Consider the following 113,099-nt stretch of genomic DNA (forward strand, 5'->3'; position numbering starts at 1 on the left):
GTCGCCCGGCCGCACCGGCGTCGTCCTGCAGGCCCTCTCCGCCGATGAGCGCGCCGCGCGTGCCAACGCGCTGGTCGAGGCCCGCGCCCGCGAGGCCGAGGAGCGCAAGCGCGCCGAGGAAGAGGCGATTCGCCGCGCCGCGGAGGAGATCCGTCTCGCCCGCGAGCGGGAGGAGGCCGAGCGCCGCAAGGCCGAGGAGGATACCCGCAAGAAGTTCGAGGACGAGGCGCGCCGCCGCGCCGAACAGGAGGCCCAGCGCCGCCTGGACGGCGAACTGCGTCCGCCGGCCGAGGCCTCGACGGTGCGTCCGGCCCATCCGGGCGGCCCGCGTCCGGGTGCGCCCGCCGCGCCGGCCGCCGTCAAGCCGCTGGCTCCGGTCGCCGGCAAGCCGGTCGGCGCGCGGACCGAGGAGGAGGAGGAGGACAGCGCCCGTCGCGGTCCCCCGCGGACCATCTCGCCGGCGGCCAAGAAGGTCGCCGTGCCGGCGCCGAAGCCGACCCGCGACAAGGCGGCCGAAAAGCCGCGCGGCAAGCTGACCGTCACCACGGCCCAGAAGGACGAGGAAGAGGAGGATCGCGGCCGTTCGGTCGCCGCCTTCCGCCGCCGCGTGCAGCGCCAGCAGCGCCGCATGATGTCGAACGAGCCGCGCGAGAAGGTCCTGCGCGAGGTGGTCATCCCCGAGACGATCACCATCCAGGAACTGGCCAACCGCATGGCCGAGCGCGGCGTCGACGTGATCAAGCTCCTGATGAAGCAGGGGCAGATGCTCAAGATCAACGACGTGATCGACGCCGACATGGCGCAGCTGATCGCGGAGGAGATGGGCCACTCGGTCAAGCGGGTCGCCGAATCCGACGTTGAGGAGGGCCTCTTCACCACCGTCGCCGAGGAGGAGGAGAACCTTCTGCCGCGGCCGCCGGTGGTGACCATCATGGGCCATGTCGACCACGGCAAGACCTCGCTGCTCGACGCCATCCGCTCGACCAAGGTCGCGGCGGGCGAAGCCGGCGGCATCACGCAGCATATCGGCGCCTATCAGGTCGAGAGCCGCGGTCAGAAGATCACCTTCATCGACACGCCCGGTCACGAGGCCTTCACGGCCATGCGGTCGCGCGGCGCCAAGGCGACCGACATCGTCGTCCTGGTGGTGGCGGCGGATGACGGCGTCATGCCGACGACGGTCGAGGCGATCAACCACACCCGCGCCGCGGGCGTGCCGATCATCGTGGCCGTCAACAAGATCGACAAGGCCGACGCCAACCCCGAACGGGTCCGTACCGACCTGCTCCGCCACGAGATCGTGGTGGAATCGATGGGCGGCGACGTGCTCGAAGTCGAGGTCTCGGCGACCAAGCGGATCAATCTCGACAAGCTGCTCGACGCGATCCTGCTGCAGTCCGAAGTGCTCGAACTCCGGGCCAATCCGGACCGCTCGGCCGAAGGCACCGTGATCGAAGCCAAGCTCGACAAGGGTCGCGGCCCGGTCGCCACCGTGCTGGTCCAGCGCGGCACCCTCAAGGTCGGCGACATCCTGGTCGCCGGTCCGGCCTGGGGCAAGGTGCGCGCGCTGCTCGACGATCAGGGCGGCACCATCAAGGCGGCGACGCCGTCGACCCCGGTCGAGGTGCTCGGCTTCCAGGACACCCCGGAGGCGGGCGACCGCTTCGCCGTGGTCGACAGCGAAGCCCGGGCCCGCGAGATCACCGACTACCGCCAGCGCCTGAAGCGCGAGAAGAGCATGGCACGCGGCACCGCCCAGCGCGGTTCGCTCGCCGACATGATGACCCAGCTCAAGGAGACCGGCCGCAAGGAGTTCGTGCTCGTCGTCAAGACCGACGTGCAGGGCTCGCTCGAGGCGATCACCGGCGCGCTGGAGAAGCTCGGCAACGACGAGGTGCGCGCCCGCGTCATCCATGGCGGCGTCGGCGGCATCACCGAATCCGACATCTCGCTGGCGGCGACCTCGCACGCGGCGATCATCGGCTTCAACGTCCGTGCCTCGAAGGAGGCGCGCGAGTCGTCCGAACGCGAGGGCATCGAGATCCGGTACTACAACGTCATCTACGACCTCGTGGACGACGTGAAGACCGCGATGTCGGGCATGCTGCCGCCGCTGCTGCGCGAGACCATGCTGGGCAATGCCCGCATCCTGGAGATCTTCGCGGTCTCCAAGGTCGGCAAGGTCGCCGGCTGTCTGGTCACCGACGGCACCGTGGAACGCGGCGCCAATGTGCGCCTCATCCGCGACAACGTCGTCATCCACGAAGGCAAGCTGTCCCAGCTCAAGCGCTTCAAGGACGACGCGAAGGAAGTGCAGTCCGGCCAGGAATGCGGCATGGCCTTCGAGGCCTACCAGGACATGCGCGCCGGCGATGTCATCGAGTGCTACCGCGTCGAAACGGTGGCCCGCTCGCTCTGAGGCCCATAGGCGGCGCCGAACCCGGAGGTTCGGCGCCGTCGCAGGCCCGTCGATACCACAATGCCAGGCCGCTCCCTGGTATCGTGGCTGGAGGTTACCATGTCCGCCGCGCCCGTCTATCAGCTGACATTTCAAGTCAATGTCGCTGATATCAGAAATATCGTTGCCACAAGCCGGGGCCGATTCTGGTTCCCCGTTCTCTTCAATTCCGGCGTCGCAACCTTTTTCATGTGCATCGGATTGGCCATCACGCTCCTGGTATCGGGACGTGGATTTGGTTCTGTGCCGAGCAAACTCTTCATCTTTCTGGGGGTCCAAGACCTCCCGGCGATCTATTTCGCATTCGTGTTCTTTTTCGCTTTCCTCGAGATTTATACACGCTTCGACTCAATCAAGAAGATCAGGCAGCGCATTCGCCCCGACCGTCTCAATGAGACCGTCATCCTTACGGAAGACTCGATCACTACTCGAAATACCCTGACCGAATGGTCGACCACTTGGGCGGCCATTTCCAAGGTTGAGGATTCGAGTGACTATATCGTCCTCTTCGTCGACCCGCTCCTGTTCTTGCAGATCCCGTCCAGAGCGGTCGGGACATCCGAGGAGTGGAGCGCCCTTACGCAATTCGTCCGGAAACACGCCAATGCCCCCGCATAACCCCAACCCCGCCGGTCCGTCCCAGCGCCAGCTTCGCGTCGGCGAGATCGTGCGCCACGCCCTGTCCGACATCCTGTCGCGCGGCGCGATCGCGGATCCGGATCTCGACGGCGTCATCATCACCGTGCCGGAGGTGCGCATGTCGCCGGACCTGAAGCAGGCGACCGTGCTGGTCATGCCGCTCGGCGGCCGCGATACCGATCGCGTGCTGGCCGGGCTGGAGCGGAGCCGGAAATGGCTGCGCGGCCAGATCGCGCGCCGCGTCGACCTGCGCTTCGCGCCCGAAATCCGCTTCCGGCTCGACACCCGCTACGACGACGACGACAAGATCAATGCGCTGCTGCGCACGCCCGAAGTGCGCCAGGACCTCGAGGGCGGCGACCGCGAGGACTGATCCCGCGCCGTGCCGTCTCCCCCGTCAATCCCGACATCCCCGCCGTCGCGCTCGTCCCGAGCGGGCGGCCGCTCATCCAGAAGGACCGGACCACCGTGGCCCGCAGGAAGAAGTTCGACGACGTGAATGGCTGGCTGGTGCTCGACAAGCCGGTCGGGATGACCTCGACCCAGGCGGTGGCGCGCGTCAAACGCATCATGCACGCCAACAAGGCCGGCCATGCCGGCACGCTCGATCCGCTCGCCTCGGGCCTCCTGCCGGTCGCGCTCGGCGAGGCGACCAAGACCGTCTCCTTCGTCATGGACGGGCGCAAGGTCTATCGCTTCGTCGTGCGCTGGGGCATCGAGACCGATACCGACGATACCGAGGGCGTGGTGGTCGCCCGCTCGGACCTGCGTCCGAGCCGCGACGATGTGCTCGACATCCTCGACGAGTTCACTGGCGAGATCATGCAGGTGCCGCCGGCCTTCTCGGCCATCAAGATCGCCGGCGAGCGCGCCTACGACCTCGCCCGCGACGGCGAGGAGGTGATCCTGGAGGCGCGCCCGATCCTTGTGCACCGGCTCGACCTGGTCGACATGCCGGACGCCGACACCGCCGTGTTCGACTGCGAATGCGGCAAGGGCACCTATGTCCGCGCGCTTGCCCGCGACATGGGCCGCCGGCTCGGCACCCGCGGCCATGTCGTCGGACTGCGCCGCCTGCTGGTCGGCCCGTTCGGCGAGGAGGACATGGTGTCGATGGACCGGCTCGACGAACTGGCCGAGACCGGCGAGCCGGCCGCGCCGCGCGGCGAGCTGCTGGCCGTCGACACGGCTCTTGCGGAAATCCCCGAAGTGGTGGTCAATCGCGACGGCGCCGCCCGGCTGCGCCGTGGCCAGGGCGTCATCCTGCGCGGCCGCGACGCGCCGACCGAGGCCGGTGCGGTCGCGGTCACCTGCGGTGGCGATCTGGTCGCCATCGGCGAAATCGAGGGCGCCGAACTCCGCCCGGTGCGGGTGTTCAACCTCGAAGGCTGAAACGAGGAGATCTGCCGATGTCGAGCCCCGCCCGCTGTGCCAAGGCTGCCCTGCTCGGCCTCGCCGTCGCCACCGGCATCGCGCCGGCCCGGGCCGAGATCTGCAAGGTCACCGACCCGACCGGCACGCCGCTCAACCTGCGCGCCGCGCCGAACGGCGCGGTGGTCGGTACGATCCGCAACGGCATCGACGTCGAAATCCTCGACGTGAGCCTGGATTCCCGCGGTCGCCGCTGGACCCTGATCCGGCCCGAGGGATCGGGACCGGCCGTCGGCTGGGTATTCCGCGAATTCCTCAGCTGCTACCGATAGTTCGCGCGGCCCTGCCAGGGCCCGGGCAGCCGGCGCGTCGCGCTTGACGGCGGCCCGGCGCTCACCCGCCGGCCGGCACCCCGCCGCAGATCTCGCGCACCACGCCGCGCAGCCAGCGATGCGCCGGGTCCGCCTCCATGCGCGGGTGCCAGAGCAGCGAGATGGTCAGATTGGCGATCGGCACCGGCAGCGGGAAGCTCGCCATGCCGTCGCGCAGGCGGCCGGTATAGCGCTCCGGCACAGTCGCGACGAGATCGGTGGCGCGCGCCAGCGCCAGCGCTTCCGAAAAGGTGGCGACCACCGTCATGATCCGCCGTTCGAGCCCCAGCGCCGCCAAGGCCGCGTCGACCGGCCCATGCTCCCGGCCGCGCCGCGAGATCGCGACATGGCGGGCGGACGCAAAGCGCTCGGCCGTGACCGGCGCCGCCGCCAGCGGATGACCGGACCGCACCACGCCGACGAAGCGGTCGCGAAACAGCGCCTGCGCGCGCAGTTCGGGTCCGGTCGCGGCCGCCACCACCCCGGTTTCCAGGTCGACGCCGCCGTCGCGCAGCGGCGCGCTGTCCTTGTCGGGCTTGGGCAGGAAGCAGAGCTGCACGCCGGGCGCCTCGCGCTCGATCCGCGCGAGAAGCGCCGGCCCGAAGGTCTCCACGAAGCCTTCCCGGTTGCGCATCGTGAAGCGCCGTTCGAGCCGGGCGAGATCGGGCGCGGATTCGGGGCGCAGCAGCGCCGTCGCCGCCTCCACCAGCAATCCGGCCCGTTCGCGCAAGTCGAGCGCGCGCGGGGTCGGGACGAGCCCGCGGCCGGCCCGGACGAGCAGCGGATCGCCGGTCGCCGTCCTGAGCCGCGCCAGTTGCCGGCTCATCGCCGACGGGCTGAGGCGCAACCGCCGCGCCGCGCCGGCCACGCTGCCTTCGGTCAGCAGCACGTCCAGGGTCACCAGCAGGTTCAGGTCGGGCAGCGTCATGACGGAACCATAGCATGACGGGCCGACCGACAGATGGCGTCAAACGCACGGATTGACTGCAATCGTTGCGCCTTCTGCCATCCTGCGCGGCGGCCTACCTCGGGTGCCTGCCAACGTGCCCGAGGAGACTGTCCATGTCGTCCGCCCGTCCCATCGACCACCCCGAACCTGCGGCGATCCGTCCGCCACATGCCACCGCCCTGCCCCTGATCGGCCTCGTGATGGCGGCGCTGCTCGCTTCGCTCGGCACCAGCATCGCCAATGTGGCGTTGCCGACTTTGGCGCAGGCCTTCGCGGCTCCCTTCGCGACCGTGCAATGGGTGGTGATCGCCTATCTGATCGCCATGACGGCCCTGATCGTCGGCGCCGGGCGGCTCGGCGACCGGTTCGGGCGCGGGCGGGTGCTGCTGGCCGGCCTCGCCCTGTTCGCGGCCGCCTCCCTGGCCGCGGCCGCCGCACCGACGCTCGGCCTGCTGATCGCCGCCCGCGCCGTCCAGGGCGCCGGCGCCGCCATCCTGATGGCGCTGTCCCTGGCGCTGGTGCGCGACAGCGTCCCGCAAGACCGGATCGGAACCGCGATGGGCCTCGTCGGCACCCTGTCGGCGGTCGGCACGGCCCTCGGCCCGTCGCTCGGCGGCCTGCTGATCGGTCCGTTCGGCTGGCGCGCCGTGTTCGTTGCCCCGGTTCCGCTCGCGCTCTTGGCCTTCGGCGTCGGCGTCAGGACCTGGACTGCGGAGCGCCGCACCGCATCGGTCGCGCCGGCGGCGGCCGGCATTGTGGCGACGGCGCTTCTGAGCGTCACGCTCGCCGCCCTTGCGGCCGCCATGACGCTGGGCCGCGACCTCTTCGGGCCGGGCGGCTTCGCCCTCTCGGCGCTTGCGGTGATCGGCGGCGCGGGCTTCGTGCGGGCGGAGCGGAAGGCTGCCGTGCCGCTGATCGCCCCCGCCCTGCTCCGCGATCCGACCCTCGCCGCCAGCCTCGCGGCGAATGCCCTGGTGGCGACCATCATGATGGCGACGCTGGTGGTCGGCCCGTTCTTCCTGGCGGGCGCGCTCGGCCTCGATGCGGCACGCGTCGGGCTGATCATGTCGATCGGCCCCGTCGTCTCGATGGCGACCGGCATCCTCGCCGGCCGCCTGGTCGACCGCCGCGGGGCTCCGGCGGTGATGCTCGCCGGGCTCGTGCTGGTCGCGGCCGGGTCGGCCGGCCTGGCGAGCCTGCCGCTGTGGTTCGGCGCGGCCGGCTATGTCGCGGGGATCGCGGTTCTGACGCCCGGCTATCAGCTGTTCCAGGCGGCCAACAACACGGCGGTCCTGGCCGAGATCCCGTCCGACCGGCGCGGCCTGGTCTCCGGCCTCCTCGGCCTGTCGCGCAATCTCGGCCTGATCACCGGCGCGGCCGCGATGGGGGCGGTATTCGCGCTGGCGGTCAAGACCGCCGACATGGCACGGGCCGCGCCGGCCGCGCTCGGCAGCGGTCTGGCTGCGACCTTCGGGGTCGCCGCCCTGCTGGCGGGCGCGGCCATCGCGATCACGATCCGCAACCGCCGCCCCGACGATCCGGCGCGGGCATGACCGAGCGTCCGGGCGCCTGTGTACGATTTCGTTGGCGTTCGGGCGGCCCTTCAGGCATAAGGACCGCGCTGGTCCGTGCCCGAGACGTCTCGGGCGCGGATTTAGGCGTTTTTGACCCGGCTGGACGACATCCCGGCCGGGCCGACACTCCAAATGAAGGATAAGCCGATGTCGATCACGGCAGAGCGCAAGCAGGCGCTCATCAAGGAATATGGCACCGGCGCCGGCGATACCGGTTCGCCGGAGGTGCAGGTTGCGATCCTCTCCGAGCGCATCGCGAACCTGACCGGGCACTTCAAGACCCATGGCAAGGACAACCATTCCCGCCGGGGCCTTCTGAAGATGGTCAGCCAGCGCCGCAGCCTCCTCGACTATCTCAAGGGCAAGGAAGAGGCGCGCTACAAGTCGCTGATCGAGCGCCTCGGCCTGCGCCGCTGAGTTCCGACCTGCCGGGCCGCATCATGGGATGCGCCCGGTGGTTCGATCGAGACGGACGGTTCCCGTCCGTCTCGTGAATCCGAACCACGCACTCTTTGGCGTCGTGGTCAATTCAATCTGACATTTGCGTCCCGCAAATGTCAGATTTTGACCACGAGATCGTCTCGCCCTGCCGGGCATCGGCTCGCGAACCGCGCGCGCCTTCGGTGGGACGGGGCAGACAAACATGCGGGGCGGCATGGGGCCGGCCTGCAGTCATTCAAGACCTGAACGCGTGAAAGGAGCCATGGCGAGATCGCCGGATGCTCTCAACCCCGCCCGATGCGGGTGACGGCGTGCCGATCCGGGCCCGATGCCCCGGCACGCGCGATACGGAAGCGAATGCGCGCACGAGCGGTGCGAGCCCGTCGAGGCTCCCGCCAATGCCGCCATCGCTTCCCGCTCCCCCCGGGCGCCATCGCAGTGGCTGCCCGCAAGGGGCGTCTCCCGAGAGCCTCTCGCCGTCTTGTCCATGGCTCGTCGCGTTCGACCGCAAGGTAGACACGACATGTTCGATATCCATCGTGAAGTCATCGAGTGGGGCGGCCGTACGCTCGTGCTCGAAACCGGCCGCATCGCGCGCCAGGCCGACGGCGCCGTGCTCGCCACCTATGGCGACACCACCGTCCTCGCCACCGTCGTTTCGGCCAAGGAGCCGAAGCCGGGTCAGGACTTCTTCCCGCTGACGGTCAACTATCAGGAAAAGACCTTCGCGGCCGGCAAGATCCCCGGCGGCTACTTCAAGCGCGAAGGCCGCCCGAGCGAGAACGAGACCCTCGTTTCCCGCCTGATCGACCGCCCGATCCGCCCCCTCTTCGTCGAGGGCTACAAGAACGACACGCAGGTCGTCGCGACCGTGCTGTCGCATGACCTCGAGAACAACCCCGACATCGTCGCCCTGGTGGCCGCCTCGGCCGCGCTGACGCTCTCGGGCGTGCCCTTCATGGGCCCGATCGGCGGCGCCCGCGTCGGCTATATCGACGGCGAGTACGTGCTCAACACGATGCTCGACCGCAAGGGCGATTCGAAGCTCGACCTGGTCGTCGCCGGCACCCAGGACGCCGTCCTGATGGTCGAGTCGGAAGCCCAGGAACTGCCCGAGGACGTGATGCTCGGCGCGGTCATGTTCGGCCACCGCTCGTTCCAGCCGGTCATCGACGCGATCATCCGGCTGGCCGAGAAGGCCGCCAAGGAGCCGCGCGACTACCAGCCGAAGGACTATTCCGAGATCGAGAAGGCGATGCTGGCCATCGCCGAGACCGATCTGCGCGCCGCCTATCTGAACACCCAGAAGCAGGTGCGCTACGCCGCCGTCGACGCGGTCAAGGCCAAGGTCATGGACGCCATGATCTCCAAGGAGCCGGGCGACGGCAAGTACGACAAGGAAACCGTCGCGACCGTGTTCAAGGAACTCCAGGCCAAGATCGTGCGCTGGAACATCCTCGACACCGGCGGCCGCATCGACGGCCGCGACGTGAAGACCGTGCGTCCGATCCTGTCGGAAGTCGGCGTGCTGCCGCGCACCCACGGCTCGGCGCTGTTCACCCGCGGCGAGACGCAGGCCCTGGTGGTCGCGACCCTCGGCACCGGCGAGGACGAGCAGTTCATCGACAGCCTGGAAGGCACCTACAAGGAGCGCTTCCTGCTGCACTACAACTTCCCGCCCTATTCGGTCGGCGAGACCGGCCGCATGGGTTCGCCCGGCCGCCGCGAAATCGGCCACGGCAAGCTCGCCTGGCGCGCCATCCGCCCGATGCTGCCGGTGCATCACGAGTTCCCCTACACGATCCGCGTGGTCTCCGAGATCACCGAATCGAACGGCTCCTCGTCGATGGCCACCGTCTGCGGCTCCTCGCTGGCTCTGATGGACGCGGGCGTGCCGCTGATCCACCCGGTCGCCGGCATCGCCATGGGCCTGATCCTGGAAGGCGAGCGCTTCGCGGTGCTCTCCGACATCCTGGGTGACGAGGACCATCTCGGCGACATGGACTTCAAGGTCGCCGGCACCGAGAACGGCGTCACATCGCTGCAGATGGACATCAAGATCCAGGGCATCACCGAGGAGATCATGCGGGTCGCGCTCGACCAGGCCAAGGACGGCCGCCTGCATATCCTCGGCGAGATGGCCAAGGCGATCACCCGCCCGCGCGCCGAGCTCGGCGAGTTCGCCCCGCGCATCGAGACCATGAAGATTCCGACCGACAAGATCCGCGAAGTGATCGGTTCGGGCGGCAAGGTGATCCGTGAGATCGTCGAGAAGACCGGCGCCAAGGTGGACATCTCCGACGACGGCACCGTCAAGGTCTCCTCGTCCGACCAGAAGGCCATCAAGGCCGCGGTCAACTGGATCAAGTCGATCGCGGCGGAGCCCGAGATCGGCCTGATCTACGAGGGCACCGTGGTCAAGTGCATGGAATTCGGCGCCTTCGTGAACTTCTTCGGTTCGCGCGACGGCCTCGTGCACATCTCCCAGCTCGCCCCGCGCAAGGTCGGCAAGGTCACCGACGTGGTCAAGGAAGGCGACAAGGTCTGGGTCAAGCTGCTCGGCTTCGACGAGCGCGGCAAGGTCCGCCTCTCCATGAAGATCGTCGACCAGACGACCGGCGAGGAGATCAAGCAGGACGCCGAAGGCAAGTCCGCGGAGTGATCCGGGGCTGATCCTTTGAGACTGCGAGAGGCCGTCCTTCGGGGCGGCCTCTTTCGTTTCCGCGCCCGTGCCGGGATCGGCCTTCGCCGCATTGTCCACGAATGAGGAACGAAGTGTCGAACTTCCGCCGGATTGGCATCCTGGCGGGAAACGACCATATTCGGGGCAACGCAGCCGGCCTCCGTCCGGCGCCGGAGTTTCCGTGATGACCCTTGCCGCCCTCGCTTCCGTCCATGTCCGCCTGCCCGTCGACACCCGCGACGGTCCCGTCACCCTTGCGGTCGCCGACCGCGACGGCCTCGTCGCCTGGTATGGCCGTGTCCTCGGTTTCGTCGAACAGGCGCGCTCCGCGACGCGCAGCGTGCTCGGCGCGGCCGACGGCGCGCCGCTCCTGGTGCTCGACCAGAAGCCGGGGCTGCCGGCCCACGATCCGCGCAGCGCCGGCCTGTTCCACGTCGCCTATCTGGTGCCGACACGCGAGGATCTGGCCCGCTGGGTCGCTCATGTCGCCGCCCAGCGCATCCCGATCGAAGGCGCCTCCGACCATCTGGTCAGCGAGGCCTTCTACCTGAGTGACCCGGAAGGCAACGGCATCGAGGTCTATCGCGACCGTCCGCGCGGCGAATGGCGCCGCAAGGGCGAGGAAATCGAGATGGACACGCTCGCCGCCGACGTGCAGGGCCTGCTCGCCCTGGGCGGGCGCCTGCCGGCCTGGACCGGCGCGCCCGCCGGCACCACGGTCGGCCATGTCCACCTGAAGGTCGCCGATCTCGACGCCACGCGCCGCTTCTATGTCGAGACCCTCGGCATGGACCTGATGACCACCTATCCGGGCGCGCTGTTCGTCGCGGCCGGCGGCTACCATCACCATCTCGGCCTCAATGTCTGGCGCTCGAAGGGGCGTCCGAAGCCGGCCCGCGAGGAATACGGCCTCACCGAGACGACGCTCGTGGTGCCCGATGCAGAAGCGCTCGCGGCGACCGCGGCCCGTCTGGCGACGGCCGGCTATAAGACCGACAGCGGCGACGGCGCCGTGATCACCGTCGACCCGGCCGGCAACCGCCTGCGTCTGGTCACCGGCGAGGCGACCGCCGAGGCGCTGCTGGCGGCGTGACGGGCGCGGGCGTGATCGGCCGCGCAGGCGGGCTTTGCGGCGAAGGCGCGAGCCTGTAGTGGTGAGGCCATGCGCCTCCTGATCCTCGGCCTCGGCTATTCGGCCCGCCACAGCCTCGCCTGCCTCGCAGACGAGGCCGCCACCGTCACGGTCACGACCCGGTCGGCCGCCAAGGTCGCGCGGCTGGTCGGGCAAGGCCTCGACGCCATCGCGTATGACGGCTCGGCCCCCTCCCCGGCGCTCGCGGCCGCGATCGGGACGGCGAGCCATATCCTGGTCTCGGCCGGGCCGGATCGCGACGGCGATCCCTTCCTGCGCCACCACGCTGGCGATGTCGCCCGCGCGGCCGCCGGCGGCGGGCTCGCCTGGATCGGCTACTATTCGACCGTCGGCGTCTATGGCGATACCGGCGGCGCCTGGGTCGACGATGGGACGCCGGCCAACCCGGCCTCCGAGCGGACGCGCTGGCGCGTCGCGGCCGAGACGGCCTGGACGGATCTCGGGGCGGCCGGGGATGTGCCGGTTGCACTGCTGAGGCTCGCCGGCATCTACGGCCCGGGCCGCAACGCCTTCATCAACCTCGCCGCTGGCACGGCGCGGCGGGTGATCCGGCCGGGCCAGGTCTTCAACCGCATCCATGTCGACGACATCGCCACCGTGACGGCCGCGGCGGCGCGTGTCCGGCTCGGCGGGCCGATCAACGTCGCCGACGACGAACCGGCCCCGCCGCAGGATCCGATCGCCTATGCGGCCGGCCTGATGGGCGTCGAGCCGCCGCCCGAAATCCCCTTCGAGACGGCCGAGATGACGCCGATGGCGGCGACCTTCTGGGGCGAGAACAAGCGCGTCGCCAACCGGCGCCTGCACGAGGATCTGGGGCTCGCCCTCACCCACCCGACCTATCGGGAGGGGCTGGCCGCGCTCTGGCAGTCCGGGCATTGGGCCGGCGGCGACGAGGACCGCGAGGAGGCCAGCCCGCGCTTCCGGCGGATCGCCAGCCCCTGACGCCGGTCATTGCGCGACACGTCGGCGGCGGGTAGCGCTCAGTCGAGCATCTTCTGCATGAAGACGAGGTCGAGCCAACGGTCGAACTTGCGGCCGACCTCGGGCAGGCGGCCGACCTCGCGATAGCCGAGCGCGGCGTGCAGCGTGATCGAGGCGGCGTTGCCGGCCTCGATGCCGCCGATCAGGACATGCTTGCCGGCAGCCCGGGCGCGCGGCTCGAGCGCCTCCAGCAAGGCACGCGCGATGCCCATGCGGCGGAAGCGGCCGTCGACATAGATCGAGTGTTCGGCGGTGTGGCGATAGCCGTCGAAGGCGCGGAAATCGCCGAAGCTGGCATAGCCGGCGACCGTGCCGCTGCACTCGGCGACCAGCACCGGATAGCGGAGCGCGCGCCGGGCCGCCGCCCAGGCGACACGGTTGGCGGTATCGACCTGCTGCTCGTTCCAGATCGCCGTCGTGTTCACCACGGCATCGTTGTAGATGTCGCGGATCGTCGGCATGTCGGCATCGTCCGCATCGCGGATCGTGAAGGCGGCAGCGGTCATGCGGCACTCCCGGGCGACGATCGCCCCCACAATCGTCCACTACAATGGACGATCCTTCGGTATCATCGACGCGCCGGCCCGGTCAATCGACCGGATATTTTTCCTTCGGGTAGACGCCCCACAGCCGCTGCTGCTCGACATAGCCGGAATAGCGCTCGACCGAGACCTTGCACCAGGTTCCGTCGCAATTGGCCACCTCGACCTGCACGTTCGGCTCGACATTGGCGATCACGGTCGGGGTGTCGGGACGGGCGCGCATCGGGATCGATCCGGACTTCTCCCAAGGCGCGATCAGGGCGGTGCGCTTGCCCGACAGGAAGGACTTCTGCACCCAGCCCTCCTGGCCTTCGGAATCGCGCACCCGGTACCAGACGTCGAATTCCTGCGTGATCTCGACCGGGATGCCGCTGCGCGTGAAGGTCCAGGCGATGTCGTAGTCGCGGCTCGGACCGACCCGGATATTGACCGGATGCGACTTCATGCTGGCGAAGCGCGGCAGCTGCAGGCCGCTCGGACCGGTCGGCACGGACTGGGCCGAAGCCGGTCCGGATGCGGCGGCGACGACCCCGAACAGGGTCAGACCAGCGATCAAAAGGGACGAGGACAGCCCGGATTTGAAACCCGTCACGCCGATTCTCCCGACAGGATGAGGATGGAGCGCTTCTTAGCACGTCCGGCGGCGAGGCGAATGCCGGACGCGGCGCGACGATAAACCCGCCCCGATGCCTCCGGGCGATCAATTGCCATTCGCGAAGCATCTGCTAGACAGAGCATCCGACCGGTCGCATTCGACTGTGCGCGGGACGAGGTTAACGACCGCTGAAGGTCGAGCCGCCAAGACGGCGCTCGGGACCAAAGGCGAGGGGAGCGTTGGGATGCCGAAGAGCAAGCCCTTGGTGGTGGTGACGCGGAAGCTGCCGGACGTCATCGAGACCCGGATGCGCGAGCTTTTTGATGCCCGCATCAACGACGACGACAAGCCGATGACCCAGGCGCAGCTGGTCGAGGCGCTGCGCACCGCCGACGTGCTGGTGCCGACCGTCACCGACCAGATCGATGCCGCGGTGATCAGCCAGGCCGGCCCGCAATTGCGCCTGATCGCCAACTACGGCAACGGCGTCGACAATATCGACGTGCAGTCCGCCCTGACCCGCGGCGTCACGGTCACCAACACGCCCGGCGTGCTGACCGAGGACACCGCCGACATGACCATGGCGCTGATCCTGGCCGTGCCCCGGCGCATGGCGGACGGCATCAAGGTGATGCAGCAGGGCGACTGGAAGGGCTGGTCGCCGACCTGGATGCTCGGCCACCGCATCTGGGGCAAGCGCCTCGGCATCATCGGCATGGGCCGCATCGGCCAGGCTGTCGCCCGGCGCGCGCGCGCCTTCGGCATGTCGATCCACTATCACAACCGCCGCCGGCTGCCGGGTGTGATCGAGGAGGAGTTGGAGGCGACCTACTGGGAGAGCCTCGACCAGATGCTCGCCCGCATGGACGTGATATCGGTCCACTGCCCGCACACGCCCGGCACCTATCACCTTCTGTCGGCGCGCCGGCTGAAGCTGATCCGCCCGATCAGCTACATCGTCAACACCGCGCGCGGCGAGGTGATCGACGAGAACGCGCTCGCCCGCATGCTGGAGGCGCGCGAGATCGCCGGCGCCGGCCTCGACGTGTTCGAGCACGAACCGGCCGTCAACCCGAAGCTCGCCCGCAACCCGAACGTGGTTCTGCTGCCGCATATGGGCTCGGCCACGATCGAAGGGCGCGTCGACATGGGCGAGCGCGTGATCATCAACATCAAGACCTTCATGGATGGCCACCGTCCGCCGGATCGCGTCCTGCCGTCGATGCTTTGAACGGCGGCAAGGCATCTGACACGCGGCTTACGGATTGCCCTTCCGGAAGGGTGATCGCATAGTCGGCAGGCGGTTGGAGAGCGGCCGTTCGGGAGGTCGTGATGGGATCGTGTCGTGCTTTCGCTTCGATCGGATGGGCCTTGGCCGGATTGGCCGTGGCGGGTCCTGCCTTCGCCCAGTCCGCCCCGCCGCCGGCAGCCGAAAAGCTGCCGGAGAAGATGTCGGGCGATGCGATCAAGGCGGCGTGGTTCGACGGCCGGCCGTTCACCGCCACGTCTCCGGACGGAACCGGCTTCGTCATGACCTTCACGCCGGACGGCAAGTCGTCGCGCAAGCCGACCGAGAAGAAGAAGGGGCTGACCGGCGCGACCGGCTTCTGGCGCGCCATCGCGGAAGGCTACTGCTCGCGCTGGTCCGGGCAGAACCGCGAGAAATGCTTCAATGTCCGCCCGGGTCCGGAAAAGGATACCGTGGTGGTCCGCTTCGGTCACCAGATGATGGCGACCTGGAAGCGGTGACCGCCGTCCTGCCGACCGGTCCTGTCCTGCGTGCCGGACCTGCCCCGGCCGGACCGATCCCGTCATGACCCGTCCCCCGCCTCCCCGCTCGGGCCTCCCGCTCGATCGCCGCCGCTTTCTCGGCGCCGCCCTGGCGCCCGCCTTCGGATCGCTGACGGCCGCCGTGGGGGCGACAGCCGGGGCGGCAACGGCCGCCGGAGCCGGACCGTCTTCGGCCGCGGAGGTCGATGTCGTCGTGGTCGGCGCCGGGGCGGCCGGCATCGCGGCGGCCAGGACCCTGCTGGCGGCCGGACGGTCCTTCCTGGTGCTGGAGGCGCGCGACCGCATCGGCGGGCGCTGCGTCACGGAGACCGGCCTGTTCGGCCGGCCGGTCGATCTCGGCGCCCATTGGGTCCATGCCGTCGACGAGACGCCCTTCGCCGGCCACGCGGCCGAGTTGGGGCTCGGCCTCGTCGAGGCACGGCCGGACTTTACGCTCTATGACGGCCGCCGCCGGTTGAGCGGCCCCGATGCGGACGCCTTCGGCGATGCCTGGGAGGCCTTCGAGCAGGCGATCCTGACGACCGGACGGGCGCAGCGGGACGTTTCGGCGGCCGCGGTCATGCCGACCGGGCTCGGCGACTGGGCCGATACCGTCGCCTTCGCGCTCGGCCCCTTCGGCTGCGCCAAGGATGTCGAGCATATCTCGACCGTCGATTTCGCCGCCGCGGTCGAATATCCGCAGGCTTTCGTCAGCGAGGGCTACGGCACGCTGATCGCCCGCCTCGCCGAGGGCATCCCGGTCGGCACCGGCATTCCGGTGACGCGGATCGACCGCTCGGGCCCACGCCTGGCGGTCGAGACGCCGCGCGGCACCGTCTCGGCGCGCGCCGCGATCGTGACCGTCTCGACCGATGCGCTGGCGGCCGGAGCGGTCCGGTTCGATCCGCCGCTGCCGCCCGACCAGGAGGACGCCCTGACCGGCCTGTCGCTCGGCGACTACGAGCACATCTTCGTCGAACTGCCGCCCGGCGCGCTCGGCCTCGGCCCCGACGAACCGGTGCTGCTCAAGCGCCAGGGCCGCCGCACGCTCGGGCTCCTGGCCAATCTCGGCGGATCCGGCCTGGTGATGGCCGATGCGGCCGGCAGCTTCGCGGCCGATCTCGCCCGTGCGGGCGACCGGGCTGCCGTGGCCTTCGCACTCGAACTGATCGCCCAGAGCTTCGGTGCGGATGCGGTGCGCCGGCCGGGCCGCAGCCATGTCACGCATTGGCGCGCCGATCCCTGGATCCGCGGCGCCTTCAGCTGCGCCGAGCCGGGGCGGGCGCGCGATCGCGCCATCCTGCGCCGGCCGGTCGACGAGCGCCTCCGGCTCGCCGGCGAGGCGACCCATCCGAGCCTCTGGGGCTCGGTCGGCGGCGCCTGGGCCGAGGGCATCCGGGCCGCGACCGAGACCCTGGCCGTGCTCTGAAGCGGCGCTCCAGCCAACCTTTCGACCGGCTTGTTCGCCGGCGCCGCCGCACCGGGCGGCGCCTATCCGATCCGGCCTATGCCGCAAGTTTCGGCAACCCCTGCAGACCGATCATGCCTGTCACGACTTGCCTCGGCGGCCGCAGCGGACTAGGTAGATTGGAACTCTTCTAAATTATCAGAAAGCAGATCGATCATGTCGCTCTTCGGCTTCGGCAAGCGTGCCTTCTCGGACCTCAGCGAGCAGGAGATCATCGCCCTGGCGATCTCGTCGGAGGAGGACGACGGCCGCATCTACGGGATGTATTCCGACGCACTGCGCGAACGCTATCCGGCCTCCGCCAAGGTCTTCGACGACATGGCGGCGGAGGAGAACGAACATCGGCGCCGGCTGATCGAGTTGCACCGGCAGAAGTTCGGCGAGCGGATCCCGCTGATCCGCCGGGAGAATGTGCGCGGCTTCTACGAGCGCCGACCGGTCTGGCTGATGAAGAATCTCTCGCTCGACACCATCCGCCGCGAGGCCATGGTGATGGAGGCGCAGGCGGCGCGCTTTTACCGGCAGTCCGCCGCCCGGACCTCCGACGCTTCGATCCGCAAGCTGCTCGGCGATCTGGCCGAGGCCGAGAAGAGCCACGTCTCGCTCGCCCATCGCCTGGGCCTTTCGAACCTGCCGGCCGACGTGCGCGCCGAGGAGGACGAGACCGCCCGGCGCATGTTCCTGCTGCAATATGTCCAGCCCGGCCTGGTCGGCCTGATGGACGGCTCGGTCTCCACGCTGGCGCCGCTGTTCGCGACCGCCTTCGCGACCCACAACACCTGGGACACCTTCCTGGTCGGCCTGGCCGCCTCGATCGGCGCCGGCATCTCGATGGGCCTCGCCGAGGGCCTGTCCGACGACGGCGAACTGTCGGGCCGCGGCTCGCCCTGGATCCGCGGTTCGGCCGCCGGCATCATGACCACCATCGGCGGCCTCGGCCACGCCCTGCCCTATCTGATCCCGAACTTCTGGACCGCAACGGTAGTGGCCATCCTGCTGGTCATCGCCGAGCTCTGGGCGATCTCGTGGATCCGCTGGAAATACATGGACACGCCCTTCTTCCGCGCCGCCCTGCAGATCGTCGTCGGCGGCTTCCTGGTCTTCATGACCGGCGTCCTGATCGGCAATTCCTGACGCGGGTTTAGTCGCGACGCGGTACCCCGTTGCGGAGGGTCCCGGGCGCCGAGCGACGGGAGTCCACCGGTTGCCACATCGGCACTGGCGGCCGGGCGGGCGTTGCGGCTATGGATGGCGGCCGGGCATTCCCGCACCGGCCGCTCGAAAACTGCCGGTGCCATGTCGGATCCTCGCGTCGAAATCCTCCGTCTCGCCCATGCGCACGACCTGCCGCTGCCGGCCTACCAGACGCAGGGCGCCGCCGGCTTCGACCTCGTCGCCGCCGTGCCGGCCGATGCGCCCGTCGAGATCGCGCCCGGGTCCCGCGCGATGATCCCGACCGGCCTGGTCCTGGCGATCCCGCCCGGCCACGAGGGCCAGGTGCGGCCGCGCTCGGGTCTCGCGGCCCGGCACGGCGTCACCGTGCTGAACAGCCCCGGCACGGTCGACAGCGACTATCGCGGCGAGGTCAAGGTCATCCTGATCAATCTCGGCGACACGGCCTTTCGCGTCGAGCGCGGCGAGCGCATCGCCCAGATGGTCGTCGCGCCGGTCGTCCAGGTCGGCCTCGCCGCGGTCGAGACCCTCGGGGAGACCGATCGCGGCGCCGGCGGATTCGGCTCGACCGGTCGGCGCTGAGGGCCGCCCGCGCCGAAGCCGGCTGGTATCGATTTCCTCGCCCGATCCACCCTGCCCCGCACGGCATTGATGGAATCCGCGACACCGGCCATGAATTGGAATAATTTTCCACCCGGGCGCCCTGCTTCGTCATGCCCATGACTGGCCGCGCCAGCCTCCGCGCCCTAGAGTCTCGCGCGAATTGGCGCCGAGCCCCGCCAGGGGGCCCGCCAGCCGCCAAGCCTGACGATGAATGATGGAGGACCCCATGAGTGACGCCGACCGCAAGCCCGGCCGCGGCCGCATCTACGGCTCGATCACCGAGACGATCGGCGACACCCCGATCGTGCGGCTCGACCGGATCGCCAAGGAGAAGGGCGTCGGCGCCACCCTCCTGGCCAAGCTCGAATTCTTCAACCCGATCGCGAGCGTCAAGGACCGTATCGGCGTCGCCATGATCGATGCGCTGGAGGCCGAAGGCCGCCTGGCGCCGGGCGCGACCCTGATCGAGCCGACCTCCGGCAATACCGGCATCGCGCTCGCCTTCGTGGCCGCCGCGCGCGGCTATCGGCTGATCCTGGTCATGCCCGAGACCATGTCGATCGAGCGGCGCAAGATGCTGAAGCTGCTCGGTGCCGAACTGGTGCTGACCGAGGGCCCGAAGGGCATGAAGGGCGCCATCGCCAAGGCCGAGGAACTGCTCGCCGAGATTCCCGGTTCGATCATCCCGCAGCAGTTCCAGAACCCGGCCAATCCGGCCATCCATCGCCGGACCACCGCGGAGGAGATCTGGAACGACACCGCCGGCACCGTCGACGTGTTCGTCTCCGGCATCGGCACCGGCGGCACGATCACCGGCGTCGGCCAGGTGCTGAAGGCGCGCAAGCCGTCCGTGCATGTGGTCGCCGTCGAGCCGACCGCCTCGCCGGTCCTGTCCGGCGGCCAGCCCGGCCCGCACAAGATTCAGGGCATCGGCGCCGGCTTCGTGCCGGGCGTGCTCGACACCGCCGTCTATGACGAGGTGCAGCAGATCTCCAACGAGGAGGCCTTCGAGACCGCCCGCCTGGTCGCCCGGATCGAAGGCATCCCGGTCGGCATCTCGTCGGGCGCGGCGATCGCGGCGGCCGTCAAGGTCGGCTCGCGGCCGGAATTCGCCGGCAAGACCATCGTCATCATCATTCCGAGCTTTGCCGAACGCTATCTGTCGACGGCCCTGTTCGAAGGCCTGGAGTGACGCCAGGCCCCGCGAAGCCCGATCCGGCGCAGCGCCTCGCCGCCTTCGTCAAGGCGGAAGCGCTGCGCCTCGGCTTCGCGGAGGCCCGCATCGTGCGGCCCGACGCCATTCCGGAGGCGCCGGCCCGGCTGGCCGCCTGTCTCGACGCCGGCCACCACGGCAGCATGGCCTGGCTGGCCGAGACCGCCGACCGGCGCGCCGATCCGCGCATCCTGTGGCCGGCGGTGCGCTCGATCGTCATGCTCGGGCTCGACTACGGCCCGGACGAGGACCCCCGCGCCGTCACCGCCGAGCCGCGCTGCGGCGCCATCTCGGTCTATGCGCGCAACCGCGACTACCACGACCTGATCAAGGGCCGCCTGAAGGAACTGGCCGGCCGCCTCGTCGCCCGCGCCCACGCGCTCGGCCTCGACGGCGACGTGAAGGTGTTCGTCGACACCGCCCCGGTGATGGAGAAGCCGCTCGCCGCCGCCGCCGGCCTCGGCTGGCAGGGCCGCCACACCAATCTGGTCTCGCGCCGGCACGGCTCGTGGCTGTTTCTCGGCGCGGTCTTCACCAGCCTCGACCTGCCCACAGACCCCGCCGAGACCGACCATTGCGGCTCCTGCCGGGCCTGCCTGGATGCCTGCCCGACGGCCGCCTTCCCGGCGCCCTACCGGCTCGACGCGCGCCGCTGCATTTCCTACCTGACGATCGAGCATGCCGGACCGATCCCGGCCGCGTTCCGCCCGCTGATCGGCAACCGCATCTATGGCTGCGACGACTGTCTCGCCGTCTGCCCCTGGAACAAATTCGCCCAAACCGCCCGCGAGGCCAAACTGATCGCGCGCGACGATCTGCGCCGACCGGCGCTCGCCGCGCTGGCACGGCTCGACGACGCGGCGTTCCGGGCCCTGTTCGCCGGTTCGCCGATCAAACGCATCGGACGCGACCGCTTCCTGCGCAACGTGCTGATCGCCATCGGCAATTCAGCTGATCCGGCGCTTGCGGGAGACGCCCTCCGGCTCAGCGCCGATCCGGCCGGGCTGGTCCGCGGCGCCGCCGTCTGGGCATTGTCGCGCCTGCTCGAGGCGGCCGCGTTCCGCGCCATGGCCGAGGCCCGCGCGGGCGGCGAAACCGATCCGGACGTGCGCGCCGAATGGGGGGCGGCCTCGCAAGCCGCCGAACCCGGCTGATATTCCGGCATCACCGCCGGAGCGACCGTCCGCCGGAGCGGGCGTCCGCCGGAACAGTACCGTCCGGCCCTTCCGATCGGTCCGTCCGAAGTTTTCCGTCGCATGCCGGGCCGCCCCCCGCCGCGATGGGCAGGGCTCGATGACGCCGGCCGGGATATCGCGTCTCGGCCATGACAGCCGGCTTGCGCAAGGCCATCGCAGGCACTGAAAGCGTCCGTCGGCATCGGTCACACAGCCCTGCCGCCGTCATGCGGCGCGCGCGACTGCGGGGGGGCGGGGGCGGGAGCCGGAAGCCTTCGCGCGCCCGGTCGCCGGGATCGGGCGCGACGCGGCCTGTCCGACGTCATGCCGGACGCGAATCATCGACAGCGCGTACCCCAGAGCATCACACGATCTGAAGGGATCGGATGATCCTCTGCATGTTTTTGTTTGCGCTAACTTTTTCCTATCAGAGCGGGCCGCCCGCATAGGACCTCGCTCTGGCGGGCGGGTGACGCGGACCGGCCAGCCGGTCCCGACGCAGCACGGGGTTCCGTCGCCTGGCGGCGCTGTCCGCCCGGGGCGGCGGTTATTTCTCCTGGATCGTCGCCAGATAGTCGACCACGCCCTGGATGCGGCTCTTCACATAGGCCTCGGCATCCTCGGGCTTGAAATAGGGACCGAGCTGGCTCGGCGCCTTGGTCCGGTAGTGATCGCCCCAGAGCGGCATGCCCATCGGCCCGTGGCCGGGCATGTCGACCGAACCCCGCACGACCTCCGCGACCCGCTCGGCCGGAAATCGGCCGCCATTCGCGCGCGCCAGCCCGGTCAGACCGGGCACCCGCCGCGTGAGCAGGACCTGGAAGGGCCCGTCGCCGCGCCCGTCATGGCCGTGGCAGGCCGCGCAATAGCCCGCGAATTCGGACCGCCCGATCTCCAGCGAGGTCTCCGCCGCGGCCGGACCGCCAAGACCCGATCCGACGGCGACCACCGCCGCCAACGCCGCGCCGCGGCCGAACCCATGAACCTTCACGCGCGCACTCTCCCGCCGCCCCGATCACCCGACTCTGGCCGCCCGCACCCGCGCCGGCAATCCGTAGCACTGCGTTCCCCGCCGCGGATGGCTGCGGATGCCGACCGCGCGCCCCGCGCGCTTCGCGGCGCGCGGCCCGTCCCGGCGCCGCACGGCTTCTGTCGCCGCGGCTGCCGGGCACCGCAGCCGCCCACAGCCGCCCGACCAACAACCGTCCGACCGGCCAACAACCAACAACCGGCGACCGGCGACCGGCGACCGGCGACCGGCGACCGGCGACCGGCGACCGGCGACCGGCGACCGGCGACCGGCAGGCTCGCCGCAGCGCCAACGGAAAGCAACAGCCGAACCCTGCCGCTGTTGATTGAATGGCCAATTGAACCGGACATTTGCGGGACCCGCACGGCCGATGTCGTCCCCCAGCGGTCTGCGGTGGCCCATCGAATCCCCGCGTCCCCTCCTTTCGCGGTTGCCCCCGCCCGACGGATCGGCTATGCAAGCCCCATCCCGCCCCGCTCATTCGGGGACGAGAGCACGCACCCGTAGCTCAGCTGGATAGAGTGCTGCCCTCCGAAGGCAGAGGTCACAGGTTCGAATCCTGTCGGGTGCGCCATTTTTGGCAATAAAATCAATGACTTAAGCGATGCATCGACCGTTGTCGCAGGCTGTCCCACACAGGCGTCCCACATAGGCGAGCGAACCGCTTCGGCGACGTCGCCGGCTTGGGGCCTGACGCGTGTCGGGCCGTAGCCTCTCGGAAGTCTGCAGGCCTTGCCGATTGTGTGACCGCGGACGCCCTTGGCCTAAGATATCGGGTGCCGGCGTCGGCGAGCGGTCGGAGGCCTGCAGGAAGCCGAGGCGCCTACGCAGCTGCTGCGCCGTCTGAAATTCCACGTCACGGTGCACGGGCTTCGGTCAGCGTGCCGGGGCTAGTGCGGCGAGGCCACAGACTTTCGGCGAGAACTCCCCGAGCCAGCCTTGCGCATGTCGTTGGCGATATGACCGAGCGGGCCTATCGTCACGGCGACGCCCTGGAGAAGCGCAGGTCGTTGGTGGACGCTTGGGCTGCTTTCTGCGTCGATGGACCCGGCGCTTCTTCGGCCTGATCCCCGGTCGTCACCGTGGCCGGGTCCAGCCTACAGGACGCGCAGCACCGAACTACCGGCAGCCAGTCCGCGACCGTCTGCAGGCTGTGGACACGACGCCGCGCGTCCTGCAGGCTGAACCCGCGATGCAAGGGTCGGCTTGAAGTGGAAGGTGCCTTCCGATTGGCACCTAGGGTCACGGTCACGAGGCGACGGAGAATTCCTTCCGCCAGCGGGCGCGAAGGGGCGTTGCTGTCGGGAGGGGATCTGTCGTGCTGCGTTTGACGCTTGTTTTTCTCCTGCCGGCGATTGTTTGGGCCGGGTTGACCTTAATACCCGGCCATCGGATACCAGAGACCCACTGCACGGAAAATTGGAACCTTCCGTCAGACATGGCAAGAAAATACAGAATACTAACTGTATCGCAAGCCAATCTAATGCTTAAGGATGTAGATGTCGCATATGGTGCCGCAGGTCGAATAAAAAGAGAGCTTACTCGGGCTTTTATTTGGCTCGGCGTTCCGACATCGATATTTGACGCCGAGCCGAAAGACGAAAGGACCCCCTACGGATTGCTCGCTAATGAAGTCCAGAACGAGGTTTTGCTCAGGTTATACCTAATGCGAGGCATCGGGGCGAACGCGTGCCTTATCGGCGAGTTTGTGCCTGACCATAGGCACGACAGCGCAACGGTCGCCCGGATGAAGCTAGGGGCGGTCATCGAACTCGTCGGCAACTGGCGCTGATCTCGCCCTCGCTATCGCCCCATGACAGCCGCCTTCACCGCATCGCATTCCTCGTCGTGCGCGTCGTCGAGCAGGTTCAACACCTGCGTCGCCCGCAGGCCGTGGCGTTGTGCGATCATGCGTCGCTTCGCCGCGTAGTCGGCCGGGTTGTAGCGCTCCAGCAGGTGCGCCGCGAGGCTAGGGCTGGAGACAATCTCGCCCTGCAGTCGCTCGATCGCGCCAGCCTGCCTCTGCGCCGAACGCCGGCGAAGGTAGGTTGAAGCGATGTCGATCAGCGCGATCGTCGGCGACAGCTAGCCTCGGTTCACGCTCCTTACCCGGCTGGCGATCGAGGAGGTCGACAGAGCGGCGTCGTAGCCGCGACCGGACGGCTGCACCCCCTCGGTCCGAGCGTTGATGCTGGCACTGCGCCTGCCGGTTCCGGAACGGGAACCGGCGAGCGCGTCGAACACCCGGCGCATGTCGTCGAGTTCGGCCGGGTCGCTCTCATAGAGCACCTTGGCAACCGCACTGTTCTTCGGGTCGTCAAGGAAGGTCGTCAGCGCGCGGCCGTCCCAACGCTTACCGCCTTCGCGAGCGGCCGTTTGGCCTTCCTCGCGCCGCAGCCGCCAGAACGACGAACGGGCGTTGTCGACGGCCGCCGCGCCGCCCGCCATATCCAAGAGCTCGCGCATCGCGCGCTCGTCACGGCCTTCGCAACGACGCGCGGCCGTCAGATCGCACTGACGCTGGCCGCATCAGATCCCGAAAGCGAAATGACGAAGGCCTTTCGCAACTGGGTCATCCTGTCGAGCCGGGAAACCGGGCGGCGGCTCATAGGCGAAGCCGTCGCGCGCGGCGAAATCACCGCGCCTGCCGATATGGAGACGGTGCTCGACATGATATACCCGCCGATATTCTACCGGTTGCTCGCCGGCCATCTGCAACTCGTAATCCACTTCGCCGACAGCCTTGTGACCCGGACACTTGCGCTGCTTGCCCGTCCCGATGGCCTTGCAAGGATGAAGTGAATGACGGCCCGCGCAGCCGGCGGCGGGACATCCTGGCGCCTCCCTGAAGGAGGACCATGGTGCCGACGCAGTCCTCATCTTCGCCCGGCGCGGCGCGCCAAGGACCGTCCGTCAAATCGCCCCGAGTTCCTGCGACAAAGGCGCTTTTCGGCATTCTATCATGGTGGGAGCATGCCGCTTGGCAGACCTCGGTTCAAATTTCGCTTTCGAAAGATGCTGCATTCATTGCCTTTCTCATGGAGTTTCAATATTCCAAAAATCATACCGACCGACACCGGGTTGGTCTTCGCCTGAATACACTCGATAACAACTTGACACATCAATCATCGACGGACTTGCCGCTGATTTAAGTCTTCCCAAGCGCCATGCCGCCGTTGCGACTGTCTCATCGCAGGGTCCGGCGACCCGGAGCAGATCTGAGCGTTTGACCGTCAGGGGGCCGGCTCGCCGACCGACGGCTCGGCGGGGCGGTCGATCGCCCAGGTGAGCAGGGCGTCGAGCGCCGGGCACAGCGCCTGGCCCCAGGCGGTGAGACAATATTCCACCTTGGGCGGCACCTGATGATGGACGATGCGGCGGACGATGCCGTCCTTCTCCATCTGGCGCAGCTGCTGGATCAGCATCTTCTGCGAGATCGCCGGTATCTCCCGCTCGAGCTCGGAGAAGCGGAGCACCTTGCCGCCAAACAGGTGGAACAGGATCACCAGCTTCCAGCGGCCCTCGAGGATGCGCAGAACGTTTTCCACGCCGTCTGCCGCCATATTCGGCGTCGGAAACAGGTCCTTACTTGATGGTAAGTCCCTTACCTTTTTGTCTGTACTTGTCATTCCGACAGCGTATCGCCATCTTGGACCTGAAACAAGCGCCACCTGAACGGCCTTGATCGGCAAGCAGAACCAAAGAAGATTCGCATGTCAGACAGTCTACCGAACTCCGTAAAAGCCTATTTTTCCGGCAAGAACGCGCGCGATCTCAGTGTTGCCGTTTCCGGCTTCGCCGAGACCGCAATCGTGAATGATGAAGGCAGGGACCATACCGGCCCGGCCGCCATCCGGACATGGATTGCGGAGACGATCGCCAAGTATGACGACCGGGCGACCGTAAGACGCAGCGCCACCAGAGAAAACCGCGTCGACGTCGTGGCCGAGGTCTCCGGGGCCTTTCCCGGAAGCCCGATTCTTCTGCGGTTCGGCTTCACCATGAAGGCCGACCGGATCGTCCGGCTGGAGATCGCCCCATGACGGCCGCCTCGACATTCAAGATCGACCCGACCGAGTTCGCCGGCAAGCAGGTCCTCGTCACGGGCGGAACGCAGGGAGCCGGCGCGGCGATCGTGCGCCGCTTCCGGGCCGCCGGCGCGCAAACCGCGACGAGCGCCCGCAACGCGCCCTCCGAGGGCCTCGGCGACGGTCTTTTCATCGAGGCCGATCTCTCGACGCTGGCCGGCGTCGAGGCTCTGGCGGAGGGCGTGGCAGCCCGGATGGGGCAGGTCGATATCCTGGTGCATTGTCTGGGCGGGTCGAGCACGCCGGGCGGCGGCTTCGTCGCGGCCTCGGAAGAGTTCTGGCAGGCCGATCTGGCTCTGAACCTGCTCGCCGCCGTCCGGCTCGATCGCCTGATCGTGCCCCGGATGATCGGGAAGGGTGCCGGCGTGGTCATCCATGTGGCGTCGATCCAGCGCCGGTTGCCGCTGTTCGAATCCACCATCGCCTATGCGGCCGCCAAGGCGGCGCTCGCCAGCTACAGCAAGACGCTGTCGAAGGAAGTCGGTCCCAAGGGCGTGCGCGTCAACACCGTGTCGCCGGGTTGGATCATGACATCCGCCGCCGACCGCATGGTCAAGCGCCTCGCCGAAAGCGGCAGCAGCGACGAAGAGACCGCGCGACGCGGGATCATGGACGCGCTTGGCGGCATTCCGATCGGGCGCCCGGCATGGCCGGAGGAGATCGCCGAACTGGTCGCGTTCCTGGCGTCGGATCGCGCCGCGTCGATCCATGGGGCGGACTACGTCATCGACGGCGGGACGATCCCGACGGTCTGACGGCTCCGGCCGGCGGGGCCCTGGACAGGACGATCATGGCGGCGATCCCGGCCCGATGCCGTCGGGACCGCCATGCGAAAGGGGCCGGCCGCGTAGCGCCTGTGACCGGTGGCGTCGTGACACGGTCCTCGCCGGCTGCGCGGCGCCGCGGCGGCGGAAGCCCCGCGTCTTTTGTTGACCAGGAAACAAGATCGATATAGTTTCCTAGTCAATCATTGAGGTGGCCATGCCGGCGGAACCGACGCTTGCCAAACTCGACGCCCATCTCGGCTATTGGCTGAGGATGGCATCCAACGCCGTCTCGCAGGGCTTCGCCCGCAAGGTCGAGCGCGAGGGGGTGACGGTTGCCGAATGGGTCCTCCTGCGCGCGCTCTACGATGTCGAAGGCATCGCGCCATCCCAGCTTGCGCAGGGCCTGGGATTGACGCGGGGGGCGGTCTCGAAGCTTGCCGACCGCCTTCTCGAGAAATCCCTGATCGAACGCCGGGCCAATCCGGACGACAAGCGCGCCCAGACGCTCGCCTTGAGCGCCGCCGGCCGCCGGCTCGTGCCCCGTCTCGCCGCACTGGCCGATCAGAACGACGCGGACTTCTTCGACGCCCTCCCATCCGACCAGCGCCGATGCCTCGCGGATATCCTGCGCCGGATCGCCCATGCGCACGGGCTGACGAGCGTTCCGATCGACTGATCCCGGCCGATCTCGGTCGCCCGGTTCGGGTCGCCCGACTCGGGCGACCGAGAAGGAGCGTCGAGAAGGAGCGTCGAGAAGGAGCGGCCGAGCGGGGGCGGGCGGCGCCGATCGAACCCAACGCCGAAAACTCTCAAAAGGAGCATCGCCATGGAGGCGCATCGCATCCGCACGGCACAGGACTGCCTCGACGCGGCCGACGACCGGACAATGCCATTCCCGGCCATCGTCGGGAGGCTGATTGAAGCCGGGTTCGAAGGCTATGTCGTCGACTACCGGCGCAACACGACCACCTATTTCCTCCCCGATGGAGACAGTGTCGTGCTGGCCAACCGTGGATCGGACGGCACGGTCGCGGAGCGCTTCGACCCGCAGGCGATCGCCGCGCAGGTCCGCTGGGCACAGGCCGATCCCCCGGACTATTCCTACGCGGCCTTCTCCCGGTCCGTGAAGGCATCCGGCTGCGCCGGCTACATCGTCTCCTTCCCGGGCCGCCGCGTCCTCTATTTCGGGCGCAGCGCCGACATCCATGTCGAGCATTTCCCACAATAGATCCGCCCATCCGGCTGCCTGCCGGGCCCATTCGGTCCGGGGACCCCGGGGCACTCGCGGACCGATCCGGCAGGACCGCGTCGCTCCTCCCCTCCCCTACCCCCCGCCCACCCGGAACAGCCGGGCCGGGTTGGTCGAGATCATCGCCTTGAGGTCTGCCTCGGCGAAGCCCTGGGCTTCGAGCAGGAGGAGGAATTCGCGCAGGGCTTCGGCGGGTTCGGGCAGGAGGGCGATGCCGGCGTCGCTGGACAGGATGGCGTGGCGGCCGGCGGCTCTGAGGCGGGGGGCGAGGTCGTCGACGGTCTGGAAGGGCGCGCGGTGCTTTTCCGCGTCGACATGGGTCAGGCCGACCTGGGTCGCGTGGGTGAGCAGGAAGAAGGAGAATTCCGGCACGGCGCCGAGCGCCACCAGGGCGGCGATCTCGTCGGGCTCGTAGCGCTGGGCGTGGCAGCGCACCCGCGTCGTGCCGCGCCGGCGCGCCTCCTCGGCCAGCGCCAGCGCCTCCGGGCCGGCGACATGGCCGCAGTCGAACACGATGTCGCGCTCGGCGCACAGATCCATGATCGCCGGGACGGGGTCGGGCACCTTGGCCGAAGGCGGCACCCGGAAGGTGGTCTCCAGGAAGGCCGGGCTGCGGCCCTCGCGCAGGGCCTCCGCATAGGTGTGGTGGGTCGGCAGCGACAGGAAGCGCGCGCCGGTGCCCGGGCCGTAGCCGTAGTCGACGGCGTTGCGGGCGGCCTCGTAGGAGACGCCGCCGGCGGTCGGCTGCATGATCAGCCCGCCGAAGACCTCGACGCCGAGATGGCCGAGCTCCTGCATCACCAGGGCCGCATAACCGGACGAATTCTGGAAATTGTCCATCAGCCCGAGACCGCGCATGCCGAACGCGGCCGCCTGGCGTACCGCCTCGAAGACATTGGCGCTGCGGCCGTTGAGATGCGGGCAGACATGGACATGCACGTCCACGGCGCCGTTCAGGTAGCTCAGGCCAGGGCGCATCGCGGTCTCCAGGTCGGGGATAAGGCCCGGGATGCGGGCGCATCGGGCCGGTGAAGCGACGCGACGGTCCGCCGGGCGCAAGGGGCGCGGGACCGTCGCGGGACGGATGCGGTCGGCCGTGTCGGCGGCCGACGGTGTCAGTGCCGGAGGATGCGGCGGACGAAATCGGCGCAGCGCTCGGTCTGCGGCGCGTCGAAGATCTGCGCCGGCGGGCCGGTCTCGACCACGCGGCCATCGGCCATGAACACCACCTTGGACGAGATCTCGCGCACGAAGGCCATCTCGTGGCTGACGATCAGCATGGTCATGCCGTCGGCGGCGAGCAGGCGGATGGTGTCGAGCACCTCGGAGACGAGTTCGGGATCGAGCGCCGAGGTGACCTCGTCGAGAAGCAGGATGTCGGGCTTCAGCGCCAGGGCGCGCGCGATGGCGACGCGCTGCTGCTGGCCGCCGGAGAGTTCGTCCGGATAGGCGTCGACCCGGTGCGACAGGCCGACCTTGGCGAGGAGCGCGCGCGCCTCCGCCTCGACCTCGCCGGCCGGCCGGCGCTTGACCACCGTCGGGGCGACGGTGACGTTGCGCAGCGCGGTCATGTTCTGGAACAGGTTATACTGCTGGAACACGATGGCGAAGCGCTCGCGCACCTTGCGCAGGGCCGCGTCCGAGCGGTAGTCGACCGGCGTTCCGGCGACCGCGACGGAGCCGGCGCGCGGGCGCAGGAGGCCGACCAGGACGCGCAGCAGGGTGCTCTTGCCGGAGCCGGACGGGCCGATGATCGAGACGATCTCGCCGCGCTCGACCGAGAGGCCGACATCGCTGAGCACGGGGTCGCGCCCGTAGTCGGCCGAGAGGCTATCGAGAACGAGATGGGGCAAGCCGGACCTCCAGATGGGCCGCGAACCGGTTCAGCGACCAGCACAGCACGAAATAGAGAACGAGGATCGTCCCGAAGCAGAGCGCCGGCGAGAAGCCCTTCTGGTTCAGGATCTTGGCCGCGAAGGTCAGCTCCGCGACGCCGATCTGCGAGGCGATCGAGGTCGCCTTGACCAGGCCGACCGCATAGGTCATCGACGGCGGGATGATGATCCGCCAGGCCTGCGGCAGGACGACCAGGCGCAGCGCCCGGAGCCCGCCCATGTTCAGCGTCTCGGCCGCGTCCCACTGGTTGCGGTGGACCGCCTCCAGGCCGGCGCGGACATTCTCGGCCGAGAAGGCCGCCGCCGACAGCGCCACCGTGGCGGCGGCGACGACGAACATCGGCACGTCCGCCCCGGCCAGCTGGAAGCCGAAGAAGACGACCATCAGCAGGACCAGGAACGGGATGCGCCGGAACAGCTCGACATAGAGCAGCGCCAGGATGCGGACCGGGGCGAAGCGCATGACGCGCTCCTGGCGCAGCACGGCGAGGCCGAAGCCGGCCACGAAGCCGAGCCCGCAGCCGACCAGCGACAGGCCGGCCGTATAGGCGAAGGCCTGGGCCAGGAAGATGACGTTGTAGTAGCCGAAGAAGCGCGGCAGTTCGTCGAGGAGCGCGGCCATCAGAACACCTTCCCCTTGATGCGGAAGAGGAAGCGGCCGATCGCATAGAGCACGGCGCTGGCGATGACGGTGAGCACGACATAGTAGACCGCCGCGATCGAGAAGATCTCCAGCGACCGGAAGGTCTGCGCGTTGATGTTGTAGGCGCGGCCGGTCAGTTCCTCGACGCCGAAGATGGCGGCGACCGAGGTGGTCATGGTCAGGATGATGTATTGATTGGAGAGCGGCGGGTACAGCACCTTGGCGATATGCGGCAGGATGACGTAGCGGATCTGCTGCAGGCGACTGAAGCCGAGCGTCTCGGCGGCCTCGATCTCGGCGCGCCGGATCGACGCGAAGCCGGCCCGCTGGATCTCGGCCATGTAGGCGCCGGCATTGAGCGACATGCCAAGGATCACCGCCTCGACCGAGCCGATCAGGATGCCGTAGTCGGGCAGCGCGAAGTAGATGAAGAAGATCTGCACCAGGAGCGGCGTGTTCAGGAAGAAGGTGACATAGGCCCGGACCAGCCAGCGCGCCGGGCGGGGGCCGTAATGCAGCACCGAGGCGCAGACGAGCCCGATCGCCCAGCCGATCAGAAACGCGACCGCGGCGATCTGGAGCGCCAGCCAGGCGCCCCCGGCCAGATAGCCGAGATAGGGCGTGACCTGGCCGTATTGCAGCGTATAGCCCATGCGGAGCCTTCTTGGCTGTATACGTTCTGTATGCGATTGAGCCCTCGGCAGGGCGGCTTGTCAACGGCCGTCCGCGCAGCGGCGGCAGGTTCGCGCGCGCCGCCGGGCCGGATCAGCCGAAGGCGCCGGCATGGCGCAAGGCCTTTTCCAGGCGGCCGTATTCCTCGGCCGGAATCGGCGCGAAGGGCGGGCGGACGGTGTCGTGTTCCAGGAGCCCGAGGATGCGCAGACAGGCCTTCAGCCGCGGCGTCGCCCGACCGGACGGCCTGTCGCGGTAGATGGCGCAGGCGAGCGGATAGATCACGTCGTGCCAGTGGCGGGCGGCGGCCCAGTCCTGGCGGCTGGCCGCATCCCAGAGCGCCACGAGCGGTTCCGGCGTCACCGCCGCGAGGCTGACCTGGCTGCCCTCCGAGCCGATCAGATAGGCGGTCAGCAGATGCTCGTCGCCGGAGCCGAGCACGGCCAGATCCGGCCGGATCGCCTTGGCGATGCGCCGGTTCTGGTCGTAGGTGGCGACCTCCCAGCTGCCCTCCTTGATGCCGGCGACGCGTGGCAGGGCGACCAGTTCGGCGAGCGTGTCCGGTCCGTAGGGCATCGAGCCGGCACCGACCGGTGCCTGATAGAGCAGGATCGGCAGGCGGCCGGCGGCGATGACATGCTCGTGGTGCAGACGCGCCGACGCCGTGTCGCGGAAGCCGATCCAGGCATTGGGCGGGAACAGCAGCAGGGCATCGGCGCCGGCGGCTTCCGCGTCGGCGGCATGCAGCGCCGCCTCCAGGCTCGATTCGGCATTGACGCCGCTGGTCAGGAAGACGTCGGGGCCGAGTTCGGCCCGGCAGATCTCGATGACGCGGCGCTTCTCCTCGCGCGTCAGCAGGAAATTCTCGCCAGCATGGCCGTTGATCAGCAGGCCGCGGATGCCGTCGGCGCGGCCGATCCGGCCGACATGGCCGGCGAGCGCCTCCCAGTCGACCGAATAGTCGGGCCGCATCGGCGTGACGGTGGCGGCATGGATGCCGGTGAGGCGGCGAATGGCGGTCGGCACGGTCATGACAGCGGCGCCTCTGCGACGGGAGCGGATGGGGCGGCACCGGCCTCGGGCGCCAGCAGCCGGTCGATGGGGAAGAGCGGATCGGGCTCGCCGCGCTCGAGAATCCGGTCGGCGAGCCGCTTCGCGATGAACGGGCCGCTCGTGTAGCCGGAATGAACGCTGCCGCAGATCCAGGCATCCGGGAAACCCGGGATCGGCCCGGCGGCCGGCAGCGCGTCGCGGGTCTCGGCCTCCAAGCCGGCCCAGGCGCGGGCCAGCCGCGACCGGCGCAGGGCCGGGATCGCGTGGCAAGCGAGCCGCATGTTGCCGATCAGGCTGTCGGGCACCAGTTCGACGCCGCCCTGCACCCGGTCGCCGCGGCCCTGCCAGCCGCCGCCGATGACCACGGTGCCATGCGGGTATTGCTTCAGGGACAGGAGCCCCGACGCGATGCCGACCACGGTGCGCATCACCGGGGCGATCCGCTCGGTGACGGCGAGCTGGTTGATCAGCACCTTGATCGGCAGGCGGAGGCCGAGCCAGGCGGCCATCTCCTCCAGCCAGACGCCGCCGGCGAGAACCAGCCGGCGCGCCCGCACCGTTCCGGCGGCGGTGTCGAGTTCGTAGCCGCCGCCGTCCGGCACGGCGCCGGCGACCGGCACCTGCTCGCACAGCGTCACGCCGGCCTCGATCAGCGCAGCGCGGTAGGCGAGGCCGGTCAGATAGGCATTGGCGAAGCCGTCGACCTTGCAATGGCCGGCGACCAGCACCCGTTCGGACAGGCCGGGCTCGATCTCCAAGGCGCGCGCGGGGCCGACAAGGTCGATCGGCGCCCCGGCCTCCCGGCGTTTGCCCGCCCGGTAGGTCAGAAGCTCGGCCTCGCCCTCGGTGAAGGCGAGCGAGAGCCCGTCGCAGACCACCACGCCGACATCGTGGCCGAGCCATTCGGGTGCCGAGGCCCACATGGCATGGGCCTGCAGCGCATAGGGGATCAGCGCCACGCGGGTCATCTGCATGGTCAGCGTGCCGGCATTGACGCCGGAGGCCTCGCGGCAGAGCGAGCCGCGCTCGAACAGGATGGTGCGCAGGCCGGCGCGGGCGCAGAACAGCGCCACCGTGGCGCCATGGACGCCGCCGCCGACCACGGCCAGATCGTAGCGTTCGCGGGACGGGACTGGGGTCATAGCGGCGCCGGCTTGGGAACGGGGATGTCGGCATAGTCGAAATCGCCGAGCAGCGTATCGAGCGGGACCGGCCGCAGCGGCGGGCGCGCCGTCCAGACCCCGGCCGCTTCGCGCGACCCGACATGGCGGGCGACCAGTTCGGCGGCGGTGTCGCCGCAGAAGCGGCCCTGGCAGGGCCCCATGCCGCAGCGGGTGAAGTGTTTCAGCTGGTTGACCTCGCGCGCGCCGGCCATGACGGCGGCATCGATCTCGGCGCGGGTCACGTCCTCGCAGCGGCAGACCACCGTCTCGGGGGCGATGGCGTCGACCAGCCCCCGGCGCGGCCGCATCAGGCGGCGGACGGCGCCCGCGAACGCCTCGACGGCATGGCGTTCGGCCAGGATCCGGTCGCGCGCGGCCGCGAAGGCCCCCTCGGCCAGCGCGCCGGCGTCGCGCGCCGCCGCCAGACCGGCCAGCCGACCGGAGAGCAGTGCGCCGGCCGCCCCGGCGATGCCGGCCCCGTCGCCCGCGGCATAGAGGCCCGCGATCGAGGTCCGCCCGGCCGTGTCGAGCACCGGTATCCAGCCGCCGGCCTCGGCCTCGAAGCGCAGGCTTGCGCGCAGGAGACGCGGGATCTCGGCGCCGGCGAGGAGTCCGTGGCCGACCGCCAGCGCATCCGCGGCGATCCGGTGTCGGGTACCGGCGACGGGCGCGCCCTCGGCATCGACCGGCGCGATGACGACCTGCTCGACCGCCTCGCCCCCTTCGGCAGCCACCACCGCGTGGCGGAAATGGACCGGCACGCGGGCGAGGCCGATCCGGATCATCCAGCCGAGCCCCTGGCGCAACAGACGTGGCCGTCGGGCGAGGCGCGGGGCGACGGCCAGCCAGTCGGCCGGGCCGGCCAGGTCGACCAGGCCTGAGACGGTGCCGCCGCCGGCGACGATCTTGGCCGCGACCGCCGCCAGCAGCGGCCCGCAGCCGGCCACCACGGTGCGCCGGCCGGGCAGCATGGCCTCGGATTTCAGAAGGACGGTGGCCGCGGCGAGGCCGATCACGCCCGGCAGCGTCCAGCCCGGGAACGGCACGACGCGCTCATGCGCCCCGGTCGCGGCGACCAGGCGCGGGGCGACGAAGGCTTCCGTGCCGGCCTCGGTCGCAGCATCGACCCGGAAGCGCCCGGTGACCGACCAGACCCGGGCATCCCCGACGAAGCGCAGACCGGAGGCCGCGACCGCGGCGCGGAGCTCCGCACCATCGCGGTCGTCCTGCGTCCGCAAGGCCTCCGGGATCGCGACGCCGGCGGCCGGCGCCCGCCAGACCTGGCCGCCGGGCCGGCCGGCCTCGTCGATCAGCACGACCGCCAGACCGGCGCGGTGGGCGGCAAGCGCGGCGGAAGCCCCGGCCGGCCCGGCCCCGACGACGATCAGATCGGCCCGGGTCTCCGTGGAACTCACAGCGACCCCCGGCACTCGACGGCCAGTCCCTCGGCCACGACCACGCGGCAGGCTTGGCACAGACGCCCGTCGACCCGGACCAGGCATTCCTGGCAGACCCCCATCAGGCAGAAGGCGCCGCGCGCCGTCCCCGCACGCGGGCTGTGACGGAGCGTGGCCCGGCCGGCCGCCGCGAGTGCCGCCGCCAGCGTCTCCCCTTCATGGGCGGCGACGGGCTGTCCGTCGACCAGGATCGTGACCGATCGACCGCGTTCGATCCCGTGGGCGATTCTGACGGCTGGCATGGGCGCTTTCGGTTGGTTCTGCTCGGGATCCGCGCTTTACAGCGGCGATCAATTGTATACTGTCTATAGACAGGCGGTGCAACATTTCCCTTCGACGGAACCCGCATCGCAGCTTCAGGATGCCATCAACGGAGAGGTGCCTCATGTTCAGAAAGTCCGCGTTCGGCAAAGCCGCCCTGGCCATGGCGGCACTCGCCGCGACGCTCCTGACGGCAAGTCCGGACGCTTCCGCCCGGCCGCTCGACGAGGTGCTGAAGTCCGGCATCCTCAAGGTCGGCGTCAACCCGACCCTGCCGCCGCTGGCCAAGTTCGACGAGAAGAACGAGATGGTCGGCTTCGACGTCGATTTCGCCACCGAGATCGGCAAGATGCTCGGCGTGAAGGTCGAGTTCGTGCAGGTCGGTTCGCCGGACCGCATCCCCTTCGTCGTCTCCGGCAAGATCGACGTCGTCATGGGGGCGATGACGCGCAATCCCGAGCGCGCCAAGGTCATCGACTTCACCGTTCCGGTGCATACCGAGGTGTTCGGCGTCCTGACCACCGAGGGCAAGCCGTTCAAGTCCTGGAAGGATCTCGACAAGCCGGAGGTCATGCTGATCCAGGTGCGCGGCAGCACGCCGGTCAAGTTCATCGAGGACAACCTCAAGAACGCCAAGGTCACCCTGCTCGACAACTATCCAGACGCGATCCGCGCGCTGGCGCAGGGCCGCGGCGACGCGATGATCGACGTGATCGACTTCGTCGGCGAGCAGATGAACCGCTTCAAGGACGTGAAGTGGAAGGTGGTCGAGACGCCCGTCGATGTCTATTACTGCGGCATGGGCGTCTCGAAGGCCTCGACCGGCCTGAAGGACTGGCTCAACGTCGCGATCTTCGAGATGCATCGCCGGGGCAAGACCGACGCTGCCTGGAAGAAGTGGTTCGGCATCGACATGATCAACCCGACCGGCTGGTCGCCCTACTTCTGAGTTCGGAACCGGCGGCGGTCCGTTCCGCCGCCATCCGGCCGTCCGTGCAAGGCACGTCCGCGGCGTGCGGTTGGGTTGCACCCTATCCCTCGCGCGTCGCGGCCGTTAAGGCATCGCTCGTCCTCTCTCGTGCGGCCGGAACGCCTCCGGCCGCACCTCCCATGAAAGCCCGACCGTGACCGATATCGCTGCCGCGCCCGTGCGCCCCCGTGCCGCGCTGGCCGGCGCCCTGATGATGGTCGCGGCGGTGGTCTGCTTCACCAGCCTCGATTCCATCCTCAAGCTGCTGGTTGCCCGGCACGACGTGCTGTTCCTCGCCTGGGGCCGCAACCTGTTCCAGGTCGCCTATATGGCGGCGCTGATGCCCGTGCTCGGCGGCCGCCGCATGCTGACCACCCGGCATCCCGTGCTGCAGCTCGGCCGCGGCGCCCTGCTGGTCTCGACGACCGTGCTGATCGTGCTCTCGCTCAAGGTCCTGCCGCTGGCGCAGACCTATGCGATCACCTTCTCGACCCCGTTCCTGGCCGTGCTGATGGCCCGGCTGTTCCTGGGCGAGACCGTCTCGCTGCACCGCCTGGCCTGGATCGCGGCCGGCTTCGTCGGCGTCCTGATCGCGCTCCGGCCCGGCGCCCCCGATGCCGGCTGGCACCTCCTCCTGCCGGTCGGCATGGCCTTCGCCAACGCGCTCTATCACGTCCTGACCCGCGCCATCGCGGCCGATGAGGATCCGTTCGCGATGGTGTTCCTGGTCGCGGCGGTGGCGACCGTACTGACGGCGCTGGCGCTGCCCTGGACCTGGTCGGCGATGCTGCCTTGGGAATGGGGCCTGCTCGCGCTGGGCGCCGCCTTCGGCACCGCCGCCCATATGCTGCTGGTCGCCGCCTTCCGGATCGCGCCGACCTCGGTGGTCTCGCCGATGGTCTATACCCAGATCGTCTCGGCCCTGATCCTCGGCTACCTGATGTTCGGAGAGGTGCCGACCCTGAACACCCTCCTCGGCGCCGGGCTGGTCACGCTATGCGGCATCGGGCTGATCCGCACGCGCCGGTGAGCCTCAGGCGACGTTGGCGAGCGCGAATTTCGACAGGCTGCGGATATGCGCCTGCGCGGCCTTGCGGGCGAGCCTGGGATCGCCGGCCTCCAGCGCGTCGAGGATGGCCAGGTGTTCCAGACTGTCCGGGCCGACCCGGTCGGCAAGGCGGGCGATCTCGAACAGACGGGTGGTCACGCGCAGGGAATGGATGATCCCGGCCATCACCGGATTGCCGCAGCCGTTGATGAACAGTCCGTGGACATTGTCGTCCGAGCGCCAATGCGCGTCGGTGTGATAGCTGGTCGCGGCCATCAATTCCTCGACCTCGCGCCGCGCCGCCCGGATCTTGGCCACCGGGACGTTGCCGGCGGCGAGCGCGGCGGCCTCGCCCTCGATCACCTCGCGCACCTTCAGGCTCTGCAGATATTCGGCGAGATCGACCGAGCGGACCGCGAAGGAGCGGTTGGCGACTTTGACCACCAGCCCTTCGCCTTCAAGCCGCTGCAGCGCCTCGCGCAGCGGTGTGCGCGAGATGCCGAGCAGGTCGGCGAGCTTGGCCTCGACGATCAGGTCGCCGCCCTTGAGCCGGCGCGTCCGGATCATCTCGGAGACCGACTTGTAGGCGAGATTGGAGAGGTTGTAGCCGCCCGTGCCATCCCGGGCGGGCGTTTCGACGTCGCTGCTCATGGCCTCCCCCATCCGCCCGAATCACTCGGGAGTTGCCGCCGCATCGATCATGCCCGGACCGTGCCGAGCCCGCACCAGGTGGCCACGATGGCGGCGGCGGTCTCCACGGCGCGCAGGTGATCTTCAAGATCGACCCATTCGTCGGTCCGGCCGTTCTGGGTCAGATCGCCGCCGAGCGGACCGAGCCCGACGGTCGGGATGCCCTTCTGGACGATCGGATTGCGGATGTCGCTCGCCGTGTGCATCGGATTGACGAAGGGCGCCCGGCCCGTGACCGCCTCGACCGCCTGCGCGACGGCCCGGAACAGCGGACTGTCGGCCGGGGTCTCGGCCGGCGAGACGCCGGCCAGGAAGCGGACCGTCGGGGGATGGGCAGCCAGCCACGGATCGTTCGCGGCGGCCGTCCGGACCGCGGCAGCCAGTTCCTCGGCCACCGCCTCCAGCGTCTCGCCGGGCGGAAACGACACGGCGCCGGCGACGGTGCACAGCTCCGGCGCCCGCGCCAGGGCATCCAGGCTCCCGGCGACGACATGGGAGACCATGATGTTGGTCGACCGGCCGACCGCCGCCTCCAGGAGCGGATGCCGGATGCGCGCCGCCCGTTCGGCTTCGAGCTGGCGCAAGGCCGCGCGCACATAAGCGCCCTTGGCGATCGGATCGATGGCCTGATGGGCGAAGGCGGTCTGCAGCGGCTCGGTCGTCTCCGGGCCGCGGCCCGGGACATCGATCCGGAACTCGAGCTGGCCGGACGCGAAGGCCTTGACCTCGGCGAGGCCGGCACCGGATTCGGCCGGATGCAGATAGACCGCCGCATCCGCCGAGAGCCCGCCATGGAGCAGCGCCGAGACGCCGCGCGCGTGGCGCTTGCTCGGCGTCGAGACCAGGATCACGTCGCCGTCCGGTTCAAGACCGGCCGTTCGGATCAGGTCGACCGCCCCGACCATCGCGGCGACCCCGGCGAGATCGTCGGCGACGCCCCAGCCGTAGAGGCGTCCGTCCCCGATCGAGCCGGCAAAGGGATCGCGCGTCCAGGTGTCGAGCCCGGCGAGCGGTTCGCTGTCCGGATGGGCGAAGAAGATCAGGCTCCGGCCGCCGCCGCGGCCCTTCAACCGCGCGACCACGCAGGTGCGCGTCTCGGCCGGCGTCGCGCGCGGCGCCGCGAACTCGCCGACCAGCGGCACTGTGGCGGGATCATAGGCGACCGTCTCGACCGTGGCGCCGTGCGCCGCAAAGGCCTCCGCGACGCGCGCCTGAACGGCGGCCTCGCCGTCGCGCTGCGCCGCGATCAGCGCCCGGAGCAGGCCGATCGTCGCCTCCCGGCGCTCGACCGAGGCCGCCCGCAGACGGGTGAACACGTCGCCGGTCGCATCGTCGGCGGGGGATGTCATGGGCGAGGCTCCGTCAGAGGGCGATCGCGGCCGCACGGCCGGCGAGGAGGGCGAGAACCGAATAGGCGGTGAGATCGGGCCCCGGATCGGGGCGCGGGCCGATGACCAGACGAATCGGTCCGGTTGCGACATCCGCGACCAGTTCGTAGCGCACGCCGGGCAGATCCGGATCGGCGACCAGTTCGATCTCGGTCGCGTCGAGGCCGAGACCGGCGAGCGCGATGCCGGTGGCGGCGTTGAGATTGTGCGGAAACAGGCGCGCCGCCGCCCGCGCGCTGCCGCGGAAGAAGGTGGCGGGGCCGACGAGCCGGTCGAGATCGACCATGCCGGCGGCGGCCGTGCCGCACCAGACGGCGGGCGGATAGCTTTGCACGAAGCGCACGCTGCGGAGACCGGCCGCAGCGGCGGCGGCGAGCAGACCGAGCGCCCCGGCCGCCCCGGAGGGCACCAGGATGCGGCCCGGCCCGCGGCCGGCGGCGTCCCGAAGCACGCCTTCGCCGCCCGGATCGGCAAAGGCGGCGAGCGACAGGGGAATGCAGTCGATGCCGGCGGCGAGCAGGGTCGGTGCGGCGTCGACCAGGGCCGCCGTCGAGGCACATTCGACCACCAGGTCCGGGCGCCGCGTGACGAGGTCGTCGAGCGCGGCGCAGACGAGCCCGGCTTCGGGCGGATCGAGCATCCGGGAGCCGGGCGCCGGGCCGCCGGCCGTGCGCGTCAGGATGCCGACCAGTTCGGGACCATCCGGACGCGCCGCGAGCCCGCCGGCGATCAGCCGGCCGATCCGGCCGTAGCCGAGCAGGCCGCAGCGCAGGCGCGGTCGCGGGCCGGCGGATACGGCCGCAGACCTGACGTCGTCAGCGGGCATCGCGCGCCAGCTCCGGGCTGTCGTCCTCCGGTGCCTTGGCCGCATAGCCCTTGGCGAAATGGGCCTCGATGCGTCGCTGGATCATCTCCCAGAGGGTGGTCATGCAGAGATAGAGGATCGCGATGCAGGTGAAGACCTCCAGCACCTCGAAGCGCTGCTGCATCAGGATCTGGCCGCGCCGCAGCAGTTCCTCCATCGAGATGACCGAGGCGATCGAGGTGGTCTTGAGGAGCCCGTTGACCGAATTGCCGAGCGCCGGGATCGAGACCCGGAGCGCCTGCGGCATGACGATCAGCAGGAAGGTCTTCGACCGGTTGAGACCGAGCGAATAGGCGGCATCGCGCTGGCCCTGGTGGACCGACAGGATGCCGCCGCGCAGGATCTCGGACAGATAGGCCGCCTCGTTCAACGCCAGCCCGATCAGCGCGGACTCGATCACCGAGAACCGGGCCAGCCCCAACTGGGGCAGGCCGGTATAGATGATGATCAGCTGGACGAGCAGCGGCGTGCCGCGGAACAGCCAGACATGGAAGCGGGCATAGCCGGACAGGATCGGATTGCCCGACAGCCGGAACAGGACCAGGACCATGCCCAGCACGAAGCCGATCGCGAGCGTCGCGGCGGCCAGCGCCAGGGTGACCAGCGCCCCCGTCAACAGGTAGCCGTTGACGAAGTAGCTGAAGAAGCCTTCCCAATTCCAGACTTTCATCGGGACTCCGATCGCCGCTGAGAGGTCGGCGGCCCTGCCGTCAGGCCGGGCCGGGGCCGTCGATCTTGAAGCTGTCGCCTTCGATCTTCAGCACGCCGTAGCGGTCGAACAGGGCATCGTAGAAGCCGCTCTTCTTCAGCCCGTTGAGCGCATCGACCACGGCCAGCGCCAGGGTCTTGTTGGCGAAGGCGAAGGTCGCGGTCTGCGGGAACAGGCCGGCGATGGCGCGGGTGAAGTCGCCGCGACCCTGCCAGTACATGGCGGTGGCGTCGATCGAGGTCGCCGCCTGGACCTGGCCGGCGCGCAGCGCCTGGAAGGCCTCGGCGAAATTGTTGAAGGTGCGCACGTCGAGACCCGCCAGGCCTTCCTTCTTGAGCATGGTATCGACCTCGCGGGTGCGCCGCTCCTCGATGCCGCCGAGTTCCACGCCAACCGCCTTGCCGGCGAGGTCCTGCCACTTGGCGACGCCGAGCGGGTTGCCGCGCGAGACCAGGAAGCTGACCGCCGCCCGCTCGTAGGGGACCATGTACATCAGCTTGGACCGCTCCTCGGTCCAGAAGATGCCGGTGTTGATCATGTCCCAGCGCTTGGCCGCCAGGCCCGGGACCATGGCGGCGAATTCGATGCGGACATATTCGGGCGTCAGGCCGAGCACCTTGGCGATCTCGTTGCCGAGTTCGACCCGCATGCCCTGCAGCTCGCCCTTGTCGTTGACAAACTGGAGCGGCGGCAGGGTCGGGTTGATCGACATGATCAGCGTGCCGGGCTTGATCAGGTTCGGCGCACCGAGCTTGGCCTGGGCCGAGGCTCGGCGGCCGCCGAGCACGACGCTGCCGGCCAGCGCGCCCGCGCCGAGGAGGACGCCGCGCCGCGTCGGGCCTGCCCCTGACGGGCTCGGGCCGGCCATCTTCGAGCCGAAAAGGCCGGAGAACCGGGCGTTCGAACCGTCGCGTGAATCCATCGTCATGTCTCATACCCTCCGCCGGGGTTGCGGGTAACCGGGCGCGGAGCGTCTCCGCATTCTTGTCAGAACGACGCCGCCCGCATACAAACAGTATGCAAATTGCCGCCAATCTCACAAGAGGCGGGATTGGTCGGATTGCGCATTTCGGCGCCAGATCGAGGGGGCGGACCATGATTGCGGCAGGGGCCGGGATGGAACCAGGGCGGATCGAGACGGTGCTGGGGCCGATCGCGCCCGCGGCGCTCGGGGCGACGTTGATGCACGAGCATCTGCTGTGCGACCTGACCGCGCCGGCCCGGCGCGGCCAGGGTCTGCCCGAGGCCGAGATCACGCTGGAGACCGTCTTCGACATGGGCTACCGGCCCGGCCGCTATCACGGCAATCACCGGCTCCAGGATGTCGCTCTCGCGACCCGCGAGGCCGCCGCCTTCAAGGCCGACGGCGGCGGCGCCATCGTGGAGCTGACCACGGGCGGCATCGTGCCAGACCCCGAGGGTCTCGCGGCGATCGCCCGCGGCGCCGGCGTCCACGTGGTGCTCGGCGCCGGCTTCTATACGGAGAATTTCCTCGATGCCGAAACGCTCGCCCTGTCGACCGAGGCGCTGACCGAGATCACCATCGGTCAGCTGACCGAGGGCGCCTGGGGCACGTCGGTCCGCTGCGGCCTCATCGGCGAGATCGGTTGCTCCTGGCCGCTGACGCCGTTCGAACGGCGCTCGCTCAGGTCCGGCGCGCGCGCCCAGAAGGCGACCGGCGCGGCGATCACCATCCATCCCGGCCGCGACCGCGCCGCCCCGGACGAGATCCTGGACGTGCTGGAGGCCGAGGGCGCCGACATCGCGCGCGTGGTCATCGGCCACATGGACCGCACGCTGCTCGACGACGCCGACGTGATCGCCCTCGCCCGGCGCGGCTGCATCGTCGAATACGACTTCTTCGGCATCGAGCACTCGAACTACTGGCTCGGCGTGGTCGACATCCCGAACGACTGGATGCGCATCCGCGCCCTGCGCCGGCTGTTCGACGCCGGGCTCGGCGACCGGGTCGTCATCTCGCACGACATCTGCACCCGCACCCGCCTGCAGAGCCTCGGCGGCCACGGCTATGGTCACATCCTGCGCAACGTCGTGCCGCTAATGCGCGACCGCGGCTTCTCCCAGTCCGAAATCGATCTCCTGCTGGTCGAAACCCCGCGCAGGATCCTGACCATCGGCGGATAGGCCGGCGGGGTCGCGAGACCTCGGAAGGCCTCCCCCAAACCGCAATCCCGGCCGGAGCGCCCAGCGCGGGAGGGAGCGGGTCCCGATGGCCTCGCTGCGGCGTCAAGATCACGAGTCAACGGAGTGCCGTGCGGCAAGTCGGGATGGGAGTGGGCCCCGGATCGGCGGCCCTTCGGGCCTTGTCCGGGGATGCGACCGAGAGATCGAGACGCTTGAAGGAGTTGCGAACGCGCGTGCGAGAACCGGCGACCGCGGGATCGTGTCAAACCGAGGAAGGCGACCGCGCGCGGCCCGCGTCGGCACGTCCCCTCAGCCGAGCACCTCGACGGCGAATTTGTACAGGCTGCGGATATGCTGCTGTGTCGCCTTGCGGGCGGCCTTGGCGTCGCCGGCGGCGAGCGCGTCGAGGATCGCGACATGCTCGGTATTGTCGGGGTTGAGCCGGTCCTGGAGGCGGGCGATCTCGAACAGATGCGTCGTCGCGCGCAGCGAGTGGATCATCGCGGCCATGATCTCGTTGCCGCAGGCATCGACAAACAGGTCGTGCAGCTGCGCGTCGCAGGTCCAATGCGCGTCGCGCGAATAGGCCGGCGCCTTGGACAGGGCGTCGATGGCGGCCCGCACCTCGGCGATCGCGGCCGGCGCAATCCGCCCGATCGCGGCGGCGGCGGCCTCCGGCTCCAGGATCTCGCGCACCCTGAGGCTCTGCAGGTACTCGGTCAGCGTGACCCGCCGCACCATGTAGGAGCGACCCGCCGTCTTGACGATCAGCCCCTCGCCTTCGAGCCGCTGCAGCGCCTCGCGGATCGGCGTGCGCGAGATGGCCAGCGCCTCGGCGAGCTTCGCCTCGACGATCGCCTCGCCGGAGCGCAGGTCGTGCGACCGGATCAGGCCCGCGATCGCCCGATAGGCGAGCGCGGACAGGTTGCCGCCCGGTTCGGCGGTGGAGAGTTCGTCCTCGCTCAATCCGCACCTGCCAGGCTGAGGCCGAGGCGTTCGAGCACGCCGGCCAGAACGGGAATGTCGGCCTCGGGCAGCGGCAGGCGCGGGGCGCGCGGCGGGCCGACGCCCCGGCCGATCAGCCTGAGCGCCGCCTTGGTTCCAGCGACATAGCGCGGACCGCCGACCCACCAGAGCAGGTCGACCATCCGCTGGTGGATCGCGCGCGCCTCGGCCGGATCGTTGCGGTCGCAGGCGGCCTCGAACAGATCAGCGGAGATGCGCGGCGCGACGTTGGAACAGACCGCGACCCAGCCTTCGGCGCCGAGGAAGAAGGATTCGTAGCCGAGCACCCCGGCGAAGACCGTCATCCGATCGCCGCAGAGACGGATGATGTCGCGCACGCGGGTCACGTCGAGCGTGGATTCCTTGATGTAGCGGACATTGTCGATCTCGGAGAGCCGGGCGACCGTCGCGGGCAGCATGTCGACATTGGCGGCCGCCGGGTTGTTGTAGATCATGATCGGGATGCCGATCTTGCCGGCGATCGCGCCATAATGGGCGACCAGTTCGGCCTCGGTCGGCACGGCATAGTAGGGCGGGATGATCATCACGCCGTCGGCGCCGGCCGCCTCCGCCTCGCGCGCATAGCGCACCGCGTCGGGGGTATATTCCGCGCCGGTCCCGATCAGCACCGGCACCCGCCCGCGCGCCTGCCCGATCACGGTCTCGATCACCAGATCGCGTTCGTCCTGGGAGAGCGACAGGAATTCGCCGGTCGACCCGAGCGGCACCAGGCCGTGCACCCCACCCTCGATCTGATCGTCGACCAGACGCTTCAGGGCCGCGACATCGATCGCGCCGCCATCCGGCGTGAAGGGGGTGACCAGAACCGTATAGGTGCCTCTGAAACCTGCCACACGGGCCTCCATGCCCCCGCCCGGGAGCGCTCGATCAAGAATGCGGGGCCGCCGATCGGCCCCCGTCGCGGGGCGCTGCGCCCCCGACCGGCATCGCAGGTCCGGAGGCGGGTTGGCAAGCGCCCTTGGAGATGATTGCATACCGCCGATATATTTTCGGAACAACCAGTCGCGTCCCCGGAAGGTGATTCTCATGCGTTTTTCGCACCCCGATCTCGCACCGGGGACCCGGATTCCGTTTCGCTTCGACGGACGCGACATGGAGGGGCTGGAGGGCGAGACGATCGCGGCGGCGCTTTCGGCGGCCGGCGTCACCGCGTTCCGGCGCCATCGCGACGGCGATCCGCGCGGCCTGTGGTGCGGCATGGGCACCTGCTTCGATTGCGTGGTGACCGTCGACGGACGCGCCGGCCAGCGCGCCTGCCTGACCAAGCTCGCCGCCGGCATGGCGATCGACGGGCCGGGCGGGACAGGCCAGGAAGACCCCCGCGATGCGGCGCCGCGCCATGCCGATCTCGCCGCGACGCCGCCGGAACGGGTCCCCGACCTTGCCGTCGACGTCGCCGTAGTCGGCGCCGGCCCGGCCGGGCTGATCGCCGCCGCCGCGCTGGCGGAGGCCGGCCTCGATGTGCTGGTCGTCGACGCGCGCCCGGATCCGGGCGGCCAGTTCTGGAAACCGGTCGCGCCGTCGCATCGTCAGGCCCGCGCGCCCGACGCCCAGTTCGCCGCCGGACGAGCGGCGACGGAGCGCTTCGACCGATCGGGCGCGCGGCGCTGGCAGGAGGCGACGGTCTGGTCGGCCTTCGCGGCCGACGAACTGGCCGTGTTCCATGATGGCCGCCACCGCATCCTGCGGCCGCGGCGCGTCGTTCTCGCGACCGGCGCCTTTGAGCGCCCGGTACCGATCCCCGGCTGGACCCTGCCCGGCGTGATGACGACCGGCGCGGCGCAGACGCTGGCGCGGGCCTACCGGGTCTTTCCCGGCCGGCGCGCCGTGGTGGCCGGCAACGGACCGCTGAATTTCCAACTCGCCGCGGAATTGCTGCGCGGCGGCGTCGAGATTGCCGCCGTGGTCGAGAGCGCCCCGGCGCCGGGACTCGCGACGCTCGCCGCCGCCTGGCGGGCGGCCCGCACTGCGCCGGGCCTGATCGCGCAGGGGCTCGGCTATCTCGCAGCCCTGAAGCGGGCCGGCGTCCCGATCCTCTGGGGTTCGAGCGTGATCGCCGCGGAGGGCGGCGACGCGCTCAAAGCCTGCCGGGTCGCCACGCCGTCGGGCGAACGGCGCTTCGAGGCAGACGTGCTGACGCTCGGCCACGGCTTCGTGCCGTCGAGCGAGCTCGCCCGCCAGCTCGGCTGCCGCCAGCATTTCGTCGACCGCCATGTCGGCGCGCTGGCCATCGAGACCGATGCGACCGGGCGGACCAGCCTGGAGACGGTCTGGTCGATCGGCGACGGCACCGCGATCGGCGGGTCCGTGGTCGCGCAGGCGCGCGCCGTGCTGGCCGCGGACGCGATCCTGCGGAGCCTCGACCGGCCGGGCCTTGCCGCGCCCGTTCTGGCGGAGGCGCAAAGCGGGCTCGCCCGCGCCGAGGCCTTCCAGGACGCGCTTTGGACGCTGTTCCGGGCGCCGCCCTTCGATCCGGCCGGCATCGCCGACGACACGATCATCTGTCGCTGCGAGGGCGTCCGGGCCGGTGCGATCCGGCAGGCGATCGCCCGCGGCGGGGCCGATATCGGTACCGTCAAGCGCCTGACCCGCACCGGCATGGGCCGCTGCCAGGGTCGCAATTGCGCGGCGACGGCGGCCCGGCTGGTGGCGGCGGCCGGCGGCGCGGCGCCCGAACCGCGCGCCCTGTTCGCGCCGCGGCCGCCGGTCGTGCCGGTGCCGCTGGCCGCGCTCGCCTTCGAGAAGCCCGAATGGGGTGGCCACCGGCGCGCCGTGCCGCCGCCGGCCCATCCGCGCCCCGACCGGACCCGATCGCGCTGGGCGATGCGCGAGACCGACGTCCTGGTCGTCGGCGCCGGCGTGGTCGGCGCGGCGGTGGCGCGCGAACTGGCGCTGGCGGGGCTCGGCACCGTGGTGGTCGACCGCGACGCTCCCGGCCAGCAGGCCTCGACCGCCAATGCCGGGTCGCTGCATGTCCAGCTCCTGTCCTTCGATTTCGGCGCCAAGGCCGAGGCGGATGGCGGGCCGGCGGCGGCGACGCTGCGGCTTGGGATCCCGTCGGTGACGCTGTGGCGCGAGATCGAAGCCGCGTCCGGACGCGATCTCGACATCAAGATCACCGGCGGGCTGATGGTCGGCGAGACCGCGCGCGACATGGAATTCCTGGCCGCCAAGGCCCGGCTGGAGGGCGAGCACGGCGTCGAGACCCATGTGGTCGGGGCGAACGAGTTGCGCGACCTCGAACCGGCCCTGTGGGACGGTCTCGCCGGCGCGGCGCTGTGCCCGGCCGAGGGCAAGATCGATCCACTCGCCGGCACCTTCGCGGTGATCGCGCTGGCTGAGGCCGCCGGCGCGGTATTCGAGGCCGATGCCGCCGTGCTGGCGATCGCCCGGGAGGGCGCCGGCTGGCGCGTCGAGACGGCGGCCGGTCCGGTCCGCTGTGGCCGGATCGTCAATTGCGCCGGCGCCTGGAGTTCGCATGTCGCGGCGATGGCCGGCCGCCCGATCCCGGTCCACGGCGCGCCGCTGCAGATGCTGGTGACCGAGCCCGGCCCGCCGCTGGTCTCGCGCCTCGTCGCCCATGCCAACCGGCATCTCAGCCTGAAGCAGACCCGGCTCGGCAGTCTGCTGATCGGCGGCGGCTGGTCGGCGGGGCTCGACCCGGCGACCGGCGCCAGTTCCTCGCTCGGCTGGGCGATCGAGGGCAATGCCTGGGTGGCGGCACGGGTGCTGCCGGCGGCGCGGCGGTTCCACCTGCTGCGCGCCTGGGCGGGCATGAACATCAACATCGACGGCGCGCCGATCCTCGGCGAAATGCCCGGCGCCCCGGGATTCTTCAACTGCGTGACCTCGAACGGCTACACGCTCGCCCCGATCGTGGCCCGGCTGACGGCGGACACGCTGCTCGGGCGGGCCCCCGCCCTGCCGATCGCGCCCTTCACGCTCGACCGGTTCGGTTAGCGTGGCAGAGGCCGGCGCTCAGCCGAAGGCGAAGGGCAGCAGCCGTTCGGCAGGGGCCCCGCCGCGCCGGATCGCCTCCAGGCCGGCGACGATCTCGGCGCCGTAGACCGGATAGGGAATGCGCACTGAGGTGAGCCACGGCGCGACCCACTGGTTCAGCGGCGTACCGTCGATGCTGACCAGCCGGCACGGATCCGGGATGCCGATGCCGGCCTCGCGGGCACGCCGCGCCACCCCGTAGGCGATCTGGTCGGACACGCACAGGATCGCATCCGGCCGCCGGGCGGAGGCGAACAGGCCGGCCGCGCCGTCATAGCCGACCTGGAGATGCGACAGGCCATCCCCCTCCCCGCGCATTATCGCGTCCGGCGCAGCGCCGAGCGCGGCCAGCCGGTCGATGAAGCCGGCGACCCGGTCGCGCGAGGCCGACGAGCCCCGGCGCGGAAAGACCACCGCCGGCGCCCGGCATCCGGCCGCCACGAAATGGTCGGCGACCGCCGCTCCTGCGGCGCGGTCGTCGATGCCGACGAAGAGCCCCGGCCCGACCGGATTGCGGCGGGTGACGAAGACCATCGGCACGCCGGCCTCGGCCATCTCGGCAAGACCGGGGCTGGCGACCGCGGCGATCATGACCAGGCCGCTGACCCGCTGCACCCGCATGGCGGCGAGATATTCGTCCTGCAGGTCCGGCCGGTCGTGGGTGTCGCACAGGATCATCACATAGCCGGCCTCGCGCAGCGCGGCTTCGGTCGAACTGGCGATGGTCGCCATGGCCGGGTTGTCGAGATTGGCCGCCAGCACGGCGACCAGCTGCGTCTCGCCGCGGCGCAGGGCGCGCCCGGCCGGATTGGGCCGGTAGCCGACCGCCTCGATCGCGTCGCGCACGCGCTGCACGGTCGCCGGCGAGGCGCGGCGCGTCTCGCCGTTGACGATCCGCGAGACGGTGGAGACCGAAACCCCGGCCTGCGCGGCCACGGTGGCGAGGGACACGTCGGCGGGCATCGGGGTCTGGCGGCTCCGGTCTGGTCGTCTTCTCATTGTCATCGGCGGCAGGCGTTGTCGAGCCTGCGCGAAAAGCAGGATCGCACCGGATTGACGTTTAGGCAAACGTTTGCCAAGATCGCCCCATCGCTATCGGGAGACGCGCGGGCGCCGCAGCCTTCAAGGTTCCGGACGCCTTTGCGTGTGTTCGCCGATCGGCATGGCGCCGGGTCCGTCCCGGTGTCATCTGGGAGAAACGTGGCGCCGCGGAACCGTCGAGAGAACGGTCCCGGCGCCTGACGCGCGCCGTCGAGCACGGTTCCGCGAGCCGGAGGAGAAGCCCATGCGTTCCGTCACGAGCCTGATCACGACCTTCGCCCTCGGCCTTGCGGCCGCCACTGCCTTGACCGGACCGGTCCTGGCGCAGTCGGTCACGCTGCGCATGACCTGGTATTCGGACGGCAACGAGGGCGAGGTCATGACCGACCTCCTCAAGCGGTTCCAGGCCGAGAACAAGGACATCGCGGTCGTCCTCGACCAGGTGCCGTTCAAGGCGATCAACGAGAATCTCCCCGTCCAGCTCGCCTCCGGCCAGGGTCCGGACATCGCCCGCGTCACCGACATGGGCGGGCTGGCGCGCTATGCGCTCGACATGCGGCCGCACCTGAAGGATCCGGCCTATTGGGAGGCCAATTTCGGCCCCTTCCTGACCTGGATGCGCACCGCCGGCGACACCAAGTCGATCCCGGGCTTCATGACGCAGCTGACCGTCACCGGCCCCTTCGTCAACAAGACCCTGTTCGAACAGGCCGGTGTCGCCCTGCCGGGACCGAAGGCGACCTGGGACGACTGGGCCAAGGCGGTGAAGAGCGTCGCCGACAAGGTGCAGGCGCCCTATCCGCTGGCGCTCGACCGCTCAGGCCACCGCTTCTTCGCGCTGGCGGTCTCGCAGGGCGCCAAGGTGTTCGACGAGAAGGGCGAGCCGGCCGTGATCGATGACGGCTTCAAGCGTGCCGCGCAGCTGGTCTACGACTGGCACAAGGCCGGCATCATGTCGAAAGAGCTGTGGGGCTCGGTCTCCGGCACCGCCTATCGCGGCGCCAATGACGAATTCAAGAATGCCCAGGTGGTCATGTATCTGTCCGGCTCCTGGCAGACGGCGCAGTTCGCCAAGACCGTCGGCAATGCCTTCGACTGGATCGCGGTGCCCAATCCCTGCGGCGCGGGCGGCTGCTCGAGCATGCCGGGCGGCGCCGGCCTGATGGCCTTCAAGTCGACCAAGAACCCGGAAGCCGTCGCCAAGCTGATGGACTATCTGGCCAGCGAAAAGGTGCTCGGCGAGTTCTATTCGCGCACCCTGTTCGTGCCCGGCCATCTCGGCATCGCCAAGAAGGGCATCGACTATCCGGGCGCCAGCCCGGAGGCCAACGCCGCCCTCAAGGTGTTCACCGCCAGCGCCGCAGAGGTCGCCCCGACCGCCTACCAGATCCAGGGCTACGGCAACAGCCGCATCATCTTCAACGCGGTGATCAGCCGGCTCGGCCAGGCCATCGCGGGCGAGACCAATCTGGACGAGGCCTACAAGCGCATCACCGCCGACGTGACCCAGCAGATCGCCGAGCGCAACAAGCAGTGATCGGCTGACGGAAAAGCGGGCGCGCGTCATGTCGGACGGATCGTCGAGACCTCCCGAGCGGCCTTCGGCCGGCCCGGCGCGCGTTCCCGCCCCCGCGCGCTGGCGCGATCGTGCGGCCGGGCTCGCCGGTCTGCCGGTCGCGCTGGCGCTGCGCCTGCTCGATCCGCTGATGGCCGCCGTGCAGCGGCTGATCGGCGCCGGGCGCATGCCCTACGTCTTCCTGTTCCCGAATTTCGTCTTCTTCGGCCTGTTCGTGTTCCTGCCGATCGGCATCAATGTGGTCTTCTCGGTCACCGGCGGACCGGCTCTGTTCCCGTCTGAGCGGCCCTTCGTCGGCGCCGAGCAATATGCCTATCTGTTCGACTGCGGCTCCTATCTCGACCCGTCGAGCTGCCGGGAGGACCATTTCTGGCGCGGGGTCTGGAACACCGCCGTCTTCGTCCTGTTCCAGGTCGGCACCATGGTGCTGGTCTCGCTGGTCACCGCGCTGGTGCTGAACCGGCCGATCCGCGGCCGCGGCTTCTTCCGGGCCGTCTATTTCTTCCCGGTCCTGCTCTCGCCCGTCGTGGTCGCGCTGATCTGGAAATGGATCCTGCAGCGCGACGGCCTGCTCAACGCCGCGATCACGTCGCTCGGCGGCCAGAAGATCCTGTTCTTCGTCGATCCGAGCTGGGCGATGTTCTGGGCCGTCTTCGTGTCGGTCTGGGCCCATATGGGCTTCTACACGCTGATCCTGCTGGCCGGCCTGCAGGCGATCCCGAGCGATCTCTATGAGGCGGCCGAGATGGACCGCACGCCGCGCTGGCGCATTCTGAGACGGATCACTCTGCCGCTGCTCTGGCCGAACATGATCGTCGTCATCGTCTTGTCGCTGATCAAGGGCGTGCAGACCTTCGACGAGGTCTTCGTGCTCACCGGCGGCGGCCCCGGCACGGCGACGCTGATGGTCGTGCAGTACATCTACGAGACCGCCTTCGCCAATCAGGTGCAGAATTTCGGCCTCGCCGCCGCGGCCTCCGTAGTGCTCGGCCTGGTCCTCTTCGCCCTGACCCTGGCGCAGCTCGCCGCCACCCGGATGAAGGAGCGCTGACATGGCCGCCCTCGCCCGCCTCCTCGGCGCCCGCCGCGACGGCCCCGGCCGGCCGCTGCACTGGACCGATATCGCCAGCTACGCCTACTTGGCCTTCGGCGTCGTCCTGATGTTCGGGCCGGTGCTGTGGCTGGTCTTCTCGTCGTTCAAGACGCAGAGCGCGCTCCTGGAATTCCCGCCCTCGCTGATGCCGATGGCGCAGGTCGAGGTGACGGTGCCGGGCCAGCCGAACCCGCTGCCGCTGTTCCGCGCCACCCTGCCGGACGGCAGCGTCAAGGACCTCGCCCAGATCCGGCGCGTCGGGCTCGTCGTCCAGATGGTCGATCCGGCCGAGCCGGACAAGACCTACCGGGTCGCGATCGACAAGCGCGAGCCGGTGCGCAAGGTCGCTCTGGCGACCGAGAACTACACCGAGCCGCTGCGCCAGTTCGCCTTCCTGCGCTTCCTGTCGAATTCCCTGTTCGTGACCGTGGTCGCCACGGCGATCACGCTCCTGATCAACTCGATGGCCGCCTACGGGCTCGCCGTCTACGAGTTCCGCGGCAAGGCCGCCGCCACGCTGGCGGTGATCGGCACGCTGATGATCCCGATCACCATCGTGCTGGTGCCGGTCTATCTGGTCGTGACCGAGCTCGGGCTGGTCAATTCGCTCTGGGCCGTGATCCTGCCGGGCGCAGCGACGCCGACCGGGGTCTTCCTGTTGCGCCAGTACATGCTGACCCTGCCGCGCGACCTGATCGAGGCGGCGCGCATGGACAAGGCCTCGGAATGGCAGATCTACTGGCGCATCGTCATGCCGCTGACGCTGCCGGCGCTCGCCGTGCTGGCGATCTTCTCGATCATGTGGCGGTGGAACGAATTCCTATGGCCACTCGCGGTCCTCACCAAGACCGAGGTCTACACGCTGCAGATCGGCCTCGCCGCCTTCCAGGGCGAGTTGCAGACGCAGTGGCACTATCTCCTCGCGATGACCGTCGTGACGCTGGCACCTGTCGCCCTGGTCTTCGTCTTCCTGCAGCGTTTCATCACCACCGGCATCGGCTCGACGGGGATGAAATGAGCGAGCGGAGCCTCAACCATGGCTGATCTGAAGCTCACCGGCGCGCGCAAGGCCTTCGGCGCCGTCGATGTCCTGCACGGCATCGACCTCGAGGTGAAGGACGGCGAGTTCGTCGTCTTCGTCGGACCGTCCGGCTGCGGCAAGTCGACCCTGCTGCGGGTCATCGCCGGGCTCGAGATGGTCTCGGCCGGCGAGGTCCATATCGACGGGCAGCGCGTCACCCACTTGCCCGCCTCCGATCGCGGCCTCGCCATGGTGTTCCAGTCCTATGCGCTCTATCCGCATATGACGGTCGCCCGCAACATGGCCTTCGCACTGGAGAACATGCGCCTGCCCAAGGCCGAGATCGACGCCCGCGTGCGGCGTGCGGCCGAGATGCTGCGGCTGACCGACTATCTCGACCGCAAGCCCAAGGCCCTGTCCGGCGGCCAGCGCCAGCGCGTCGCCATCGGCCGCGCGATCGTGCGGGACCCGAAGATCTTCCTGTTCGACGAGCCGCTGTCGAACCTCGATGCCGAACTGCGCGTCGCCACCCGCAAGGAACTGGCCGCGCTGCATGCCGAACTCGGCGGCACCATGATCTACGTGACGCACGATCAGGTCGAGGCAATGACGCTCGCCGACCGCATCGTGGTGCTGCGGGCGGGCCGCATCGAGCAGGTCGGCGCGCCGCTCGATCTCTACAACCGACCGGCCAATGCCTTCGTGGCCGGCTTCATCGGCTCGCCGCGCATGAACCTGCTGCCGGCCACCGTCCTTGCCGACGACGGCACCTTGCGGCTGCGGCTCGGCGCGAGAGAGATCGCGTTGCCGCAGGCCGCGCGCGGCCTGCGGGCCGGTTCGGCCGTCACGCTCGGCATCCGCCCGGAGCATATCGCCCTGGCGCAGGGCGACGATGGCCAGCTCGACCTGACGGTCGACCTGGTCGAGCAGCTCGGCAGCGAGGCGCTGGTCTATGCCGCCCATCCCGGCCTGCCGCAGATCACCCTGCGCCTCGACGGCCAGAGCCGCCTCGCCCGCGGCGCCGCGATCGCGGTGCGCTTCTCGCCCGACCACATCCACCTCTTCGACACGGACGGCCTGGCCCTGCCGCGGCCCTGACCGATCCCCCCGGAACCCCGCCGGAGCCCTCCCGATGAAAGCCCTGACCCATGGCCGCTTCCGCGGCCTCGACGGCCATGCCGCCCGGTTCGACCTCGCCGCCGGGCCGGACGCGCCGGTGCTCGCCAGCCTGCGCGTCGCCATCCTGGAGGCCGATATCGGCCGCGTCACGCTGGAGCGGCCCGAGGGCTATCGGCTCGATCGCGGCTGGGCGATCGCGCCGAACCGTGTCGAGCCGCCCTTCGAGGGCCGGCCGCGTGCCTCCGAAGAGGGCTTTACGATCCCGCCAGCCACGGTGGCGGAGGCCGACGGGCGCGTCACCCTGACGGCCGGCGCTCTGCGCGCCGAGATCCGCCTCGCCCCCTTCGGCATCGCCTGGTACCGCGACGGCGAGACCGTGCCGTTCCTGCGCGACCGGCCGACCCAGGCCTACTACCTGTCGCGCCGCACCGGGGCGCTCGCGCATTCCATGGAGCGCCACGAGGGCGAGCGCCACTATGGGCTCGGCGACAAGGCCGGGCCGCTCGACCGGGCCGGGCGGCGCTTCGCCATCGATGCGGTCGACCCCTGCGGCTACGACGCCGAACTGTCCGATCCGCTCTACAAGATGCTGCCCTTCTTCATCGTCGACGGCGCGCGCGGCGCCCATGGCGTCTTCTACGACAACCTGGCGCTGGCCTCGGTCGATCTCGGCTGCACGCTCGACAACTATCACGACCTGTTCCGCGGCTACCGGGCCGAGGACGGCGATCTCGACTACTATGTCCTGGCCGGCCCGACCGTGCCGGACGTGTCGCGCCGCTTCTCCTGGCTGACCGGCGGCCAGGCCTTCCCGCCGCGCTGGACGCTCGGCTTCGCGATGACCACCATGACCATCGCCGACGCCCCCGACGCCGACCGGCGCATCACCGCCTTCATCGAGGATTGCCGGCGCCACGGCATCCGCTGCGACAGCTTCCATTTCGGCTCGGGCTACACCTCGATCGGCCACCGCCGCTACGTTTTCAACTGGAACCGGGACAAGTTCCCCGATCCGGCCGGCACGATGGCGCGGCTCAAGGCGGCCGGGATGGTGCCGGTCACCAATATCAAGCCCTGCCTGCTCGACGACCATCCTCGCCTCGACGAGGCGCGCGCCAAGGGCATCCTGGTCCGCGACGGCGAGACCGGCGCGCCGGCCGTCGCCCAGTTCTGGGACGGCCTCGGCTTCCACGTCGATTTCACCAATCCGGCCGGGCGCGCCTGGTGGGCCGACGGCATCCGTACCGCGCTGCTCGACTACGGCGTCACGGCGGTCTGGAGCGACAACAACGAATTCGAGATCTGGGACGAGGATGCCGAGGTCGAGGGCGACGGCCGGCCCTACCGGCAGGCGCTCGCCCGCCCGGCCCAGGCGCTGCTGATGCACAAGCTCGCCTACGAGACCCAGGCCGCGCATGCTCCCGACAAGCGCCCCTACACCATCACCCGCGCCGGCGGCGCCGGCATCGCGCGCTACGGCCAGACCTGGAGCGGCGACAACGAGACCGCCTGGAAGACGCTGCGCTTCAACCTGACCCAGGGCCTCAACATGAGCCTGTCCGGGTTGCACAATATCGGCCACGACGTCGGCGGCTTCCACGGCCCCTCGCCCGGCCCGGAACTGTTCTGCCGCTTCGTCGAGTTCTGCGCGCTGTGGCCGCGCATGGTGATGAATTCCTGGAAGTCGAGCGGCATCGTCAACACGCCCTGGATGCACCCGGAGGTGCTGCCGCAGGTCAAGGCCGCCATGGACCTGCGCCACGCGCTGGTGCCCTATCTCTACACCCAGATGTGGCGCGCGGCGGAGGCCGACATCCCGGTCGTGCGCCCGCTGCTCTGGGACTTCGCGGCCGACCCGGCCGCACGCGACGTAGAGGACGCCTTCATGTTCGGGCCCGACGTGCTGGTCGCCCCCGTCCTGGAGGAAGGCGCCACGACCCGCCGCGTCACCCTGCCGGCCCATCCGGGCGGCTGGGTCGATTGGCATGACGGCACCCGCCACCCGGGCGGACGGACCGTCAAGGTCCCCGCGCCGCTCGGCCGCCTGCCGGTCTTCCTGCGCGCCGGCGCGATCGTGCCGATCGACGAGGCCGGCGCGCTGACCGCCCTCGTGGTCCCGGGCCACGATGGCGCCGCCACCGGCAGCCTCTATCTCGACGACGGCGACACCGCACGCTGGCGCGAGACCGGCCGGCTCATCACCCTGACGCTCGGCGCGGACGGGGCCGTCACCGCCGCCGGTGAGGGCGACCTCCCGGCACTCAGCACGCGCATCCTCGGCGGGGCCTGAAAAGGGCCCCAAAACGGCACCGGCCGGCCGCCCCCCGGGATCGGCCGGCCGGTCCGAGACGTGAAACCGATCGCGCCGGGTGGGTCGGCGGGCCGGTCTCAACGCGCCGGTTTCAGCCCGTCTGTCTCAACCTGTCGGCTTGCGCACGACCTCGGCGATGCTGACCGGCTTGGCCAGCAGGCCGAGCTTGAAGAAGGCATCGGCGATCTTCTGCTGTTCGGCGACCACGGCCGGCGACAGCGAGCGGATCCCATAGGCCTGGCGCTCGACCGCGACCCGGATGACGCTCGCCGGAATGCCCGTCGCCGGGCCCAACTGGTCGGCGGCCGCCTGCGGATTGGCGGCGATCCAGCTGTCGATATCGGCGAGCGCCGCGATGGTCGCGTCGACGATCGGGCCGTGGCCCTCCGAGAACTTGCGGGCGGCCAGATAGAACTGGTGGTTCGGCACCAGGCCCTCGCCGTTGACCAGGGTGCGGGCGCCGGTCGCGACCTCGGCGGCGGCCTGGAACGGATCCCAGATCGCCCAGGCATCGACCTTGCCGCCGTCGAAGGCGGCACGCGCATCCGCCGGCGCCAGGAAGATCTTCTCGACGGCGTCGTAGGGCACCTCGGCCTGTTCGAGCGCCTTGACCAGCAGATAGTGGACGTTCGAGCCCTTGTTGAGCGCGACCTTCTTGCCCTTCAGCTCCGCTACCGTCTTCAGCGGGCTCGTCTTCGGCACCAGGATCGCCTCGCCGCGCGGGGCCGGCGGTTCGTGGGCGACATACTGCAAATCGGCGCCCGCGGCCTGCGCGAAGATCGGCGGCGCCTCGCCGGTCGAGCCGAAATCGATCGCGCCGACATTCAGCGCCTCGAGCAGCTGCGGGCCGGCCGGGAATTCCGACCAGGCGACCCGGTAGCCGAGCGGCTTCAGCCGCTCCTCTAGCGATCCCTTGGCCTTGAGCAGGATCAGTGTGCCGTATTTCTGGAACCCGATCCGGATCACCTTGTCGTCGGCGGCGCGCGCCGCGCCGCCCAGCCCGAGACCGAGGGCCGCCGTTCCGGCGGCGCCCGCGGCGAGCAATCTCCTGCGTGACATCGTCATGTTCGTTCACTCCCTGGGCGCTCGCAGCTACGCCGTGGCGGCGGGCCGGACCGATGGTGGTTGAGGGGAAACTTGAATGACGGGAACCGGACGGCCGGCAGTTGCGACCGTTCGGGGCGGCCCCGCAGGGCGGCCCGTCAGTAGACGACCTCGGCGACGCCGAAGATCGCATCCAGCAGCTTGCCTTCGAGCGCCGCCAGGACGGCCGATCCGCGTTCGCGCGGGCGCGGCAGGTCGATGGCCAGATCGAGCACGATGCGGCCCTCGTCGATGACCACGACCCGGTCGCCGAGCGCGACCGCCTCGGCCACGTCATGGGTGACCAGCACGGCCGTGAAGCCCTGCGCGTGCCAGACGCGCTCGATCAGCGACTGCATGGTGATCCGGGTCAATGCATCGAGCGCGCCGAGCGGTTCGTCGAGCACCAGGAGATCCGGGTGGCTGACCAGGGCGCGGGCCAGCGCCACGCGCTGCCGCTGGCCACCGGACAGGACCGAGGGCCACTCGTCGGCGCGGCCCTGCAGGTGGACATCGGCCAGCACGGTCTCGGCCGCCTTTCGGGCCGCATCCGACGACAGCGAGGTCGACAGGCCGACCGCGACATTGTCGATCACGCTCGCCCAGGGCAGCAGTCGGGGTTCCTGGAACACGATACGGGCATTGGCCTTGCCGCCGTCGCGCCCGGGGCCGATGGCGATCGTGCCGTCGGTCGGCTGGTCGAGCCCGACCAGGAGCCGCAGCAGGGTGCTCTTGCCGCAGCCGCTCTTGCCAACCACGACCAGGAACTCGCCCGGCCGGACCTGCAGGTCGACGCCGCCGAGCACGCGCTTGTCGCCGAAACTCTTGCCGACCCCGGTCAGGTCGAGGGCGACGCCGCTGCCGCGCGGAGCCGCGGACGGCGCCTCCTCCGGCGGCAGCACCGGTGCGGTGGCCTTGGTTTCCGGCAGCCAGCCGATTTCGAGGGGCACGGACTGGGTCTCCGCGAGAACCTGGCGCAAGGGTCGGGTCATGGCTCGAATCCTTTCAATGGTTCTGGAAGGCCGGGTGCCAGGCCAGGCTGCGGCGTTCGAGCGCGCGGGCGAGCACGTCGGCGAGCTTGCCGAGCAGCGCGTAGATCAGGATCGACAGGACGACGACATCGACGAGCATGAACTCGCGCGCCTGCATCGCCATGTAGCCGAGCCCGGAGGAGGCCGAGATGGTCTCGGCGACGATCAGCGTCAGCCACATGATGCCGAGGGCGTAGCGCAGGCCGACGAAGATCGACGGCAGCGCACCCGGCAGGATCACCTTCCGGAACAGCGTCCAGGGCCCCATGCCGTAGATGCGCCCCATCTCGACCAGCTGGCCGTCGACGCTGCGCACGCCGTGCACGGTGTTGACGTAGACCGGAAAGAAGACACCGAGCGCGACCAGGAACAGCTTGGCCTCCTCGCCGATGCCGAACCACAGGATGACCAGCGGGATCAGCGCCAGATGCGGCACGTTGCGGATCATCTGCACGGTCGTGTCGGTGATCCGGTCGGCCGCGCGCGACAGTCCGTTGAGGAGCCCGAGCCCGAAGCCGATGCCGCCGCCGATCAGGAGGCCGGCCAGCGCCCGCGCCGTGCTCGACTTGGCATTGGCGAGGAGTTCGCCCGAGAGGGCGAGCCGCCAGCCCGCCGCGACCACGTCGGTCGGGGCCGGCAGGACGCGATCGGAGATCAGGCCTGCCGCCGACCCGGCCTGCCAGACGGCGATCACCGCGGCCGGCAGCGCATAGGGGGTCAGGCTGGAAAGTCGAAGTCTGGCCATCGATGCCTCCTGGTGGTGGACAAGGCCGGGCTGACCGGGACAGCCGGCTGGAGCTCCAAGGCGGGCTGGACTGGCAAGGCCGGCGCCTGTGGCCGGGCGCCGGGATGCGGCGGGCGGGGGGGCGGGCGGGGCGGCGCGCGGGGAGGCGGCGGCCGGCGAGACGGGCGGTCAGACCGCGGCGGCGAGGCCGGTGATCCGCTTCGGGCGCGCGCCGGTGCCGAAATCCCCGACGATCACCTCGGCCTTCTTCGGCGCCAGGCCGAGTTCCGGGAACAGCAGTTCGGCGACCCGGTAGGCCTCTTCCAGATGCGGATAGCCCGAGCCGATCACCGTATCGATGCCGAGATCCTGGTATTCCTTCAGCCGCTTGGCGACGGTGGCCGGGCTGCCGACCAGCGCCGTCCCGGCGCCGCCGCGAACGAGGCCGACGCCGGCCCAGAGGTTGGGCGCGACATAGAGATTGTCGCGCCGGCCGCCATGCAGCGCCGACATGCGCCGCTGCCCGACGGAGTCCGATTCGGTGGCGAACTTGGCCTGCTGGGCCGCGATGGTCTCGTCGTCGAGCTTCGAGATCAGCCGGTCGGCGGCCGCGAAGGCCTCCTCGTCGGTCTCGCGCACGATGAAGTGCAGGCGGATGCCGAAGGTCACCGCGCGGCCCTTGGCGGCAGCCGCCTTGCGCACGCGGGCGATCTTCTCGGCGACATCGGCCGGCGGCTCGCCCCAGGTCAGATATTTCTCGACGCGGCCGGCCGAGAATTCGATCGCCGCATCCGAGGAGCCGCCGAAATAGAGCGGCGGGCGCGGCTTCTGCACGAAGGGGAAATGCAGCTTCGCCCCCTCCGCCCGGATGTGCTCGCCGTGGAGCGTCGCCGTCTCGCCCCGCGCCAGCGCCTCGAAGATGTCGAAGAACTCGCCGGCATGATCGTAGCGCTTGTCGTGCTCCAGGAAGATGCCGTCGCCGGCCAGTTCGCGCGGCGCGCCGCCGACCACGATGTTGATCAGCAGGCGACCGTTCGAGATGCGGTCGAGCGCGGCGGCGATGCGGGCATAGAAGGCCGGCGAGGCCGTGCCGGGCCGGATCGCGACCAGGAACTTGAGCTTCTCGGTCGCCGTCGCCAGCGCGGTCGCGGTGATCCAACTGTCTTCGCAATTGGCCCCGGTCGGGATCAGCACGCCGCCGAAGCCGAGCCGGTCCACCGCCGCCGCGATCTCGCGCAGGTAGCGCGGATCGGGCGCGCGGTGGCCGTCGTCGGTGCCGAGATAGGGGCCGTCGCCGGAGGTCGGGATGAACCAGAAGAAGTCGAGAGGCTTGCCGGGGTTCGACATGGCATCAATCCTTGGGGAGGGGTCCTTGATCTCAACAGGCGGAGGCGTCAGGTGGTCGGCGCGGTCCAGACGGCGTCGCGCACGACGATCGGCTTCGGGATCAGACCGAGCTTGTGGAATTCGTCGGCGATCGCCTGTTGGCTGAGGACGACCTCGTCGCTGACCGGCCTGACCGCGTAGCGCGTGCGGGCGACCGCCCGGGTCTGATCCTCCAGCGACACGCCGGTGACCTCCGCGAGCGCGGCGGCGACCTCGCCGGTATGGGCGCTCGCCCAGTCCGAGACGCGGACCAGTTCGTCGATGACCTCGCCGAGAATGGCCGGGTTGGCCTTCGCGAAGGTGCCGTTGACCAGATAGAAGGAGTTGGTCTCGACGATCCCCTCGGCGGTCGTCAGCACGCGCGCATCCTGGGTCCGCTCGGCGATGGCGTAGAAGGGATCCCAGATCGCCCAGGCGTCGACCGCGCCGCTCGCGAAGGCGGCACCGGCATCGGCGGGGCTCAGATGGACCGGCTTGATGTCGCCCCAGGCGAGCCCGGCCTTGCGCACCGCGTTGACGGTGAAGTTGTGCGCGCTGGAGCCCTTGGTGAAGGCGATCGACCGGCCCTTCAGATCGGCGAGGCTGCGGATCGGGCTGTCGCGCCGGACCAGGATCGCCGAGCCGGAGCCCGGCGCCGGCAGCGTCGCGGCATAGAGGATGTTGGCGCGGGCCGCCTGGGCGAAGATCGGCGGGGTGTCGCCGGTGGTGCCGAAATCGATCGCCCCGAGCCCCAGTGCCTCCAGGAGCGGCGGGCCGGACGGAAACTCAACATAGGAGACCTTGATGCCGCGCGCGGCGAGCCGGCGCTCCAGCGCGCCCTGCCGGCGGGCGATGACCAGCGCGCCGCTCTTCTGGTAGCCGATGCGGAACTCCCGGGCCTGATCGGGCGTGGCGGCGCGGGCCTCGCCGAATGCCGCGGCCAGAGCGGCACCGGCGGCAAGCGAGAGGGTCTGTCGTCGGGTCAGCATGGTCGGAACCTCCGAGGTCGGGCAGAGCGGGCCGGGGGCGGACGATACGGGCGGCGTCAGGCGATGCGGGCGAGCGGCTGGCGGCGCGCCGCGACCAGGGCGGCGGCCTCGTCGGCGGCCATGCCGATGCGGGCGAGCAGCTGCGGCTGGCTCGGGCGGTAGTCGAGGAATTCCTTCTCGGCGGCATAGACGGCCGTCGGCGCGACGGCGGCGCCGAAGAAGGCGAAGAGCGGCCGGATCGCATGTTCGACCACCAGGGCGTGGCGCTCGCCGCCGCCGGTGGCGGCAATGACCAGCGGCTTGCCGGCCAGGGCGCCCGGATCGATCAGGTCGAAGAGATGCTTGAAGAGGCCCGAATAGGCCCCCTTGTAGACCGGCGACGCCACCACCAGCGCATCGGCGCCCGCGATCGCATCGAGGAGCCCGGCGAGCCGCGGCGGCGCCTTGCGGGCATCGAGCGTCGCCCCGAGCTCGGGGCCCAGATCGACCAGATCGAACACCGTGCTCTCGACGCTGGTGCGCAGGGCGATCTCCTCGACAATCGTCGTGGTCAGCCCGAGCGTGCGCGACGGGCGCTGCGTGTTGCCGGACAGGCCGACGAGATGGGATCGCGACATTTCACTTCCTCGCTGGCATCGGGGTCCGCCGCGGACCGTTCCTCAGAGCATGGAATAGATCATCAATTCAGTACACAATTAAATTTTCCATGCGGACGGGCAGACTGAAAAAAACAGCCACTTTCAGGAGCATTCGAGCAATCAGAATGCGTCGGCAGCGGATGAATCCCTCAATCCCGCTGGACCAGCCGCCAAAATCCGATAAACTAGATCGGAATATATGGGAGATGCCGATGTCGATCGAACGAACCCGGATCGTGGTTGTCGGATGCGGAGCCAGCGGCGTGATCGCGGCGGCCAATCTGGCCCGTGCCCTCGGGCAGGACGGCGACGTGCTGGTGGTCGAGCGCGGCGGCGCCCCCGGCCTCGGCCTCGCCTATGCGACGCGCGATCCGAATCACCTGCTCAACGTGCGCGCCGCCAACATGAGCGCCTTCCCGAACGACCCCGACCACTTCTTCCGCTGGCTGCAGAAGCGCGGGCAGGATTTTGGGGCCGGCTGCGTCACCCCGTTCTGCTTCGTCGAGCGGCGCGTCTACGGCGCTTATCTGGGTGATCTGTTCGAAGGCGCGACGATGGACGGCGTCGAACTGATCGACGCCGGTGCGGTGCGGATCGAGCCCTGGCGCGACGGCGTCGAGGTGCAGCTCGACGACGGCACCAGCATCGCCGCCGACGCCGTCGTGCTGGCGACCGGCCACGACCCGAAACCGCCGCGCCAGGACGGCGTCGCCGATGCCTGGGCGCCCGGCGCGCTCGACGGCATCGGCCGCGACGACGAGGTGATCGTCATCGGCACCGGCCTGACCATGATCGACACCGTGCTGTCGCTCGATTCGCGCGGCCATCGTGGCCCGATCCGGGCGATCTCCCGGCGCGGTCTCCTGTCGGCCGTGCATGCCGCGGTCGAGCCGCGCCCGATCCCGGCCTCGGCAATCCCGTTCGGCGCCCCGCTGTCGCAACTCCTCCGCCTTCTGCGCCGCCATGCTGCCGAGGCCACCGCGAGCGGCGCCGACTGGCGCTCCACCGTCGACGCGCTGCGCCCACATACGCGCCGGCTCTGGCAGGCGATGTCGACCGACCAACGCCGCCGCTTCCTGCGCCATGCCCGGGCGTGGTGGGACGTGCACCGGCACCGGATGGCGCCGGCGATCGCCCGCCGCATCGAGGCCCTGCGCGAGACCGGCCGGCTCGAGATCGTCACCGGCCGGGTGCTCGGCGCCAGCCCCGGGCCGGACGGTACTGAGCTCTGCGTGCGGCTGCGCGGCGCGCAAGCCGAGACCCGGCTCGTCGCCCGGCGCGTCATCGACGCCACCGGCCTGCCCTGCGGCCCGTTCTCGTCACCGAACCCGGTCATCGCCCATCTAATCGAGGACGGCCATGCCCGCCCGGACCCGCTCGGCTTCGGCCTCGATCTCGCCGACGATGCGGCCCTGATCGCGCATGGCGGGCAGGTCTCCGACCGCATCTTCGCCGTCGGCCCGCTCGGCCGCGCCGCCTTCTGGGAGATCATCGCGATCCCGGACATCCGCCAGCAATGCGCGGACCTGGCCGAGGATCTGGCCGGCCGGCTCGCCGGACGCCGCAAGCGCCGGGTCGCGCGGTAGGCCTCACGCGCGGGATCAGCCGGCGACAGTCATTCCGCGCAGCGTCGCCAGGGTGTGGCGCGCGATCATGAATTCCTCGTCGGTCGGGATGACCAGGGCCCGGACGCGGCTCCCCGCCGCCGAGACGACCGTGTCGCGGCGCATATTCGCGGCCGGGTCGGCGACCAGGCCGAGCCAGCCGAGCCGCTCCATGACGCGGGCACGCAGCGCGGTGCTGTTCTCGCCGATCCCGGCCGTGAACACGACCCCGTCGAGCCCCTGCATGGCGGCCGCCAGTGCGCCGATCTCACGCACGATCCGATGCACGAAATAGTCGATCGCCAGTTTCGCGCCCGGCTCCCGGCTCGCCTCCAGGTCGCGCATGTCGGCCGAGACCCCGGACAGCCCCAGAAGGCCGCTCTCCCGGTAGAGCAGCCGCTCGATCGCCGCGGCGCCGAGTCCCTTGGCCTGCACGAGATAGAGCACGACACCGGGATCGAGCTGGCCGGTGCGGGTCGCCATGGGCAGCCCGTCGAGCGCCGTGAAGCCCATGGTGCTTTCGACGCTCCGGCCGTCGATCATCGCGCAGGCCGATGCCCCGGCCCCGAGATGGCAGGCGACGACACGCCCCTTCGCCAGGTCCGGTGCGATTTCGGCGAGGCGGTGGGCGATGAACTCGTAGGAGAGGCCATGGAAGCCGTAGCGGCGCACGCCCTCCCGGTAGAGGGCGTCCGGCAGGGCGAAGCGGTCGGCAACATCGGGATGACCGCGATGGAAGGCGGTGTCGAAGCAGGCGACCTGCGGCACGCCGGGCAGCCGGTCGCGGATGATCCGGATCGGCAGCAGGTTGTTCGGCTGGTGCAGCGGGGCGAGCGGCACCAGCGCCTCGAGCCGGCCGATGACCTCGTCGTCGACCAAAACCGGATTGGCGAAGTCCGGACCGCCATGGACGACCCGGTGCCCGACCGCAACCGGCCGCTCGCCGCCGAGCCGTTCCAGGAGCCAGTCGTCGAGCCGGTCGAGCGCCTCCGCCACGGTCGGCACCTGACCGGCCGTGAAGACATCGTCCTCCACGCGCCGGCCGCAGTCGTCGTCGGCGACCAGATGCGGATGCGAGCCGATGCCGTCGAAGGCGCCCTTCAGGTCGAGATCGAGCCGGTCGCCCGGCAGCACCTCGTAGATGCGGAACTTGATGCTGGACGATCCGGCATTGACGACGAGCAGATGGTCCATGGGGCGGGGTCCCGGTCCGGTGGCGCTGCCCAGGCTCTACTGTGCCGTCCAGCCGCCGTCGATCGGTATGATTGCGCCCGTGATCGAGCCGGCCTCGTCGCCGGCCAGGAAGGCGGCCAGCGCGGCGACCTCCTCGATCGCCACGAAACGCTTGGTCGGCTGCGCGGCGAGGAGCACGGTGCGCACCACCTCCTCCTCGGTGATGCCGCGCGCCTTGGCGGTATCGGGGATCTGCTTCTCGACCAGCGGGGTGAGCACGTAGCCGGGCGCGATGGCGTTGACGGTGACGCCGAACTCGGCCGCCTCCAGGGCAACCGTCTTGGTCAGGCCGGCAATGCCGTGCTTGGCCGCCACATAGGCCGACTTGTACGGCGAGGCGATCAGGGCATGGGCCGAGGCGATGTTGACGATGCGCCCGAAGCGTCGCGCCTTCATGCCCGGCAGCGCGGCCCGGATGGCATGGAAGGCGGCATTGAGATTGATCGCGATGATCCGGTCCCAGCGCTCGACCGGAAAGTCCTCGACCGGAGAGACGAACTGGATGCCGGCATTGTTGACCAGCACGTCGACTTGGCCGAACTGCGCCTCAGCCCGCGCGACCATGGCGGCGATCGCGGCCGGATCGGTCATGTCGGCGCCGTCGAATTCGACCGGCATGCCCGATTCGGCGGCGATCTCGGCGCGGAGGCGCGCGACCTCGTCCGGCTCGGCCAGACCGTTGAGCACGATGGCGTAACCTTCATGCGCCAGGCGCCGGGCGATCCCGAGCCCGATGCCGCTGGTGGAGCCGGTCACGATGGCAAGGCGAGACGTCATGGATGAACCTCGGTACGACGGGTGAGCCGGGAGAACGGCGCCATGGTGATGCGCATCCGGCCCGGCCGACCGGTCTGCGCGCGACGGCCCGCAGCGCCAAGCAAGGTATGGGCCGAACGATGACGGTTCAGAGAAGGGCGGCCCCTTCGGCGCGCATTGTCAGGGGCCGGCCGCCAGCGTGCCGCGCTGGCGCGGATCGCCGGCACCCAGGAAGCCCTCCGGGGCGACCACGATCGAATTGGCCGAGCCGGACGTGGTGCCGACCATGACCTTGTGGCCGCGCGCGGTCAGGAGCGCAATCGTATCCGGCGAAAGCCCCTGTTCGGTCAGCAGCGCATCCGGGCGCCACTGGTGATGCACGCGCGGCGCAGCGACGGCCTCGGCCAGCGACAAGCCGTTGTCGACCACGTTGACGATCACCTGCAGCACGGTGGTGATGATCCGGCTGCCGCCCGGGCTGCCGGTGACCATGACCAGCTTGCCGTCCTTGAACAGGAAGGTCGGCGTCATCGAGGAGAGCGGGCGGGCTCCCGGCGCCACGCTGTTGGTGTCGCCGCCGACCAGCCCATAGGCATTCTGCGCGCCGGCCTTTGCCGAAAAATCGTCCATCTCGTTGTTGAGCAAGATGCCGGTCCCCTCGGCGACGAGGCCGAGCCCGTAGCTGAAATTCAGCGTGTAGGTATTGGCGACCGCATTGCCGTCCTCGTCGACGACCGAGAAGTGGGTGGTCTGGTCGCTCTCATAAGGCAGCGGATCGCCGGCCCGGATCGCGTCGGCGGGGCGCGCCCGGTCGGGATCGATCTGCGCCCGCAGCGTCTCGGCGTAGCGCTTGGACAGCAGACCGGCGACCGGGATCTTGACCCGGTCCGGATCGCCCAGAAACTGGGCGCGGTCGGCATAGGCGGGCTTCATCGCCTCGGCGAGGAGGTGGATCTGCCGGGCGCTGCCGGCACCGGCGCCGGCGAGGTCGAAGCCCTCAAGGATGTTGAGGATCTGAATGAGATGCACGCCGCCCGACGAAGGCGGCGGCATCGAGACGACCTCGTAGCCGCGATAGCTGCCCGTCACCGGCTTGCGCAGAACCGGCCGGTAGCCGGCCAGATCCTCGGCCGTCATGACGCCGCCGGCGCCGCGCACCGCCGCGACCAGTTTCTCGGCGAGCGGCCCCCGGTAGAAGCCGTCCGGCCCCTGGCGGGCGATCGTCTCCAGGCTCCAGGCCAGATCGCGCTGCACCAGCAGGCTGCCGCGCGTCAGGCTCTCGCCGGTCGGCATGAAGACCGCGCGGGTGGAGGGAAACCGCTTCAGCCGCGTCGCCGTCGGCAGGCTGTCGGCGAGATCGTCTTCGACCGCGATGCCGTCGCGGGCAAGCGCGATCGCCGGCGCGATCAGATCGGCCAGCGTGAAGCGATCCGAGCCGAAGCGGCGGTGCGCCTCGGCGAGGCCGGCCACGGTGCCGGGGACGCCGACCGCAAGACCGGAATCGCGCGAGCGCGCCGGATCGGGTTCGCCCTTCTCGTTCAGGAACATGTCGCGGGTCGCCGCCGCCGGGGCGGTCTCGCGGTAGTCGATCGCCACGGTCTCGTTGGTGCGCGCGCGATGCACCATCATGAAGCCGCCGCCGCCGAGATTGCCGGCCCGCGGCAGCGTCACGGCGAGCGCGAAGCCGACCGCGACCGCCGCATCGACCGCATTGCCGCCGCGCTTCAGGATGTCGACGCCGATCCGGGTCGCCCGGGCCTCCTGGCTGGCCACCATGCCGTGCGCGCCGATCACCGGGAGCAGACGGCTGGCCGCCGACTGGATCGGCTGCCCGGGCGCCGGCCAGCCCGGAGGCGCGCCCTGCGACAGGGCCGGCGAGGCGGTCAGAAGCGCGGCGGCGAGTGCGAGCGTGCGGACGGCAGTGCGGCAAATCGACATGAACGACGTCCTCCCCAGTGGTTCGATCGAGACGGATGGTCCCCATCCGTCTCGAGAATCCGAACCACTAACTCTTTGATTGTGTGGTCAATTCAATCTGACATTGGCGGGACGCAAATGTCAGATTTTGACCACTAGCGCGATCTTGGCCCGCAGCGCGCGGCGGCGCCAGCCTCCGCGGCCCGCTGCAGGTCAGGCCGGCGGCAGGGCCGGCGTCCCGGCGGTCTCGATGCCGGCCGCCAGGCTCTCGACCGTCGCCAGCAGCCGCCGGATATCCTCCGGACGCGACAGGCGGTGGTCGCCGTCCTTGATCAGCGTGAGTACCACGTCGTCCCCGCTGAGGCAGGTCACCAGGTCGACCGCATGGCGCCAGGGCACGTCCGGATCCTTGACGCCCTGCAGGATATGGACCGGGCATCCGGTCTCGATCGAACCGCCCAGGATCAGATGGTTGCGCCCGTCCTCGATCAGCGCGCGGGTGATCAGATAGGGCTCGTCCGAATAGGCCGACGGCTCCTCGTAGCGGCCGCGGTCCAGGATCTCGGCCTTCACGGCCTCCGGAAAGGTCGCCCACATCAGCGCCTCGGTGAAGTCCGGCGCCGGGGCGATCAGCACCAGACCGCGAATGCGGGCGATCTGCTTGCGGCGCTGGTCGAGGGCGAGCAGCAGGGCGATCCAGCCGCCCATCGAGGAGCCGACCAGGATCTGGTCGCCTTCGGTCTGGCGCTCGAACACCGCGACGGCCTCCTCCAGCCAGCGCGAGATGGTGCCGTCGGCGAAATCGCCGCCCGAGGCACCGTGGCCGGAATAGTCGAAGCGAGTCGCGGCGCGGCCGGTCTGCGCGGCCCAATCGTCGAGGGCGACCGCCTTGGTGCCGGTCATGTCGGACCGGAAGCCGCCGAGCCAGACGAGGCCGGGCGCCCGCCCGGAGCGGCTCAGTATCGCGATGTCGCGCGCCGCCGCACCGGTCCCGACGGAGATGCGGCAGGGGGTCGGCAGATCGGGCGGCAGGGTCATGGCGGCTCCTCTATGGCCTTGCCGACATCGATAGGATTGCTTCCGCGGCGTGGCAAGTCGGGCGGCCGGGCTTCACCCGGGCCCGCTGTGCCCCCATATTGGTTCCGGGATCCGCCGTTCTGCCGTTGACTCGCAGCCGAAAAGGGCGGATTTTCCCTGTTCACCGACCGTTCGCTTTCCATCGTCGGATCGGACCCTGGTGCGCAAGGGCGCACCGGGCTTCCTGCGTCCCGATGCCAACCGCCGAGCCGGTGACAACGACCGCAACGTCAGAGGAGACAACGACCATTCGCCGTCCTTTCCGTGCGCCTGTGCCCCTTAAGGAGGGGCCCCGTATCAACCGGGAGATCCGCGGGGTACCCCAGGTTCAGTTGATCGACGACGAGGGCAAGAACCTCGGCGTGATCTCCTTCTTCGATGCCTTGAGCATGGCCGAGGAGGCAGGGATGGATCTCGTCGAGATCGCACCCCAGTCCGAACCGCCCGTCTGCAAGATTCTCGACTTCGGCCGCTTCAAGTATCAGTCGCAGAAGAAGGCGGCCGAGACTCGCAAGAACCAGAAGGTCGTCGAGATCAAGGAGATCAAACTCCGGCCGAATATCGACGATCACGACTATGACGTGAAGATGCGCCAGTCGCGTTCGTTCTTCGAGGAAGGCGACAAGGTCAAGATAACCCTGCGCTTCCGCGGCCGCGAGATGGCTCACCAGGATCTCGGCTATCAGCTTCTGGAGCGTGTGCGGCATGATCTCGGCGACATGGCCAAGGTCGAATCGGAACCGCGTTTCGAAGGCAAGCAGATGATCATGATCCTCACCCCCCGGTGAGGATCGTCGGTCCGGCGCCGCTCCCGGCCATGGCCCGGGACCGGACGGGGCCGAGTTTGCGACAGGCGGGACGGACCGGTTCGGGTCGGCCCGATCGAGCCATCGGCGACGGAGCCCGTGCCCCACCTTCGCCGTTTCTGCTGCCATGCCGGACCATGATCGGGAGGACCGGTTTGCCACACGGGCCCCTGATCGACAGGATCGGCGCGACCGAGGCCCCGTTCCCGGCATGACCGACCGTTCGCTCGCGATCCGCTGGCAGTCTCCCGCAGACGGCGGGCTGGAACATTGCGTCCTCAAGATCGCCGATTCCGGCATCACGGCCGAGGGCGTCGTGATCGGCGGCCGGGGCGAGCAGGGCTACGGCCTGCGCTACCGGGTAACGGCGGACGCCGACTGGGCGGCGTTGCGCAGCATCCACCTGACGATGCTCGGCGGCCCCACCCTGGCGCTGCGCCATGACGGCTTCGGCGAGTGGACCGACGGTGCCGGCGCCAAACGCAAGGAATTCTCCGGTCTGCTCGATGTCGACCTGGGTGCGACGCCGCTCGGTCTGATCGCCACGCTCAAACGCCAGACCTGGAAGACCGGCCGCACCCAGGAGATCGATACGCTGGTGCTGGCTGTTCCGGAGATGACGCTCGAGCGCCGCCGCGTGGCCTATCTCTGCCTCGAGCCCGGCCGTCACTACCGTGTCGGCGAGGCCGATATCCGGCTCGATACCGATGGCCTGCTGGCCAGCTGGTCCGGCCGCCTGGACCGCGTCGCCGACCCGACAGAACAGGCCGAAACGACCGCCTGAGCGGCCCGGCCCGGCCGCGGTGCCGGTCCCCCACAGCCGATCGCCAAACGCCCCCGCCGCCGGATGCCCGCAACCATAGACCGGCCCGGATCCCGCGCCGCCCGGTCTCGCCGGCCCCGGACACCGACTGCCGGTCAGACTGACCCCGGCATGCCCCATTTAAGTAAAAATCTCGAAGAATTGGACTTTCCCAAGTTTTCGCCGTCGATCGTCGAAAGTGGAAATTCGATCCGATGGTTTACAAGACGCTTCCGGCGTCAACCGGCCCGTCAAATGCAGCTGCAACAACGTCTTGGCCCGACGCTTCGACCGACAGATGCCGGACCGCTCGATTTTTAGCGGCTTTTCTTCGAACAGAGTCACCACGCCGGTCTACCGATCGGAAATCTTTCTCGCCCATCCTGGCCCTCGAAATGTCCTGCCTGCCGTGGCCGCCGGTCGTCCGGCGCGCGGGCATCAGGCATTTGTCGGAGTTGGCCTTCGGACCGCCTCGGACGTGCAAAGCCCCGGGGCTGCGCGTCCCGGGACCGGGACGGAAGCCGCAGGGAGGACCGATCATGTTGAACAGGCTCGTCGAGCTGGCCAGAGCCGGGCTCGGTGAGGAAAGGCGGGAGCTCTTCCTCGCCGTTTCCGACCTCTTCGTGGAGGGTGCCGAACGCTACAATGATCGCGAGATCGTTCTGTTCGGCGAGGTGCTCGGGGCCATCCTGCACCAGACGCAGGTGACGGACCGGGCCGTGGTGTCCGAGCGCGTCGCCCATGTCGGGCGCACACCGCGCGCCCTCGCCCTCGCCTTCGCGGAGGACGAGGCTCCCGTCGCGGCGCCGGTGCTGCGCTATTCCAGCGTGCTGACCGACGACGACCTGGTCGCCATCACGGGCCGCAAGTCGGATCAGCATCGCATCGCCATCGCCCAGCGCGAGACCTTGCCCGAGAAAGTCACCGATGCCCTGGTCGACCACGGCGGCGATGCCGTCCTGGAGACCGTCACGCGCAATCGCGGCGCCCGCTTCTCCGGCCGCGCCACCACCCGTCTCGCCGATGTCGCCGCGACCAATCACAGGCTCGCCCACGCCATGATCGACCGTTCAGACTTTCCGCCCGCCGTTATCGACAACGTCATCCGCATCATCAGTCCGGCCGCCCGGCGTGCGCTCGGCGACATGGCCCGGGCCGACCGGGTGAAGCTCGACGAGGTGGTCGAAGCGGCTGCGGACACGATGGAGGTCGCGCGGCTCGACATGCATCGCCAGCGGGCGGAGGTCCGCGCGATGGTGGTCGACGTGCAGAACGGGCGCAAGCCGACCGACGAGGTGCTGGCCAGCCTGATCCGCCAGAAGCGGGTGATGGACGTGATCTACGTCCTCGCGGAACTGGCCGAGGTGCCGGAATCCCACGTCTCCAACGCGCTCCACAAGGTCAACTCCACGGCGATCGCGGTGATCTGCCGGCATCTGGAGATCTCGACGGCCGTCTACGGCGAACTGACCGGCCTGCGCTGCGAGCGGCTTTGCCTCGGCGCCACCCAGGCGGAACAGATGCTGCGCGAATACCGCGACATGACCCCGGGCACGGCCGACCGGGCGCTGAAGTTCCACCAAAAGCGCAGTTCGAGCCGCATGTCCTCGCGCTGATTCGCCCGCCGCGGGCCGGCCCCACGCCGCTCCCGGCCTCCGGCAGACCTGCCCGGCGCCGCGCGGACCTTCCGCCCGGGCCTGATCGACGCCATATCCCGGGTCTTGCCGCAAGACCGGGACCCCCGCCATGGCCGAACAGATCCGCACCGAAACCGACACGATGGGCGCCGTCGCGGTGCCGTCGGACCGCTACTGGGGCGCGCAGACGCAGCGCTCGATCGGCAACTTCCCGATCGGCACCGACCGGTTCCGCTGGGGCCGCGCGATCGTCCGCGCCCTCGGCATCCTCAAGAAGGCCGCCGCCCTCGCCAATGCCGAACTCGGCGAGCTGCCCGAACCGACCGCGCGCCTGATCGTCGCCGCCGCCGACGAGGTCATCGACGGGCGTCTCGACGGGCATTTTCCGCTGGTCGTGTTCCAGACCGGCTCCGGCACCCAGTCGAACATGAATGCCAACGAGGTGATCTCGAACCGGGCGATCGAGATGGCCGGCGGCACGCTCGGCACCAAGACGCCGGTTCATCCCAACGATCACGTCAATCGCGGCCAGTCGTCCAACGACACCTTCCCGACCGCCATGCACATCGCCGTGGTGGCCGAACTGGAGACGCGGCTGGTCCCGGCGATCACCACCCTGCGCGACACGCTGGCCGCCAAGGCAGACGCCTATGCGGACGTGGTCAAGACCGGCCGCACCCACCTGCAGGATGCCACCCCGATCACGCTCGGCCAGGAGATCGGCGCCTGGGTATCCGGGCTCGATTTCGGCCTGGCGGCGGTGCGGCGCGCCCTGCCGGGGCTGCTCGACCTCGCCATCGGCGGCACCGCGGTCGGCACCGGCCTCAACGCCCATCCGCGCTTCGGCGCGCTGGCCGCCGAGAAGATCGCGGAATTGACCGGTCAGCCGTTCCGCTCCGCACCCGACAAGTTCTTCGCGCTCGCCGCCCATGACGCCCTGGTCGACATGTCGGCGGCGCTGCGGACCCTGGCCGGCTCGCTGATGAAGCTCGCCAACGACGTGCGCTGGCTGGCGAGCGGACCCCGCACCGGCATCGGCGAACTGATCATCCCGGAGAACGAGCCGGGCTCCTCGATCATGCCCGGCAAGGTCAATCCGACCCAGTCGGAGGCCTTGACCATGGTCTGCGTCCAGGTCTTCGGCAACGACGCGGCGGTCGCCTTCGCGGGCAGCCAGGGCAATTTCCAGCTCAACGTCTACAAGCCGGTCATGGTCCACAACGTGCTGGAGAGCATCGCGCTCCTGTCCGACGCCGCGCTGGCCTTCGAGCAGCATTGCGCCCGCGGCATCGAGCCGAACCGCGCCCGCATCACCGAGAATCTCGACAAGAACCTGATGCTGGTCACCGCCCTCAACCGCCATATCGGCTACGACGCCGCCGCGGCCATCGCCAAGGCGGCCCACAAGGGCGGCACCACCCTGCGCGAGGCCGCCCTCGCCTCCGGCAAGGTCTCGGCCGAGGATTTCGACCGCTTCATCGTGCCGATCGATATGACCCATCCCTAGCAAGGACTTGATGGCCCCAGTGTACGAATAGCCCTAAGAGTGAACTCGCCGCCATGGTGAGGGGAGAGCTCGATTATGAGCCTGCGATCATAATGGAATTCGGATATTCCGTCGCTGAGCGTTAAGAATTTTAGCACAGATCCAGCATGTTAATATTGCAATTTCTGTATATCCATGTTCAGAATTGAGTTTAATTAATCAAGCGGTTATATCAATCTGAAATCCTAAACAGCATTTATAGTGTACTCGACTTATGATTTAGAATCTCGATATCAAAATTCTACGTTCGTAATAAATGGGAACTGCAAATCGCAATTTGAACACCCATCATTGACTTTGAGCAACAGGCGTCTTCTGGCCAGTGGAGTTTCCACTTGGCCACCCCTTCACGTAGTTTCGCCACACGCCAGGCCGGCGAGTGCCGTGGCTGAAAAGTCGCATTTCTGCCACCTCGGGGCAAACTCCAAGTATTAATGCAATGCTCTCAAGAATTTTACAGAATATCTCATAGTCACTATCAGCGTTAGCGTCAAGAACGTTGTTTTCATAACCAAGTTTTACAATCTTCTGACCGGTGAGAATGTTTATTGACCGCGCGGTCCATTGATCCATGATATAGCCGTGCAAATCCGGACGTACGAAGAAAATCAATTTCGTGAAATAAGCTGGCCCCACTCCTGGCAGCAGGCCATTGCCGCGAGCCGTTTTGAAGATCGAGTATGCTTCTCGGCGATCCAACGCTTGGTCGCGCAAAGCTCGTAACGCATCGCGCAAGGCCGCTTCTTGCGCGAGAGCAAATTTGGCGTGATTCACCTTCATACCACCCCAAGCACAAATGGCGAGAAAGAGATCAATTTCATCGTGAGTCGAATTTGAGCAAAACTTGGAGATCTGATCACGATCTGGATAGTCGGTTGCCAATGACTGAAGCGCGACGCTCGGTTCACGACCGACGGAGTGCACCCACTTTTTCAGTGGCCGCCCCCGCCATAGATGTTCGTCTTTACAGGAAGCAAGAACACGCATTGCCTCATCATTAAAATCAGTTGGGTGAGTATTCAGCATACTAAGATACCTTAAGCGCCTATCCCAATGCCCTCGATATGGCGAAGTCAGATAGCGACCGCGCCCTCGTGCAGCCTAAGCGCGTCTGATAGCCAATGATAGAGCTTCGTAGTGTAGATCGAGCAGCGATTGGCTAGAGTAGTCTCTTTTCCATGTGGTTCGGTGCTTTTCAGATTGAGCTGTTCAGATCGTGCCACTTCGATTGGAGTCGCCTCGTACCGCCGGACGTGGCGGTTCTCGGCAGGAACCATCCACCCGCCGGTTCGTTGATCTCCCGGGCGCCAATGAGGCTTGAGGAGACACCGATGGCTGGCAAGAAGATCAAATCGAATCGCGGCTTTGCGGCCATGGACCCGGTCCGGCAGCGCGAGATCGCGCGCAAGGGCGGCGAGAGTGTGCCGCACGAGAAGCGCAGTTTCTCGCTCAACCCGGAACTGGCCGCAGCCGCCGGCCGCAAGGGTGGCCAGAGCGTCCCGGACGAGAAGCGCAGCTTCTCGCGCAGCCGGGAACTGGCCGCCACGGCCGGCCGCAAGGGCGGCCAAGCCTCGGACCGTACCCGCGAGACGTAAGCACCCGACACGTGTGCGGTGTCATCGATGCCTGCGGCTCAGCGGACCGAATCCGCCCGCGCCCGCCCATCGATCCGGTTGATGCCTGGCATCAACGAAATGCGCTTGTCCGCCTCTCCACTCGACGCCATGGTTCCGGTGGCCCTGCCTGCGTCCGACCGGCGCCGGCAGGGCATCTCCATGTTTGACGCTGGATACCTCGCGCGCGTTCGGCTGCCGCCGGCGCCGGGTCTCCCATCGCTGCGGACCGGAACGACAGAGCCATGGCCGACTTCAAGCTCCACTGCTTCGCCCAATCCGGCAACGCCTACAAGGTCGCGATGATGCTCGACCTCAGCGGCGCCGACTGGGAGCCCGTCTTCGTCGACTATTTCGGCGGCGCCACCCGGGGCGCTGAGTTTCGCGAGGGGATCAGCGAACTCGGCGAGGTGCCGGTGCTCGAACACGAGGGTGAGCGGCTCAGTCAGTCGGGCGTCATTCTCGACTATCTCGCCGGGCAACTCGGACGCTTCGGTGCCGAAACGGAGGCCGAGCGCCGCGAGATCTGGCGCTGGATCCTGTTCGACAATCACAAATTCACCAGCTATTTCGCGACGCATCGCTGGCTCCGGCATTTGGCCGAGCCGAAGGGCCATCCGGAGGTGATCGCCTTCCTGGCCGCCCGCGCCCGCGGCGCGCTCGCCACGGCCGAGAAGCGCCTGTCGACCCGGCCGTTCATCATCGGCGACCGGCCGACCATCGCCGACATCTCGATGGCCGGATACATGTTCTACCCCGTCGAGGAGACCGGCTTCGACCTCGACCGCGACTTCCCGGCCGTCGCGGCCTGGGCCGACCGGCTGTCCGAACTGCCCGGCTGGCGCGCGCCCTACGAGGCGATGCCGAACGGGCTCGTGCCCGCCTGACGCCGGACGGCCCGCAGCCGACCCGCCGCCGTCAGGTCCGGTCGACGCCGGTCATCACCATATGGGCCAGCGTGTCGGCATCGAGCCCCTTCAGCGGGCGCTCGATCACCTTGCGGCCGCCCTTCAGGATGGCGACGCGGTCGGCGAGCGCGACCACGTCGGCCATGTTGTGGCTGATCAGGACGACAGTGCGCCCCTCCGCCTTAAGGCGGCGGATCAGATCGAGCACCAGCCCGGTCTCCTTCACGCCGAGGGCGGCGGTCGGCTCGTCCATGATCACCAGCCGCGCGTTCCAGTGCAGCGCACGGGCGATGGCGACCGCCTGGCGCTGGCCGCCCGACAGCCGCTCGACCGGCCTGCGCATGTCGGTGACCGGCACCTGCAGCCGCTCCAGATAGCCGCGCGCGGCGGTCCGCATGCCCTTCCGGTCGAGCACCCTGACGAAGGGCAGCAGCAGCGGCCGCACCAGTTCGGCGCCCATGAACACATTCTCGGCGATCGACAGCCGCGGCGCGAGGGCGAGGTCCTGGTAGATGGTCGCGATCCCGCGCGTCAGCGCATCATGCGGGGAGCGGAACACGACCGGCGCGCCGTGGAGCCGCATCTCGCCGCCGGACGCCTCGTGGGCGCCGGAGACGATCCGGATCAGGGTCGACTTGCCGGCGCCGTTGTCGCCGCACACCGCCAGGATCTCGCCCTGGTGGACGTCGAGATCGACGCCCTTCAGCGCCTCGACGCCGCCATAGCGCTTGGTGATGCCCGCCAGGGAGAGGATCGGCGTCACTTCAGATAGGACTTCACGTTGGAGGCATCGACCAGTTCGGCATCCATGAACAGGTAGGGGCCGGCCGTGAAGGTCTCCTTGGTCAGCTTCTTGCGCACCAGACCGTCGACGGCCTCGAAGGCCTTGCGGCCCATGGCCTCGAACGGGATCGCCACGGTGGCGCTGATCAGGCTCTCCGGATCGGCGATCCGGCGATAGGTCTCGGCACCGCCGTCGATGGAGACCAGCACCACGTCGCCGCGCTTCAGCCCCTGCGCCTTGAGCATGTCGTCGACGATATAGGCCTGGCCGTCGAAGGAGGCCCAGATGCCCTTGAACTGGCCCTGGTTCTTCAGCACCAGCGCCTGCATGCCGTTGCGCACGTCGTCGCGCCAGCTCTGGGTGCGGGCCATGGAGAACTTGCCGAGTTCCTTGACGCCGGTATTCTCCGACAGGACCGCATCCAGCACCTTGCCGCGGATGCGGGTGCCGACATTGCCGTCGAAGCGGACGGTCATGATGTTGCCCTGATAGCCGAGCTGGCCGAGCAGGTAGAGCGCCGCCTCCGCGCCGACCTTGTATTCGTTGACCTGCACGTCGAACAGGGTATGCGGGCTCGCGCCGGCCATGATGGTGACCAGCGGGATCTTGGCGTCCTTGATCGCCTTCAGCTGCGCCTCGGCCTCGACCGGCTTGCCCATCGCGACCACGATGGCGTCGACCTTCTTCTGGATCAGCGTGTCGAGCTGCTCGGTATGCTTGGGCAGCGAGCCCTCGGAATTGAGCAGGGTGACCGACCAGCCGTTCTTCTTGGCCTCGTCGGCGGCCGCATTGGCGGCACGCGCATGGGTCTCCGACGACATCTGGAAGGCGACGATGCCGACTTCGAAGGCGGGTGCGGCGACGCTCGCCCCCAGAAGGGCGGCAAGACCGGCCGCGGCGGCGACGAGGGGCTTCAGCATGGTGGATCTCCCGTTCTGTCCGGAGCTTGAGACTGTCAGAGGCGGAGCGGGGCCTTGCGCATGACGGAGGCCGAGACCGCGACCGAGGCGATGATAATGAAACCGAGCACGATGTCCTGCACGTAATAGGCCGCGCCCATCAGGACGAGGCCGTTGCCGAGCACTTTCAGCGTCAGCGCGGCGATCAGCGTGCCGGGAATGTTGGCGCGGCCGGGCTCGACCATGGTCATGCCGAGCAGCACCGCCGCGATGGCGTAGAGGAAATAGTCGCCGGCCATGTTGGGGGCGGCCGAGGATAGGCTGGCGGTCAAGAGCACCGCGGTCAGGCCGGCGGCAAGGCCCGACAGCGCCAGCCCGATCCGCTTCATCCGGGCCGTCGCGATGCCGGAGAGCCGGGCGGCCTCCTCGGCCTCCCCGGTCGCCGTCATGCGCGCGCCGGTCCGGGTCGCCTTGACGAGCACGAGCGCGAGCGCGGCCGCGCCGGCCATCCACAGCACCAGCGCCGGGATGCCCCAGACGCCCGCCCGGGCGAGCCCGGTGAAGCCGGTCGGCCAGCGGCCGACGAAGGAGACGCCCTCGGTCAGCATGAAGCCGAAGCCGCGCGCCATGGCGGCCATGCCGAGCGTGGCGATCAGCGCAGGGACCCGCAGGCGCGTCACCGAGATACCGTTGACGAGGCCGCACAGGAGCCCGACGCCGAGCCCGGCGCCGACAGCGACGGCCGGCGGCTGGCCGCCATGGATCAGGAAGCCGGTGACCACCGCCGCCAGGCTCGCCACGTCGGCGATCGACAGATCGAGCTCGGCGGTGATCAGCGCCAGCGTGAAGCCGATTGCCAGGATCGCCAGGAAGCTGGTCTCCTTGACGATGTTGAGGAGATTGGTCGGCGAGGCGAAGTTCGGCGCAGCGACGACGAAAAACAGAACCACGGCGAGGCCGGCGAGCGCGGTGCCCCAGGTTTCGAGAATGGCGCGCATGTCAGGGGGCACTCTCTCGGTGCGGCGTCCGGAGACGGCCGAGCGCCTCCGAGACGGGCAGGACGGCATCGACGGAACGGCGGAACAGGTCGAACATGGGCTCGTAGAGGGTGCGGCGGGCCGGATCGGGATCGAAGCGCAGGCCGGTCCCGGTCAGGGCGGCTTGCGCGGCACCGAGCGAAGCATGCCGGCCGAGCCCCGTCCAGACCGCGATCGCCGTGCCGAGCAGACCCGGCTCCCGGATTCCGGCAGTCACGACCGGCCGGCCCAGGATATCGGCCTTGATCGCCGCCCAGACCCGGCTGCCGGCCCCGCCGCCGCCGAAGCGCACCTCGACGACCGGGCGCCCGGCCGCCGCCTCGGCCCGCTCCAGCACCATCCGGTTCGTGAAGGCGACGCCCTCGAGCAGCGCCCAGGCCAGATCGGCCGGCCCGTGCCGGCGATCGAGCCCCAGGAAGGCGCCGCGCAACTGCGGCTGCCAGAGCGGCACGCGCTCGCCCTGCAGATAGGGCAGGAACAGGAGCGGCCTGGGATCGCGCGGACCCGCCAGCAGGCGGTCGAGCGCGCCGCCGATGTCGCCTTCGCCCTGGTCGAGGAGATCGACCAGCCAGGCGAGCGTATCGGCGCCGTTGTCGCTCGGACCACCGAGCTGGTGCAGCCCGCCGCCCCAGTCGACCGTCATCAGCCCCGGTGCGGCGAGCGGCCGGTCGTCGACCAGGCCCAGCACCTCGGTGGTCCCGGACAGATCATAGGCGTAGCCCGGCCGCAGCGCGCCGAGACCGAGGACGCCGGCCCAGGTATCGTTGCAGAGACAGAAGACCGGCCGTCCGGCGAGCCGGTCAAGCGGCGCCGGCAGGCCGCCGATGACCGGACCGACCGCGGCCGTCGGATCGAGCAGGTCCGGCACGATACCGGCCGGAAGACCGATCGCCTGCAGCAGGCTGCGGCCGTCCGGCCCCGGCCACGCCGCGGCGGCGAGGCGGGCAAGCGAGACCGGATCGCTGGCGACCCGGCCGGTCAGGCGGCGGTTGAGATCGTCCTTCGGATCGACCACCGCGGCCAGCCGGTCGCGCACGGCCGGCGGCAGCGCGGCGAGCCGGGCGACCGGATGGGCGGCATTGACCTGGCCGGTCTCGGGATGATCCGGCGGCAGGCGTTGGCGCAGGCCGTCGAGACCGGCGGCGGCACGGCTGTCGCGGAAGGTGACGGCGGGGCCGAGCGGCGCGCCGCCGGCATCGAGGAAGACCTGGCTGCGGGTGATGCCGCAGATGCCGATCCCCGCCACAGCAGCGAAGGCCTCCGGCGCCGCTGCCGCCAGATCGCCGGCGCAGTCGATCAGCGCCTGCCACCAGACTTCGGGATCGGCTTCAGACCGACCGTCGGGGGCGACCGGAATGCCGGTCGGGCGCGCCGCCTCGGCGATCGTCACCCCGCCGGCATCGATCAGTGCGGCGCGAAAGCTGGTGCCGCCGAGGTCACAGGCGAGAACGGTCTGCACGGGATCGGTTCGGGTCGCAGGCGGTTGGCGGGAGCCCGGACCATCGGCCGGCACCGGGGCGCCGTCAAGGCATGGCGATCGAAAGCTCAGAGATTTTAGGACCTTGCCCCGCCCTCCGACCCGTCGGAGCCAGGAACCGGGTGCCGGATCCCGGCACGGTCAGGCTTCGGCCGGATCATCCCGCGTAAGGCCCATATACGCAATCACGCCGCGACCGGCGGCCGCGCCGGTCGCGAAGGCCGCCTGCAGCAGGTAGCCGCCGGTCGGCGCCTCCCAGTCGAGCATCTCTCCGGCCGCGAAGCACCCCAGCCGGCCGCTGATGGCGAAATTCTCGTCGAGTGCCTCGAAGGCGAGGCCGCCGGCCGACGAGATCGCCCGGTCGAGCGGGCGGGCGCGGGTAACGGCGAGCGGGACGGCCTTGATCAGCGCCGCGAGGGCGGCCGGATCGGACGGCAGGTCGCGGCCATGGCCTTCGCGCAGCAGACCGATGGCGGCCGGCGCGAGACCGGCGCCCTTGCGCAGGCGGTTGGTCAGGCTGTCGCGCGACCGGGTCCGCTCCAATGCGCGCGCGAGTTCCCCGGCCGAGAGGTCCGGCTTCAGATCGACCGTCAGCGAGACCGGGCCGGTCGCGAGCGCCGCCCGGATCGCCGCCGTGAGCGCGTAGATGGCGCCGCCCTCCAGCCCTTCGGCGGTCACCAGCGCCTCACCGCGCACGGTCTCGCCGGCCGCCGTCAGGGCGACCCGCTTCAAAGGCTCGCCGGCCGCGCGGTCGCGGAAGATGTCCGACCAGGCGATCTCGACGCCGGCATTGGCCGGCAGCAGCGGTGCGACCGCGAGTCCGGCCGCCCGGAACGGCTCGACCCAGGTCCCGTCCGTGCCGAGCCGCGGCCAACTGGCCCCGCCGAGCGCGAAGACCGCGGCCGCGGGATGTACGGTCTCGGGTCCCGACGTCGTCTCGAATTCGAGCCCGCCATCGGCCGCGAAGGCGACGAAGCGGCAGCGCGGCCGAAACGTCACGCCCAGGCCGCCGAGCCGGCCGAGCCAGGCACGAAGCAGCGGCGAGGCCTTGAAGCTCTTCGGGAAGACGCGGCCGCTCGAACCGACGAAGGTCTGCTCGCCGAGCGCCTCGGCCCAGGCGCGCAGGGCGTCGGGCGGGAACGCCTCCAGCGCCGGCTGCAGCCGCTCGGCCGCCTCGCGATAACGCGTCAGGACACGCTCGAACGGCTCCGAATGGGTCAGGTTGAGCCCGCCGCGGCCGGCCATCAGGAACTTGCGCCCGACCGAGGGCATCCGGTCGTAGACGGTCACCCGCGCGCCGGCCTCAGCGATGGTTTCGGCCGCCATCAGCCCGGCGGGGCCGCCGCCGATGACGGCGACTTCGGGACGATCGGCCATGGTCACTCCTCACGCAATGGACCGGAGCTATGCGGGATCGCCCCGGCCGACGCAAGCGCCGTCCCTTTACCGGTCCGGCCGCGCGGCCTAGATGAGCCGATCCCTCGTGGTTCGATCGAGACCGACGGTAGCCATCCGGTTCGATCGAGCCCCACACACTTTGACCATTGGGCCGCACCCGGCGGCCATCGCGAGGTCTTTCATGAGCCGTTCCCTGCCCGACGAGATCGACGTTGCCGTGATCGGCGCCGGTGCCGCCGGGATCGCGGCCGGCCGGCGCCTCGCCGAGGCCGGGGTCGGGTCGATCGTCCTCGAAGCCCGCGATCGCGTCGGCGGGCGGGCCTGGACGGTCGTCGACCGCGCGCCGCATCCGCTCGACATGGGTTGCGCCTGGCTGCATTCGGCGAGCCGCAATCCCTGGACGGCGATCGCGGAGGCCGGCGGCTTCGCGATCGACCGCACGGATCCGGCCTGGGGCACGCAGGCCGGCGGCACCCTGTTCGCGCCCGGCGAGATCGAGGCCTACCGGGCCGAGCTCGACAGCTTCTTCGGCCGTCTGGCGGAGACCGCAGCCGCGCCCGGGCCGGACCGTCCGGCGAGCGATCTGGTCGACCCGGCCGGGCGTTGGACGCCGCTGATCGAGGCCATCAACAGCTACATCAATGGGACCTCGCTCGCCGAGACCTCGATCCACGATTTCGACGCCTACGAGGATACCGAGGAGAACTGGCGCCTGCCCGCCGGCTACGGCACGCTGGTCGCCGCCCATGCGGCCGGCCTGCCGATCGTCACCGGCTGCCCGGTCACGCGCGTCGACCATTCCGGCCCGCGCATCCGTCTGGAGACGCCGCGCGGGACCCTGACCTGCCGGGCCGCGATCGTCACCGTGCCAACACCCATGTTGGCATCGGGGCAGATCGCCTTCTTTCCCGCCCTGCCCGACCACCAGACGGCTGCGGCCGGCCTGCCGCTCGGCGTCGCCGACAAGGTCTTCCTGTCCATCCTCGACCCGGCTGCCCTGCCGGCGGGCCATGTCTTCGGCGCCAAGGATCGCGCCGGGACCGGCAGCTATCACCTGGGCCGGTTCGGCTGGCCGATCGTCGAGGCCTATTTCGGCGGCCCCTTCGCGCGCGACCTGGAGCGGGCCGGCCCGGACGCCGCGGCGGCCTTCGCGCTCGACGAACTGGCCGGCCTGTTCGGCGCGGACATCCGCAAGGTCTTACAACCGGTCGCCGTCACCGCCTGGGCGCAGGATCCGTTCGCAGGCGGTTCCTATTCGATCGCGCTGCCCGGTCGTGCCGCCGACCGCGCGCGCCTCGCCGCTCCGGTCGACGACCGCCTGTTCTTCGCCGGCGAAGCGACCCACGGCAGCGCCTATTCGACGGCACACGGCGCCTATTGGTCGGGTCGGCGGGCCGCCGAGGAGGCTCTCGCGGCCGTCGGACGCGACAGCGGCCGTCCGTCCGGCGGCGGAGCTTAATGCATTCGATTCAAATTTAGCCTCAAGACGCAGATCGACTTCACCAAGCGTGCAATCGACCCGCCCAAGGACCCAATCAATCGTTGATTTCGACGGTTATTTCCCATAGACGCAATGGTGCCGGAGCATCCGCTCCAGCATCTCCACTGTACAGAGTTCGGAGTCTTTCCATGAAGCTTGCGAGTGTTGCCGCCGCTGCCGTCGTCTCGATCGCCATGACCGCCTCTGCGTCGGCCGGCTGGATCGACGACTACAATGCGACGCTGAACACCCCGGCCGCCCGCGCCAAGCTGGTCGCCCAGACCTGCGCCAGCTCCGTCCCGCAGGACTTCGTCAACTGCGGCTACTACAAGGCCAACGGCGCGCCGATCTCCGACGTGCGCTACGCCATCGTCGCCGGCAGCATCATCGTCGGCGGCATTGCCGGCGGCGCCCTGCATGCCCATCCCGGCTGGATCGGCCAGAAGCACCTGCACATCCTCGGCTGGCACCCGACCGCCGTCCAGGCGATCGCCGTCGGCGCCGGCACCGGCTATGTGGTCGGCCGCGCCGCCACCAGCCACTGATTTCCCCGCAGACAGGGGACAGGGGCTCCGGCCGCCGCGAGGCGGCCGGAGCCTTTTCGCATGGTCGGGCGGCGCGCCGTGCCGCAACCGGACCGTTCCATGCCGCGCCAAAAACGTTCCGAAGCTTTAAGGATTGACGGGTATTCCTTGCCGGTGCTGGGGCGCGCTCAGGAGCGGGCATGTCGAGGTGCCGAGGAATGGGCTGGCTGAACGGGCTCCGACACGCAATCATGGCGGCGATGATCGCCTGGACAGGCGCGGCGACTGCCGAGCCGATACAACTGAACGTGATCGGCGGCCTCGGCAATGTCAGCCAGTACACCCGTTTCGAGGAGCCCTTCTGGACGCGGGACATCGCCACCCTGAGCCAGGGGCGGCTGACCGCACGGATCCACGCTTTCGACCTGGCCGGATTGCGCGCCCAGGAAATGCTGCATCTGATGCAGACCGGCGTGGTCCCCCTCGGGACGATCCTGGCGTCGTTGGCCGGCGAAGAGCCCGAGTTGAACGCGCTCGATCTGGCCGGCTTGAACCCCGATTTTGCGAGCCTGCGCCGAACCGTCGGCGCCCTTCGGCCGCGCATCGCGACCCTGCTGGCCCGGAAATACGGCCTTGAGCTGCTCTCCATCTACGTCTACCCGGCACAGGTGGTCTTCTGCAAGAAACCGTTCCACCAGCTGAGCGATCTGTCCGGACGCCGGATCCGTACCTCTGCCATCGGGCAGTCTGAACTGTTCAGCGCCATCGGGGCGATCCCGGTCCAGACCGCCTTCAGCGAAACCGTACCGGTCATCCTCAAGGGGTTGGCCGATTGCGCCGTCACCGGCACACTGAGCGGCAACCAGATCGGCCTGCACGAAGTGACGAGCCACGTACACGGCATGGCGATTACCTGGGGCGTCTCCGTCTTCGCCGCCCACTCGGCCTATTGGAATACGATACCGGATGATCTTCAGACGGTACTGCGTGCGGGCATCGAGGAATTGGAGCGCCGGATCTGGGACTCCGCCGAAGCCGATACCCGCGCCGGCATGGCATGCAATCTCGGTCAGCCGACCTGCACCGCCGGTCGGCGCGGACAGATGAGGCTGGTTCCGACCAGGTCCGAGGACGAGGCCCTTCGCCGGCAGCTGCTGGTCGATACGGTCCTGCCGCGCTGGATCGCACGCTGTGGCGCGAATTGTGCCCGGACCTGGAACGAGATCCTGGCCGAACCGACCGGAATCGCCGTGGTCGAGCCTCAGGGCGGCGGCTCCGTTCAGGCTGTCCCCGCACCGGCGCCGATACGGTGAGAGCCCGATGACGAGCGCCCTCGACGGACCGGAACCCGGCACGGAATGGCCCCGCCTTCACGGCGTCCGCCGCCCCTTTCACGCGGCCCTGGCCGTCGGCGTGCTGCTGGTTCTCGCGTTTCTGATCGGCGGCGTCGCGATCGTGCTCGAACACACGCGCCGGACGGCCCTGAACGCCGCCGAGTTGGAACTCGACCGCTCGACGAAGGTCGCGCAGAGCCTCTTCAACCGGCACATGCTGCAGGTCGACAGCGCGCTGGTCAGTCTGCCGGTCATGCTGGGAGAGGTGGTGGCGGGTGAAGACGGTGCTGTGCGCAAGAAGGTCGCCGAGGCGATCCTGCGCAGCCTGAACGACCAGAACTTCGCCTTTCGCGACTTGATCCTGCTGTCGCCCGACGGCACCCCATGGGCTTCCGCCCAACAGCGTCCGCTTCTGCCCTCGACGCCGTTGTGGGTGCAGGCGAGCCGGGTACCGATCGGATCGAGCATCCTGCTCGGCCCCGAAAGGGATCCGATGTTCGGCGACTGGGTCGCCTATCTGGCACGCTCGGTGGCCGTTCCGGGCCAGGGCCGGATGGTCGCGATCGCAGAGATCGCGATCGACGGGATCACGACAACGCTGTCTTCGCTCATCACCGTACCGGGCATCCACCTGCGTCTCGAACGCCAGGACGGCCGATTGCTGGCCATGGTGCCTCAGGACGAGTTGGCCATGGCGGCATCCGTCAAGAGACCTTTCTCCGACGCTGCGCCCGGCGGCCCGCCGCAGGCGGCGGCCTCGGACGATCGCCGCTCCACCCTGTCGAGTTCGCGCGTTACACTCTATGACGGCATCCAGATCGAGGCGTCGCTCCAAACCGACGTCGCCCTTGCCGAATGGCTGCGCGACCGCAACCGCATTATCGCGATCACCACGCTGGCGGGCCTTCTGATCGTCGCCTTCGGGGCCAGTCTCTCCACCGCCTTGAAGCGGCAGGCCCGGCTGGAAGGCGAACGCCAGCGCGCCCAGCTTCAGCTCGAGGACGCGATCCAGTCGATGTCGGACGGCTTCGTGATGTGGGATGCCGACGACCGTCTGATCGTCTGCAATGAACGATTTCGCGACCTCTACGCGGCAAGCAAACCGTTCATCAAGCCGGGCGCCCTGTTCGAGGACATCATCCGCGGCGGCGCGCTCGCCGGCCAGTATCCTCAGGCCGGCGACGATCTGGAGCAGTTCGTCCGCCGGGCCGTCGCCTCGCACCACGAGGCGAGCGAGACCATCGAGCGGCTCCTGCCCGACGGGCGCTGGATTCTGGTGACCGAGCGGCGCACCGCCAGAGGCGGCGTGGTCGGCATCCGGACCGAGATCACCGCGATCAAGAAGGCGCAGGAGGAACTCGGCGCCGCCCATGACCGCATCAACGAGACCATGGCGGTGGTGCAGGCCCAGAACAAGGTCCTGCTGGAGCGCGACCGGGCTCTGCGCACCCAGAACATCCTGTTCGACGCCGCCTTGAACAACATGCCCCACGGCCTTCTGATGGCCGACGCCGACGGTGCCGTCATCGTCTGCAACGAGCGTTTCGGAACCATGCTGGGTCACGACAGCCCGATCCGCCAGGGCATGAAGATCGAGGCGCTGTTCGTCACGGGCAGCAACAGCGGCATGATCGACCAGAGCGTCCTGAGCGAGATGAGCCGGCGCCAGCTGGACATGGCGGCTCAACGCCAGTCGGGGACCTTCGTCGCCTCGGGCAAGAACGGCTTCGCCCTGTCGGTCACGCAGCGGCCGATGTCGGAAGGCGGCTTCGTCGCCATTTACGAGGACGTGACCGAGAAGGAACGGGCCGAGCAGCGCATCCGCTTCCTGGCCCACCACGATCCGGTCACCGGCCTGCCGAACCGCATTCTGTTCCGCACCAGGCTCGAAGCCATGCTGGCGGAGACCGAGGAACGCGGCGAAGAGGTGGCCCTGCTCTGTCTCGACCTCGACAAGTTCAAGGACGTGAACGACACGCTCGGCCATCCGGCCGGCGACCTGCTCCTGGCCGGCGTGGCCGCCCGCCTGCGCGCCAGTCTGCGCCGCTCCGATCTCGTCGCCCGGCTGGGCGGCGACGAATTTGCCGTCGCGCTGCGCAGCCGCAATGCCGGCGTCAAAGCCCGCGCCGTCGCCGACCGGATCATTGCCGCCATCGGCGCGCCGTTCACGCTCGGCGACCGCATGGTGACGATCGGGGTCAGCATCGGCGCCGCCTTGGCCAGGGAGCGCGCCGCCGATGTCGACGGCCTGCTCAAGAATGCCGACCTGGCGCTTTATGAAGCCAAGGGCAGCGGTCGGGGCACCTACGCGCAGTTCGAACCCAGGATGGAAGCCCGCCTGCTGCAGCGGATGGCCATCGAGGAGGAAATGGGCCGGGCCTTGCGCGAGGAGCAGTTCTCCCTCGCCTACCAGCCGCTGTTTGAACTGGCGACCGGACGGGTGCTCGGCTTCGAAGCGCTGCTGCGCTGGAACCACCCGCAGCGAGGCGTCATCTCGCCGGCCGACTTCGTGCCGATCGCCGAGGAGACCGGGCTGATCAACGATATCGGCGCCTGGGCGATCAATCGCGCACCCGCCGACATAGCCGGCCTGCCGGCCGACCTGATGGTCGCCGTCAATCTGTCGCCGGTCCAGCTGAAGAACGATTCGACCGTCCCGATCATCATCGACGCGCTCGGCGCATCCGGCCTGGCGCCGTCGCGGCTCGAACTGGAGATCACCGAATCCGCCCTGCTCGGCGACGATCCGCGGATCATCGCCCATCTGCACAGGCTCCGGGATCTGGGCGTACGCATCGTGCTCGACGATTTCGGCACCGGCTATTCGTCCCTCAGCTACCTGCGCCGCTTCCCGTTCCACAAGATCAAGATCGACAAGCTGTTCGTCCGCGAAGCCACGACCCGCTCGGACTGCGCCGCGATCGTGACATCCGTGGTCGAACTGGCCCAGCGTCTCGGCATGGCGACCACGGCGGAAGGCATCGAGACCAAGGAACAGCTCGATCTGGTCCGCCGCCTCGGCTGCACCGAGGGCCAGGGCTATCTGCTCGGCAAGCCGAAGCCGATCCTGGCGGCGCTGGCCCAACTGGACCTGTCGGCACAGATTCCCGTCGCGCCGCGCATCGCTCGCAGCGGGACGAACCACTGAAACGGCCCCCTCGGCATGGCCGAGAGCCCGAGCACGATCCACACCTTCGGCCGCCCGGCTTCACAGACCTGTCACAGCAAACGCTCATGGATGGGCGGACCCTCATCGCCGCAGGAGCATCCGATGCGCCGCACCCTTCCGATCGCCGTCCTGGCTGCCCTCAGTTCCGCCCTTCCGGCCGCCGCCCAGACGATCTATCCGCTCGACCGGGCCGAGATCCTCGCCGGCAGCCTGTTCGACTTCAAGGTCGAGTTCCCCGGCGCTCCCGCCTCCGATGCGGTTTCGGTCACCGTGAACGGCGAGGATCCGGCCAAGGTGTTCGGCGCGGCGGCGAGCTTCGTCCAGAAGGAAGACGGCCTCGATCATTCCGCCCTGATCATCCGGGGCGCCACGGTGGCCAAGCCGGGCCGTTACGAGGTGGTCGCCAAGGCCGGCGACAAGACCCGGACGGTCGCCTGGGAGGTGTTCGGCACCCCGGCCCGGACGGCCCGCAACGTCATCCTGTTCGTCGGCGACGGCCTGTCGGTCACCGACCGGACCGCGGCCCGCATCCTGTCCAAGGGTCTGGTCGAAGGTCGCTACGGCGGCGAACTGGCCATGGACGACATGCCCAACATGGCGCTGATCTCGACCTCGGGCACGGATTCGGTGGTCACCGACAGCGCCAATTCGATGAGCGCCTATACGACCGGCCACAAGAGCTGCGTCAACGCCATGGGCGTCTACTGCTCGCGCGCCAAGGGTACGCTCGATCATCCCAAGGTCGAGACCATCGGCGAACTGGTCAAGCGCAAGGCCGGCATGGCGCTCGGCGTGATCACCAATTCGGAGATCGAGGACGCGACGCCGGCCGGCGTGGTCTCGCATACCCGGCGCCGCTCCGACTACAACGACATCGTCAAGATGTTCTACGACGTGAAGCCGGACATCATGATGGGTGGCGGCTCGCCGAACTTCCTGCCGAAGGCGGTCCCGGGCTCCAAGCGGACCGACGAGGAGAACTTCGTCGAGAAGTTCAAGGCCGACGGCTACGCCTTCGTGTCGACCGCGACCGAGATGCGCGCCGCCTTCGCGGAGGGGCGCGCCAAGGTGCTCGGCCTCTTCAACACCGGCAATGTCGACGGTGCCTACGACCGCAAGTTCAAGAAGGGCACGACGGCCCGGTTCCCCGACCAGCCCGACCTCGCCGAACAGACCCGGCTCGCGATCGACTCGCTCGCCAAGAGCGACAAGGGCTTCTTCCTGATGGTCGAATCGGCCCGCATCGACAAGTACAAGCACTCGCTCGACTGGGAGCGCGGCGTGTTCGACACCATCATGCTCGACAACGCCGTCAAGGTGGCCAAGGACTTCGCCGCCCGGAACAACGACACGCTGATCATCGTCGTCCCCGACCATGCCCATATGGTCGGCATCATCGGCACCTACGACGACAGCCTGCCGGGCCAGACCCCGCGCGAGAAGCTCGGCGTCTACGAGAAGTCGAAGTTCCCGCAATACAAGCCCGATGCCGACGGCTATCCGGAAACGGTCGACCTGCCGCTGCGCCTCGCCTACAGCTTCGGTTCCTACCCGGACCATTGCTTCGACGCCAAGCCGCATCTCGACGCCGAGTTCGTCCCGGCCGTGGCCGGGGCCGAGAAGGGCACCTTCGTCGCCAACGAAAAATACTGCCAGCCGGGCGCGGTCCGGGTCACCGGCAACCTGCCGGCGACGGCCAATAGCGGCGTCCATGCCGCCGACGACGTGCTGCTGACCGCCCAGGGCCCGGGCGCCGAAGCCTTCCGCGGCCGCCTCGACAATACCCGGGTGTTCCGTACCATCGTCACCGCCCTCGGCCTCGGCCGGGAGTGAGGATGCGGCCGCGCAGCGGCACATCCGTCCGGAGTTCGCGATGGTGACCGTTGCCCGCATCGACCGCCGCGCCTGTCTCGCCCGCCTCGGTCGGGCGGGCGGCCTCGCGCTCGGGTTCGGGCCGGCGCTCGGGTTCGGGCCGGCGCTCGGGTTCGGGTCGGCGCTCGCCTGGGCCGCGTCGTCGCCGGCTCTGGCGGCGGCGGCGGGCGATCCCGTCGCCATCACCTTCGAAGGGCTCTACAAGAGCTTCGGCGTGCTCGGCTACCAGTTCGCCGATCCTGTCGTTGCGCTGACCGGCCGGCCGGTGCAGATCGCCGGCTACATGGCGCCGCCCTTGAAGGCGGAAAGCGACTTCTTCGTCCTGACCCGCGAACCGCTGGCCATCTGTCCCTTCTGCCAGTCGGATGCCGACTGGCCGGTCGATATCGTGGTCGTCTATCTGGCCGAGGCGTCGCCGCTGGTGACCGCCGGGGCGCGCGTCCTGGTGACCGGCCGGCTGGACCTCGGGTCCTGGACCGACCCGGACTCCGGCTTCGTCAGCCAGTTGAGGATACGCGATGCCCGCTACCGCCGCGCCTGACCGGCCGTCACCGGCGCCCGCAGGAGCGGCCTTCCTGCGGCTCGAGGGCATTCGCGTCGAACATCGCGATGCCGGCGGCGCGCGCACGATCGGCCTGGCCATCGACCGGCTGGTCGTGGCGCCCGGCGAGGCGGTGGCGCTGACCGGGCCGTCCGGCGCCGGAAAGTCGACGTTCCTGGAACTGGTTTCCGGACTGCGGCGCCCGGATGCCGGGCGGGTGCTGTGGGGCGAGAGCGAAGTCTCGGCCTGCGGCGAGGCGAGCCGGGAAGCCTGGCGGCGGCGCACCGTCGGCTTCGTGTTCCAGGACTTCCATCTCGTCGGAGAGCTTTCCATTCTCGACAATGTCCTGCTGCCGCAGAGCTTTGCCGGATTTCGCGTACCCGCCGCGGCCCGCCGCCGGGCTTCGGACCTGATCGCCGCCGCCGGCCTGCCGGATCCGCAGCGCCGCGCCGGGCGCCTGTCGCGCGGCGAGCAGCAGCGCGTCGCGGTGGCGCGCGCCCTGCTCGCCGACCCGCCGCTCCTGATCGCCGACGAACCGACCGCCAGCCTCGACCCGGCAACCGGTGCGGCGATCGCGGATCTGATCCTCGCGGCCGCCCGCGCGCGCGGCGCGACGCTGCTGATGGCCAGCCACGACCCGCTCCTGACCGCCCGCGCCGACCGAATCCTGCGCCTGGAGGCGGGACATCTGGTCGATCCGGCCGGCATGAGCCGCGCCGAGGTCGCAGCCGTCCCGACTTCGGGAGCCGCAGCGTGAACCCGCTGCCGATGGTCCTGGCCGACCTGCGCGCCATGCGCTTCGGCGGCGTCGTGGCGGTTCTGCTGGTCGGGCTGGCGGTCGCCATCGGGATCGCGGTCGGCGCCCAGGAACGCGCCCTGCGCAAGGCCTCGGCGCGCGCGGCGGACGATTTCCCCCTGCTCGTCGGCGCCCCCGGCAGCCCGACGCAGATGGTCCTGACCGGCGTCTACCTCCAGGTCGAGGCCTTGCCGCTGATCGACGGTGCCGTGCTGGCCCGGCTCGCCGCCGATCCGCGCGTCACCGGCGCGGCGCCGCTCGCTTATGGGGATATCGTCTCCGGCTATCCGGTGATCGGCACCAGCGCCGCCTTCGCCACCCGGTTCGGCCGGATCGCACCGGCGGAAGGCCGCGTCTTCGCCGCCCCCGGCGAGGCGATCGTCGGCGCCGACGTGCGCTTCGGCCTCGGCAGCAGCCTCACCCCGGCCCATGCCACGGCCGGCCACCGTCACGTTCCCGGCGAGAGCGACGCCGAGGAGGCCAGCCATCGCCACGAGGCGGTCCGGTTGACCGTGGTCGGACGGCTGCCGCGCCTGGGCTCGCCATGGGATCGCGCCATCCTGGTGCCGGTCGAGACGGTCTGGGCGACCCACGGCCTCGGCGACGGCCATGCCGGCGCCGCGGACGGTGCGAAGACGGCGCCGATCGGCCCGCCCTGGGACGCCGCCGCAGTACCGGGCGTACCGATCGTGGTGGTCAAGCCGAAGGCGGTATTCGATGCCTACCGGCTGCGCAGCGAATACCGGCAGGGCGGCACCACGGCGGTCTTCCCGGCCGAAGTGCTGGTCTCGCTCTACGGCACCGTCGGAGACCTGCGCGACATCCTGGTCCTGGTCGCCGCGCTCGACGATGCGGTCGTGTTTCTCGCCATCCTGCTGCTGACCGTCACGCTGGTCGGGGCGCGGCGGCGGCGCTATGCGGTGCTGCGCGCGCTCGGCGCCGGGCGGGCCTATGTGGCCGCCGTGGTCTGGCTCGGCGCGGCGGCGCTGACCACGGCCGGCTCGCTGCTCGGCCTGGGGCTCGGCTGGTTCGCCGCGACGGCGCTGTCCTGGGCGATCGCGGCGCGCACCGGGCTCGCCCTGTCGGCGACGATCGGCGCCGGGGAAATCGGCTTCGCGGCCGCCATGGCCGGGCTCGGCAGCCTGTTCGCGATCCTGCCGGCTCTGGCGGCGACCCGCCAGCCGGTGGTCGAGGCCTTGCGCTCCTGACGCCGGAGCCGGCTCAGAGTCCGAGGCGCAGGCGAGACGACAGCTGAACGCGCGGAGCGTCCTCGGCCGGCGGCGATTCGGACGGCGGGCCGGACCGGTCTGCGCTGCCGCCGGACCGATCCGTCGGTCCGCCGGCGCCGTCGCCCTGGCGCAGGGCGTCGGCCAGCGCCTGCGGCAGGGCGAGCAGCAGGCTCGACACCATCGCGGCATCGAGCATGCCCTCGTCGAACTGCTTCTTCAGCCAGGCGGCCGTCTTGTCGTCATGAGCCTCGGCGCGCAGCAGACGCAATGCCTCGATCAGAGCCAGGCGGAATTCGTGCCCTTCCCGTTTCATCTCCGCCAGGGTCGCGCGGATCATGTCGAGGATGTTGTCCAGGGACTCGACCGCCTCATCGAGCCGGTCGCGTTGCCGGAGCAGAGCCGCCCGGCTCTTGCGCAACTCCTCCTGGCTGTCGAAGAGGTCGGCCTCGATGATCGTGGCCGTGGCGATATGGGCGGCGATCTCCAGGTCGAGATGCCCGATCTCGCCTTCGAGCCGGGCGATCTGGCCGGTCAGGGCCTCGCGCTCGTCGGCGAGCCGGCGCTCGGCCTCGGGCCCGCCCCTGGCGATGGTCGTCTCCACAGCGTCGAGGTTGCGCCGGGCGGCAACGAGATCGCCTGTCAGCGTGACGCGCTCGGCCGTCAGGCGGTCGATCCTCGCGCGGCATTCGACAAGCGCCGCCTCGTGTCGGCCGATGGTCTGCAGCAGTTCCGCGGTGCGCGCCTCCAGGCCGTCGATGCGCCTCTTCAGGGCGAGGCCCTGTTCGAAGGGCGTGACCGGCTCGCCCTCGGACAGGGGACCGCAGGTCTCCTCGAACTGGGCGAGCAGGCGGTTGAGCCGGCCGGAGGCGGCGCCGTAGCCGGAGGCCGGTCCGCCATCGAGATCGCCGGGCTGCAGCGGGCTCGGCCGTTCGATCGAGAGGTCCGGCGCCTCCGGCGTCTCCGGCACAGTCGGCTGGACCGGCAGCGGCGGCGGCGATACGGACGGAAAGCCCGCGATCAGGTCCCCGATCGGAATGCCCCGGTTCGATCCGATCTCCGCCATCTCGTGCGTCCCCTGCTGCGTCCGACCGCAGGAGAGCATGGCAGCGGGCCGGCGGATGTCACGAACGTGACGGGGCCGATCGGGCAACATCGGCGAATGGTCCGGCGTCGCGGCTGCCGGCTCCCGTCACGCCCTTCCCCCAACCCTTCGATCCGTGCCAGGATCTCGCCTCGCCACCCGCAGAGTCAACCGACGGAACGCCATGGACGGTTCTCGCCAGCCGGAACTCCTGACCACCGCCGAAGCGGCCGAGTATCTCCGGCTCAAGGAACGCAAGATCTACGAACTGATCGCCGAAGGTGCCGTGCCCTGCACCAAGGTGACGGGCAAGTGGCTGTTTCCGCGTGCCGAGCTCGACCGTTGGGTCACGGCCGGGCTGCATCGCCCCGCCGGCATGGCACGTGCCGAGCCGCCGCCGATTCTCGGCGGCAGCCATGACCCGCTGATCGAATGGGCGGTGCGCGAGTCCGGCGCCGGCCTCGCCGGCCTGGCCGAGGGCAGCGAGGCCGGTCTGGCGCGCTTCGCCCGCGGCGAGGTGCTGGCTGCCGCGATCCATCTCCATGCCGCCGGCACCGCGGATGCCAATACGGCCACCATGGCTTCGGACCCGGCCCATGCCGATTCCGTGCTGGTCGGCCTCGTCCGGCGCGAACAGGGCCTGCTGGTCGCCTCCGGCAACCCGCTCGGGCTCGCCGACCTCACCAGCGTGGTGGCGCGGAAGGCCGGCATGGCATTGCGCCAGACCGGCGCGGGCGCGACGCTCCTGCTCCTGAAACTGCTGGCCGCCGCCGGCCACGGTTTCGACGATCTGGCGGTGGCCGGGCCGCCCTGCCCGACCGGCCAGGACCTCGCCGCCGCCATCCGGACCGGCCGGGCCGATTGCGGCATCGCGACCCGCGCGGTGGCGGTCATGGCCGGCCTCGACTTCGTGCCGCTGACCTTCGAGGATTTCGACCTCGTCGTCCGCCAGCGCGACTATTTCCGGCCGCCGATCCAGGCCCTGCTCGGCTTCCTGGCGAGCGACCGCTTCCACGCCCGGGCCGCCGAGATGACCGGCTACGACACCGGCGTCACCGGGGCGATTCGCTGGGCGCCGTGAGCCCTGGTTGCCGTCTCCCGGCGGTCAGCGCACGTAGCGTGCGGCCTCTTCGACCAGACGGGTCAGCATGGTGCGCATGGTGTTGGTCATGACCTCGTCCTTGAAGCCGCCATGCTCCGCGAAGGCATCGCCGGCGCGCATCACCACGGTCATTTCCGGGATCACCGTGGCGCCGAGGCCGAGGCCGAGCGTCTGGCGCAGTTGGAGCAGGCCGCGATAGCCGCCGAGATTGCCGCCCGACGCCGCGCCGATCGCATAGGCGCGCCCCTTCCAGGGCGAGGGCTGGGTCTTGATCCGGCTGACCCAGTCGATCGTGTTCTTGAGCAGCCCGGTCATGCCGGCATTGTATTCCGGCGAGGCGATGAACACGCCCTGATGCTCGGTGATCAGACGATGCAGTGCCTTGGCAGCCTCCGGCGGACCGGAGGCGGCTTCGAGGTCGCCGTCATAGAGCGGCATTGGATAGTCGGCGAGCGAGATCTGGGTCACCGGCACGTCCATCATGGCCAGTTCCTTGACCACGATGCCGGCCAGCCGGGTATTGATCGAGCCGGCACGATGCGAGCCGGCGAAGACGAGAATGCGGGGATCAGCCATCCGTACCTCCTTGTGGGCCACCAGCATAGGACGCGTGCAGCCCGACCGGGAAGCGGCGCCCGGGGTTAAGCGGCGAAACCGGGCCGAGCGGCCGCGGTGGGCCGCCGAAGCGGCCGGGCGGAACACACCGGAGCGGACGGGAGGCCGGGTCCGGTGGGCCGGTCTGGATTGCGGCGTTCGGACGGCATGGCGGCGGACCGCCCGCTCCGATCGCTCGGACTGGGTCGCCCGGACCGGATCGCCAAGGCCGGATCGCCAGGGTTGGATCGGTCAGGCCGGCCGGCGATAGACCCAGACGCGTGCCGGGGGCAGGTTCATGACCACCCAGTTGGTCCGCTCGATGACGAAATTTCCTGCACCCGGAGGCACCGGCGGCACCAGGGCGTAGGAAAATTGGATGAAAGGCGCGCCGGGCGCCAGCAGCGACAGACAGTCGTCGAGCAGTTTCAGCCGCTGCGGCAAGGGCCGGGTGAACAGCGGCAGGCTCGACACGACCGCCGCCAGCGGCGTCTGCGCCAGTCCGTCCACGACCTGGCGCATCTGATAGGCGTCGCCATGGACGAACTGGATGCCGGGGAAGCGGTTGCGCAACAGCTTGCAGAATTCGCCGTCATACTCGATCGAAACGATGCGATCCGGGGTTACGCCGCGTTCGACCAGCGCCTTGGTGACCACCCCGGTCCCGGGTCCGAGTTCGACCACGGATCCGGCCAGGGCCGGATCGACGAAACGGGCCATCGCCTTGGCCAGCGCGGGACCCGACGGCGCAACCGCACCGACCTGAAGCGGCTTGTCGAGCCAACTCTTCAGGAAGCGAACCTCATCCAACACCTTGTGCCGGATCCCGTCCGGGAGGGCTCGCTTGTTCGGCTGTCCCATGAGGACTCCTGCTCGGTCTCCCGCGGCGGGAACCGTGATGACGTTACCGCCCGACACTATAGGCGAAATTCCAGATCGGCCAGATGCGGAATGCCGCAATGCGGAATGACCTGCCCTGCTTCAGCCGCCGAGATTGTCGAAAAAATCCTTCACCTTGGCGAAGAAGCCGGCCGATTCGGGATGGGTGTCGCCCGAGGAGGCGCGCTCGAACTCCTCCAGCAATTCGCGCTGGCGGCGGTTGAGGTTACGCGGGGTCTCCACGATCACCTGGATATACATGTCGCCCTGCTGGGCCGAGCGCATCACCGGCATGCCCTTGCCGCGCAGCCGGAACTGCTTGCCGGTCTGGGTTCCGTCCGGAACCTTGACCTTGGTCTTCTCGCCGCTGAGGGTCGGCACGTCGAACTGACCGCCGAGAGCCGCCGTGGTCATGGAGACCGGAACCCGGCAGAAGATGTCGGCGCCGTCGCGCTGGAAGAAGGCATGCGGCTTGATGCCGATGAAGATGTAGAGATCGCCCGCCGGGCCGCCGCGCGCGCCCGCCTCGCCCTCGCCGGAGAGACGGATGCGGGTGCCGTCCTCGATGCCGGCCGGGATGCTGACCGTCAAGGTCTTTTCGGTGGTGGTCCGGCCCGTGCCGCCGCACTTCGCGCAGGCCTCGGCGATCACCTGGCCGCGGCCCTGGCAGGTCGGACAGGTGCGCTCGATGGTGAAGAAGCCCTGCGCGGCGCGCACGCGTCCCTGGCCGCCGCAGGTCTTGCAGGTCTGCGGCGACGTGCCCGGCTTGGCGCCGGTGCCCGAACAGGTCTCGCAGACGATCGAGGTCGGCACGCTGATCTCGACCTGCTTGCCCTCGTAGGCCTCCTCGAGCGTGATCTCCATATTGTAGCGCAGATCCGCGCCGCGCTCCCGGCCGCCGCGGCCGCGCCGCTCGGCACCGCCGAACTCGCCGCCGAAGAAGCTCTCGAAGATGTCCGACATGGTCTGGGCGAAATCGCCGTTGAACCCGGGGCCGCCAGGTCCGCCGCCGCCATTCTCGAAGGCGGCATGACCGAAACGGTCGTAGGCGGCGCGCTTCTGGCCGTCCTTGAGGACGTCGTAGGCCTCGTTGATTTCCTTGAACTTGGCCTCCGCCTCGGCATTCCCGGGATTGCGGTCCGGGTGATACTGCATGGCGAGCTTGCGGAAGGCGCTCTTCAGGTCCTTCTCGTCGGCCGTCTTCGAGACCCCGAGGACTTCGTAATAGTCACGCTTGGACATGGTCGGCATCACTTCCCCAGCGGGACGTCGTCACGCAAAGCCGCCTCGTCCAACCGGTCATTCCTCCCCCGTGGCACCGCCGGCCCAAGCCGCCAGCGCGGCAGGCCGGACGATCGGACGGGCATGGCCCGTCCGGGCACCGGAAGAGGTTCTGAACGCGGCCGAAAGATCTCGGCGGCTCGTCTCATGCGAGACTGCCCGACGCGGATTTCACCACGCCGGGCAGTCTTCAGTCTTTGAACGGACTTCGGGCCCGGATCAAGCCGATTTCTTCTTGTCGTCCTTGACTTCCTCGAAGTCGGCGTCGACCACGTCGTCCTTCGGACCGGCCGCGCCGGCTCCGGGGGCAGCGCCGCCCGTCGCCTGGGTGTCGCGATACATCGCCTCGCCGAGCTTCATCTGCGCTTCCGCCAGCTTGTTGGCGGCCGCCGTGATGGCCTCGACATCCTCGCCGGCCAGCTTCTCGCGGGTTTCGGCGATGGCCGCCTCGATCACCGACTTGTCGGCCGCCGAGACCTTGTCACCGTAGTCCTTGAGCGCCTTCTCGGCCGAATGCACCAGACCTTCGGCCTGGTTGCGGGCCTCGACCAGTTCGCGCCGCTTCTTGTCGGAGGCGGCGTTGGCCTCGGCGTCCTTGACCATCTTCTCGATGTCGGCGTCGGACAGACCGCCCGAGGCCTGGATGCGGATCTGCTGTTCCTTGCCGGTGCCCTTGTCCTTCGCCGAGACGTTGACGAGGCCGTTGGCGTCGATGTCGAAGGTCACCTCGACCTGCGGCACGCCGCGCGGCGCCGGCGGAATGCCGACCAGATCGAACTGGCCGAGCAGCTTGTTGTCGGCCGCCATCTCGCGCTCGCCCTGGAAGACCCGGATGGTGACCGCGGTCTGCCCGTCCTCGGCGGTCGAGAAGGTCTGCGACTTCTTGGTCGGGATGGTGGTGTTGCGGTCGATCAGGCGCGTGAACACGCCGCCGAGCGTCTCGATGCCGAGCGACAGCGGGGTCACGTCGAGCAGCAGAACGTCTTTCACGTCGCCCTGCAGCACGCCGGCCTGGATGGCGGCGCCGATCGCCACAACCTCGTCCGGGTTGACGCCCTTGTGGGGCTCACGCCCGAAGAAGGACTTCACCACTTCCTGGATCTTCGGCATGCGGGTCATGCCGCCGACCAGCACCACCTCGTCGATCTGGCCCGCCGTCAGGCCCGCATCCTTGAGGGCGGCGCGGCACGGCTCGATCGTCTTCTGGACCAGGTCGTCGACCAGCGCCTCGAACTTGGCGCGGGTCAGCTTCATGGTCAGGTGCTTCGGACCGGTCTGGTCCATGGTGATGAAGGGCAGGTTGATCTCGGTCTGCGTCGCGCTCGACAGCTCGATCTTGGCCTTCTCGGCGGCCTCCTTGAGGCGCTGCAGGGCGAGCTTGTCGTTGCGCAGGTCGATGCCCTGCTCCTTCTTGAACTCGTCGGCCAGATAGCCCACGAGCCGCATGTCGAAGTCCTCGCCGCCCAGGAAGGTGTCGCCGTTGGTCGACTTCACCTCGAAGACGCCGTCGCCGATCTCCAGCACCGACACGTCGAAGGTGCCGCCGCCGAGGTCATAGACCGCGATCGTGCCGGTCGCCTTCTTGTCGAGACCGTAGGCGAGCGCGGCCGCGGTCGGCTCGTTGATGATGCGCAGCACTTCGAGACCGGCGATCTTGCCGGCATCCTTGGTCGCCTGGCGCTGGGCGTCGTTGAAGTAGGCCGGAACCGTGATGACCGCCTGGGTCACCGGCTGGCCGAGGAAGGCCTCGGCGGTCTCCTTCATCTTGCCGAGCACGAAGGCCGAGATCTGGGACGGCGAATAGGGCTTGCCGTCCGCCTCGACCCAGGCGTCGCCATTGCCGGCGCGCGAGATCTTGTAGGGGACGAGCTTCTTGTCCTTCTCCACCATCGGGTCTTCGTAGCGCCGGCCGATCAGGCGCTTGACCGCGAAGAAGGTGCGCTCCGGATTGGTCACCGCCTGACGCTTGGCGGCCACGCCGACCAGACGCTCGCCGTCATCCGCGATGGCGACGATGGAGGGCGTCGTGCGCGCGCCCTCGGAATTCTCGATGACCTTGGTGTTCTTGCCGTCCATGACAGCGACGCAAGAGTTCGTCGTGCCGAGATCGATGCCGATGACTTTACCCATGGGTCCCTCTCCTTCCGGCAGACCGTCCGGACCCCGAAGGCGTCCTCGCGGGGGCTCAAAGCCCCGAACGGTCCCCGACAGACCTTTGACGATCGGATTTGATGCGGTGCGGCGACCGGATCAGACCCGATCCGTGCCGTTCGACGGGTATATAGGTGGCCGGCAAATGGGCCGCAAGTCGCAGAATTCGCGGCACCGCATCCGGGTTCGAACGCATTTCGGATACAGGCCCCGGCGAACGCCCCGGAACGGCTCTCCAATTGTGTCGGCAATCGGCCGCTCGCTTACCGGGACTTAAGCTTCATAGCTGATCATGCCTCAGTTCCAGGCAGTTGCGCACCATGTATTGCGAGACCTTCACAAGCGACCTCCTCGCCAAGGATATGAGTGGCGACGCACGCACGGCCTTCAGCCGCTGGGCTGAATGGAAGGTCGGCGACCAATTGCCGAAGGCGTCCGACGTCTGGGCGTCGGTGACCGAAGATCAGGCGGCCTACTGGATCCTGCTGCGGCCCGTGGGCGAGGACGAGTTCGCCTACGAATTCTTCGGGCACGGCGTCGCCGACGCCTTCAAGGTCGACATGCTCGGCAAGACCACGCGCGACCTGGAGCCCGATGTCCGCGGCCTGTTGAACAGCCTCTACGCCTCGGTCGTCCGTTCCCGGCAGCCGGCGCTCGCCATCCACCGCGCCAGCTATGCGCTTGAGGTCCATCTCTGGGAACGGCTGGTTCTGCCGGTGCTGAGCGCGGACGGCGGTCTGCGCCTGCTGGTCGTCGCCCGCCCGCGGGCCATGGTGCGCGACCTGCTCAATGCCGTGATGGACGCGAGTCCGGTCGGCATCGCCGCCTTTCAGGCGATCCGCGGCGACGACGGCGAGATCGTCGACGCCACGATCACCACGGTCAATCGGGCCTGCGAGAGCTTCCTCGGCCGCGAAGCGCAGGACATGGTCAACAAGCGCCTGCTCGTTCTGTTTCCCGGCATCATCCAATCCGGCGCCTGGGAGCGCTACCGGAAGACGATGACCGAACGGGTCTCCGACGACTTCTCCTACTATGCCACGCCGGCTGGGCGTTGGCTCAACGTCAAGATCGCACCGCTCGGCGACGGCTTCATCATGGTGCTGACCGACATATCGACATTGCAGACTGCGCTGATCGAGGTCGAGCGGGAGAAGCAGAACGCCCAGCGGCTGCTGTCCGAACTGAAGAGCGAAATCGCGCAGCGGGAACTGCTCGAATCCAATCTCCGGCGCATCTCCTCGACGGACGAATTGACCGGCGTCCTGAACCGGCGCGGCTTCGACGAAGTGGTCGGCCTGAAGGTCAAGGAGATCCTCGAGCGTCGCGAGGCCGCCACGGTGGTCGCCGTCGACATCGACCGGTTCAAATATATCAACGACCAGTTCGGCCATGCCGGCGGCGACGAGGTGCTGCGGGTTCTCGGCGGCGTGCTCGCCCGCAACATCCGGGCGGGCGACGTGCTCGGACGCATGGGCGGCGAGGAATTCATGATCCTGCTGCGGGGCATTCCGCTCGAAGGCGCCTGGGAGGCGGCGGAGCGGCTGCGCATGGTCGTTGCCACCACGCCGATCCAGTACGAGGGCGTCACGATCGTCGTCACGGCGAGCTTCGGCATCCAGGAGCTTGGGCTTGCCGGCAGTCTCGAGAAGGCCCGGCTCGAGGCCGACCGGGCGCTCTATGCCGCCAAGGAGGTGGGGCGCAACTGCGTCCGCGCCTACGGTGTCGATCTCGATCCCCTGCGCGACATCGCCTGGTACAGCCGCCCGGGAGACGCCACGGATACCGCCTTTCTCGACTGAGACGCCTGCGCAGCCGGCGCCGCGTGGCCCCGTTCCCCCTCGCAGCGGCAGCCGAAGCCAACCGCGTTCCGCGCGATATCCGCTGTCGCTTCACGACCACTAGCCGGCTCAGTTTCGCTCCCGTTCAGGCTTGCGTTCGAGGGCGCTATCGGCGTACCGGTGTCGCCCCGATCGGAAATGGCCGGTTCGCGTGCCCCGTGCGGGCGGGAGCCAGTTGCCGCGGCCATATCGCCATAGCGGGGCTTGGACGGACGAGACGGCAGGGGTCGCAGACGCAATGGTCGGCAAGAAGGCAGGCGCTAAGGACAGGGGCAAGGACGGCCGCCGGCAGGTCGCCGCTCTCGTCTGGCGCCGCGAGCTCGACGGTTCGATCCGCATCCTGCTGATGACCTCTCGAGAGACCGGCCGCGCCGTGATCCCGAAGGGCTGGCCGATGCGCGAGCATGCCGACCACAGGTCGGCTGCCATTGAGGCCTATGAGGAGGCCGGCATTCTCGGCAAGGTGGCGAAGAAGCCGATCGGGCAGTATCGCTACTGGAAGCGGCTCGACACGCGGTTCATCTTCCTGACCGTCGACGTCTTTGCGCTCGAAGCCCGGGAGATGCGCACCGAGTTCCCCGAGCAGGGGCAACGCAGCATGAACTGGCTGGCTCCGGATGCCGCCGCGACGCTGGTCGACGAACCCGATCTCGCCGCCCTGATCCGATCCTTCAGTCCGAAATCGGCGCCTGCGCCGGTGTCGGAGGACCCGCAGGCCTGAGCGTGACTTTTTCGGTTGCCGGTCGCGCGATGATGGAAATCGGATCGCTCCCGCTTTAACGTTGGGATTCAGGTTCGGTGTCCGGTGCGTTCCCGAAAGATGGTTCACACGGGATCCGGTCCGACGACATCAGCACAAGGTTCGAATCGTCGGGACAATGGCGTCCCGGCGGGACAGGTGCCGGGGCGGGACAAGGATTTCGCACGACATGCCGATGAAGAGAGGGTTCGAAACCCTGATCGACGCCGCAGCCCTGCGGCGGCGGCTGACCGCCCTGGTCGAAGGTGGGGCGGATGGTGGCAATCCGGCGATCCGCGCCCAAGTCCTGGCGATCCTCAAGGAAGTCCGGGCACAGACCCGGGCCGAGATCGAGGCCATGCTGCTCAAGGACCGGCGCGGCTCGCTCTGCGCCGAGCGCCTGAGCCATGTCCAGGACGAGATCATCCGCGTCATCTACGATTTCGCGGTCCACCACGTCTATCGCGTGAAGAACCCGTCCGCGGCCGAGCGCATCGCCGTCACGGCGGTCGGCGGCTATGGGCGCTCGACGCTGGCACCGGGATCCGACATCGATCTCCTGTTCCTGCTGCCCTACAAGCAGACGCCCTGGGGCGAGAGCGTCATCGAATACATCCTCTACATGCTGTGGGACCTGGGGCTGAAGGTCGGCCACGCCACGCGCAATGTCGACGAATGCCTGCGCCTGTCCCGGTCCGACATGACCATCCGAACGGCCCTGCTCGAAGCCCGCTTCCTGTGGGGCGACGAGCCGCTGTTCCGCGATCTGGCGCGCCGTTTCGACGAGGAGGTCGTCCGCAATACCGGCCCCGAATACATCGCCGCCAAGCTCGCCGAGCGCGACGACCGGCTGAAGCGCCAGGGCACCTCGCGCTACCTGGTTGAGCCCAACATCAAGGAAGGCAAGGGCGGCCTGCGCGACCTGCAGACCCTGTTCTGGATCGCCAAATACTTCTACCGCGTCCGCAGGCCGGAGGAGCTGATCGCGGCCGGCGTGCTGTCGCGGGCCGAACATGTCCGCTTCAAGCGCTGCGAGGACTTCCTCTGGGCGGTGCGCTGCAACATGCATTTCGCGACCAACCGGTCGGAGGAGCGCCTGTCCTTCGACCTGCAGCGCGAGATCGCCCAGCGGCTCGGCTATGTCGAGCGCGCCGGCATGCGCGCCGTCGAGCGCTTCATGAAGCACTATTTCCTGGTCGCCAAGGATGTCGGCGACCTGACCCTGATCTTCTGTGCCGCGCTCGAGGAGCAGCACGTCAAGATCGCGCCGGTGCTCAATCGCTTCATCAAGCGGCTGACCAAGCGCCATCCCAAGACGCTCGGCAGCGGCGCCTTCATGGTCGAGAACGACCGGATCAACGTCACCGGCCCGGACGTGTTCAAGCAGGACCCGGTCCGCCTGATCCGCATCTTCCAGCTCGCCGACAAGGAAAACCTGGCATTCCACCCGGATGCCATGAAGCTGATCACACGCTCGCTCAGCCTGATCGACGACGAGCTCAGGAACAACCCGGAGGCCAATTCCCTCTTTCTCGATGTCCTGACCTCGAAGAACGATCCGGAGACCGTGCTGCGCCGGATGAACGAGACCGGCGTGCTCGGCCGTTTCGTTCCGGAATTCGGCCGCGTGGTCGCGATGATGCAATTCAACATGTATCATCACTACACGGTCGACGAGCACCTGCTGCGCTCGATCGGCGAACTGTCCGAGATCGAGAAGGGCACGCGCAAGGCCGAACTGCCGCTCGCCTCGGCGATCCTGCCCGGCGTTCAGAACCGGCGCCTGCTTTATGTCGCGCTGTTCCTGCACGATATCGGCAAGGGCCGGCCGGAGGATCATTCCGTCGTCGGCGCGCGCATCGCCACCAAGCTCGGGCCGCGCTTCGGGCTGACGCCGGCCGAGACCGATACGCTGGTTTGGCTGATCGAGAAGCATCTGGTCATGAGCATGGTGGCGACCAGCCGCGATCTCAACGACCGCAAGACGATCCGCGACTTCGCCGCCGTGGCGCAGAGCCCGGAGCGGCTGAAGCTGCTGCTGATCCTGACGGTCGCCGACATCCGTGCGGTCGGCCCGGGCGTGTTCAACGGCTGGAAGGGCCAGCTCTTGCGCACGCTCTACTACGAGACCGAGCCCTATCTGGCCGGCGGCCACAGCCAGATCACGCGCGACCAGCGCGTCGCAGCGGCCAAGCGCGAACTGGTCGAGAAGCTGGACGGCTGGGATGCCGAGGAGCGCGAGGACTATGTCGAGCGCCACTATGCGCCCTACTGGCTGCGCGTCGACCTGCCGCGCAAGATCGAGCACGCCCAGTTCATCCGCGCCGCCGTGCGCAGCGGCCGCAAGCTTGCCACCAACGTGACCCCGCGCGCCTTCGAGGGCGTGACCGAGATCACCGTGCTGGCGAGCGACCATCCCCGCCTGCTCTCGACCATCGCGGGCGCCTGCGCGGTGGCCGGCGCCAACATCGTCGACGCGCAGATCTATACGACCACCGACGGCCTCGCCCTCGACACCATCTTCGTCAGCCGCGAATTCGCCGACGACGGCGACGAGCAGCGGCGCGGCTCGCGCGTTTCCGGCCTGATCGAAAAGGCCCTGGCGGGCGGCGAGCGCCTGCCCGAACAGATCGAGCGCAAGGCGCTGGCCAAGCCGCGCGTGAAGGCCTTCCAGCTGCCGACCGACGTGATCGTCAACAATTCCTGGTCGGACCGCTTCACCGTGATCGAGGTCTCCGGCCTCGACCGGCCAGGCCTGCTCTACGACCTGACGCGCGCCATCTCGGATCTCAGCCTCAACATCGCCTCGGCCCATATCGCCACCTTCGGCGAGCGGGCGGTCGACGTTTTCTACGTCACCGACCTGTTCGGCCAGAAGGTCGAGACCCGGGTGCGCGAAAAGGCCATCCGCGAACGCCTGATGCGCTCCTTCGACGGCAAGCGCGACGTCAAGGCGGCTTCGTAGGAGCGGTTCAGGCAGACATTCGCAGCTTGCGGATGTCCGGTCGATTTGACGTTGCGGTCCCGATTTTGCCGGATCTGCTTTTGGGGCCGACAGCTTCAGTTCATCGACACAACTTGAATCCCCGAGGAAGTATCGCCACGGTTTTCAAGACAGCCCAAGCACAGAATATCCCATACACATATGCGGTTTCTTTTTGGAGATAATCGACCTTCCATTACGTGAAAATTTTGTTCGGAGATTTGATATGCAGGATATATTTTGCGGCCGCATGTTCCAATTTTGGGAATATACCGTCAGTCACGGATCTCTCTTGATCCGAAGCCCCGCGACAAGCGAGACGGACAAAACGCTCGACATTGTCGCCTATGCGGTTGAGTACGTTTCGATTCCCCGCCATTTCGGGGACATTTCCATTGCGCGAGCAACTCAATCTGAGGTTGTTGATGTCGCAAGACTGGTAGACAGAACTCTGCATGAGACCTGCAAAGTCTGGACGATTGAAAGCAGCGGATCCCGATTTCTGATCGCGGCAACGTTTCTTCAGTTCAGGGAATACAATGGATCTATTTTTGATAGCCCTTTTAGAGATCTTTGGGATAATTATGATGCCAATTCCCGATTGATTTTGCATTTCCAATAGGCACTATACGAACGAGCAACATAAATTATACCAGCTTCACAGGTTCTCCGATGGTCCGATTTCTGTCGGATATCGCGCGGCTTGCTGAATTCGGCGAGCGAGATTCGAGCACAGGCTCCCCCGACTGCTCCCAACCCTGACACCCCCCCAACACCATCCCGTGGCAGACGACCGGACTGGCTTCCATGCAGGCCGTATGGCGATAGGCCCGCAGTCGCCCCGTCACGCCGCCGCGGCGAGCCTGGCCAGGGCGGCGACCGGGTCGATGCGGCCGTCATAGAGGGCGCGGCCGGAGATGGCGCCTTCGAGGAGGCGGCAGTCGGGCGCGCAGAGCCGTTCGATATCGGCCATCGAGGCGAGGCCGCCGGAGGCGATCACCGGGATCGAGACGGCGGCGGCCAGCGCCAGCGTGGCCTCGAAATTGATGCCCTTGAGCACGCCGTCGCGGTCGATGTCGGTATAGACGATCGCCGCCACGCCGGCATCCTCGAAGCGGCGGGCGAGGTCGACGGCCTCCAGCTCGGACGCCTCGGCCCAGCCCTCGACCGCGACCCTGCCGCCGCGCGCGTCGATGCCGACCACGATCCGGCCCGGGAAGCGCGCCGAAGCGGCCTTGACCAGGGCCGGGTCGCGCACCGCCACGGTGCCGAGGATGACGCGGTCGATGCCGGCCTCCAGCCAGGTCTCGATGCCGGCCATGTCGCGGATGCCGCCGCCGAGCTGCATCCGCATCGATACGGCGGCGCGGATCGCCTCGACGGCGGCGCGGTTGACCGCGCGGCCCGCGAAGGCGCCGTTGAGGTCGACAACATGCAGCCAGGGGAAGCCCATCGCCGCGAAGGCGCGCGCCTGGGCGGCCGGATCGTCGTTGTAGACGGTGGCTGCATCCATGTCGCCGAGCTTCAGGCGGACGCAGACGCCGTCCTTCAGGTCGATGGCGGGAAAGAGAATCATCGCGCGGGATCCGGGCCGCCCGTCAGGGCGACCATTTCAGGAAGTTGGCGAGCAGGCGCAGGCCGAGGGTCTGGCTCTTCTCGGGGTGGAACTGGGTGCCGAAGATGTTGTCGCGCGCCACGATCGCGGTGCGCGGGCCGTCATAGTCGGCGGTCGCGACCAGGTCGCGGTGATGCTTGGTCGAGAAGGCGTAGGAATGCAGGAAATAGGCGTGCAGTCCGTCGGGACCGAGCCGGATGCCGTCCAGGACCGGGTGCGGATTGACCGCATCCATCGTGTTCCAGCCCATATGCGGCACCTTGAAGGAGGCGTCCGACGGCTCGATCGGCTCGACGACGCCGTCGATCCAGCCGAAGCCGTCGATCTCCTCGTGCTCCACGCCGCGCGTGGCGAGCAGCTGCATGCCGACGCAGATGCCGAGGAACGGGCGGCCGCGATGTTCGACGAACTCCCGCAGCGCCTCGTCCATGCCGGGCAGTGCGGCGAGGCCGCGCCGGCAGAACGGGAAGGCGCCGTCGCCGGGCAGCACGACCCGCTCGGCCTTGCGCACCACCTCGGCATCGCGCGTCAGCACGATGTCGTGGCCATAGCCGATCTCGCGCGCCACCCGCTCCAGGCCCTTTTCGGCCGAGCGCAGGTTGCCGGCGCCGTAGTCGATCAGCGCCACCGTCACGGCCGCGTCTCCGTGAAGCCGACGATCGGCGGCAGCGCACCGCCGCCGGGCACGACCGGGCGGGACGCGGCGGGATCGGGCGTCCCGGCGGATGGGGCGCCGGCCGGCGCGTTTCCGGCGGCGCGGGCTTCCGGCACGCGCGCCCAGGCCGGCGGGGCCTTCTCATGCACCTTGTTGAAATAGAGCCGCTCGGCCTCGTCGTGACCGCCGGCATGGATCAGCCCGACCAGTTCCCAGCCGCGCCGCTCCAGCGTGCGCCGGCGGGCATCGTTGGCGACGATCGCGAACCACAGCCAGAACAGCCAGAACAAAACCGCCCCGGCGATGGCGTTGACCTGAACCCCGAGCGTCGCGATCGCGGCGACCGCCAGCGTCCAGCCGATGAGCACCAGCCACAGCCGATGGCGCAGGATCCAGATCGGCCCGAACAGCAATGCCATCCAGCTGATCCGCTCGCGGATGAAGACGGCCCGCTCGGCATCGTCGAGCCGGCTGTCGCCGTCGGGGGGGGCATGCACCGTCCAGATTGCCATGTCAGCCCCCGAGGCTTCCCTTGGTGGAGGGGATCGCGTCCGCGCGGCGCGGATCGATCGCGACGGCGGTTCTCAAGGCGCGCGCCAGCGCCTTGAAGCAGCTCTCCGCAATGTGGTGGCTGTTCGACCCGTACAGATTGGCGACATGCAGCGTCACGCCGGCATTCATCGCGAAGGCGCGGAACCACTCCTCGACCAGTTCGGTATCGAACTCGCCGATCTTGGGGCGCGGGAATTCGGCCTGAAAGACCAGGAAGGGCCGGCCGGAAATGTCGATCGCGCAGCGCGTCAGCGCCTCGTCCATCGGCAGATGCACGTCGGCATAGCGGGTGATGCCGCGCATGTCGCCGAGCGCCTGCCGGATCGCCTGGCCGAGCGCGATGCCGACATCCTCGACCGTATGGTGGAAGTCGATATGCAGGTCACCCTCGGCGCGGATGTCGAGATCGATCAGCCCGTGGCGGGCGACCTGATCCAGCATGTGGTCGAAGAAGCCGACGCCGGTCCGGATGTCGGAACGGCCGGAGCCGTCCAGATCGACGGACACGGTGATGTCGGTCTCGCGGGTCTTCCGCGCGACGGTCGCCTTGCGCATGGGGTCCTCAGGCTTCGAATGCGAGGCGGTTCTACCGCATGTTCCGCCCGGGCGAAATCGTCTCGTCGAAAAGAAGCGGCCGGGGTCCGATGTCTGGACCGTCACAAGAGGCGGGCCGGTCGAATGTCCGGACCGCCGGGCGCTCAGCCGTAGGCATGCAGGCCGGCGCCGTGGCGCTTCAGCCAGAGGCGGCCGCGCTCCATGTCGGGGCAGGTCTCCGCGACGCAGCGCCAGAAGCGGACGGAATGGTTCATCTCGCGCAGATGCGCGACCTCGTGGGCGACCAGATAGTCGAGCACGAAGGGCGGCGCCAGGATGACCCGCCAGGAGAAGGACAGTTCGCCCGCCGCCGTGCACGAGCCCCAGCGGCTGACCGTATCCTTCAGCCGGACCGCGCTGGCGCGGACGCCGAGGCGGCCGGCATGCAGCGCCACCGCCGGCTCGATATCGCGCCGCGCCTCGCGCCGGAGGAAATCGGTCAGCCGGCGGGCGAGATGCTCTTCGGCGCCGGCGACGCAGAGATGCGGGCTGCCGCCGATCTCGTCGATCCAGACGGTGCCGCGCCGGTCCGGGCGGTGGAAGATGCGATGGTCGAGCCCGCGCAGGGGGACGACGGCGCCGTGCGCGAAGCCGACCTTGCCGGGCCGCCGCGCCAGCCGTTCGGCCAGCCAGCCGCGATGCCGCTCCAGAAAGGCGACCGCCTCGCCGATCCGCCCGGATTTCGGCAGGGTCAGCACCGGCTCGTCCGATCCGGTCGGCAGCCGCAACGAATAGCGCCGCGCGCGCGGCTCCACCTTCACGGCGATCCGGACCGGCCCGTCGGGCAGGTCGAGATCGACATGGCTCGGCACGACGCGCGGCGCCGGCGGCGAACGGGTGAAGGCGAACAAGGACATCGTTTCGGCGAATCGTGCAGAGCCCCGCCCCATGATGCGGGACCGGGACGGCGCGGGGAAGGGCGGGTGGTGAAGCCGTAACGGTTGGTGTTTCGGCGCCTCCGATGCGGATCTTGGTCGAGAACGACCGTCGATATCGATAAGATGATCCCCCCATGCGCCGATTGCATTTGAGGAACAGCGTGGCTCCAATGTGGGAATGCGTCCGACCCCAAGCCCGTCCGCCCAACCACGTCGCCAATCCCAGCAGAGGACCGATCCAGCCTCGCCACGTCGTCGCAGAAGTCCGATCAGACGCCACACCAGAAGGGAAACCGATATCTGGACCGCATCATCGGATCGATGCGCTTCACCTTCAGGAACAGAAACTTATTTGACGTGGGCGTTTCATCCATGAAACGGATTTTCTTCTTTGCAACCCCCAGCGACATCGTCCCCGTGCTGGCGCGGTTCGAAGCCGGCGAGCCGCTGAAATTCGTGGAAATGGGCGTGACGACCACACCCAACAGGGCGATCTACTTGACTTCAAATGAAATTCCCAACCCCGGCATCGCAACTCATGAAACCGGCAGCATGTCGGAGGCCTACTTGGTGTCTCACAGAGATACAAAGAATGCCATAACTGGCTTCATTGACAGAAAAGGTGAGAATCGTTGGAGTCTGGCAAATTCCGATAATGAGGACTCCGTGATATTGACGATTTCAGGTCTTTGGAAAACGGGAACCTTGCTGCCAGGAAACATTGCGACGCTTCACTCAAGTCAAGCCGCCCAGCAGCTGATGAAGCGGTTCCAATCCGCCTTAAGGCGGGAGGGCTTTTCCCGGATTCGAGGCTGGTGGCTTGGCGCCGAGGCGCTTGAAAGATTGAAGGCCGGCAAGAGACTGACGGTCACTGCCGAACAATCGCCACCGCAGTTCGATTTTGTTCTACCTGAAGGGTGAACAATGATTACATTCAGAGGCAATCCATTCCATAGATTACACGAAAAAGATCGACGCGCGTATCTTCTCGCCGCATGCCCATGCAATTCACGATACATGTTGAATGGAGCGCAGGATAAAGCAACGGGCACAGAGATTGTACCCCATCCAGAACCAGCACTATGAGCCTCGCCTCGATGGTCATCAGGCGCTTCAAGCGCAACGGGCGGAATGGCGCCTTTCTTCGGGTGTTCGACCACTTCGATGAACGCCAGAAGCATCGGATCCTTGCAAGCTTCTCACCGGCGCCCGGTGAAGTACCCCTCATCGCGGAATTGAGAGGCGATGACGTTCGATTGCTCCTGACGGATTTGCGTTTGATTTCGAAAACAGGATCACATGAATATTGTTTCAGGGCGGTGGAGATCGAAGATGCGAGACTGCCAATCAAGAAGATGATTGCTAAGGGAAGTCACAAAGCGGACACTGCGGATATTGAATTGAAGCGACGGAATGGCGGATATCATGTCCTGACGGCAGAGAATGGGCCCCCACTCTTCGGGCTCCTGAACGCCATTCTCTGTTGGATCAACACAACGTCCCGTTCAGCTGAATCATGCCCGGATACAATCACCAATGACCTGCAAGGCGCGGACAGCGGCAATGTCGTCGGGGCTGCGAGCTGACACCGGAGACGGGCCCGGCCCCTCCGTGCCGCTTGGCAAGCCGCATAAAGGGAGACAGGCGCCGCTGCGCACTTTGCCCGCCGACTTGCAGACGGTCGCTCTCCGTCCCATCCTGGCCCGATATTTCGGGTCTTCATGGAAATCGAGGACGGAGCCTACAGGTTGACGGGGGAACCATGGGAGCCGGTTGCCATCGGTGGCATCGGCGGGAGTGGAACACGCATCGTCGCGACGCTTCTGCAGCGATTGGGACGCGTGATCGGTGACGACCTGAACGAATCCCTGGACAATCTCTGGTTCACCTTGCTGTTCAAGCGGAGAGGCGCGCTCCTCGATACGGATCGGGATTTCGCTCGACTGTGTGACATCTTCTGGGATCGCATGGGCGGTTCCGGCGGAGACTGCCCTGACGCGCGCGCCAGGCTCGACGCCCTTGCGGCCCAGGATCGCATGAAACACAGTTCATCCTGGCTGCGGGCGCGGGTCGCCTCCTGGCTCCAACGCCCCGTCACCTTGGGCCGGCCGTGGGGCTGGAAGGAGCCGAACACCCATATCGTGGTCGACCGGCTGTTCCGGATGAAGCCGGCCTTGCGCTACATCCACATCGTCCGCAATCCGCTCGATATGGCGCTGAGCTCCAATCAAAATCAGCTGGAATGGTGGGGGCCTGTCCTTCTCGATCGTCCCGTGATCGTGGGCCCGAAGGATGCCCTGAGCTACAATTGTGCGGTGATCCGGCGCATTCGGAAGATTGCCGCCGATCATGGCGAACGGGTCTGCCTGATCGACTACGATCGGCTTTGCCGGGAGCCTGCCGAGTCCTGCGAAACCCTGGCCGGATTCATCGGTGCCCAGGCCGATGCCGACACATTGGAGTGGTTTTCGGACGCGATCCGCCGCCGAACGCCAGCGGAAGGACGCGGCAGAGAGATCGATCGCTCAATGCTCGACGCCGGCGACCTCGAATTCGTCGCATCGCTCGGCTATGCGATCGGCTGACGGTCCTGCGATAAGATCGGGCGCGGCAGGACCGCCGGCGCCCACTGGGACGCCGGCGTCGACAGTGTCATCGCGGGCAGGGATCAGGCCGTGGTCGGGCCGTCCTGGCGGCGGCGGCGTTCTTCCATGAAGCGGTCGAACTCCTGCTGGTCGCGGGCGCGCTGCAGGTCGCGGACATAGGTCTCGAATTCGCGCCGCTCCTGGTCGAGGCGACGGCGTTCGGCATCGAGGCGCTCCATCTCGCGGCGGCGATACTCGTCGAAGGCCGCATTGCCGGTGCGCTCCGCGAAGGCGCCCGAGCGGCGGACGGTCTCGGCAGCGTCGCGCCAGCCGCCGAAGCCGGTCTTCTCGCGGAAGCCCGCGCGCAGGCCCTCGGCGAAACCGCGGATGCGGTGTCCGAAGAACACATAGGCGAGCGCCGCCACGCCAAGCGGCCAGGCGATCAGAAAGCCCAGGATCGTCAGTCCGACCGTCAACGGCGTGAAGCCGGGGCGGCCCGCCTGGGCGGCGTCATAGGTCGTGTTGCAGTGCATCATGTCGGCTCCTTGCTGTCCGGCAGGATTCGGCAAGGCCCGGACCGCCCCGTCCGGCTTGCAGAATCCTGCACGGTGTCGTGCCGGCCCGCCAACCGTCGAGGCTGGAACACCGGCACCACATCGACGTGGTCCCCGCGGCCGGTCCGTTCAAGATCTTGAATTTAGCCGGGACTGCTCCCATGCGGCCTGCGACGGCACCGCCCGGCGAGGGGCATGCGCCCGATCGGCGGACCTCTCTCAGGTCCCGCAGACGGACGCTTCGCCAGGAGGCAGGCCGATCCCGGGGGGCCAGCCCCTACCGGAACTGCGACGGCCGGAACCGC

At 69.0% G+C, this 113,099-nt stretch carries 103 protein-coding genes, 1 tRNA gene and 1 pseudogene (1 of these 105 running past the window's edge); 55 read left to right on the plus strand and 50 right to left on the minus strand.

What is annotated here, in order from left to right:
* The 5 genes from infB to KL771_RS19350 all read left to right on the plus strand — a co-directional run.
* A partial coding sequence (gene infB / locus KL771_RS19330) for a translation initiation factor IF-2 (RefSeq protein ID WP_261970163.1) occupies positions 1-2,419 on the plus strand: 2,419 nt, incomplete at its 5' end.
* A gap of 99 nt (positions 2,420-2,518) precedes the next feature.
* Complete coding sequence (locus KL771_RS19335) at positions 2,519-3,076, plus strand: YcxB family protein (RefSeq protein ID WP_261970164.1); 558 nt, start codon at positions 2,519-2,521, stop codon at positions 3,074-3,076.
* The gene (rbfA, locus tag KL771_RS19340) at positions 3,063-3,470 is read left to right on the plus strand and encodes a 30S ribosome-binding factor RbfA (RefSeq protein WP_261970165.1); all 408 of its coding nucleotides are present in this window, start codon (positions 3,063-3,065) and stop codon (positions 3,468-3,470) included. The genes KL771_RS19335 and rbfA overlap by 14 nt, the downstream gene beginning before the upstream one ends.
* 95 nt (positions 3,471-3,565) lie before the next feature.
* Complete coding sequence (truB, locus tag KL771_RS19345; RefSeq protein ID WP_261970166.1) at positions 3,566-4,489, plus strand: tRNA pseudouridine(55) synthase TruB; 924 nt, start codon at positions 3,566-3,568, stop codon at positions 4,487-4,489.
* A 17-nt stretch (positions 4,490-4,506) separates the two neighbouring features.
* Positions 4,507-4,800 carry an SH3 domain-containing protein gene (locus KL771_RS19350; protein WP_261970167.1) on the plus strand — a complete coding sequence of 98 codons (294 nt, stop codon included), beginning with the start codon at positions 4,507-4,509 and terminating at the stop codon, positions 4,798-4,800.
* A 61-nt stretch (positions 4,801-4,861) separates the two neighbouring features.
* Here KL771_RS19350 and KL771_RS19355 read toward each other — a convergent pair whose 3' ends face one another.
* Positions 4,862-5,767, minus strand: a complete 906-nt coding sequence (locus KL771_RS19355) for a LysR family transcriptional regulator (protein WP_261970168.1) — start codon at positions 5,765-5,767, stop codon at positions 4,862-4,864.
* A 134-nt stretch (positions 5,768-5,901) separates the two neighbouring features.
* On the opposite strand from KL771_RS19355, the gene KL771_RS19360 reads away from it, so the two are divergent.
* The 5 genes from KL771_RS19360 (at position 5,902) to KL771_RS19380 (ending at position 12,584) form a co-directional block, all read left to right on the plus strand.
* Complete coding sequence (locus KL771_RS19360) at positions 5,902-7,341, plus strand: MFS transporter (protein WP_261970169.1); 1,440 nt, start codon at positions 5,902-5,904, stop codon at positions 7,339-7,341.
* Positions 7,342-7,509: 168 nt separating this feature from the next.
* The gene (rpsO, locus tag KL771_RS19365) at positions 7,510-7,779 is read left to right on the plus strand and encodes a 30S ribosomal protein S15 (protein ID WP_261970170.1); all 270 of its coding nucleotides are present in this window, start codon (positions 7,510-7,512) and stop codon (positions 7,777-7,779) included.
* A 547-nt stretch (positions 7,780-8,326) separates the two neighbouring features.
* Complete coding sequence (gene pnp / locus KL771_RS19370; RefSeq protein WP_261970171.1) at positions 8,327-10,465, plus strand: polyribonucleotide nucleotidyltransferase; 2,139 nt, start codon at positions 8,327-8,329, stop codon at positions 10,463-10,465.
* Between the two features lie 205 nt (positions 10,466-10,670).
* Positions 10,671-11,579, plus strand: coding sequence for a VOC family protein (locus tag KL771_RS19375; RefSeq protein WP_261970172.1), 909 nt, complete (start codon positions 10,671-10,673; stop codon positions 11,577-11,579).
* Positions 11,580-11,648: 69 nt separating this feature from the next.
* Complete coding sequence (locus tag KL771_RS19380; RefSeq protein ID WP_261970173.1) at positions 11,649-12,584, plus strand: NAD(P)-dependent oxidoreductase; 936 nt, start codon at positions 11,649-11,651, stop codon at positions 12,582-12,584.
* Positions 12,585-12,622: 38 nt separating this feature from the next.
* Here KL771_RS19380 and KL771_RS19385 read toward each other — a convergent pair whose 3' ends face one another.
* Together KL771_RS19385 and KL771_RS19390 are read right to left on the minus strand one after the other, a co-directional pair.
* Positions 12,623-13,129, minus strand: coding sequence for a GNAT family N-acetyltransferase (locus tag KL771_RS19385; protein WP_261970174.1), 507 nt, complete (start codon positions 13,127-13,129; stop codon positions 12,623-12,625).
* 82 nt (positions 13,130-13,211) lie between these two features.
* Positions 13,212-13,757 (minus strand): SH3 domain-containing protein, encoded by a 546-nt coding sequence (locus KL771_RS19390; protein WP_261970175.1) that lies wholly within the window; start codon positions 13,755-13,757, stop codon positions 13,212-13,214.
* A 247-nt stretch (positions 13,758-14,004) separates the two neighbouring features.
* Here KL771_RS19390 and KL771_RS19395 point away from each other — a divergent pair, with 247 nt between their 5' ends.
* The 7 genes from KL771_RS19395 to queG all read left to right on the plus strand — a co-directional run bounded on the left by KL771_RS19395 (position 14,005) and on the right by queG (position 21,141).
* On the plus strand, positions 14,005-14,991 hold the full coding sequence (locus KL771_RS19395) for a 2-hydroxyacid dehydrogenase (protein ID WP_054358837.1): 987 nt from the start codon (positions 14,005-14,007) through the stop codon (positions 14,989-14,991).
* A gap of 155 nt (positions 14,992-15,146) precedes the next feature.
* A complete protein-coding gene (locus tag KL771_RS19400; RefSeq protein ID WP_261970176.1) occupies positions 15,147-15,509 on the plus strand; it encodes a hypothetical protein in 363 nt (120 codons plus the stop codon).
* Between the two features lie 64 nt (positions 15,510-15,573).
* Positions 15,574-16,959 carry a flavin monoamine oxidase family protein gene (locus tag KL771_RS19405; protein ID WP_261970177.1) on the plus strand — a complete coding sequence of 462 codons (1,386 nt, stop codon included), beginning with the start codon at positions 15,574-15,576 and terminating at the stop codon, positions 16,957-16,959.
* 195 nt (positions 16,960-17,154) lie between these two features.
* Complete coding sequence (gene mbfA, locus KL771_RS19410; RefSeq protein ID WP_261970178.1) at positions 17,155-18,132, plus strand: iron exporter MbfA; 978 nt, start codon at positions 17,155-17,157, stop codon at positions 18,130-18,132.
* 162 nt (positions 18,133-18,294) lie between these two features.
* Positions 18,295-18,753, plus strand: coding sequence for a dUTP diphosphatase (gene dut / locus KL771_RS19415; protein WP_261970179.1), 459 nt, complete (start codon positions 18,295-18,297; stop codon positions 18,751-18,753).
* Positions 18,754-19,000: 247 nt separating this feature from the next.
* Entirely contained in the window at positions 19,001-19,966 is a 966-nt protein-coding gene (cysK, locus tag KL771_RS19420) for a cysteine synthase A (protein ID WP_261970180.1), read from the plus strand.
* Positions 19,963-21,141 (plus strand): tRNA epoxyqueuosine(34) reductase QueG, encoded by a 1,179-nt coding sequence (gene queG / locus KL771_RS19425; RefSeq protein WP_261970181.1) that lies wholly within the window; start codon positions 19,963-19,965, stop codon positions 21,139-21,141. The genes cysK and queG overlap by 4 nt, the downstream gene beginning before the upstream one ends.
* A gap of 568 nt (positions 21,142-21,709) precedes the next feature.
* Here the strand turns inward: queG and KL771_RS19430 are convergent.
* The gene (locus tag KL771_RS19430) at positions 21,710-22,153 is read right to left on the minus strand and encodes a c-type cytochrome (protein ID WP_261970182.1); all 444 of its coding nucleotides are present in this window, start codon (positions 22,151-22,153) and stop codon (positions 21,710-21,712) included.
* A 536-nt stretch (positions 22,154-22,689) separates the two neighbouring features.
* On the opposite strand from KL771_RS19430, the gene KL771_RS19435 reads away from it, so the two are divergent.
* A tRNA-Arg gene (locus KL771_RS19435) sits at positions 22,690-22,766 on the plus strand.
* Positions 22,767-24,277: 1,511 nt separating this feature from the next.
* Here KL771_RS19435 and KL771_RS19445 read toward each other — a convergent pair.
* On the minus strand, positions 24,278-24,658 hold the full coding sequence (locus KL771_RS19445) for a hypothetical protein (protein ID WP_261970399.1): 381 nt from the start codon (positions 24,656-24,658) through the stop codon (positions 24,278-24,280).
* 6 nt (positions 24,659-24,664) lie between these two features.
* Between KL771_RS19445 and KL771_RS19450 the strand changes: the two are divergent.
* Positions 24,665-24,994 (plus strand): annotated as a pseudogene (locus KL771_RS19450) (TetR-like C-terminal domain-containing protein); the annotation flags it as partial.
* Positions 24,995-25,425: 431 nt separating this feature from the next.
* Here the strand turns inward: KL771_RS19450 and KL771_RS19455 are convergent.
* Positions 25,426-25,821, minus strand: a complete 396-nt coding sequence (locus tag KL771_RS19455; RefSeq protein WP_390867239.1) for a winged helix-turn-helix transcriptional regulator — start codon at positions 25,819-25,821, stop codon at positions 25,426-25,428.
* Between the two features lie 84 nt (positions 25,822-25,905).
* Here KL771_RS19455 and KL771_RS19460 point away from each other — a divergent pair, with 84 nt between their 5' ends.
* From KL771_RS19460 to KL771_RS19475, 4 genes are all read left to right on the plus strand, one after another.
* Positions 25,906-26,235, plus strand: coding sequence for a nuclear transport factor 2 family protein (locus KL771_RS19460; RefSeq protein ID WP_261970184.1), 330 nt, complete (start codon positions 25,906-25,908; stop codon positions 26,233-26,235).
* Entirely contained in the window at positions 26,232-27,035 is an 804-nt protein-coding gene (locus tag KL771_RS19465; RefSeq protein WP_261970185.1) for an SDR family oxidoreductase, read from the plus strand. Before KL771_RS19460 ends, KL771_RS19465 begins: the two co-directional genes overlap by 4 nt.
* Before the next feature lie 226 nt (positions 27,036-27,261).
* A complete protein-coding gene (locus KL771_RS19470; RefSeq protein ID WP_261970186.1) occupies positions 27,262-27,723 on the plus strand; it encodes a MarR family winged helix-turn-helix transcriptional regulator in 462 nt (153 codons plus the stop codon).
* 150 nt (positions 27,724-27,873) lie between these two features.
* Positions 27,874-28,275, plus strand: coding sequence for a DUF1398 domain-containing protein (locus KL771_RS19475; protein ID WP_261970187.1), 402 nt, complete (start codon positions 27,874-27,876; stop codon positions 28,273-28,275).
* 96 nt (positions 28,276-28,371) lie between these two features.
* Here the strand turns inward: KL771_RS19475 and KL771_RS19480 are convergent, their stop codons facing one another.
* From KL771_RS19480 to KL771_RS19515, 8 genes are all read right to left on the minus strand, one after another.
* Positions 28,372-29,274, minus strand: coding sequence for a DUF6282 family protein (locus tag KL771_RS19480; RefSeq protein ID WP_261970188.1), 903 nt, complete (start codon positions 29,272-29,274; stop codon positions 28,372-28,374).
* A gap of 137 nt (positions 29,275-29,411) precedes the next feature.
* Complete coding sequence (locus tag KL771_RS19485) at positions 29,412-30,149, minus strand: amino acid ABC transporter ATP-binding protein (protein ID WP_261970189.1); 738 nt, start codon at positions 30,147-30,149, stop codon at positions 29,412-29,414.
* Positions 30,127-30,813 (minus strand): amino acid ABC transporter permease, encoded by a 687-nt coding sequence (locus tag KL771_RS19490; protein ID WP_261970190.1) that lies wholly within the window; start codon positions 30,811-30,813, stop codon positions 30,127-30,129. Before KL771_RS19490 ends, KL771_RS19485 begins: the two co-directional genes overlap by 23 nt.
* Positions 30,813-31,487: an amino acid ABC transporter permease gene (locus KL771_RS19495; protein ID WP_054358854.1), complete on the minus strand. Its 675-nt coding sequence runs from the start codon at positions 31,485-31,487 to the stop codon at positions 30,813-30,815. Before KL771_RS19495 ends, KL771_RS19490 begins: the two co-directional genes overlap by 1 nt.
* Before the next feature lie 112 nt (positions 31,488-31,599).
* Complete coding sequence (locus KL771_RS19500) at positions 31,600-32,538, minus strand: dihydrodipicolinate synthase family protein (protein ID WP_261970191.1); 939 nt, start codon at positions 32,536-32,538, stop codon at positions 31,600-31,602.
* The gene (locus KL771_RS19505) at positions 32,535-33,701 is read right to left on the minus strand and encodes an NAD(P)/FAD-dependent oxidoreductase (protein ID WP_261970192.1); all 1,167 of its coding nucleotides are present in this window, start codon (positions 33,699-33,701) and stop codon (positions 32,535-32,537) included. Before KL771_RS19505 ends, KL771_RS19500 begins: the two co-directional genes overlap by 4 nt.
* Positions 33,698-35,137, minus strand: coding sequence for an FAD/NAD(P)-dependent oxidoreductase (locus tag KL771_RS19510; RefSeq protein ID WP_261970193.1), 1,440 nt, complete (start codon positions 35,135-35,137; stop codon positions 33,698-33,700). The genes KL771_RS19505 and KL771_RS19510 overlap by 4 nt, the downstream gene beginning before the upstream one ends.
* Positions 35,134-35,421 carry a (2Fe-2S)-binding protein gene (locus KL771_RS19515; RefSeq protein WP_261970194.1) on the minus strand — a complete coding sequence of 96 codons (288 nt, stop codon included), beginning with the start codon at positions 35,419-35,421 and terminating at the stop codon, positions 35,134-35,136. Before KL771_RS19515 ends, KL771_RS19510 begins: the two co-directional genes overlap by 4 nt.
* A 143-nt stretch (positions 35,422-35,564) precedes the next feature.
* Between KL771_RS19515 and KL771_RS19520 the strand changes: the two genes are divergently transcribed.
* Both KL771_RS19520 and KL771_RS19525 read left to right on the plus strand, forming a co-directional pair.
* Positions 35,565-36,389 (plus strand): transporter substrate-binding domain-containing protein, encoded by an 825-nt coding sequence (locus KL771_RS19520; RefSeq protein ID WP_261970195.1) that lies wholly within the window; start codon positions 35,565-35,567, stop codon positions 36,387-36,389.
* A 175-nt stretch (positions 36,390-36,564) separates the two neighbouring features.
* On the plus strand, positions 36,565-37,440 hold the full coding sequence (locus KL771_RS19525) for a DMT family transporter (RefSeq protein WP_261970196.1): 876 nt from the start codon (positions 36,565-36,567) through the stop codon (positions 37,438-37,440).
* Between the two features lie 3 nt (positions 37,441-37,443).
* Here KL771_RS19525 and KL771_RS19530 read toward each other — a convergent pair whose 3' ends face one another.
* The 5 genes from KL771_RS19530 to KL771_RS19550 are packed head-to-tail and all read right to left on the minus strand — an operon-like array spanning position 37,444 to position 42,038.
* Positions 37,444-38,109 (minus strand): GntR family transcriptional regulator, encoded by a 666-nt coding sequence (locus KL771_RS19530; RefSeq protein WP_261970197.1) that lies wholly within the window; start codon positions 38,107-38,109, stop codon positions 37,444-37,446.
* A 47-nt stretch (positions 38,110-38,156) separates the two neighbouring features.
* Positions 38,157-39,497 (minus strand): M20/M25/M40 family metallo-hydrolase, encoded by a 1,341-nt coding sequence (locus KL771_RS19535; protein WP_261970198.1) that lies wholly within the window; start codon positions 39,495-39,497, stop codon positions 38,157-38,159.
* Between the two features lie 13 nt (positions 39,498-39,510).
* A complete protein-coding gene (locus KL771_RS19540; protein WP_261970199.1) occupies positions 39,511-40,362 on the minus strand; it encodes an aspartate dehydrogenase domain-containing protein in 852 nt (283 codons plus the stop codon).
* Entirely contained in the window at positions 40,352-41,071 is a 720-nt protein-coding gene (locus tag KL771_RS19545; protein WP_261970200.1) for an amino acid ABC transporter permease, read from the minus strand. The genes KL771_RS19540 and KL771_RS19545 overlap by 11 nt, the downstream gene beginning before the upstream one ends.
* A 40-nt stretch (positions 41,072-41,111) precedes the next feature.
* Positions 41,112-42,038, minus strand: a complete 927-nt coding sequence (locus KL771_RS19550; protein WP_261970201.1) for an ABC transporter substrate-binding protein — start codon at positions 42,036-42,038, stop codon at positions 41,112-41,114.
* 188 nt (positions 42,039-42,226) lie between these two features.
* Between KL771_RS19550 and KL771_RS19555 the strand changes: the two genes are divergently transcribed.
* Entirely contained in the window at positions 42,227-43,255 is a 1,029-nt protein-coding gene (locus KL771_RS19555; protein WP_261970202.1) for a phosphotriesterase family protein, read from the plus strand.
* Positions 43,256-43,564: 309 nt separating this feature from the next.
* On the opposite strand, the gene KL771_RS19560 is transcribed toward KL771_RS19555, so the two are convergent.
* Positions 43,565-44,221: a GntR family transcriptional regulator gene (locus tag KL771_RS19560; RefSeq protein ID WP_261970203.1), complete on the minus strand. Its 657-nt coding sequence runs from the start codon at positions 44,219-44,221 to the stop codon at positions 43,565-43,567.
* Positions 44,218-45,114 carry a 4-hydroxy-tetrahydrodipicolinate synthase gene (gene dapA / locus KL771_RS19565; RefSeq protein ID WP_261970204.1) on the minus strand — a complete coding sequence of 299 codons (897 nt, stop codon included), beginning with the start codon at positions 45,112-45,114 and terminating at the stop codon, positions 44,218-44,220. The genes KL771_RS19560 and dapA overlap by 4 nt, the downstream gene beginning before the upstream one ends.
* 193 nt (positions 45,115-45,307) lie before the next feature.
* Here dapA and KL771_RS19570 point away from each other — a divergent pair, with 193 nt between their 5' ends.
* On the plus strand, positions 45,308-48,241 hold the full coding sequence (locus KL771_RS19570) for an FAD-dependent oxidoreductase (protein ID WP_261970205.1): 2,934 nt from the start codon (positions 45,308-45,310) through the stop codon (positions 48,239-48,241).
* An 18-nt stretch (positions 48,242-48,259) separates the two neighbouring features.
* Here the strand turns inward: KL771_RS19570 and KL771_RS19575 are convergent, their stop codons facing one another.
* Positions 48,260-49,243 (minus strand): LacI family DNA-binding transcriptional regulator, encoded by a 984-nt coding sequence (locus KL771_RS19575; protein ID WP_261970206.1) that lies wholly within the window; start codon positions 49,241-49,243, stop codon positions 48,260-48,262.
* A 322-nt stretch (positions 49,244-49,565) separates the two neighbouring features.
* Here KL771_RS19575 and KL771_RS19580 point away from each other — a divergent pair, with 322 nt between their 5' ends.
* The 5 genes from KL771_RS19580 (at position 49,566) to KL771_RS19600 (ending at position 56,420) form a co-directional block, all read left to right on the plus strand.
* Positions 49,566-50,858: an ABC transporter substrate-binding protein gene (locus KL771_RS19580; RefSeq protein WP_261970207.1), complete on the plus strand. Its 1,293-nt coding sequence runs from the start codon at positions 49,566-49,568 to the stop codon at positions 50,856-50,858.
* Between the two features lie 169 nt (positions 50,859-51,027).
* Positions 51,028-51,948: a carbohydrate ABC transporter permease gene (locus KL771_RS19585; protein WP_261970393.1), complete on the plus strand. Its 921-nt coding sequence runs from the start codon at positions 51,028-51,030 to the stop codon at positions 51,946-51,948.
* 1 nt (position 51,949) lies between these two features.
* Positions 51,950-53,008, plus strand: a complete 1,059-nt coding sequence (locus KL771_RS19590) for a carbohydrate ABC transporter permease (protein ID WP_261970208.1) — start codon at positions 51,950-51,952, stop codon at positions 53,006-53,008.
* Positions 53,009-53,026: 18 nt separating this feature from the next.
* Positions 53,027-54,109 (plus strand): ABC transporter ATP-binding protein, encoded by a 1,083-nt coding sequence (locus KL771_RS19595; protein WP_261970209.1) that lies wholly within the window; start codon positions 53,027-53,029, stop codon positions 54,107-54,109.
* A gap of 34 nt (positions 54,110-54,143) precedes the next feature.
* Positions 54,144-56,420: a glycoside hydrolase family 31 protein gene (locus tag KL771_RS19600; protein ID WP_261970210.1), complete on the plus strand. Its 2,277-nt coding sequence runs from the start codon at positions 54,144-54,146 to the stop codon at positions 56,418-56,420.
* Between the two features lie 126 nt (positions 56,421-56,546).
* Here KL771_RS19600 and KL771_RS19605 read toward each other — a convergent pair whose 3' ends face one another.
* The 6 genes from KL771_RS19605 to msuE all read right to left on the minus strand — a co-directional run bounded on the left by KL771_RS19605 (position 56,547) and on the right by msuE (position 62,250).
* Entirely contained in the window at positions 56,547-57,506 is a 960-nt protein-coding gene (locus KL771_RS19605; protein WP_261970211.1) for a sulfonate ABC transporter substrate-binding protein, read from the minus strand.
* 137 nt (positions 57,507-57,643) lie between these two features.
* A complete protein-coding gene (locus KL771_RS19610; protein ID WP_261970212.1) occupies positions 57,644-58,516 on the minus strand; it encodes an ABC transporter ATP-binding protein in 873 nt (290 codons plus the stop codon).
* Between the two features lie 13 nt (positions 58,517-58,529).
* On the minus strand, positions 58,530-59,300 hold the full coding sequence (locus KL771_RS19615; RefSeq protein WP_261970213.1) for an ABC transporter permease subunit: 771 nt from the start codon (positions 59,298-59,300) through the stop codon (positions 58,530-58,532).
* A gap of 168 nt (positions 59,301-59,468) precedes the next feature.
* Positions 59,469-60,626: an FMNH2-dependent alkanesulfonate monooxygenase gene (gene ssuD, locus KL771_RS19620; RefSeq protein WP_261970214.1), complete on the minus strand. Its 1,158-nt coding sequence runs from the start codon at positions 60,624-60,626 to the stop codon at positions 59,469-59,471.
* Positions 60,627-60,673: 47 nt separating this feature from the next.
* Complete coding sequence (locus KL771_RS19625; protein ID WP_261970215.1) at positions 60,674-61,633, minus strand: sulfonate ABC transporter substrate-binding protein; 960 nt, start codon at positions 61,631-61,633, stop codon at positions 60,674-60,676.
* 56 nt (positions 61,634-61,689) lie between these two features.
* Positions 61,690-62,250 (minus strand): FMN reductase, encoded by a 561-nt coding sequence (msuE, locus tag KL771_RS19630; protein ID WP_261970216.1) that lies wholly within the window; start codon positions 62,248-62,250, stop codon positions 61,690-61,692.
* A 233-nt stretch (positions 62,251-62,483) separates the two neighbouring features.
* Here msuE and KL771_RS19635 point away from each other — a divergent pair, with 233 nt between their 5' ends.
* Positions 62,484-63,857 (plus strand): FAD/NAD(P)-binding protein, encoded by a 1,374-nt coding sequence (locus KL771_RS19635; protein WP_261970217.1) that lies wholly within the window; start codon positions 62,484-62,486, stop codon positions 63,855-63,857.
* A gap of 15 nt (positions 63,858-63,872) precedes the next feature.
* Here the strand turns inward: KL771_RS19635 and KL771_RS19640 are convergent, their stop codons facing one another.
* The 4 genes from KL771_RS19640 to KL771_RS19655 all read right to left on the minus strand — a co-directional run bounded on the left by KL771_RS19640 (position 63,873) and on the right by KL771_RS19655 (position 68,819).
* Entirely contained in the window at positions 63,873-65,069 is a 1,197-nt protein-coding gene (locus KL771_RS19640) for an acetate/propionate family kinase (RefSeq protein WP_261970218.1), read from the minus strand.
* A gap of 36 nt (positions 65,070-65,105) precedes the next feature.
* On the minus strand, positions 65,106-65,885 hold the full coding sequence (locus KL771_RS19645) for a 3-hydroxybutyrate dehydrogenase (RefSeq protein ID WP_261970219.1): 780 nt from the start codon (positions 65,883-65,885) through the stop codon (positions 65,106-65,108).
* Between the two features lie 159 nt (positions 65,886-66,044).
* Complete coding sequence (gene ggt / locus KL771_RS19650) at positions 66,045-67,802, minus strand: gamma-glutamyltransferase (RefSeq protein WP_261970220.1); 1,758 nt, start codon at positions 67,800-67,802, stop codon at positions 66,045-66,047.
* Positions 67,803-67,994: 192 nt separating this feature from the next.
* On the minus strand, positions 67,995-68,819 hold the full coding sequence (locus KL771_RS19655) for an alpha/beta hydrolase (protein WP_261970221.1): 825 nt from the start codon (positions 68,817-68,819) through the stop codon (positions 67,995-67,997).
* A gap of 287 nt (positions 68,820-69,106) precedes the next feature.
* Here KL771_RS19655 and infC point away from each other — a divergent pair, with 287 nt between their 5' ends.
* The 4 genes from infC to fumC all read left to right on the plus strand — a co-directional run bounded on the left by infC (position 69,107) and on the right by fumC (position 73,610).
* Positions 69,107-69,646, plus strand: coding sequence for a translation initiation factor IF-3 (gene infC / locus KL771_RS19660; protein ID WP_261970394.1), 540 nt, complete (start codon positions 69,107-69,109; stop codon positions 69,644-69,646).
* Between the two features lie 229 nt (positions 69,647-69,875).
* Entirely contained in the window at positions 69,876-70,448 is a 573-nt protein-coding gene (locus tag KL771_RS19665; protein ID WP_261970222.1) for a putative glycolipid-binding domain-containing protein, read from the plus strand.
* A gap of 557 nt (positions 70,449-71,005) precedes the next feature.
* Complete coding sequence (locus KL771_RS19670) at positions 71,006-72,082, plus strand: DUF2336 domain-containing protein (RefSeq protein ID WP_261970223.1); 1,077 nt, start codon at positions 71,006-71,008, stop codon at positions 72,080-72,082.
* A gap of 130 nt (positions 72,083-72,212) precedes the next feature.
* Positions 72,213-73,610 carry a class II fumarate hydratase gene (gene fumC, locus KL771_RS19675; protein ID WP_261970224.1) on the plus strand — a complete coding sequence of 466 codons (1,398 nt, stop codon included), beginning with the start codon at positions 72,213-72,215 and terminating at the stop codon, positions 73,608-73,610.
* Between the two features lie 327 nt (positions 73,611-73,937).
* Here fumC and KL771_RS19680 read toward each other — a convergent pair whose 3' ends face one another.
* Complete coding sequence (locus KL771_RS19680) at positions 73,938-74,675, minus strand: 8-oxoguanine DNA glycosylase OGG fold protein (RefSeq protein WP_261970225.1); 738 nt, start codon at positions 74,673-74,675, stop codon at positions 73,938-73,940.
* Between the two features lie 305 nt (positions 74,676-74,980).
* Here KL771_RS19680 and KL771_RS19685 point away from each other — a divergent pair, with 305 nt between their 5' ends.
* A complete protein-coding gene (locus tag KL771_RS19685) occupies positions 74,981-75,244 on the plus strand; it encodes a con-10 family general stress protein (RefSeq protein WP_261970226.1) in 264 nt (87 codons plus the stop codon).
* A gap of 263 nt (positions 75,245-75,507) precedes the next feature.
* Positions 75,508-76,149 (plus strand): glutathione S-transferase family protein, encoded by a 642-nt coding sequence (locus KL771_RS19690; protein ID WP_261970227.1) that lies wholly within the window; start codon positions 75,508-75,510, stop codon positions 76,147-76,149.
* Between the two features lie 31 nt (positions 76,150-76,180).
* Here KL771_RS19690 and KL771_RS19695 read toward each other — a convergent pair whose 3' ends face one another.
* The 5 genes from KL771_RS19695 to KL771_RS19715 all read right to left on the minus strand — a co-directional run bounded on the left by KL771_RS19695 (position 76,181) and on the right by KL771_RS19715 (position 81,744).
* A complete protein-coding gene (locus KL771_RS19695) occupies positions 76,181-76,933 on the minus strand; it encodes an ATP-binding cassette domain-containing protein (protein WP_261970228.1) in 753 nt (250 codons plus the stop codon).
* The gene (locus tag KL771_RS19700) at positions 76,930-77,874 is read right to left on the minus strand and encodes a sugar ABC transporter substrate-binding protein (RefSeq protein ID WP_261970229.1); all 945 of its coding nucleotides are present in this window, start codon (positions 77,872-77,874) and stop codon (positions 76,930-76,932) included. Before KL771_RS19700 ends, KL771_RS19695 begins: the two co-directional genes overlap by 4 nt.
* Before the next feature lie 35 nt (positions 77,875-77,909).
* Positions 77,910-78,851, minus strand: a complete 942-nt coding sequence (locus KL771_RS19705; protein ID WP_261970230.1) for an ABC transporter permease — start codon at positions 78,849-78,851, stop codon at positions 77,910-77,912.
* Position 78,852: 1 nt separating this feature from the next.
* Entirely contained in the window at positions 78,853-80,349 is a 1,497-nt protein-coding gene (locus KL771_RS19710; RefSeq protein WP_261970231.1) for a xylulokinase, read from the minus strand.
* A gap of 159 nt (positions 80,350-80,508) precedes the next feature.
* Positions 80,509-81,744, minus strand: a complete 1,236-nt coding sequence (locus tag KL771_RS19715) for a BaiN/RdsA family NAD(P)/FAD-dependent oxidoreductase (protein WP_261970232.1) — start codon at positions 81,742-81,744, stop codon at positions 80,509-80,511.
* A gap of 202 nt (positions 81,745-81,946) precedes the next feature.
* On the opposite strand from KL771_RS19715, the gene KL771_RS19720 reads away from it, so the two are divergent.
* From KL771_RS19720 to KL771_RS19755, 8 genes are all read left to right on the plus strand, one after another.
* Complete coding sequence (locus KL771_RS19720) at positions 81,947-83,224, plus strand: flavin monoamine oxidase family protein (protein WP_261970233.1); 1,278 nt, start codon at positions 81,947-81,949, stop codon at positions 83,222-83,224.
* A gap of 170 nt (positions 83,225-83,394) precedes the next feature.
* Entirely contained in the window at positions 83,395-83,790 is a 396-nt protein-coding gene (locus KL771_RS19725; protein ID WP_261970234.1) for a hypothetical protein, read from the plus strand.
* Positions 83,791-84,020: 230 nt separating this feature from the next.
* Positions 84,021-85,082, plus strand: coding sequence for a TRAP transporter substrate-binding protein (locus KL771_RS19730; protein ID WP_261970235.1), 1,062 nt, complete (start codon positions 84,021-84,023; stop codon positions 85,080-85,082).
* Positions 85,083-85,089: 7 nt separating this feature from the next.
* A complete protein-coding gene (locus KL771_RS19735) occupies positions 85,090-88,251 on the plus strand; it encodes a putative bifunctional diguanylate cyclase/phosphodiesterase (protein WP_261970236.1) in 3,162 nt (1,053 codons plus the stop codon).
* Positions 88,252-88,374: 123 nt separating this feature from the next.
* Positions 88,375-90,105, plus strand: a complete 1,731-nt coding sequence (locus KL771_RS19740; protein WP_261970237.1) for an alkaline phosphatase — start codon at positions 88,375-88,377, stop codon at positions 90,103-90,105.
* Positions 90,106-90,145: 40 nt separating this feature from the next.
* Complete coding sequence (locus tag KL771_RS19745) at positions 90,146-90,685, plus strand: hypothetical protein (protein WP_261970238.1); 540 nt, start codon at positions 90,146-90,148, stop codon at positions 90,683-90,685.
* Positions 90,663-91,442: an ABC transporter ATP-binding protein gene (locus KL771_RS19750; RefSeq protein ID WP_261970239.1), complete on the plus strand. Its 780-nt coding sequence runs from the start codon at positions 90,663-90,665 to the stop codon at positions 91,440-91,442. The genes KL771_RS19745 and KL771_RS19750 overlap by 23 nt, the downstream gene beginning before the upstream one ends.
* Positions 91,439-92,689 (plus strand): FtsX-like permease family protein, encoded by a 1,251-nt coding sequence (locus KL771_RS19755; protein ID WP_261970240.1) that lies wholly within the window; start codon positions 91,439-91,441, stop codon positions 92,687-92,689. Before KL771_RS19750 ends, KL771_RS19755 begins: the two co-directional genes overlap by 4 nt.
* 13 nt (positions 92,690-92,702) lie before the next feature.
* On the opposite strand, the gene KL771_RS19760 is transcribed toward KL771_RS19755, so the two are convergent.
* Positions 92,703-93,773 carry a hypothetical protein gene (locus tag KL771_RS19760; protein ID WP_261970241.1) on the minus strand — a complete coding sequence of 357 codons (1,071 nt, stop codon included), beginning with the start codon at positions 93,771-93,773 and terminating at the stop codon, positions 92,703-92,705.
* Positions 93,774-93,975: 202 nt separating this feature from the next.
* Between KL771_RS19760 and KL771_RS19765 the strand changes: the two genes are divergently transcribed.
* Positions 93,976-94,872 (plus strand): helix-turn-helix transcriptional regulator, encoded by an 897-nt coding sequence (locus KL771_RS19765; RefSeq protein WP_261970242.1) that lies wholly within the window; start codon positions 93,976-93,978, stop codon positions 94,870-94,872.
* A gap of 24 nt (positions 94,873-94,896) precedes the next feature.
* Here KL771_RS19765 and KL771_RS19770 read toward each other — a convergent pair whose 3' ends face one another.
* From KL771_RS19770 to dnaK, 4 genes are all read right to left on the minus strand, one after another.
* Entirely contained in the window at positions 94,897-95,469 is a 573-nt protein-coding gene (locus KL771_RS19770; protein WP_261970243.1) for an NADPH-dependent FMN reductase, read from the minus strand.
* Positions 95,470-95,739: 270 nt separating this feature from the next.
* Positions 95,740-96,300: a class I SAM-dependent methyltransferase gene (locus KL771_RS19775; RefSeq protein WP_261970244.1), complete on the minus strand. Its 561-nt coding sequence runs from the start codon at positions 96,298-96,300 to the stop codon at positions 95,740-95,742.
* A 168-nt stretch (positions 96,301-96,468) separates the two neighbouring features.
* Complete coding sequence (gene dnaJ / locus KL771_RS19780; protein WP_261970245.1) at positions 96,469-97,608, minus strand: molecular chaperone DnaJ; 1,140 nt, start codon at positions 97,606-97,608, stop codon at positions 96,469-96,471.
* A 258-nt stretch (positions 97,609-97,866) separates the two neighbouring features.
* Positions 97,867-99,777, minus strand: coding sequence for a molecular chaperone DnaK (gene dnaK, locus KL771_RS19785; RefSeq protein ID WP_261970246.1), 1,911 nt, complete (start codon positions 99,775-99,777; stop codon positions 97,867-97,869).
* Positions 99,778-100,118: 341 nt separating this feature from the next.
* Here dnaK and KL771_RS19790 point away from each other — a divergent pair, with 341 nt between their 5' ends.
* From KL771_RS19790 to KL771_RS19805, 4 genes are all read left to right on the plus strand, one after another.
* Positions 100,119-101,600, plus strand: a complete 1,482-nt coding sequence (locus KL771_RS19790) for a sensor domain-containing diguanylate cyclase (RefSeq protein ID WP_261970247.1) — start codon at positions 100,119-100,121, stop codon at positions 101,598-101,600.
* A gap of 277 nt (positions 101,601-101,877) precedes the next feature.
* Positions 101,878-102,360 (plus strand): NUDIX hydrolase, encoded by a 483-nt coding sequence (locus KL771_RS19795; protein WP_261970248.1) that lies wholly within the window; start codon positions 101,878-101,880, stop codon positions 102,358-102,360.
* A gap of 214 nt (positions 102,361-102,574) precedes the next feature.
* Positions 102,575-105,343 carry a [protein-PII] uridylyltransferase gene (locus KL771_RS19800; RefSeq protein WP_261970249.1) on the plus strand — a complete coding sequence of 923 codons (2,769 nt, stop codon included), beginning with the start codon at positions 102,575-102,577 and terminating at the stop codon, positions 105,341-105,343.
* A 244-nt stretch (positions 105,344-105,587) separates the two neighbouring features.
* Positions 105,588-105,983 (plus strand): hypothetical protein, encoded by a 396-nt coding sequence (locus KL771_RS19805; protein ID WP_261970250.1) that lies wholly within the window; start codon positions 105,588-105,590, stop codon positions 105,981-105,983.
* A 222-nt stretch (positions 105,984-106,205) separates the two neighbouring features.
* On the opposite strand, the gene hisA is transcribed toward KL771_RS19805, so the two are convergent.
* The 5 genes from hisA to KL771_RS19830 form a co-directional block, all read right to left on the minus strand.
* Entirely contained in the window at positions 106,206-106,937 is a 732-nt protein-coding gene (gene hisA / locus KL771_RS19810) for a 1-(5-phosphoribosyl)-5-[(5-phosphoribosylamino)methylideneamino]imidazole-4-carboxamide isomerase (RefSeq protein WP_054358907.1), read from the minus strand.
* A gap of 22 nt (positions 106,938-106,959) precedes the next feature.
* Positions 106,960-107,610, minus strand: coding sequence for an imidazole glycerol phosphate synthase subunit HisH (gene hisH, locus KL771_RS19815; RefSeq protein WP_261970251.1), 651 nt, complete (start codon positions 107,608-107,610; stop codon positions 106,960-106,962).
* Complete coding sequence (locus KL771_RS19820) at positions 107,607-108,143, minus strand: DUF2628 domain-containing protein (protein ID WP_261970252.1); 537 nt, start codon at positions 108,141-108,143, stop codon at positions 107,607-107,609. Before KL771_RS19820 ends, hisH begins: the two co-directional genes overlap by 4 nt.
* Before the next feature lies 1 nt (position 108,144).
* A complete protein-coding gene (gene hisB / locus KL771_RS19825; RefSeq protein WP_261970253.1) occupies positions 108,145-108,738 on the minus strand; it encodes an imidazoleglycerol-phosphate dehydratase HisB in 594 nt (197 codons plus the stop codon).
* A 143-nt stretch (positions 108,739-108,881) separates the two neighbouring features.
* Positions 108,882-109,634, minus strand: coding sequence for a M48 family metallopeptidase (locus KL771_RS19830; protein ID WP_261970254.1), 753 nt, complete (start codon positions 109,632-109,634; stop codon positions 108,882-108,884).
* Between the two features lie 342 nt (positions 109,635-109,976).
* Here KL771_RS19830 and KL771_RS19835 point away from each other — a divergent pair, with 342 nt between their 5' ends.
* The 3 genes from KL771_RS19835 (at position 109,977) to KL771_RS19845 (ending at position 112,240) form a co-directional block, all read left to right on the plus strand.
* Positions 109,977-110,576: a hypothetical protein gene (locus KL771_RS19835; RefSeq protein WP_261970255.1), complete on the plus strand. Its 600-nt coding sequence runs from the start codon at positions 109,977-109,979 to the stop codon at positions 110,574-110,576.
* 161 nt (positions 110,577-110,737) lie between these two features.
* Positions 110,738-111,241 (plus strand): hypothetical protein, encoded by a 504-nt coding sequence (locus KL771_RS19840; protein WP_261970256.1) that lies wholly within the window; start codon positions 110,738-110,740, stop codon positions 111,239-111,241.
* Between the two features lie 135 nt (positions 111,242-111,376).
* Complete coding sequence (locus KL771_RS19845) at positions 111,377-112,240, plus strand: sulfotransferase (protein ID WP_261970257.1); 864 nt, start codon at positions 111,377-111,379, stop codon at positions 112,238-112,240.
* Between the two features lie 83 nt (positions 112,241-112,323).
* Here the strand turns inward: KL771_RS19845 and KL771_RS19850 are convergent, their stop codons facing one another.
* Both KL771_RS19850 and KL771_RS19855 read right to left on the minus strand, forming a co-directional pair.
* On the minus strand, positions 112,324-112,776 hold the full coding sequence (locus tag KL771_RS19850; RefSeq protein ID WP_261970258.1) for a DUF2852 domain-containing protein: 453 nt from the start codon (positions 112,774-112,776) through the stop codon (positions 112,324-112,326).
* A gap of 295 nt (positions 112,777-113,071) precedes the next feature.
* On the minus strand, positions 113,072-113,099 hold the end of the coding sequence (locus tag KL771_RS19855) for a hypothetical protein (protein ID WP_261970259.1). Its footprint extends 467 nt past the window's final position; the window shows 28 of its 495 coding nt (coding positions 468-495); the start codon falls outside the window, past its right edge — the gene reads right to left on this strand; its stop codon occupies positions 113,072-113,074.

The sequence above is a fragment of the Prosthecodimorpha staleyi genome (assembly GCF_018729455.1).
GTDB lineage: Bacteria > Pseudomonadota > Alphaproteobacteria > Rhizobiales > Ancalomicrobiaceae > Prosthecodimorpha > Prosthecodimorpha staleyi.

What these genes read in the sequence shown, in the direction of transcription:
- KL771_RS19805 (WP_261970250.1), top strand. Translation starts at nt 105,588, where the DNA reads ATGCAGGATATATTTTGCGGCCGCATGTTCCAATTTTGGGAATATACC.
- KL771_RS19360 (WP_261970169.1), top strand. Translation starts at nt 5,902, where the DNA reads ATGTCGTCCGCCCGTCCCATCGACCACCCCGAACCTGCGGCGATCCGT.
- ggt (WP_261970220.1), bottom strand. Translation starts at nt 67,802, where the DNA reads ATGTCGATTTGCCGCACTGCCGTCCGCACGCTCGCACTCGCCGCCGCG.
- KL771_RS19505 (WP_261970192.1), bottom strand. Translation starts at nt 33,701, where the DNA reads ATGACCCCAGTCCCGTCCCGCGAACGCTACGATCTGGCCGTGGTCGGC.
- KL771_RS19655 (WP_261970221.1), bottom strand. Translation starts at nt 68,819, where the DNA reads ATGACCCTGCCGCCCGATCTGCCGACCCCCTGCCGCATCTCCGTCGGG.
- KL771_RS19535 (WP_261970198.1), bottom strand. Translation starts at nt 39,497, where the DNA reads ATGACATCCCCCGCCGACGATGCGACCGGCGACGTGTTCACCCGTCTG.
- KL771_RS19395 (WP_054358837.1), top strand. Translation starts at nt 14,005, where the DNA reads ATGCCGAAGAGCAAGCCCTTGGTGGTGGTGACGCGGAAGCTGCCGGAC.
- KL771_RS19335 (WP_261970164.1), top strand. Translation starts at nt 2,519, where the DNA reads ATGTCCGCCGCGCCCGTCTATCAGCTGACATTTCAAGTCAATGTCGCT.
- hisB (WP_261970253.1), bottom strand. Translation starts at nt 108,738, where the DNA reads ATGCGCAAGGCGACCGTCGCGCGGAAGACCCGCGAGACCGACATCACC.
- KL771_RS19795 (WP_261970248.1), top strand. Translation starts at nt 101,878, where the DNA reads ATGGTCGGCAAGAAGGCAGGCGCTAAGGACAGGGGCAAGGACGGCCGC.
- cysK (WP_261970180.1), top strand. Translation starts at nt 19,001, where the DNA reads ATGAGTGACGCCGACCGCAAGCCCGGCCGCGGCCGCATCTACGGCTCG.
- KL771_RS19480 (WP_261970188.1), bottom strand. Translation starts at nt 29,274, where the DNA reads ATGCGCCCTGGCCTGAGCTACCTGAACGGCGCCGTGGACGTGCATGTC.
- KL771_RS19495 (WP_054358854.1), bottom strand. Translation starts at nt 31,487, where the DNA reads ATGGGCTATACGCTGCAATACGGCCAGGTCACGCCCTATCTCGGCTAT.
- KL771_RS19820 (WP_261970252.1), bottom strand. Translation starts at nt 108,143, where the DNA reads ATGGCAATCTGGACGGTGCATGCCCCCCCCGACGGCGACAGCCGGCTC.
- KL771_RS19585 (WP_261970393.1), top strand. Translation starts at nt 51,028, where the DNA reads ATGGCCGCCGTGCAGCGGCTGATCGGCGCCGGGCGCATGCCCTACGTC.
- KL771_RS19740 (WP_261970237.1), top strand. Translation starts at nt 88,375, where the DNA reads ATGCGCCGCACCCTTCCGATCGCCGTCCTGGCTGCCCTCAGTTCCGCC.
- KL771_RS19405 (WP_261970177.1), top strand. Translation starts at nt 15,574, where the DNA reads ATGACCCGTCCCCCGCCTCCCCGCTCGGGCCTCCCGCTCGATCGCCGC.
- KL771_RS19625 (WP_261970215.1), bottom strand. Translation starts at nt 61,633, where the DNA reads ATGCTGACCCGACGACAGACCCTCTCGCTTGCCGCCGGTGCCGCTCTG.
- KL771_RS19745 (WP_261970238.1), top strand. Translation starts at nt 90,146, where the DNA reads ATGGTGACCGTTGCCCGCATCGACCGCCGCGCCTGTCTCGCCCGCCTC.
- KL771_RS19600 (WP_261970210.1), top strand. Translation starts at nt 54,144, where the DNA reads ATGAAAGCCCTGACCCATGGCCGCTTCCGCGGCCTCGACGGCCATGCC.
- KL771_RS19445 (WP_261970399.1), bottom strand. Translation starts at nt 24,658, where the DNA reads ATGCGCGAGCTCTTGGATATGGCGGGCGGCGCGGCGGCCGTCGACAAC.
- dnaK (WP_261970246.1), bottom strand. Translation starts at nt 99,777, where the DNA reads ATGGGTAAAGTCATCGGCATCGATCTCGGCACGACGAACTCTTGCGTC.
- KL771_RS19845 (WP_261970257.1), top strand. Translation starts at nt 111,377, where the DNA reads ATGGAAATCGAGGACGGAGCCTACAGGTTGACGGGGGAACCATGGGAG.
- KL771_RS19830 (WP_261970254.1), bottom strand. Translation starts at nt 109,634, where the DNA reads ATGTCCTTGTTCGCCTTCACCCGTTCGCCGCCGGCGCCGCGCGTCGTG.
- KL771_RS19575 (WP_261970206.1), bottom strand. Translation starts at nt 49,243, where the DNA reads ATGCCCGCCGACGTGTCCCTCGCCACCGTGGCCGCGCAGGCCGGGGTT.
- KL771_RS19520 (WP_261970195.1), top strand. Translation starts at nt 35,565, where the DNA reads ATGTTCAGAAAGTCCGCGTTCGGCAAAGCCGCCCTGGCCATGGCGGCA.
- KL771_RS19715 (WP_261970232.1), bottom strand. Translation starts at nt 81,744, where the DNA reads ATGGCCGATCGTCCCGAAGTCGCCGTCATCGGCGGCGGCCCCGCCGGG.
- KL771_RS19690 (WP_261970227.1), top strand. Translation starts at nt 75,508, where the DNA reads ATGGCCGACTTCAAGCTCCACTGCTTCGCCCAATCCGGCAACGCCTAC.
- rbfA (WP_261970165.1), top strand. Translation starts at nt 3,063, where the DNA reads ATGCCCCCGCATAACCCCAACCCCGCCGGTCCGTCCCAGCGCCAGCTT.
- KL771_RS19475 (WP_261970187.1), top strand. Translation starts at nt 27,874, where the DNA reads ATGGAGGCGCATCGCATCCGCACGGCACAGGACTGCCTCGACGCGGCC.
- ssuD (WP_261970214.1), bottom strand. Translation starts at nt 60,626, where the DNA reads ATGTCGAACCCCGGCAAGCCTCTCGACTTCTTCTGGTTCATCCCGACC.
- KL771_RS19455 (WP_390867239.1), bottom strand. Translation starts at nt 25,821, where the DNA reads ATGACAAGTACAGACAAAAAGGTAAGGGACTTACCATCAAGTAAGGAC.
- KL771_RS19595 (WP_261970209.1), top strand. Translation starts at nt 53,027, where the DNA reads ATGGCTGATCTGAAGCTCACCGGCGCGCGCAAGGCCTTCGGCGCCGTC.
- KL771_RS19615 (WP_261970213.1), bottom strand. Translation starts at nt 59,300, where the DNA reads ATGGCCAGACTTCGACTTTCCAGCCTGACCCCCTATGCGCTGCCGGCC.
- KL771_RS19580 (WP_261970207.1), top strand. Translation starts at nt 49,566, where the DNA reads ATGCGTTCCGTCACGAGCCTGATCACGACCTTCGCCCTCGGCCTTGCG.
- KL771_RS19375 (WP_261970172.1), top strand. Translation starts at nt 10,671, where the DNA reads ATGACCCTTGCCGCCCTCGCTTCCGTCCATGTCCGCCTGCCCGTCGAC.
- KL771_RS19850 (WP_261970258.1), bottom strand. Translation starts at nt 112,776, where the DNA reads ATGATGCACTGCAACACGACCTATGACGCCGCCCAGGCGGGCCGCCCC.
- KL771_RS19385 (WP_261970174.1), bottom strand. Translation starts at nt 13,129, where the DNA reads ATGACCGCTGCCGCCTTCACGATCCGCGATGCGGACGATGCCGACATG.
- KL771_RS19790 (WP_261970247.1), top strand. Translation starts at nt 100,119, where the DNA reads ATGTATTGCGAGACCTTCACAAGCGACCTCCTCGCCAAGGATATGAGT.
- KL771_RS19640 (WP_261970218.1), bottom strand. Translation starts at nt 65,069, where the DNA reads ATGGACCATCTGCTCGTCGTCAATGCCGGATCGTCCAGCATCAAGTTC.
- KL771_RS19500 (WP_261970191.1), bottom strand. Translation starts at nt 32,538, where the DNA reads ATGACCGTGCCGACCGCCATTCGCCGCCTCACCGGCATCCATGCCGCC.
- KL771_RS19735 (WP_261970236.1), top strand. Translation starts at nt 85,090, where the DNA reads ATGACGAGCGCCCTCGACGGACCGGAACCCGGCACGGAATGGCCCCGC.
- KL771_RS19725 (WP_261970234.1), top strand. Translation starts at nt 83,395, where the DNA reads ATGAAGCTTGCGAGTGTTGCCGCCGCTGCCGTCGTCTCGATCGCCATG.
- KL771_RS19350 (WP_261970167.1), top strand. Translation starts at nt 4,507, where the DNA reads ATGTCGAGCCCCGCCCGCTGTGCCAAGGCTGCCCTGCTCGGCCTCGCC.
- KL771_RS19840 (WP_261970256.1), top strand. Translation starts at nt 110,738, where the DNA reads ATGAGCCTCGCCTCGATGGTCATCAGGCGCTTCAAGCGCAACGGGCGG.
- KL771_RS19765 (WP_261970242.1), top strand. Translation starts at nt 93,976, where the DNA reads ATGGACGGTTCTCGCCAGCCGGAACTCCTGACCACCGCCGAAGCGGCC.
- hisA (WP_054358907.1), bottom strand. Translation starts at nt 106,937, where the DNA reads ATGATTCTCTTTCCCGCCATCGACCTGAAGGACGGCGTCTGCGTCCGC.
- KL771_RS19460 (WP_261970184.1), top strand. Translation starts at nt 25,906, where the DNA reads ATGTCAGACAGTCTACCGAACTCCGTAAAAGCCTATTTTTCCGGCAAG.
- dnaJ (WP_261970245.1), bottom strand. Translation starts at nt 97,608, where the DNA reads ATGTCCAAGCGTGACTATTACGAAGTCCTCGGGGTCTCGAAGACGGCC.
- KL771_RS19750 (WP_261970239.1), top strand. Translation starts at nt 90,663, where the DNA reads ATGCCCGCTACCGCCGCGCCTGACCGGCCGTCACCGGCGCCCGCAGGA.
- KL771_RS19605 (WP_261970211.1), bottom strand. Translation starts at nt 57,506, where the DNA reads ATGACGATGTCACGCAGGAGATTGCTCGCCGCGGGCGCCGCCGGAACG.
- KL771_RS19550 (WP_261970201.1), bottom strand. Translation starts at nt 42,038, where the DNA reads ATGACGATGGATTCACGCGACGGTTCGAACGCCCGGTTCTCCGGCCTT.
- KL771_RS19470 (WP_261970186.1), top strand. Translation starts at nt 27,262, where the DNA reads ATGCCGGCGGAACCGACGCTTGCCAAACTCGACGCCCATCTCGGCTAT.
- KL771_RS19545 (WP_261970200.1), bottom strand. Translation starts at nt 41,071, where the DNA reads ATGAAAGTCTGGAATTGGGAAGGCTTCTTCAGCTACTTCGTCAACGGC.
- KL771_RS19730 (WP_261970235.1), top strand. Translation starts at nt 84,021, where the DNA reads ATGGCGGCGATGATCGCCTGGACAGGCGCGGCGACTGCCGAGCCGATA.
- fumC (WP_261970224.1), top strand. Translation starts at nt 72,213, where the DNA reads ATGGCCGAACAGATCCGCACCGAAACCGACACGATGGGCGCCGTCGCG.
- KL771_RS19380 (WP_261970173.1), top strand. Translation starts at nt 11,649, where the DNA reads ATGCGCCTCCTGATCCTCGGCCTCGGCTATTCGGCCCGCCACAGCCTC.
- KL771_RS19540 (WP_261970199.1), bottom strand. Translation starts at nt 40,362, where the DNA reads ATGCCCGCTGACGACGTCAGGTCTGCGGCCGTATCCGCCGGCCCGCGA.
- msuE (WP_261970216.1), bottom strand. Translation starts at nt 62,250, where the DNA reads ATGTCGCGATCCCATCTCGTCGGCCTGTCCGGCAACACGCAGCGCCCG.
- KL771_RS19635 (WP_261970217.1), top strand. Translation starts at nt 62,484, where the DNA reads ATGTCGATCGAACGAACCCGGATCGTGGTTGTCGGATGCGGAGCCAGC.
- KL771_RS19610 (WP_261970212.1), bottom strand. Translation starts at nt 58,516, where the DNA reads ATGACCCGACCCTTGCGCCAGGTTCTCGCGGAGACCCAGTCCGTGCCC.
- KL771_RS19355 (WP_261970168.1), bottom strand. Translation starts at nt 5,767, where the DNA reads ATGACGCTGCCCGACCTGAACCTGCTGGTGACCCTGGACGTGCTGCTG.
- KL771_RS19670 (WP_261970223.1), top strand. Translation starts at nt 71,006, where the DNA reads ATGTTGAACAGGCTCGTCGAGCTGGCCAGAGCCGGGCTCGGTGAGGAA.
- pnp (WP_261970171.1), top strand. Translation starts at nt 8,327, where the DNA reads ATGTTCGATATCCATCGTGAAGTCATCGAGTGGGGCGGCCGTACGCTC.
- mbfA (WP_261970178.1), top strand. Translation starts at nt 17,155, where the DNA reads ATGTCGCTCTTCGGCTTCGGCAAGCGTGCCTTCTCGGACCTCAGCGAG.
- KL771_RS19465 (WP_261970185.1), top strand. Translation starts at nt 26,232, where the DNA reads ATGACGGCCGCCTCGACATTCAAGATCGACCCGACCGAGTTCGCCGGC.
- dut (WP_261970179.1), top strand. Translation starts at nt 18,295, where the DNA reads ATGTCGGATCCTCGCGTCGAAATCCTCCGTCTCGCCCATGCGCACGAC.
- KL771_RS19645 (WP_261970219.1), bottom strand. Translation starts at nt 65,885, where the DNA reads ATGACGTCTCGCCTTGCCATCGTGACCGGCTCCACCAGCGGCATCGGG.
- KL771_RS19490 (WP_261970190.1), bottom strand. Translation starts at nt 30,813, where the DNA reads ATGGCCGCGCTCCTCGACGAACTGCCGCGCTTCTTCGGCTACTACAAC.
- rpsO (WP_261970170.1), top strand. Translation starts at nt 7,510, where the DNA reads ATGTCGATCACGGCAGAGCGCAAGCAGGCGCTCATCAAGGAATATGGC.
- KL771_RS19530 (WP_261970197.1), bottom strand. Translation starts at nt 38,109, where the DNA reads ATGAGCAGCGACGTCGAAACGCCCGCCCGGGATGGCACGGGCGGCTAC.
- KL771_RS19570 (WP_261970205.1), top strand. Translation starts at nt 45,308, where the DNA reads ATGCGTTTTTCGCACCCCGATCTCGCACCGGGGACCCGGATTCCGTTT.
- KL771_RS19705 (WP_261970230.1), bottom strand. Translation starts at nt 78,851, where the DNA reads ATGCGCGCCATTCTCGAAACCTGGGGCACCGCGCTCGCCGGCCTCGCC.
- KL771_RS19800 (WP_261970249.1), top strand. Translation starts at nt 102,575, where the DNA reads ATGAAGAGAGGGTTCGAAACCCTGATCGACGCCGCAGCCCTGCGGCGG.
- KL771_RS19720 (WP_261970233.1), top strand. Translation starts at nt 81,947, where the DNA reads ATGAGCCGTTCCCTGCCCGACGAGATCGACGTTGCCGTGATCGGCGCC.
- KL771_RS19680 (WP_261970225.1), bottom strand. Translation starts at nt 74,675, where the DNA reads ATGCTGAATACTCACCCAACTGATTTTAATGATGAGGCAATGCGTGTT.
- KL771_RS19700 (WP_261970229.1), bottom strand. Translation starts at nt 77,874, where the DNA reads ATGCTGAAGCCCCTCGTCGCCGCCGCGGCCGGTCTTGCCGCCCTTCTG.
- KL771_RS19685 (WP_261970226.1), top strand. Translation starts at nt 74,981, where the DNA reads ATGGCTGGCAAGAAGATCAAATCGAATCGCGGCTTTGCGGCCATGGAC.
- KL771_RS19665 (WP_261970222.1), top strand. Translation starts at nt 69,876, where the DNA reads ATGACCGACCGTTCGCTCGCGATCCGCTGGCAGTCTCCCGCAGACGGC.
- KL771_RS19515 (WP_261970194.1), bottom strand. Translation starts at nt 35,421, where the DNA reads ATGCCAGCCGTCAGAATCGCCCACGGGATCGAACGCGGTCGATCGGTC.
- KL771_RS19760 (WP_261970241.1), bottom strand. Translation starts at nt 93,773, where the DNA reads ATGGCGGAGATCGGATCGAACCGGGGCATTCCGATCGGGGACCTGATC.
- KL771_RS19590 (WP_261970208.1), top strand. Translation starts at nt 51,950, where the DNA reads ATGGCCGCCCTCGCCCGCCTCCTCGGCGCCCGCCGCGACGGCCCCGGC.
- KL771_RS19835 (WP_261970255.1), top strand. Translation starts at nt 109,977, where the DNA reads ATGCGCTTCACCTTCAGGAACAGAAACTTATTTGACGTGGGCGTTTCA.
- KL771_RS19770 (WP_261970243.1), bottom strand. Translation starts at nt 95,469, where the DNA reads ATGGCTGATCCCCGCATTCTCGTCTTCGCCGGCTCGCATCGTGCCGGC.
- KL771_RS19555 (WP_261970202.1), top strand. Translation starts at nt 42,227, where the DNA reads ATGGAACCAGGGCGGATCGAGACGGTGCTGGGGCCGATCGCGCCCGCG.